This is a genomic window from Streptomyces sp. NPDC054872, assembly GCF_053610705.1.
This window is the reverse complement of the sequence record NZ_JBSGYY010000007.1, coordinates 111,815-225,331: the sequence shown is the minus strand read 5'-3', so window position 1 is coordinate 225,331 and position 113,517 is coordinate 111,815. Positions and strand designations below refer to the sequence as shown.

Genomic DNA, 113,517 nt, shown 5'->3' with positions numbered 1-113,517 from the left:
GCCGTTGCCGGGGCTCGACGGCCTTCCCGACCTGGCGGAGGCCGCGCGTACGTCCGGGGCCGAGGTCGATCTGGCGGTACGGGAGGCCCAGGCGCCGCCCGCCGTGGGCGCGGCGGCCTACCGCATCGTGCAGGAGGCGCTGACGAACGCGGTGCGGCACGGCGGGCCGGGGCTCACCATCCGGGTGGGGATACACACGGAGGGGGCCCAGCTGCGGGTGACGGTCGCGGACGACGGACGAGCCGCCGATGACCCCTCGCACACTCCCGGGTTCGGCCTCGTGGGGATGCGGGAGCGGGCCCGGAGCGTGGGCGGCACCCTGGAGGCGGGGCCGCGGTCCGAGGGAGGTTTCATGGTGTCCGCCGTGCTGCCGCTGGTACCCGTGGGAGGGCTTCGATGACGATCCGTGTGCTGCTCGCCGACGATCAGACGCTGGTACGGGCGGCCTTCGCGATGCTGGTCGAATCCGCCCCGGACATGGAGGTGGTGGGGCAGGCGGGGACGGGGCGGGCGGCGGTCGATCTGGCCCGCTCGGAGCGGGCCGATCTCATCGTCATGGACATCCGGATGCCGGACCTGGACGGGATCGAGGCGACGCGGCTGCTCGCGCGGGACGAGGACCTGGCCGGGGTGAAGGTGCTGATGCTGACGACGTACGACACGGACGAGCATGTCGTGGAGGCGTTGCGGGCCGGGGCCTCGGGCTTCCTGGTGAAGGACACCAAGCCGGCGGAGCTGCTGGAGGCGATCCGTACGGTGGCGGCGGGGGAGTCCCTGCTTTCGCCGGGGCCGACTTCGCGGCTCATCGCGCGGGTGCTGCGTGCTCCTGCCGCGGTCCCCCCTCCGGAAGATCTGGCGGGACGGTTGAGCGAGCGGGAGTGCCAGGTGCTCTCGCTGGTGGCGCGGGGCCTGAACAACACGGAGGTCGCGGAGACGTTGGGGCTGAGTCCCTTGACGGCGAAGACTCATGTCAGCCGGATCATGGGGAAGTTGGGGGCGCGGGACCGGGCGCAGCTGGTGATCGTGGCGTACGAGTCGGGGCTGGTGCGGCCGGGGGAGGGGTAAGGGCGGTTCCCTGCGGGGCTCTCCCCCATCCCGCCCCTTCCCGAAACTGGGGCTCCGCCCCAGACCCCGCACGTGGCTCGGTCGATCACCGGCTTCGCCGAGTTCGTCGTCAAGAGCCGGACGGACCGCACAGCGAAAACCGCTACAACAACCCCGCCCCTGCCAGAAACTTCCCCACCCGCTCAACCTCCCCGGAGGACAACGGAACCTGCGGCTCCGCCGTAACCGGGCAAGCAATGACGCCCCGTAGATACAGCGCAGCCTTGAACGCACCCAACGCCGACGAACTACCCCCCATGCGCCCCGCATCCCCCACCCGCACCATCCCGAAGAGCCCGCACAACCGCTCCTGCTCGGCCCGCGCCCGCGCCCAGTCCCCCTCCCGGCAGTAGCGGTGGAGACGGGTGTACCCCTCGGGGTCCACGTTCCCCAGGCCCGGCACCACCCCGTCCGCGCCCATCGCGAGCGCCGAGTCCACCGTCGTCTCCGAACCCGTCAGCACGCTGAACCCCGCGACGTCCGCCCGGCCCCGCGCCCCGAGCACCACTTCCCGGAAGTCGCCCTCGTCCCCGCTGGAGTCCTTGAGACCGGCCAGAACACCCTCTGCCGCCAGTTCCAGGACCAGCTCGGCGGGCAGTTTGGAGTGGACCGAAGCCGGGAGGTCGTACGCGAAGACCGGGGCCGGTGAGCGCGCCGCGACGAGGCGGAAGTGGCGGGCCATCTCCGCCGGGTGCGTGCGCGTGTAGAAGGGGGCCGTCACCACCACGCCGTCGGCACCGGCGTCCGTCACCGAGCGGACGTGGTCCAGGACCCGTGGCGTCGTCATGTCGATCGCCCCGGCGAGGACCGGGAGTTGGCCCCCCACATGTCCCGCCACCGTCTCGATCACCAGCCGTCGCTGGACGTCCGTCAGGTACGCCGCCTCGGACGACGATCCGAGGACGAACAGGCCGTCGACCCCGCCCGACACCAGATGGTCGACCAGACTGACGAGCGACGCCGTGTCCACCTCGCGGTCCGGTGTCAGGGGCGTGCAGACGGGCGGAACGACACCGCTCAGCGGGGTGGTCAAGGTCATGGGGTCTCCCTGGGGCTCGCGTCCGTGGCGGCGGACTGGATCACTAGCTCGTGCGTGGACTGGCCGTCCGGCACGGGGTGGTGGCAGCGGTAGCGGTGCCCGGACCCCGGCGTCGACTCGACGTCCGGCATGGTGGCCGCGCAGGCGTCGTCCGCTTTCCAGCACCTCGTACGGAACGGGCAGCCGCTCGGCGGTCGCGTGGCCGACGGCACCGGGCCGACGAGCGGGATCGGGTCGATGGGGTCAAGGAGGCCGGGCGTCGCCGAGAACAGGGCGCGGGTGTAGGGGTGGCGTGCCCTGTCCAGGATCTCTTCCGCTGGTGACTCCTCCACGATTCTGCCCAGGTACATGGTGATGACCCGGTCGCTCATCCGCCGCACCGTCTGGATGTCGTGCGACACGAAGACCAGGGCGAGGCCGAGCCGCTCCTTCAGGTCCAGGAGGAGGTTGAGGATCTGGGCGCGCACGGAGACGTCCAGCGCGCTCGTCGGCTCGTCCGCCACCACAAGCTCCGGTTCGAGGGCCAGGGCACGCGCGATCGCGACGCGTTGGCGCTGCCCGCCCGACAACTGGCCGGGCAGGCCGTCCGCGAGGACCTTGGGGAGGCCCACCAGGGACATCAATTCGCGTACACGTGCGTCGCGTTGGGCCGGGGGGCCCATCCTGTGCACGTCCAGGGGGTCGCGGAGTATCTGGCGTACGGTCAGCCTGCGGTTCAGGGCCGTCGACGGGTCCTGGAAGATCATGCCGGTGTTCCGGCCGATCGCGGTGCGGCGCTCGGCGGGCTTCATCGTCCACAGGTCGCGGCCCCGGAAGGACACCGTCCCCGCCGTGGGCTGCTGCACCCCCACGAGCACCTTCGCGAGCGTCGACTTGCCGCATCCCGACTCGCCCACCACGCCCACCGTCTCGCCGGGCGCGATGGTCAGGTCGGCGCCGGTCAGGGCGTACACCCGCTCGCGCGAGAACAGCCCGCCCGAGCGTGCCCGGTGGACGACGTGCGCGTCGGAGAGGGTGATCAGGTTCTCGGTGGCCGTGTTCCTCGTCGTCACTTGAGGGCCTCGCTTCCCCTGGGCCGCGGCACCCCTGGCGGCTGCTGCGCCGGGTGGTGGCAGGCGATGGAATGCCGTGCCCCGCCGACGAGTTCGGGCGCCGTCGTGCGGCACACCTCGCTCGCCAGGGGGCACCGGTCCGCGAACCGGCAGCCCGCGGGGAAGTCGGCCGGCGAGGGGACGACGCCCTTGATCTGGGTCAGGCGTTCCGCCGCCGATTCGAGCGAGAGGACCGAGCCGAGCAGGCCGCGTGTGTAGTGGTGCGACGGCGCCTCGACGAGGTCCGCCGTCACGCCCGTCTCGACGATCTGGCCGCCGTACATCACCACCACCCGGTCGGTGACGTCCGCGACCAGGGCCAGGTCGTGCGAGACGAGGATCAGCGCGAAGCCCAGCTCCTCGCGCAGGCGGAGCAGGAGTTGGATGACCTGGGCCTGGACCGTGACGTCCAGGGCCGTCGTCGGCTCGTCGGCGACGATCAGTTTCGGGTCGCGGGAGAGGGCCATCGCGATCAGGACGCGCTGGCGCTGGCCGCCGGAGAGTTCGTGCGGGTAGCTGCGCAGGGTGCGGTCCGGGTCCAGGCCGACCAGTTCGAGGAGTTCGACCGCCGTGCGGCGCCCTCCTCTGCGTACGACCTGCTTGAGCTGGGAGCGGACCGTCATCGCGGGGTTCAGGGAGGACAGGGCGTCCTGGTAGATCATCGCCATGTCGTGGCCGAGCAGCCGTCTGCGGACGCGCATCGGCATGCCGAGCAGTTGCTCGCCGTCGAAGGTGACCCGGCCGCCGATACGGGCGCCCTTGGGTTCCAGGCCCATCACGGTCAGCGCGGTGAGCGACTTGCCGCAGCCCGACTCGCCGACCAGGCCGAGGACTTCGCCGGGCCGGACGTGGAAGCTGATGCCGTCGACGATGTCCACGCCGCCGTGACGGGCGTCGAAGCCGATGGTGAGGTCGGAGACCGTGAGCACCGGGGTGCCCTCCGGCAGCGGGCGCGCGCGGGAACGCAGGCGCTCGGCCGCCTCCGTCAGGCCCGGCAGCTCGAGGACCTTGCCGCTGCCCGGCTCGGGCGCTTCGAGGCGGTCCTCCTTGCGGGCCTCTCCCGGCACGTCGCGCGTCGCGGGCGCCGCCCACGCGTCCGACACGCCCTCGGAGAGGATGTTCAGGGCGAGGACTGTGATCAGCATGAGCAGGCCGGGGAAGACCGTCGCCCACCAGCCGCCGAGCAGCACCATGTTCTTGCCGTCGGCGATGACGCTGCCCCAGGACGGGTCCGGTGGCCGCACGCCCGCGCCGATGAACGACAGCGACGCCTCGAAGACGATCGCCTCGGCGACCTGCACCGTGCAGAACACCAGGATCGGCGCCGCGCAGTTGATGGCCACGTGCTTGATCAGGATGTGGGGGGTGCGGGCCCCCACGATGCGTTCGGCGACGACGTAGTCCTCGCCGTACTGATCCATCACGTTCGCGCGCACCACCCGCGCGATCGGCGGGGTGAAGAGGAACGCGATGGCGCAGATCAGCACGAGGATGCCGCCGCCGAAGACCGCCACGAGCACGGCGGCGAGCGCGATCCCGGGGAACGCCATGACGATGTCCAGGCACCGCATCAGCGTCTCGTCGACCGCCTTGCGCGAGGTCGCCGCGATCGCCCCGAGCGCGGCCCCGACGATCAGGGCGAGCAGCGTCGCCCCGAGCCCGATGGCCAGGGACCAGCGCGCCCCGTACATCAGCCTGCTGAGGATGTCCCGGCCGAGGCTGTCCTGCCCCATCCAGTGGTCGCCGGTCGGGTGGCCCGTGCCGTCGGCCTGCGGCTGCTGGTCGAGCGGGTCGTGCGGGGCGATCAGCGGCGCGAGGAGCGCCACGAGGACGACCACGCCGATCACGCCCACCGCGATGCGCGAGAGCACGGGCAGCCGGCGCAGGGAGCGCAGCCGGATGCCGGGCCGCGAGAGCCGCTCGGCCAGGGCCTTGCGCGACGTGATCATCAGGCGGTCCCCCTCAGACGCGGATTGACCAGCAGGTAGAGGATGTCGAGGACCAGGTTCACGATCACGAAGCCGACGGCCGTCGTGATGACGACCCCCTGCACGACGGCCGGGTCGCCGTTCTTCACGGCGTCGATCATCAGCTTCCCCATGCCGGGCAGCGAGAAGATCGTCTCGATGACGACGGCGCCGCCGAGCAGATAGCCGACCCGCAGGCCGAGCACGGTCAGCGGGTTGATGAGGGCGTTGCGCAGGACGTTGCGGCCGACCACCACGACCGGTGGAAGACCGCTGCCGATCGCCGTCCGCACGTAGTCCTTGTCGAGTTCCTCGACCACCGCGGTGCGGATGATGCGGGTGAGCCCGGCGGCCACCGGCAGGGAGAGCGCGAGGGCGGGGAGGGTCATCGACTTGAGCCAGCCGGTGAAGGAGTCACCGGGATTGACGTACCCGCCGGTCGGGAACCAGCCCGCCTCCACCGCCAGGTACTGGATCATGAGCAGCGCCAGCCAGAAGCCGGGTGCCGCCACACCGGTCAGCGAGATGACGCGGATCAGCTGGTCCGGCAGCCGGTCGCGGTAGATCGCGGCGGTGACGCCGAGCAGCAGCGAGATGACCACCGCGATGCCGAGCCCCAGGAAGGTCAGCTGCAGGGTGAGCGGAAGCGCGGTGGTGACCTGTTCCATCACCGGCGAGCGGGTGAGCACGCTGATGCCCATGTCGCCCTGGATCAGATCGCCGACGAACGCGGCATAGCGCACCGGCAGCGGATCGAGCAGGCCGTTCTCCTCGCGGAAGTCCTGCAGCTGCTCCTCGGTCGGATTGGCGCCCTGGAAGAACGCCGACGCCGGGTCGACGTCCGAGAACCGCATCACGAGGAAGACGAACAGGACGATGCCGAGCAGCAGTGGGACGAGCAGGACCAGGCGGCGGACCAGGATTCGGAGTACCGCGATCACGTCGCCCACTTCGCCTGGAGCAGGTTGATCCCCGGGTAGGGCTGGGCCTTGACGCCGGTGAGCTTCTTCGGGTCCCAGGCGGTCATCAGCTCGTTGTGGACGACCGGGTAGATCACCGCCTGCTCGGCGACGGTGTCGATGTAGTCCTGGACCATGGCCTTCTTCTTGGCCGCGTCCGGCTCGCGCGTCGCCTGGTCCATGTCCTTGAATAGCTTCTTGGCGACGGCGTTGTCCGCCCAGCGGGCGTAGCCCATCCACAGGTTCTCGGGCCCGTAGTTGTAGTGCATGATCAGGTCGGGGTCGATGCCGAACTGGTTGGGGTTCGATGCGGCCGCGACGACCTGGTAGTCCTTCTTCTGGTCCATCTTGGTGAAGACGGCCGTGGTCTCCTGCGGGTCCAGCGTCGTCTTGACGCCGATCGCGTCCCACGAGGCCTTGATGGTCGGCAGGCAGTCGACGATCCAACTCACGTTCACCGCCATGAGGTTGATCGAAAGATCCTTGACCCCGGCTTCCTTCAGGAGCTTCTTCGCCTTCGCGGGGTCGTACTCATAGACCGTCTTCGCCGGCCGGTAGGCGGGGTTGGACTCGTTGAGGAACGAGGTCGACGCCTTGCCGTGGCCCTTGAGCGCGACCTGGATCATCTTCTCGGTGTCGATGGCGTGGTGCAGGGCCTGCCGCACGCGTACGTCGTCGAAGGGCTTGTGCGCGGTGTTGAACATCAGGAACAGGTTGTTCATCCCCGCCCCGCCCTCGACGGTGAGCCCGCCCTTCTTGAGCTGCTCGATGTTGGCGTACGGGATATTGTCCGCGATCTCCGAGTCCGCGCTGCCACCGGAGATCTTCGCGACGCGGGGTGCCGCGTCCACGATGGTCAGCCAGTTCATCTTCTTGAAGGCTGCCTTGCGGGGGCCGTTGTAGTCGTCGAAGGCCTCGAAGGTGGTGTTGGACTTCGGGGCGTGCGACGCCTGCTTGTACGGGCCCGAGCCCACCGCCTTGCCCTTGGTCGCGTCGTCCCAGGCGCCGGGCTCGGAGAAGACGTGCTTCGGCATGATCTTGGCGAGGGAGAGCCGGGCGAGGCCGTCCGGGAACGGGAACTTCAGGGTGAGCTCGACGGAGGTCGCGTCGACCTTCTTGACCCCCTTCAGCCAGCTCTCGAAGAAGCCCTTGGCCAGGGTCTGCGTCTTGGGGTCCAGGATGCGGTCGAAGACGAACACCACGTCGTCGGCGGTCACGGGCTTCCCGTCGTGCCACTTGGCGCCGGGCCGCAGCGTGAACTTCCAGGTGGTCGCCCTGTCGTCGGTGGGGATCTGCGTGGCGAGCGCCGCGTACGGCTCGCGGGTGATGGGGTCCGTGTTGAGGAGCCCCTCGTAGATGTGCTCGTTGCCGGCCATAGCGAAGGCGGACGCGGTCTGCGTCGGGTCCCAACTGCCGTCGTTGCCGTACCCGATGACGGCGGTGAGGGTCGAGTCGCCGCCCTTGCCGCCGCCGTCTCCGGCCTCGTTCGTGGACTCGGGCCCCGACGAGCAGGCGGAGAGCGTGGTGGTGATGGCGGCGGCCGCGCCGAGCACACCGGTGTACTTGAGGAAGGACCGACGGTCCGGTGCGGGTCCGGTGTGACCGGTGGAGCCGATGCTGGTCTTCTGGTCGCTCACTGTGTCTCCCCTTGCTCCCGTGAGAGATCCCACGTCCTACGTCGTGGTGGCGTGGCGACCATAAAAGGGGCCGGGAGGGCGGTCAAGGCCCTGGACAACGCACTCGCGCGGGTGAGGGTTCCGGGATTACGGCGCGTCAGGCCATGCGGCGCATGTTTAGTGAATGCTAAACTCGCAAAGGAGCTCAGGGAGTGGAAGAACAGTGGGACATCTACCTGACCGACGAGGTGGACCAGTGGCTGAACGATCTCGAGAAGGCTGATCCAGGTTCCTACACGCTGGTGAACCAGGCCATCTGGATCCTGGCTTGTCACGGCCCGGCGGAAGGTCGGCCACTGGTCGACCGCATCAAAGGGTCCGCGCTGCACAATCTGAAGGAGCTGCGGCCCGGTTCGGCGGGGCGGAGTGAGGTGCGCGTCCTGTTCATGTTCGATCCCTGGCGCTCCGCCATCCTGCTGGTGGCCGGCGACAAGAGCGGGAACTGGGTGACCTGGTACGACGAGGCGATCGTGCTGGCCGAGCGGCGGTACGCGGAGTACGTCGCCGACCGTGAGAAGGAGCTGGGGAAATGAGCGGACACATCAGGTGGTCGGCGAGTGGACACCGGGAGCGCGCGGAGGAACTGGCTGGCGGCCGGGACGAGTTCATGGAGGGGGCCCGGCGCATGCTTGCCGAGGCTCGGGCCTGGCGCCTCGTCGAGATGCGCCAGGAGCGCGGGTACACCCAGACGCAGGTGGCCGAGCGTATGGGGGTGAGCAAAGGAAGGGTGTCCCAGATCGAGAGTGGGCAAGTCTCAGGTACGGACGTGATGGCGCGGTATGTCGAAGCCCTCGGCGGCAACCTGGTGATGGTCGCGGTCTTCGGCGACGGTGAGCTACGAAAGGTCGGATGACATGGGCCGGGAGCGCCTCGCCGAGCGATTTCGTTCTCGGTTGTCGTCGATCGGGTACGGCGGCGACTACAACCCCGAGCAATGGGGCCCCGAAGTCCACGCCGAGGACGCCGAGCTGATGCGCGAGGCGGGGGTGAACCTGGTGACGCTCGGGATCTTCTCCTGGGCGAAGACGGAGCCCGCCCCGGGTACGTACGACTTCACCTGGCTGGACGGCCACCTGGACCGCCTGGCCGAGACGGGCGTCGCCGTCAGCCTCGCCACGATGACCGCGTCCCCGCCGCCGTGGCTGACGCGCCTGCACCCGGAGACTCTCCCCGTGACGGAGGACGGGGTGCGCCTGCACCCCGGCTCCCGCCAGCACTGGTGCCCGTCGAGCCCCGTCTACCGGACACACGCCGTACGCCTCACGGAACGCCTGGCCACGCGCTACGGCGAGCACCCCGCGCTCGCCCTCTGGCACATCGGCAACGAATACGGCTGCCACATCTCGCGCCACTGCCACTGCGAGGTGTCGACGGCGGCGTTCCGCAGCTGGCTGCGGGAGCGGTACGGGACGGTGGCGGCGCTCAACGACGCCTGGTCGACGGACTTCTGGTCCCAGCGCTACGGCACCTTCGAGGAGATCCACACCCCGCGCAAGGCGCCGTCCTTCCGCAACCCGGCCCAGCAGCTGGACTACTGGCGCTTCTCCTCGGACGAGCTGCTCGCGTGCTGCCTGGCCGAGAAGGACGTCCTGACCCGCATCACCCCGCACGTCCCCGTCACGACGAACTTCGTCCCGGTGGCGAAGACGCTCGACCTGTTCGCCTGGGCCCCGCACCTGGACGTGGTGTCGTACGACTCGTACCCGGACCCGCACGATCCGGACTCGCTCCACCGCACGGCCTTCTCGTACGACGTCATGCGCGGCCTGAGGGGCGGGCAGCCGTGGCTGCTGCTCGAACAGGCGCCGGGGGCGGTGAACTGGCGCGCGCGCAACGGCAGGAAGCCGCCGGGCCGGATGCGCCTGGACAGCTGGCAGGCGGTGGCGCACGGGGCGGACTCGGTGCTGTTCTTCCAGTGGCGGCAGTCGCGCGGGGGAGCGGAGAAATTCCACTCGGCGATGGTTCCGCACGGGGGAGCGGACACCCGGATCTTCCGGGAGGTACGGGAGCTGGGCGCGGAGCTGGTCCGGCACCCCGAGCTCCTCGGCTCCCGCCCCGAGCGGGCGGACGCGGCGCTGCTCATGGACTGGCCGAGCTGGTGGGCCCTGGAACTGGACGCGCACCCGAGCGCGGACGTCACGTTCCTGGAGGCGGCCCTGGCCCACCACAAACCGCTGTACGACGCGTCGGTGGCGTGCGACGTGGTCCCGGTGGACGGGGACCTGACCGAGTACCGCTTGCTCCTGGTCCCCAATCTTTACTCGGTGACAAAAGAGACCGCGGAACGGCTCCGCGCGTACGTCCACGGCGGCGGCACCCTGCTCATGTCCTACTTCTCCGGAATCGTGGACGAACACGACCGCGTCCACCTCGGCGGCTACCCGGCCCCGTTCCGTGAGCTGCTCGGCCTGAGGGTGGAGGAGTTCGACCCGGGACCGGACGGCACGTGGTCGGAGGAGATCCACCTGGAGGGCGCGGAAGCGGTACGCACGTCACCCACCGGCGCCCCGACGGTGACGCGCCACTCCTATGGCGAGGGCATGGCCTGGTACCTGAGCACGCGCCCCGCCCCGAAGGAGATGCGGGAACTCCTCGACCGGGTGCGCGCGGAGTGCGGAGTGCACCCCGTCCTGCCCGGCCTCCCGGAGGGCGCGCAGGCGCGGACGCGGGTGACGGCGGCGGGGGAGAGGGTGCACGTGGTCCTCGACGAGCGGGACCTGAGCGTGGAGGTACGACGCTCGCGGGGCCGGTCCGCGGAGTCGCCGCGCGGCTGACGGACACGCTGCACGCTGCTCCTCGACGTTAGCGAGGCGTTAGTCAGACGGCGACAGATCATCAGCAGCGGCGGACAGTCTTGTTCTCACGAGCCCGACACACCGCACAGAACGGCAAGAACATGTCGCACACCGCCCTCCTCCACGCCCGCAAGGCCGCAGCCGCCATGGTCATCACCGTCGCCGCGTTCGGGCTCACCGCCTGCCAGGGCAGCGGGAACGACGCCTCGTCGTCCTCGGCCCCCGCTTCCTCGGCCAAGGCCGGCGAGTCCGGCAAGTCCGGCGGGGACTCCGCCGACGGCAAGACGACGGGCACGAAGGGCACGGCGGGCACGGCGGACGAGGCCGGGAAGCGCTGCACGGACCAGATGAACTACGCGGGTGACCCGCGGTCGAACGCCGAGATCAACTCCATCGGTACGGACACCGGCACCTGCCCCACGCCGATCAAGGACGACAAGCCCTCGGGCACGCCCGACAAGCCCGGCGCGAGCTGCACGGACCAGCTCAACTACGCGGGTGACCCGAGGTCGAACGCCGAGATCAACAGCATCGGCGCGGACACCGGCACCTGCCCCACCCCCGAGAAGGGCGACAAGCCGGCGGGCACCCCCAACAAGCCCGGTGTCAGCTGCACCGACCAGATCGACTACGCCGGTGACTCCCGCCCGAACGCGGAGATCAACAGCATCGGCGCGGACACCGGCTACTGCCCGCCGGTCAAGAAGTAGCGAGCGAGACCGGCTACGCGTCGAGGTTCTCGCGCAGGGCGTCGACGACGTGCTCGGGTGAGAACTCAAGGAGCCAGTCCATGAACCGCACGCCGTACTCGTCCCGCGCGCGTTCGATGATGGGGTCGGCGTCCTCGGGCGCCGTGAGGCCGAACTTCTCCTTCAGCCAGTCGAGATACTCCTCGTGCCCTACGCTGTGCTCCTCGTCGGCCTCCCACTCCTTCTCGGGCAAATACCACTCGTGGTCGACGGCCAGCAGCCGGAACAGATCCCGCAGGCCGGACGCCACGACATCGAGATCACCCTCGTCCCCGAAGAGGACCACGGGCAGCGTCGCGAGATCGGCGCGGTCGTCGCAGCGCCACAGCGCGTAGAACGACCCGGAGCCGGTGGCCTGCGCGAAGGGCACGAGACGGTCCAGGCGGGCACGCAGCTCGGGCGAATCGGTCGAGCCCAGCCACTCGACGAGGCCCACATCGCGCCGACCGTACTCGTACATCTCGAAGCCGTCGGCGAATCCCGCCGCCCCCTGTCCGTCGTGGAACTCCTTGAGCAGGTTCAGCTCGGGTATGGGTGAGTAGGCGCTGCCCATGGTGTCGGCCACGGTGTCGTTCACTGCATCTCCTCGGCGAGGGGCGGTTCGGTCGACGGACGCTATCGCCCCGCACTGACAGCGACGGTCGCGCTAGGTTTCAGCCATGCCCGAACTCCAGCGCCTGCGCAGCGACCACGCCCCCGCCCTGCTTGCCTTCGAGCGCGAGAACAGGGCCTACTTCGCGAAATCCGTGCCCGACCGGGGCGACGCCTACTTCACCGAGTTCGATGCGCGGCACACATCTCTGCTCGCCGAACAAGCCGACGGGACCTGCCACTTCCACGTACTGGTGGACGAGGACGGCGAGGTGGTCGGGCGCGTCAATCTCGTCGACGTCGCGGACGGCGAGGCCGAACTCGGCTATCGCATAGCCGAACGGGCGGCGGGCCGCGGGCTCGCCACCTCCGCCGTACGGCAGGTGTGCGAACTCGCCGCCACCGAGTACGGGCTGCGTGCGCTGCGGGCGGCGACGGACGCCGACAATGCCGGGTCGCGGGCGGTGCTGGCCCGTTCCGGGTTCGTGGTCGTGGGCGAGGTGGAGGTGGAGGGGCGGCCCGAGGTGCGCTATCGCCGCGCCACGACTGCTGGTTGACACATGATCCGCCGCGCGCAAGAGTCGCGCCGGTGGAGATCACGGATCTGAGCGAGGCCGAGCGGCAGGTGTGGGAGGCCTTCCCGTTGGGGCGGTCCGTCGATTTCCGGGAGCGGCACAGGGAACCCGCCGATTCCGGCGCGGACTGGGGCCCCGAGCGGACCGTGCGGGCTGAGGTGCTGCGCGCCCTGCTCATCGACGGGCCCCGCCAGGAAGGCGAGACCCCCGTCCTGCGGCTGCACGGCGCCCGCATCACCGGCAAGCTCGACCTCGAGTACGCGGAAGTCCCCGGGGCCATCCACCTCTGGTCCTGTTACTTCGACGGGGAACTGGACCTTTACGGGGCGCAGTTGCGCCAGCTGAATCTGGGCTGGTCCGTCTTCCCCGACCTGTACGGAACCGGGTTACGGATCGACGGCTCGCTGCGGATGACCGGTGTCCGCGTCCGGAGGGGCATCCGGCTCGGGGGCGCGCGGATCGCCGGGACGGTCTTCCTCGACGGGGCGCACCTGGGCGAGCAAGGGTTGGCCGCCGCTTTCGACGAGCCCGCCCTCGCGCTCAATCGCGCCACCATCGACGGTGATCTCCACGCCGACGACGGCTTCACCGCCCACGGGCTGGTCCGCCTCGCGGGTGCCGTGGTCGCCGGAACCATCAACTTCAACGACGCGGTGCTCAGCAACCCGGGCAGCACGGCCTTGCAGGCGGCGAACCTCAGCGCCGGAGACGATCTGCATGCGATGCGCCTCACGGCGTACGGACGGCTCAACCTGCCGGGCGCCCGTATCCCCGGCCAGTTCAACCTGGAGGGCGCCAAGCTCTCCAACCCGGGCGGCGTGGCCCTGCGCGCCAGCATCGTCGGAGGCGCCCTGTGGCTGGCCGGGGCCGAGCCCGTCGAGGGCACCATCACACTCCGGGGCGCTCAACTCGATTTCCTGTACATAGCCCCGGAGACCTGGCCGGACCATGTCCGCCTCGATGGCCTGACGTACAGCAGGCTCGGCCCGCACGAGCCCGCCGAGCGCAGGCTCCAGGTCCTGGAGCGGGATACCGAGGGCTACGTCCCCTTCGCCTACGAGCAGCTCACCGCCGCGTACCGCCGTGTCGGCGACGACGCGGCCGCCCGCACCGTCCAGCTCGCCAAGCAACGCCGCCACCGCACCACCCTGCCCTGGTACGCCAAGGCCTGGGGGTACCTCCAGGACGTCACCGTCGGCTACGGCTTCCGGCCCACGCGCGCCGCGATCTGGCTGCTCTCGCTGCTGCTGGCCGGCTCCGTCGCGTACGCCGTGCGGGAGCCGGTGGCGCTGAAGCCGAAGGAGGCGCCGGACTTCAACTCCGTCTTCTACACGCTGGACCTGCTGCTCCCGATCATCGACTTCGGCCAGGAGCATGCGTACGCCTCGCGGGGCGCGCTTCAGTGGTTGGGGTACGCCTTGGTCATCATGGGCTGGACCCTCGCCACGACGATCGCGGCGGGCATCACGCGGTCGATCAGCCGTCAGTAGCACGCAGCCCGGCCACGAAGCCCTGCCAGGCGGGGGCGCTGATGAGGAGGGCGGGGCCTTGGGGGGCCTTGCTGTCCCGTACGGGGACAACGCCGGGGACTCCGTCGGCTACCTCGACGCAGTTGCCACCCTCGCCGTTGCTGTAGCTGCTCTTACGCCAGCGGGCGGCGCCGATGAAGTCGTACGCGACCTCGACGCAACTACCGCCCTCGCCGTTGCTGTAGCTGCTCTTGTGCCAGCGTGCGTTGCTCAGGTCGTACTCGCGCATCGTCTGAAATCCTCAGCCGCCGACTCGACCCGGGCGAGGGACACCTCCGGCGACAGTGCGGCGCCCCTGAGCAGATCGTATGCGCGCTGTGCCCTCACTACCACTGCCGGTTCGTCGACGAGAGTTCCCGAAAACGACGTCTCTGTATAGGCGGTTGGAGGCGCGTCTTCGAAGTCCATGAGCCTAAGGTCTCCGACCATCGCGGCGTGCGCCCCCGCCTCGTACGGAAGCACCATCACCAGCACTTGCCGCTCCCGCATCAGCGACGCCAAGTGGTCCAACTGCTGCGCCATGGCGTCCGGACCGCCCACCGGGATGTACAGCGCGTTCTCGTGCAGCACCACCCAATACTCGGGCCTAGTAGCGTCCTTGAGGACGCCTGCCCGCTCCAGGCGGGCGCCGACGATCTCGTCCACGTACTCGTCCGTGACGAACGGGTTGGCCGCGAGAGTCACCGCCCGCGCGTACGCGGCGGTCTGCAGAAGGCCCGGGACCAGCGTGGGCGCGAACTCGCAGATCCGTGTGGCCAGCGCTTCAAGTTCCACGACGGCCGCGAAGTAATCCGCATACCGCTTGTCGTCGATCAGCTTTCGGCACATCCGCTCGAAAATACCGTCGGATTGCAGTACCTCATCGATTCGCCGCGCCACATCCAACTGCGGTTTACGAATAGCCTGTTCGAATTGCCCGATGTATGCGCCGGATGCAAAAACCTGGAGCCCCAACGCCGACTGCGTAAGCCCCGCATCCTCCCGCCGCCGCTTCAGCTCCGCGCCGAAGAACTCCCAGGCCGCCTGACGTGAACCATTGGCCATGGCCAACCACCCTCCGCTGCCCCGCAGTTGTAGGAGACAGACTCCTGTCGAGTGTAGGTGGATTCCGTCACCGTAGGGATGCGAAGAGTGAGATCCGACGGCAAAGGGGAGCCACCCGATGGGTGAGAACAAGGCGCACGCGCCGGTATGCGTCGCAGAGGCGGAGGAGACCATGAAGGAATTGCGGACCGCGCTCGCGAGGGCGGAAATTACGCTGCCGTCATTGCGGATCGACCCCACATCTTTGGCCCGGGAGGCTCCCTGTCCGCGTATTGAATTGGGCGGATGCCGCGTCGAGACGGCTGCTCGGCTGGTCGCCGCGCTGGGGGTCGCGCCATGAACTTGTACCTTCCCGTCGGCGCCTACGCCGTGGACACCCGTACCGGACAGGTCGGCAGGGTCATGGGGCACGAGGGGCCCTACGTCCAGCTCCGCCCCTTCGGCGGCGGCCGGGAGTGGGACTGCTCGCCGGACGCGCTCAGGACCGCCACCACGTCGGAGCGGCTGCGCGCCGCCACCGCCTATGCGAACGCACGGAGCCGGGGTGAAGTCCCGTGACGTAGGCGAAGACCCGTGACGTAAGGTGCGGGCGCATGGCCATATGGAAGTGGAGCAAGCCGAGGGTCGAGTCCAAGTACCCGACACCGCTCACCATGCACCAGCTCTGGATGGTGTCGCTGAGCGCGCCGGTCAGCCGGGACAAGGACGCGTCCCGGACGACCCTGTATCCGTTCACCCGCATCGACGACGGCAAGGCGCAGAAGTGGCTGGCCGAGCAGTGGGAGATCACCGCGCCCGAGCAACTGCTCGGGCGCCTGAGCGGACTCGCCAGCACCGGCTACCGCGCCATGGCTCAGCGGCGGATCGGCGTGGCACCCCTGGCCTGGGACATCGCGCTCTACGTGGACATCTCACGACGCGGCTTCGCCGGCGGGATGCTGAGCGAGGCCGACACCTGGAACCGGCTCAAGAACGTCGTGCCGACCGTGGTGGGGACGTACTCCTCCTGGAAGGAGTACGCCGACCACTACCTCCTCGGGAGGAAGGTCTGGCGGGACAGTCTCCAAGGGACCGGGGACGCTGACTTCCCCGCGCCCCAGGCCGCCTCCGACGCCCACCTGCGCACCCTCCTCGACCCGGCGAACCGGACGAGCCCGTGGAACCTGGCCCCCTGGGAAGCGATCAGCCGCCCCGACCAGGCCCGCCCCGGCCGCTAGGCCCTAGTGCTGGGTCGGCTTCGACGGAGTCAGCTCGCTCGGGCGCACGATGACGTACCCCTCGCCGCGCAGCATCAGCTGCACCGCCTCGCCGGAACCGCCCCTGAGCATGGAGCCGACGGACTGCGAGCGGTGCAGCGAGGTGTCCAGGTTCGCGGTCCAGCCGACCACCGCGTCCGTGTCCACGTACACCGGCTGCTGCGGCGACACCGGGATCACCAGCGGGTTGCCGTCGCAGACCAGGCCGAGCTGCCCGGACCCGGTGAAGACGCTGTTGAAGAGGCCGCCGCCGGTGACGCCCGCGCCCTTCACCGTCTTTATCTCGTACGAGAGCGACGCGTCGAAGCACAGGACGTTGCGGCCGTTCACGGTGAGGACGTCGCCAGGCTCGATGTCGACGATGAAGCAGTTCTGCGCCTCGTGCGCGAACCACGCCTCTCCCTGGCCGCGCACCGCCATCAGCGGAAGACCCTCACCGGTCATCGCCCGCTTCAGCATGCCGCCCACGCCCTGGCCCTTGCGCTCGAACTGGAGGTCGCCGCGGTAGGCGATCATCGCGCCCTGCCGTGCGTGCATCTCGCCGTTGACCGCGTACTTGATGGACTTGGCGTTCTGCAGGGTCATCCCGGGGACGACGGACTGCTGCGCCATGTGTTCCGTGGAGAACAGCTCACTCTTCATGTGGGCATTTTGGCAGGCGTGACTGATATGACCAGGGGTCCGGACGAGTCGGTGCGCCCCGGTTACGGCTCCGGTGCCACCCCGGCAACGACTGTCGGCCCCGTACGCGAGAATGGGGCCATGAGTCTGTTCCGTGATGACGGCATCGTGCTGCGCACCCAGAAGCTGGGTGAGGCGGACCGCATCATCACGCTGCTCACCCGCGGCCACGGCCGGGTCCGCGCCGTCGCGCGCGGCGTGCGGCGCACGAAGTCCAAGTTCGGCGCCCGGCTCGAACCCTTCTCGCACGTCGACGTCCAGTTCTTCGCGCGCGGCAGCGAACTGATCGGCCGCGGGCTCCCGTTGTGCACACAGAGTGAGACGATCGCTCCGTACGGTGGCGGGATCGTCGCCGACTACGCGCGCTACACCGCCGGCACGGCCATGCTGGAGACCGCCGAGCGGTTCACCGATCATGAGGGCGAGCCCGCCGTCCAGCAGTATCTGCTGCTCGTGGGCGGCCTGCGGACCCTCGCCAACGGTGAGCACGAGCCGCATCTCATCCTCGACGCGTTTCTTCTCCGCTCCCTCGCCGTGAACGGCTACGCGCCCAGCTTCGACTCCTGCGCGAAGTGCGGAATGCCCGGGCCGAACCGCTTCTTCTCCGTCGCCGCGGGCGGCTCCGTGTGCGTCGACTGCCGGGTGCCCGGCAGCGTCGTACCCTCGATGGAAGCCCTCGGCCTGCTCGGCGCGCTGCTCACCGGAGACTGGGAGACGGCGGACGCGTGCGAGGCGCGGCACGTCAGAGAAGGCAGCGGGCTCGTTTCCGCCTATCTGCACTGGCACTTGGAGCGCGGGCTCCGCTCGTTGCGGTACGTGGAGAAGACCACGTAGACCACGTAGACCTGTATAGACCTCGTACCACGTAAACCCCGTAGAGCACGTACAGAGATCAGCTAGGTAGGAGAGAGCCCCCCATGGCACGACGCGGAATCCTCGGACGGTCCCGCCGTGAGTACAAGGTCCCCGAGCCGCACCCCTCGGGCGCCAGGCCGCCGAAGATCCCCGGCGAGCTGGTGCCGCAGCATGTGGCGATCGTCATGGACGGCAACGGCCGCTGGGCCAAGGAGCGGGGGCTGCCGCGCACCGAGGGCCACAAGGTCGGCGAGGGCGTCGTCCTCGACGTGCTCAAGGGCTGCCTGGAGATGGGCGTCAAGAACCTCTCCCTGTACGCCTTCTCCACCGAGAACTGGAAGCGCTCGCCCGACGAGGTCCGCTTCCTGATGAACTTCAACCGCGACGTCATCCGGCGCCGGCGGGACGAGATGAACGAGCTGGGCATCCGGATCCGCTGGGTGGGGCGCATGCCCAAGATGTGGAAGTCCGTCGTCCAGGAGCTCCAGATCGCCCAGGAACAGACCGTCGACAACGACGCGATGACCCTGTACTTCTGCGTCAACTACGGCGGACGCGCCGAGATCGCCGACGCCGCGCAGGCCATCGCCCGCGATGTCGCGGCGGGCAAGCTCGACCCGTCGAAGGTGAACGAGAAGACCTTCGCCAAGTACATGTACTACCCGGACATGCCGGACGTGGACGTGTTCCTGCGCCCCAGCGGCGAGCAGCGCACCTCCAACTACCTGATCTGGCAGTCGAGTTACGCCGAGATGGTCTTCCAGGACGTGCTGTGGCCGGACTTCGACCGGCGCGACCTGTGGCGGGCCTGCCTGGAGTACGCCGGGCGCGACCGCCGCTTCGGCGGGGCCATCCCGAACGAGGAAGAGATCGCGAACAGTTGACGCGGACGCGCAATGGGCCCGCACCGAAGCCGGTGCGGGCCCACTGCGCGTTCAGGTCTACTTCTGCGCGCACTCCGCGCACGTGCCGAAGATCTCGACCGTGTGCGCCACGTTCACATACCCGTGCTCGGAGGCGATGGCCTCGGCCCACTTCTCGACCGCCGGGCCCTCGACCTCGACCGCCTTGCCGCACACCCGGCAGACCAGGTGATGGTGGTGGTCACCGGTGGAGCAGCGGCGGTAGACCGACTCGCCCTCGTCGGTGCGGAGCACGTCGACCTCGCCGGCGTCGGCGAGCGACTGGAGCGTCCGGTAGACCGTGGTCAGGCCCACCGAATCGCCTTTGTGCTTGAGCATGTCGTGCAGGTCCTGCGCACTGCGGAACTCGTCCACCTCGCCCAGGGCCGCCGCCACAGCGGCGCGCTGCCGGGTGGATCGGCCTCGTACCGGGGGTCCCGCAGCCGTTGTCACAGGTGCCTCCTCAACTGAAAAACTCGCACGATCGCCCGCACATCTGTCATATCCCGTCGGGCCATTGTGCCAGCTCGCTCTCAGACGGTGACCTCGTCCGCCGGGCGCCGCGCCTCGGGGACACCCTTCGGGACATCCGCCGTGCAGGTCGGGTCGGCGGCGGCCACGGCCCGTGCCCGTCGCCTGGCCAGGGGGGTCGCGAGCGCGGTCAGGACAACGAAGACGCCGATCGCCATCAGGACGATGGTCGCTCCGGGCGGCACGTCCTGGTAGTACGACGTGACCGTGCCGGACAGCGTCACGGCGGTGCCGATGACCACCGACAGGATGAACGTCACCTTGAACGAGCGGGTGATCTGCTGGGCCGCCGCGACCGGCACCACCATGAGCGCGCTCACCAGGAGCAGGCCCACGACGCGCATCGCGACGGTGACCGTGACCGCGGCGGTGACCGCGATCAGCAGGTTCAGCGCCCGCACCGGAAGCCCCGTGACCCGCGCGAACTCCTCGTCCTGGCTCACCGCGAACAGCTGCTTGCGCAGGCCGACGGTGACGAGCACCACAAAGGCCGCGAGCAGGCAGATCGCCGTGACGTCGGAGTCGGAGACCGTCGAGAGCGAGCCGAAGAGGTACGAGGAGAGGTTGGCGTTGGAGCCGGTGTCCGAGAGGTTGATCAGCAGGACACCGCCCGCCATGCCGCCGTAGAAGAGCATCGCGAGGGCGATGTCGCCGCGCGTCTTGCCGTACGCCCTGATCAGCTCCATCGTCACCGCGCCGACGACGGCGATCAGCGTCGCCATCCAGACGGGGCTCGAGTTGAGCAGGAAGCCGAGGCCGACGCCCGTCATGGCGATGTGGCCGATGCCGTCGCCCATCAGGGCCTGGCGGCGCTGGACGAGGTAGATGCCGATGGCGGGGGCCGTGATGCCGACGAGAACGGCGGCGATCAGCGCCCGCTGCATGAATTCGGTCTGGAAGATTTCCATCATCAGGTCAGCAGCCCCGTGCGGATCGGCTCGTCGGCCGAGTGCGGATGTACGTGGTCGTGGCCGGGCAGCGCGTGCTGTCCCGTGGCCTTGGGCGGCGGCCCGTCGTGGGTCACGCAGCCGTCGCGCAGGACGATCGCGCGGTCGATGAGCGGTTCGAGGGCGCCGAGCTCGTGCAGCACGAGCAGCACCGTCGTACCGGCCGCGACCTGCTCGCGCAGCGTCCGGGCGAGGATCTCCTGGCTTGCCAGGTCGACGCCCGCCATCGGCTCGTCCATGATCAGCAGCTCGGGCTCGGAGGCCAGCGCGCGGGCGATGAGCACGCGCTGGTGCTGGCCGCCGGAGAGGGCGCTCACGGAGTCCTTGGCGCGGTCGGCGAGACCGACGAGCCCGATGGCCCGGTCGACCGCCGCGCGGTCGGCCTTCGTCGTCCAGCCCAGCTTCGTGAGCTTCGTACGCGAGAGGCGGCCCGACGAGACGACCTCGCGGATCGTCGCGGGGACACCGCTCGCGGCCGTCGTGCGCTGCGGTACGTAGCCGATGCGGGCCCACTGCCTGAAGCGCTTCAGGGGGGTGCCGAAGAGGCTGATGTCGCCGCCGGTCAGGGGGACTTGGCCGATGACCGAGCGGACGGCGGTGGACTTGCCGGAGCCGTTCGCGCCGAGCAGGGCGACGACCTCACCGCGCCTGACGGTGAGATCGACGCCGCGCAGCACGGGGCGCGCGCCGAGGGTGGCCGTGGCCGCCCGCACGGATATGACGGGCGGGGTGGGACCCGCTGTGTCCGGGGCTTTGTCGGCTCCCATGGCGTGCGCCTCCGATGCTGCTGCCTGCTGTTCGTTCACTTCGCGCCGAGTGCCTTCTCCAGCGCGGCGAGGTTGGATTCCATGACCCCGATGTAGTCATCGCCCTTGGACTTGTCCGTAATTCCCTCCAGCGGGTCCAGGACGTCCGTCTTGAGGCCCGCGTCGTTCGCGAGCGTCTTGGCGGTCTTGTCGCTGGCGAGGGTCTCGAAGAACACCGTGGGGACCTTGTCCTCCTTGGCGATGTCCTGGAGCTCCTTGATGCGGGCGGGGCTCGGGTCCGACTCGGGGTCGATGCCGGAGATGCCCTCCTGGTCCAGGCCGTAGCGCTCGGCGAGGTAGCCGAAGGCGGAGTGCGTGGTGATGAAGGTCTTGGTCTTCGTGTCCTTCAGGCCGCCCTCGAACTTCGTGTTCAGGGCGTCCAGCTTCTTGACCAGAGCCTTCGTGTTCTTCTTGTACGCCGCCGCGTGGTCGGGGTCGGCCTTCTCCAGCGCCTTGCCGACACCCTCGGCGACCTCGGCGTACTTCACCGGGTCGAGCCAGATGTGCGGGTCGGCGCCCGCTTCGCCTTCTTCGTCGTGGCCGTGCTCGTCCTCGGCGTGCTCCTCGCCCTCGTGGCCGTGGTCGTGGCCGACGCCCGTGCCGTGCTTCTCCAGCTTGGTGAGGGTCGCGGCATCCACGGTGTTCTTCACGCCGGACTGGCCGATGGCGTCGTCGACGGCGGGCTGGATGCCCTTGAGGTAGAGGATGACGTCCGATTCGCCGAGGGTGGCGGTCTGCCTCGGGCTGAGCTCCAGGTCGTGCGGCTCGACACCCGGCTTGGTCAGGGTGTCCACGGAGACGTGGTCGCCGCCGATCTCCTGGGCGAGGTACTGCATGGGGTAGAACGACGCCGTCACGTTCAGCTTGCCGTCGTTCTTGTCCGCGGCGCTGGAGGAGGAGCAGGCGGACAGGGCCGTGAGGCCCAGAACCGTGGCGGAGGCGACGGCGGCGGTGGGTATGAGGCGACGTACGTTCATGACACTCATTTTCAACAAATCTGGAAACGATTGTCAACTAGCGGTTGGGGCCGGGATGGACCGGTATCCGATTTGATTAGGGGGGTAAGGCCGCCGGTAACCTGAAGCATTCGCTTCGCCCACCGTCGTAATGAAGAGAGCACCGTGGCCGCCGACAAGATCGACAGCATCGTCAGCCTGAGCAAGCGCCGTGGCTTTGTTTACCCGTGCAGTGAGATCTACGGCGGCCAGCGCGCCGCCTGGGATTACGGGCCGCTCGGCGTCGAGCTCAAGGAGAACCTCAAGCGCCAGTGGTGGCGCTACATGGTCACCTCGCGCGAGGACGTAGTCGGCATCGACTCGTCGGTGATCCTGGCCACGGAGGTCTGGCAGGCCTCGGGTCACGTCGCCACGTTCTCCGACCCGCTGACCGAGTGCCTGTCCTGCCACAAGCGTCACCGCGCCGACCACCTGGAAGAGGCGTACGAGGCCAAGCACAACCGGCCGCCCGAGAGCCTGGCCGAGGTCAACTGCCCCAACTGCGGCACCAAGGGCCAGTTCACCGAGCCCAAGCAGTTCTCCGGCATGCTCTCCACGCACCTCGGCCCGACGCAGGACAGCGGCTCCGTCGCCTACCTGCGCCCCGAGACCGCGCAGGGCATCTTCACCAACTTCGGCCAGGTCCAGCAGACTTCGCGCAAGAAGCCGCCGTTCGGCATCGCGCAGATGGGCAAGTCCTTCCGCAACGAGATCACGCCCGGCAACTTCATCTTCCGGACCCGCGAGTTCGAGCAGATGGAGATGGAGTTCTTCGTCAAGCCGGGCGAGGACGAGAAGTGGCAGGAGTACTGGATGGAGCAGCGCTGGAACTGGTACACCGGCCTGGGCCTGCGCGAGGAGAACATGCGGTGGTTCGAGCACCCGAAGGAGAAGCTCTCCCACTACTCCAAGCGCACCGCTGACATCGAGTACCGCTTCCGCTTCGGCGGCAGCGAGTGGGGCGAGCTCGAGGGCGTCGCCAACCGCACGGACTACGACCTCTCCGCGCACTCCAAGGCCTCGGGCCAGGACCTGTCCTACTTCGACCAGGAGGCCGGCGAGCGCTGGACTCCGTACGTCATCGAGCCCGCGGCGGGCGTCGGCCGCACGATGCTCGCGTTCCTCCTCGACTCGTACATCGAGGACGAGGCCCCCAACGCCAAGGGCAAGCTGGAGAAGCGGACGGTCATGCGCTTCGACCACCGCATCGCCCCGGTGAAGGTCGCGGTGCTCCCGCTCTCCCGCAACCCCGAGCTGTCGCCGAAGGCCAAGGGCCTCGCGACCGCCCTGCGGCAGAACTGGAACATCGAGTTCGACGACGCGGGCGCCATCGGCCGCCGCTACCGCCGTCAGGACGAGATCGGCACGCCGTACTGCGTGACGGTCGACTTCGACACCCTGGACGACAACGCGGTCACGGTCCGCGAGCGTGACTCGATGAAGCAGGAGCGCGTCTCCCTCGACCAGATCGAGGGCTACCTCGCCTCGCGCCTGGTGGGCTGCTGACGCTGCGCCCGCTCGGCCGTCGGCTGAGTGAAGGTTGAAAGAAGGCCCCGGTTCCGCATACGGAACCGGGGCCTTCTGCTGCACACTGTTCGCCATGCCTTCGATGACCACGAGCAAGGTCAGCAGATGGGACCAGCACGGGCGCGAGCATGTCGTGCACGTGCGGAAGGCGGGTGTGCAGCGGCAGTTGAGCTGCGACACGTGCGACTGGAAGAAGCGGGTGCAGTTCCTGCCGTGGCTGAAGGCGGAGGAACACCTCGCGGGGGAGCACCAGGCGACGGTGGATCCTTCGGTGCCTTGACCGCCGGCATCGGTTCCTCGGTGCCTGGACCGTCGGCCTCGGCGCCTCGACGGGCCGCATCGGCGTCCTGACCTCCGGCCTCAGCCGAAGCGCCGCACGAACCTTCGCTGCCACGGTGTCTCCACCGCCCGCGGCGCGTAGTGCTCCCGCACATAGGCCACCGCCTCGCCGCCCGGCACCCCGTCCAGCACCGCCAGGCACGCCAACGCCGTTCCCGTACGCCCCTGTCCGCCGCCGCACGCGACCTCGACCCGCTCGGTCTCCGACCGCTTCAGCGCCTCACGCAGGGCGGCGGCCGTCGCCGCGCGGTCGCCGGGCAGGCGGAAGTCCGGCCAGCGCAGCCAGCGGGCCTCCCAGGCGACGGCGGGCGGCTCCTTGCCGAGCAGGTACAGCGCGAAGTCGGGCGTGGGGCCGTCCGGGAGGGGATGGCGCAGACCACGGCCGCGGATGAGCCGGCCCGAGGGGAGCCGCAGTACGCCTGGTGCCGAGGGGTCCCACGTAGCAGTCACGGTGCGAGCGTAGTGCGGGAGTTGGGTCCTGTGTTCGGCTTCTGGGGCACGGCCTCCAGGCGTTCGGCGGTCCGTCGAGCCGTCTCCCTCGCCCAAGGGCCGCTGGTCAGAGCGCCGAGGAGAAGGACCGCGAGGCCGCAGCCCGCGATGATCCACCAGGCGGGGCGGCTCGCTTCCGTGAAGGTGGCGGCGTACGACGAGGAGCCCACCCCGGAGGCGAGGACCGCGCCGATGACGGCGACGCCGAGCGTCTGGCCGATCTGCCGGCTGGTGGAGGCGACGGCGGCGGCGACGCCCGCCTGGGAGCGGGGCATCCCGGAGACGGCGGTGTTGGTGATGGGGGCGTTCACGAAGCCGAAGCCGAGGCCGAAGAGCACGTAGCCGAGGAAGAGCGTCGCGTTCGTGGTCTCCGCGTCGAAGGCGGCGAACAGGACCCCGGACGACGTCATCGCGACACCGGCGACCAGGAGCGGGAGGCGTGGGCCCCGGTTGCCGACCAGACGGCCCGACAGCGGGGCGCAGACGAAGGTCATCGCGGCCATCGGCAGCATCCATACGCCCGCGTGCAGCGCGTTCAGGCCGCGGACGTTCTGCAGGTAGAGCGTGGAGAGGAAGAGGAAGCCGCCCAGCGCCGCGAAGGCGCTGACCGCGATCACGGTGGCCCCGCTGAACGGGGCGGAGCCGAAGAAGCGGAGGTCGATGAGGGGGTCGGCGCGACGCGGCTCGTAGGCGAGCAGGCCGACGAGGGCGAGGAGCGCGGCGCCCGCGAAGGCGATGATCAGCGGCGAGGTCCAGCCCGCCGTCGGCGCCTCGATGATCGCGTACGTCAGGGCCCCGAGCAGCACCATGACCAGGAGCTGGCCCACGGGGTCGGGGCGGCGCGGCCTGGGGGCGCGGGACTCGGGGATGAAGCGGATGGTGAGAAGGAGCGCCGCGAGGCCGACCGGCAGGTTGATCCAGAAGATGGAGCGCCAGCCGACGGAATCCACCAGGAGGCCTCCCACGAGCGGGCCCGCCGCCATGGAGATGCCGACGACGCCGCCCCAGACGCCGATGGCACGGGCGCGCTCGCGCGGCTCGGTGAAGGTGTTGGTGATGATCGACATCGCGACCGGGTTGAGCATGGAGCCGCCGACCGCCTGGGCCATGCGGAACGCCACGAGGGATTCCAGGTTGGGCGCGAGAGAGCAGGCCACCGAGGCGAGCGTGAAGATCACCAGGCCCACCTTGAAGATCTTCTGCCGCCCCACGCGGTCCGCCGTCGACCCCGCGAGCATCAGGAGCGCGGCGAGCACGAGGGTGTAGGCATCGATCGTCCACTGCATGCCCGAGATGCTGGTGCCGAACTCCCGCGCCATCGAGGGCAGCGCGACGTTCAGGACGGTGTTGTCGAGGCTGACGATGAGCAGACTCATGCAGCAGATCGCGAGGACGAGCATGCGACGGCGGTGCGTGAGCTCTTGCTGGGGCATGAGTTCGACGGTATCCCGGTGGGGCGGGTGACGCGTCCGTGGGCCGTCCGGGGGCGCCGGTGAGGGGCGCGGGGAACGGCGCGAGCAACCTCCACGGGCCCGCACCGAGAGGCACCCGCACCGCACCGGAGGCATCCCCCTCAGGCCGGCCGCCGAGGCAACCGCAGGCTGAGGAGTGCCAAGCCGATGAGCCCGGCCAGTTGTATTCCAAGGACGATCGCGAACGCGTCCCGCATGCCCGTGCCCGGCACCAGGGCCAGGAAGAGGGAGCCCAGAGTGGCGACGCCGATCGCCAGGCAAGACTGCTGGACCGTGGCCGCGAGGCCGCTGCCCGCGCCCGCCTTCGCCGCCGGTACCGCGGCGAGCACGATGCGGTAGTAGAGAGCCAGCTGCACGCCCTGGCCGAGTCCGCACAGGGCCAGGCCGGGAGCGAGGGTGAGCGGGGTCAGCGCGGCGTATGGAGTCCACAGCACCAGCAGGGCGAGGAGGGCGAGGCCCGAGCCGTGCACCAGTGCGCACAACGTCAGCGCGCGGCTGCCGAGCCGCTTCACCAGACGCGGGGCGAGCATCGACGCCGCGAACTGTGCGACGCCCATCGGAATCAGGGTCAGACCGGACTTCAAGGGGCTGAAGCCCAGCCACTGCTGGAGGGTCACCGCGCTGACGAACATCCACCCGGCGAAGCCGGTGAAGATGGGCAGCCCGAGGGCGAGACCCGTGCGTACCCCCGGTTCGCGCAGCAGCGACGGAGGCAGCAGTGGACTGCCCCCGGTGCGCTCGGCACGCAGCTCCACGCGGGCGAACACCCAGGCGAGGAACGGCGACGCGGCCAGCGACAGGACCGACCACAGCGGCCAGCCCGCGGCCCTGCCCTCGGTCAGGGGAAGCAGCAGGGCGATCAGAGAAGCAGCGAGCAGGAGTGTGCCGCCGATGTCGCTGCGGGTGGCCTGCGCGGCGCGGCTGTCCGGCACGGAACGCACCGCGCAGAGCAGCGCGGCGACCGCCACCGGCGCGTTCACCAGGAACACCGCGCGCCAGCCGGTGCCCGCCAGGTCGGCGGAGACCAGGACGCCGCCGAGCACCTGGCCGAGGACGATGGAGATGCCGCCCACCGAGCCGTAGAGGGCGACCGCCTTGGACCGCCGCTCGCCTCGCGTCGTCGCGTGGATGGTGGCGAGCACCTGCGGCAGCATCAGGGCGGAGGCCGCGCCCTGGGCGACGCGTGCCCCCACGAGCCACCAGGCGCCGGGCGCGAGCCCGCAGGCCAGCGAGGTCACGCCGAAGGCGGCGACACCCCAGAGGAAGAGCCTGCGGCGCCCGTACGTGTCGCCGAGCCGGCCGCCGAGCACGAGCAGCACGGCGTACGCGACGGCGTAGCCCGCGACGACCATCTCCAGGGTGGCCGGGGAGGCGCGCAGGTCGTGCTCGATGCTGGGCAGGGCGACGTTGACGATGAAGAAGTCGATCATCGGGAGCGCGGCGCCGAGCAGGATGGTGACGAGGCCGAGCGGGGAGAGGACGGGTTCGTCGGCGACTTTGGCGGACCGGGCCGCCGGGGCGGGCTCGGGCTTCAGGACGTGGGCCGTGGAATTCGTCAGGTTCACGAGTACGACGCTCGTCGAACCTTCAGCCTGGTACCAGAGTCTCTTTATCCTGGTACCTCAACTACCTGGAAACAGGGTCGGCATATGGGCAAGCTGTCCCCATGGACACCGCAGCGCCGACGCAGCCCGGCGACCACATCCGCCGCAGCGAGCTCGCCGATTTCCTGCGCAGCCGCCGGGAACGCATCACGCCCGAGCAGGCGGGCCTGCCACGGGGCCCGCGCCGCCGCACGCCGGGCTTGCGCCGCGAGGAGGTCGCGCATCTCTCCACGGTGGGCGTCACCTGGTACACGTGGCTGGAGCAGGGGCGCGCCATCCACGTCTCGGCCCAGGTGCTCGACGCGCTGTCCCGCGCCCTGATGCTGGACGCCGGTGAACGCGCGCACCTCTTCCAGCTGGCGGGCACCGCGGACCCTTCCCCGGCAGCCGAGATCGCGTCGGTCCCGCAGGGGCTGCTGCGGCTGCTCGACCAGCTCGACCCGTATCCGGCATGCGTGCAGAACTCCCGCTACGACGTCCTCGCGTACAACGTCACGTACGGGAACCTCCTCACCGATCTCGACGTGCTGCCGCCCGAGGACCGCAACTGCATGTGGCTGACCTTCACGCATCCCGCGTGGCAGGCCGCTATGGACGACCGGGCGGAGACGATGCGCCGGATGGTGGCGAGGTTCCGGGCGCGGATGGCGGGGCACCTCGCGGACCCGGCGTGGAAGACGCTGCTCAGGCGGCTGAGCAAGGCTTCGCCGGAGTTCTGCGAGCTGTGGGAGCGGCATGAGGTGATGCAGGCCGTGGACAAGACCAAGCGGTTCAACAACTCCGTGGTGGGTCCGCTGCACTTCACGTATCACGGGCTGTGGCTCGGCCCGGCCGAGGGGCCGCGCCTCGGGTCGTACGTCCCCGCGGACGCGCGCTCGCAGGCGGCCACGGAGGAGCTGTACCGGCTGGTGAAGGAGGGGCGCGTGGGCAGTCGCGCGGATGGGGGACAATAGGAGGTCTGCCCTCGCTGTCCCGTGTCTCCAGAGCACCTCGCACGGACCCCGTACGAACCTCGGGGCGCCGGACAGCCCGGCACCGAACCGTCAGCACCGAACCGCTCGTCCCGGAGGAACCCCCGCCATGGAGCCCCAGCTTCAGATCGGCCCGCACGCCGTGCGGCCGCCCGTCGTGCTCGCGCCCATGGCGGGCATCACGAACGCGCCGTTCCGGACGCTGTGCCGGGAGTTCAGCGGCGGCAAGGGCCTCTTCGTCAGCGAGATGATCACCACTCGGGCGCTGGTCGAGCGCAACGAGAAGACCATGCAGCTGATCCACTTCGACGAGACCGAGAAGCCCCGGTCCATCCAGCTGTACGGCGTCGACCCGGCCACCGTCGGCAAGGCCGTCCGCATGATCGCGGAAGAGGACCTGGCCGACCACATCGACCTGAACTTCGGCTGCCCCGTCCCCAAGGTCACCCGCAAGGGCGGCGGCTCCGCGCTCCCGTACAAGAGGCCCCTCCTCCGCGCGATCCTCCGTGAGGCCGTCAGCGGTGCCGGGGACCTGCCCGTCACGATGAAGATGCGCAAGGGCATCAACGACGAGCACATCACCTTCCTCGACGCGGGCCGCATCGCCGTCGAGGAGGGCGTCACGGCGATCGCCCTGCACGGCCGCACCGCCGCCCAGCACTACGGCGGCACCGCCGACTGGGACGCCATCGCCCGCCTCAAGGAGCACGTCCCCGAGATCCCGGTGCTCGGCAACGGCGACATCTGGTCCGCCGCCGACGCGGTGCGGATGATGAAGGAGACCGGCTGCGACGGAGTCGTCGTGGGCCGCGGCTGCCTCGGCCGCCCCTGGCTCTTCGCCGACCTGGTGGCCGCCTTCGAGGGCACGGGCGCGCCCAAGGCCCCTGACCTGCGCGAGGTCGCCGCCGTCATGCTGCGGCACGCGACCCTGCTCGGCGAGTGGATCGGTGACGAGGCGCGCGGTGTCATCGACTTCCGCAAGCACGTCGCCTGGTACCTGAAGGGCTTCGCGGTCGGTTCGGAGATGCGCAAGCGCCTCGCGATCACCTCGTCCCTCGCCGAACTGGAGGACGGGCTCGGCGAATTGGACCTCGACCAGGCGTGGCCGACGGGAGCGGACGGCCCGCGCGGCCGCACGTCGGGCAACAACCGCGTCGTCCTGCCGGACGGCTGGCTGAAGGACCCCTACGACTGCGCGGGCATCAGCGAGGACGCGGAACTGGACACGTCGGGCGGCTGAACCGCCGTCCGGCGCGGGCACTGCTCGACGCCGCCGGCGCAGATGAGCGAGGGCCCGGAGCCCTCGCGATCACCATGATCACCATGCTCACCATGGATTTGGCCGGAACACCTTTACCGGGCGGGGCGCGCTGACCGCCCCGCCGATCCTCCCTGCCCCACCTCGACGATCCTTCCTGCTCCGCCGCGCCGCCACTCCCTGCCCACTCCGCCGCCCTTCCCTGTCCAGCTCGGCCGACGACCGCCGCGCGAGCGTCTCGCGGCGCGTCCGGATACTGACATCGGGCCGCCTCAAACGGCGTGATTCTCGCCACCCCTGATAGGTGTTGCGCTCAGATGAGCGGTTTCAGGGTGGCTGCACTTCTCCAAGGGGTGGCACTCAGTGCCACTGCTCGATCATTCATGATGTGAACTCACATCTGAGAATACACCGCTCATGTGAGCAAAACACCTGGTCTACGGGCGTTGCGTCTTCAAGAGTTGAACGCATGAGCGTCCCGCCAGCTACCGCTGAGTCACTTTCGATCTACTGGCGGACGGGTGGTTACGGCCGCATGACGCACAAGTGGACGTACCCATGCGCCTTCGATCTGGGTATGTTCCTCGCCGTCAGGGCAGCCACCGAGTCCTCGAGGAGTCGAGACCCGTGTCGGAAAACAAAGATCCCCACGTAGCGCAGAACGACGCGAGCGATGCGAGCGATGCGGCCGTGAAGTTCGTTTACGACTTCACCGAGGGCAACAGGAACCTCAAGGACCTTCTCGGCGGGAAGGGCGCGAACCTCGCCGAGATGACCAACCTCGGGCTGCCCGTCCCTCCGGGCTTCACGATCACCACGGAGGCCTGCAAGACCTACCTCGCCAGCGGCGAGGAGCCGGTCGAGCTGCGCGACGAGGTCAGCGCGCACCTCGACGCCCTCGAGAAGACGATGGGCAAGAAGCTCGGTCAGGCCAACGACCCGCTGCTCGTCTCGGTCCGCTCGGGCGCCAAGTTCTCGATGCCCGGCATGATGGACACCGTCCTGAACATCGGGCTCTCCGACAAGTCGGTGACGGGCCTGGCCAAGCAGTCCGGCGACGACCGCTTCGCGTGGGACTCCTACCGCCGCCTCATCCAGATGTTCGGCAAGACCGTCATGGACGTGGACGGCGAGCTCTTCGAGGACGCCCTGGAGGCCGCCAAGGCCGCCAAGAAGGTCACGGTCGACACCGACCTGGAGGCCGCGGACCTGAAGAAGCTGGTCACGAAGTTCAAGAAGATCGTCAAGACCGAGGCCGGCCGCGACTTCCCGCAGGACCCGCGCGAGCAGATGGACCTCGCGATCCGCTCGGTCTTCGAGTCGTGGAACACCGACCGCGCCAAGCTCTACCGCCGCCAGGAGCGCATCCCCGGCGACCTCGGCACCGCGGTCAACATCTGTTCCATGGTCTTCGGCAACCTCGGCCCGGACTCCGGCACCGGCGTCGCATTCACCCGCGACCCGGCCAGCGGCCACCAGGGCGTGTACGGCGACTACCTGCAGAACGCCCAGGGCGAGGACGTGGTGGCGGGCATCCGCAACACCGTCCCGCTCGCGGAGCTGGAGCAGATCGACAAGAAGTCGTACGACCAGCTCATGCAGATCATGGAGACCCTTGAGACGCACTACAAGGATCTCTGTGACATCGAGTTCACCATCGAGCGCGGCCAGCTGTGGATGCTCCAGACCCGCGTCGGCAAGCGCACCGCCGGTGCCGCCTTCCGCATCGCGACGCAGCTCGTCGACCAGGGCCTGATCGACGAGGCCGAGGCGCTGCAGCGCGTCAACGGCGCGCAGCTCGCCCAGCTGATGTTCCCGCGCTTCGACGACACCGCGAAGGTCGAGCAGCTGGGCCGGGGCATCGCCGCGTCACCCGGTGCCGCGGTCGGCAAGGCGGTCTTCGACTCGTACACGGCCATCAAGTGGTCGCGTTCGGGCGAGAAGGTCATCCTCATCCGCCGTGAGACCAACCCCGACGACCTCGACGGCATGATCGCGTGCGAGGGCATCCTGACCTCGCGCGGCGGCAAGACGTCGCACGCGGCCGTCGTCGCCCGCGGCATGGGCAAGACGTGCGTCTGCGGCGCGGAGGACCTGGAGGTCGACACCAAGCGGCGCCGCATGACGGTGGGCGGCACCGTCGTCGAGGAGGGCGACGTCGTCTCCATCGACGGCTCGACGGGCAAGGTCTACCTGGGCGAGGTGCCCGTGGTCCCCTCGCCGGTCGTCGAGTACTTCGAGGGCCGCATGCACGCCGGCGCCGACGACGCGGACGAGCTGGTCGGCGCCGTGCACCGGATCATGGCGTACGCGGACCGGGTACGCCGCCTGCGGGTCCGCGCCAACGCCGACAACGCGGAGGACGCCCTCCGTGCCCGCCGCTTCGGCGCCCAGGGCATCGGCCTGTGCCGCACCGAGCACATGTTCCTCGGCGAGCGCCGCGAGATGGTCGAGCGGCTGATCCTCGCCGACGCGGACGGCGAGCGCGAGGAAGCCCTCAAGGAGCTCCTGCCGCTCCAGAAGCGCGACTTCGTGGAGCTCTTCGAGGCGATGGACGGCCTTCCGGTCACCGTCCGCCTCCTGGACCCGCCGCTGCACGAGTTCCTGCCGGACATCACCGAGCTGTCCGTCCGCGTCGCCCTCGCCGAGTCCCGCAAGGACTCGAACGAGAACGACCTGCGACTGCTTCAGGCCGTGCACCGCCTGCACGAGCAGAACCCGATGCTGGGCCTGCGCGGCGTACGCCTGGGTCTCGTGATCCCCGGCCTGTTCACCATGCAGGTACGGGCCATCGCCGAGGCCGCCGCCGAGCGCAAGAACGCCAAGGGCGACCCGCGCGCGGAGATCATGATTCCGCTCGTCGGCACGGTCCAGGAGCTGGAGATCGTCCGCGAGGAGGCCGAGCAGGTCATCGCGGAGGTCGAGGCGACGACCGGCGTGGCGCTGAAGCTGGCGCTCGGCACCATGATCGAGCTGCCGCGTGCCGCGCTCACGGCGGACCAGATCGCGGAGGCCGCCGAGTTCTTCTCCTTCGGCACGAACGACCTCACGCAGACGGTCTGGGGCTTCTCGCGGGACGACGTGGAGGCGAGCTTCTTCACGGCGTACCTGGAGAAGGGCATCTTCGGGGTCTCCCCGTTCGAGACCATCGACAAGGACGGCGTGGGCAAGCTGGTGCGGGACGCTGTGGCCGCCGGCCGTGCCACCCGCCCCGACCTGAAGCTCGGCGTCTGCGGCGAGCACGGCGGTGACCCGGAGTCCGTGCACTTCTTCCACGAGGTGGGCCTGGACTACGTCTCCTGCTCCCCGTTCCGGATCCCGGTGGCCCGCCTGGAGGCAGGCCGCGCCGCTTCCGAGTCGGCGGGCAGTGACCACCGGTAGGTCTCAGGGCCACCGGTAGAACTCCGGAGCCGACGCCGTGTCCCCGACCCTCACCGATGCGGCATCGGCTCCGGTTCACCAAGAAGGGGCAGCTCCCTGTGCGGGGGAGCTGCCCCTTCGGTTTGCCGCTACCGGCTCATTCCGTTCTCAGCTCGCGGCTGTTGGCCCGGTTCTTCGCGATGTTCCGTGTCTTCTTTGTGCGGGCCGACTCGGCGACCACGGCGAGCACCTCCGGCGACCTCGACCATTCGGCGAGGTGGCGCTGCATCCAGTCCGTGACCTCCGCCAACTCGGCCGGTGTCGGCACGTGGCCGTCCTTGACGGACAGCCAGAACAGCCAGTCGTCGATACGGCGGCGGATGAACTCGCGGAATGCCTCCACCTCGAGCCGGTCGATCTCCGGCAGTAGTCCGGCCGACCACTGCCGGAACTCGTCAGGACCGGTCACCTCATACGCGATCTCGTCCACGAGGGCGACCACCGCCCCCTTGGAGATCGACTCGAAGGGGTCCCGCAGGATCGTGGCCACGATCGCGCGGTCCCGGTCGCGGCTCGGCCGGGAAGCGATCACCGAGACGACGCGCAGGTACGCGGACGCCCGCACGTGCTCGTCCGCGACGGCCTCGTCGACGTCCACGTCGGTGATGCCGGCCTCCGCCAGCAACGCGGCCACATCGGAATGCAATGTCATTGCCTCATCCCTACTTGCAGGGTTTCTTGCCGGACTCGGCGGCCTCGCGCTGCTCCTTCGCAGCCCGCTCCTCCGCCTGACTCCGCCTGCCGAGCTTCCTGACCGCGGTCCTGATCTGCGGCTTGAAGTGCTCCACCGCCTGCCGCTGCTTGCTCGAAAGCTCCGGTTGGTTGTGGAGGGGTTTGCCGTTCGGTCCGATTCTGACCTCGCGGCCACCGCCACCGGTGACGTGCGCGTGCGCCGGCTTGTCGACGTCGTACTCGTGCACGACGATCTTCACGCCGTTCTTGCTGACGTCGAGGAGGGAAAGGCCGAGAGGGTCGATCCACATGAACGGGTTCGGAACGTAATTGTGCGGCGCGAAGCCACCGGCGAGACCGATCGGGTCCGCGGTGAGGTAGCGGGCGGTCTCGGGGTCGTAGTGCCGGAAGTAGTTGTAGTGCAGGCCCGTCTCGGGGTCGTAGTACTGGCCGGGGAAACGCAGGGGCGTGTAGGCGGTGGCGCCCCGGTTCCAGACCGTGGTGCCCCAGAGGGTGCTTCTGGTGCGCCAGGCGATGTCGCCATGTTCGTCGAGGAGTTCGGTCGGGGTGCCGACGAGGTCGGTGACGATGGCGTAGAAGCGGGCGTCCACCTCTTCGTCGGTGAGGTGTTTGCGCTCCGTCTGGGCCAGGGGGAGCAGGCCGTCGTGGTCCCAGGTGAGGGTCACCGATTCCCGGGCGCCCGGGGTGTGGCTCGTCTGCTCGCAGAGGGTCAGGTCGTCCCAGGTGAAGTCGACCTGCTCCGCCACCCCCTGCTCCGTCACGCGCTGCTTGGACACCCGGCGGCCCAGGGGGTCGTAGAGGTAGCGCCACCTCGTGCCGTCGGGGGTCACCACGGAGGTGAGGCGGTCTTCCGCGTCCCATGCGTAGTGCCAGGTGTCGGGCTTGCGGGACAGGCGGGTCTTCTGGCGCAGGATGGTGCGGCCTGCCGTGTCGTAGGTGTAACGGACGTTGCCCGCCGCGGTGATGCGGGTGCCGGTGTACGCGCGGGGTCCTGTCGCCTCTTGGCCCGGCATGGCGGCCGGCCAGGAGGCGTCGGTCTGGTTGCCCGCCTCGTCGTAGGCGTAGGTCTCCGTCCAGCGTGCCGCGTGGACCGCTGTGACCCGGCCTGCCGCGTCCAGGTCGAAGCGCCGCGCACCGTTGAGCTGGTCCTCCATGCCGGTCAGATGGCCGTCCGCGCGGTACGTGTACGCGCGGTGCTGGATACGGGTGCGGGCCGGGCCCATCAGTTCCTGTTTCGACAGGTGGCCCACCGCGTCGTACACGTTCGTCAGGGTCAGGGTCTCGCCGACCGTGCGGGTGAGTTCCCGGCCCGCCCCGTCGTGCGTGAACGCCATTCTCCGGCCGGACGAGATCAGTTCGGTGCGTCGGCCCGCCGCGTCGTACGTCCAGGTGCTTCTCGCGCCGGACGGTGTGGTGCGGCCGGTGCGACGGCCCAGTTCGTCGTAGGTGTGGGTCAGGGTGCGGCCGTTGACCGTTTCCGAGAGCAGGCGGCCCGACCTGTCCCTCTCCAGGGTCAGTGTCACGTCCGGGCCCACCGCCGTGGTGAGGCTGCCTGACGCGTCGTAGGTGTAGCGCGTGACCGCGCCGCCTGCCACGTTCTGTGTGACCGTCCGGCCCAGCGCGTCCCGTTCGAAGGCGATCTCGTCGCCCGCGGCCGTCGTGCGGGTCACCAGATGGCCCGCCGCGTCGTAGGCGTACGTCAGCGCGCGGTCGTCGAAGTCCGTCTCCGCCACCAGGCGGCCCGCCGGGTCGTATTCGTAACTCCAGGTCAGTCCCTGCGGGTTGGTGACCTCGCGGAGCTGGAGCTGGGTGTCGTGGACGAACTCGTAGCGGACGCCGTCGGGGTCCGTGCGGGCCGCGATCAGGTCGAAATGCGTGTACTCGTGTGTCGTGGTCGCGCCCATCGCGTCCGTGTGCGAGACGCAGTTCCCCTCGCCGTCGTACGTCCACGACTCCGACGAACCGTCCGCCTCCGTGCGCCGTGCCTGCTTGCCCTCCACCGTCCACTCGAGGCGCGTGGTCGCGCCCGTCGGGTCCGTGATCGTGTGCGCGCGGCCGAAGGCGTCGAGGTCGTAGCGGGTGACCGCGCCCAGCGGGTCGATGACTTCGAGCGGCAGGCCCGCCGCGTTGCAGCGCAGCTCGGTGGTGTGGCCGAGGGGGTCCGTGATGGTGGACACGGCGCCGGTGGCGTCGTGGGTGAAGTGGTGCGTCGCGCCGTCGGGGTCGGTCACGCTGGTGCGGTTGCCGCGCTCGTCCCATGCCTGGCGCTGGACGGCGTCACCCGGTCCGACGAGCTCGACCAGCAGATTGAGGCCGTTGTACGCCGCACTGGCGCACGTGCCGTCCGGAGCACGTGTCTCGGTGAGATTGCCGTGCTCGTCCCAGGTGTTCTCGGTGCGGTGCCCCAGCGCGTCGGTGCGGACGAGGAGGTTGTTCCAGCTGTCCCACTCGGTGTGGACGGTGCCGCCCAGCGGGTCCGTCTCGGCCAGGAGCTGGCTGAGGTCGTTGTAGCGGTAGACGGTGGTCTGGCCGAGGGCGTCGGTGTAGCGGGTCTCCCGCTCGTCGGGGCGGTACTCGATGGTGCAGGACAGGTGGCCTGCGGTGCTCTCGCCGCGGACGCAGCGGTCCTCGTCGTCGTAGGTGAAGCGGTACCAGGTCTGGTTGCTGTCGGTCCAGGACGTGATGCGGGCCCGGTCGTCGTAGTCCAGACGCAGCCTCGGCCCGGCCGAGTCGTGGACCTCGGCCAGATTGCCGACCTCGTCGTAGTCGTACGCGGCCACCAGCGTGCTGCCGGTGTCGGCGCCGATGCCGGCGTCGGCGCCGCTTCCGGTGCCGGGAGTGAGCAGACGCAGCGCGGTGACGCGGTGGTCGTCGGTGTCGACCGTCAAGTGATAGCCGCCGGTGTGGCGTATCGCCGTGGGTGCGCCGGTGGGGTCGCGGTCGATGTCGAGGCGGTTGCCGTTGCGGTCGGTGACGGCCCGCAGTGGCAGCGTCTGCTCCTCGGCCGTGGGCTCCGTGTGGGGTGGGACCGCGAGGAAATGGCGTACGTGGCCGGTCTGCGGGTCCGCGACCGTGACCGTCCCCGCGTCGTCGACGGTCAGCGGCCAGCGGGGGCCGTGGGCGGGGAGCAGCGGTGCACCACCGGGGGAGGGATGGGGGTAGGACAGGAGCCGGCCGTCCTCGGTGGCGTAGACCAGACCCTCGTCGTCGATGACCACCCGCTCGTCCAGCGTGGAGGCCCATGAGTCTCCGTACCAGTGGCCCCAGCGGTAGGTGGACAGGTGCGTGCGGTGGAGGACGAGCGGGAGCAGGCCCGGCAGGACGACGTCGGTCTGCTCCATGAGCATCTCGCCGGAGATCATGTCGATGGGGTCGCCGTTCTTGCAGCGGCCCTTGGCCGACTTGCCCTTGCCCGCCACCTTCTTCATGCCGCCCGAGAGGGCGTTGCGGAGCCCTCGTCCCCCGGAGCGCAGTCCGCGTGCGGCGGACTTGAGGCCCTTGGCGGCTCCGGCGAGGCCACGGAGGGAGGTGAGGGCCTTCATGCCGGGGATGCAGTCCAGGGCGGCGAAGGCTACGTCCAGTAGCCCGGCTTCTCCGTTGGCGTATTTATGGAGGGTGTCGGCGAGGACCACGAGGGCGGCGACGAGGACGATCGCGGCGAGGATGGGGCCGCCGACGATCAGCGCGATGACGCCGAGGACGGCGACGACGACCTTGCAGACGGCGACGATGGTGTCCCAGTTGTCGGTGACCCAGTCGCCGACCTCCTCCCACCACTTGCGGTTCTTGATGCCCGCGTCGGAGGCGTCCTCAAGTTTCTTCTTCGCCGTCCCGCCCGCGTTCTCCCGCATCTTGCGGGCGTCCTCGGCCATCTTCTTGGCGGCGTCGAGGTTGCCCTGCGCGGCGCTGACGTCCGACTTCGCGGCGCTCTGGGCCTTCTCGGCGGAGTCGGCGTTGCGGGTGGCGGCCTTGACCTTGTCCGGGTCGGGCTTGGGCACGTCCTTGCCGGCCTTGGAACCGCCGTCGTCCTTGTACTTGTCGGCTTCCTTGCCCGCCCGGTCCACCCAGGAGTCGGCCGAGGTCAGGCGGGACTGGGCGGCGCTGAGGCTGGTCCGCGCCTCGCGGCCCTGGGCGAGGGCCTTGTCGGCAAGCGCCTGGGAGCGTTCCAGCTCCGGCCAGTACGCCGAGAGGGCGTCGCCGGCCATCTCGTAGCTCTTCTTGAGCTTCTTCAGCTTGCCCGGCGCGTCCTCGAACTCCGCCGTGAAGGATTCGGCGGTCTTGCCCGCCCAGGTGAGGATCGCGTCCTCGCCCGCCATCCCCTTGATGTCCCGCAGAACCTTCGACACGTCGTCGGCGAAGTCATGCAGGTTCTTGGCGAGGTTGCGGACTCTGTCCGGATCCCCGGGCGTCGGATCCTTGTCCAAGTCAAGGACATGCCAATCCGCAGGACGATTCCCCGCCATCTTGCTCCCCCGTCAAGTCACACGCTTACGTCCCGAGACGCCCAGAACTCATCTGGCAGTGTTCGTGCAACGTTATCCGGTCGAGCAGGCCACCTGGGCTGCTCTTTCGTGCGTCAGCGGCGTGCCTCGCGCAGCATGGCCGCCAGAGCCCGCCGGGTGGGGCATTCGCGCCAGTTGCACTTGCAGCGGGGGCAGTTCAACGCGTGAGCCAGCATCGCGCGGTACGCCAGATCCGCCGGGTCCTCCGCAAGCCCGGCGGCGCTCCTGCGTGCGCCCTGCTCCACCATGTCGACTCCGTCCAGTCTCCCGTGCCCGGGCCGCTCGCGGCCGCCGGGCCCTTGCCGCAGGACTTCCGCGGAACCGGGCCCGTTGGACGCAGCGCGGAGGCATATGCGCCGAGCTCTGGGGGTGCGGAACGCGAAGTGCGCCCCCGGCGTGTGCCCGGGGTGAACGGAGGGGCTACTCGGCGCTCTCCAGCAGGGACTTGAGCGCGGCCAGGCGCTCGCGCCAGAACGCCTTGTACGCCGCCACCTCCGCCGCGTCCGCCAGCTTCTCGTGGCGGACGCCCACCAGCGTCTTCGCCGGGCCCTTGACGGTGACGCCCACGGAGAGACGGCTCGTGGCGCCCGTCGCGTCCTTGAGGTCGGCGGTCACCGACTTGGCGGGGCGGTGCGTGCGCAGCGTGAAGTCGGTGCCGGGGAGCCAGCGACCGCGTACGCCGTCGTCCGCGAAGGCCTCGATGACCCGGGCCGCCGAGGCCTCGACGGTCTTGCTGCCGCTGGTCCGCCAGTCGCCCGTGCTGCTCTGGCCGACCTCGCGCAGACCCCGCTCCTGCTCGTAGCCGACGGCCACGGACTGGGCGTACCAGCCGTCGACGGCATGGTCCTCGCGGATGTGGCGGGCGATCTCCGCGTGGTCACGGGAGGCCGCGCCCCAGGCGTCGAGCACCGCGAACCACTGCGGCCACCCTTGGCCGGTCGCCTCGCGCAGCTTCTGGTCCGACAGCTTCTCGGTGATCCTCTTGCCCGCGGCGCCTGTCTCGCCCGCAGTGCCTGCCTCGCCCGCACTTCCGCTCATGGCGCGACGCTAGGGCCGGCCATGACCCGCCGCAAGGCGGAAGCGGCAGAGGCGCGGCGCCTCACCCCTTGAGCGCCGAGTACCGCACCCCCGTGAGCCCCTCCGACGCCTCCCAGAGCCGTTCCGACGCCGTGTCGTTCAGCGTCCACTTCGCTCGCCAGGACCGGGCCGGTGAGCCCTGCCACCCCAGTACCCGGGGTCCCGTGAACGAGTCGGGGCGGACTGCAGGTGCCGTGGCCGCGTACAGGGACGGGAGCGCGCCCTTCGCCGCGGGCTGGGCCAGGGCGCGGTTGCCCAGCCACATCACGCGCTCCACGGCCTTGCGCCCCTCCATCTTGGGCGCCGCCGCCTGGAGGTTCGTCTCCGCGTAACCGGGGTGGGCCGCCGCGGCCACGGTGTCGGAGCCCGCGGCCGCGAGGCGTCGTGCCAGCTCGTGGACGAAGAGGAGGTTCGCCGTCTTGGAGCGGCCGTAGGCGACCCAACGCCGGTAGTTCCGCTCGCTGTTGAGGTCGCCCATGTCGATGTTCGCCAGCGCGTGGAAGGCGCTGGACACGGTGACGATCCGGGCCCCCGGGGTACGCAGGAGCCGGGGGAGCAGCAGGCCGGTGAGCGCGAAGTGGCCCAGGTGGTTGACGCCGAACTGCGTCTCGAAGCCGTCCGCCGTCCGCCGGTAGGGCAGCGCCATCACGCCCGCGTTGTTGACGAGGAGGTCGAGGCCGCCGCCATTCGCGTCGTCACGGTCGTACGACTCCGCGAACTCCCGTACCGATCCCAGGTCACCCAGGTCGAGACGCCCGAACTCCACCTGTGCGGAGGGGACTTCGGCCCGCAGTTGTTCCCGTGCCCGCGTCCCCCGCTCCTCACTGCGGCAGGCGAGCACCACGCGCGCGCCACGACGGGCGAGTTCGCGTGCGGTGACGTACCCGATGCCGCTGTTGGCGCCGGTGACCACGGCGGTACGGCCGCTCTGGTCGGGGATGTCGCTCGCGTTCCAGCCCGTCATGACACAGCTCCCTCTGCTTGGGCGCACGCCTGTTCCTACCCGAGAGTAGGCGGTGTGGGCCCAGGGCGGGGCGTCAGGCCGCGGCACCCCCGTCAATCACCAGATCCGCGCCCACCACCGACGCCGATTCGTCCGAGGCGAGGTAGAGGACGGCGGCCGCGACCTCCGCGGTCGACGAGACGCGGCCGAGCGGCGTCGAGCTCTTCATGCGCTCCGCGCGCCCGGCCTCGCTCTCGCCCGGGCGCAGCGACATGGTGGTGTCGGACGAGCCGGGGCTCACCGCGTTGATCCGTATCCCGTCGCCGATGTACTCGACCGCGGCGCCCTTGGTCAGCGCGGAGACGGCAGCCTTGGTGACGCCGTAGCCGATGGTGCCCGGCAGGCTCGTGTGGGCGCCGAGGTTGGAGGAGATGTTGACGATCGCCCCGCCGCCGGACTGCGCGCGCATCTGCCGCACCTCGGCCTGGAGCGCGAGCAGTACGCCGGTGACGTTGATGTCGAGCATCGTCCGCCAGTCCTCCTCGGGCAGCTCCGCGACCGGCTGCCCGGCACGCAGGACGCCCGCGTTGTTGACGGCCACGTCCAGCGAGCCGAACCGCTCGACGGTGGCGGCGACGAGCGCGGCGAGGTCTTCGGAGCGCGAGACGTCGGCCGGGACGGCGAGCGCCGTGCCGCCCGCGTCCTCCACCAGGCCCACGGTCTCCTTGAGGGGGCCTTCGGTGCGCCCGGCAACGACGACGTTCGCGCCCTCGGCGGCGAAGGCGAGCGCCATGGCACGGCCGAGGCCGGAGCCGCCGCCGGTGACGAGGGCGGTGCGGCCGGCGAAGCGGGTGCGCGGTCCTGAAGTCATGACGGAACTCTTTTCTTGAACGATCGGTTCATTATCGGGGCATGAAAAAAGAGGCCAGGAGGATCTCGGGCAGAGGGCTCAGTCGAGCAGGGTCAGCGCCTGTTCCGTCGCGTCCCGCACCCGCGCCGGGTCCTTGGACGCCTTGCCGACCACGCGCAGCCCTTGCATCAGGGTCAGCAGCATGCGCGCGAGGGCGAGCGGGTCGCGGCCCTCGGGGAGTTCGCCCTGCGCCTGGGCGCGGACGAGCGCGGAGTGCAGCAGCGTCTCCATGTACTCCCAGCTGCGCTCGACGCAGCGGGTCGCCGCCTCGTCGTGCGGGCCGAGCTCGGCCGCCGTGTTGGTGATGAAACAGCCGTTCAGGCGGCCTGCTTCGGAGGCCGCCTCACGCCCGAAACGGCGGACCACCGAGCGGACGGCCGACAGGGCGGGGCCCGGCTGGGAGAGCTCCGCGAGCAGTCGCGGGTTCTGGGACTCGGCGTACCGCTGCAGCGCCTTCAGGTACAGGTCGTGCTTGTTGCCGAAGGTCGCGTAGAGGCTGGCGCGGCCGATGCCCAGCTCCTCGACGAGGTCGGCCATCGACGTCGCCTCGTAGCCGCGCCGCCAGAACAGCTCTAGGGCCGACTGGAGCGCGGCGTCCGGATCGAATTCCTTGGTCCTGGCCACAAGCGGAGACTAGGGCTATCTGGAACGCTTGGTCAAGTTAAACTGTCAGGCGAGGCGGACCCGGTGCGTCTCCACCGTCACCGAGTCGTCGTCCAGGCACCGGCCCGTCTCCAGGTCGAACCGCTGCTTCAGGAGCGGCGACGCGACGAACGGCCGGCCCGCCGCAGCGCCGAGCAGGCCGCGCGAGAGCACCGCGGCGCCCGTGAACGGATCACGGTTTTCGATCGCGTACGCGCGGCCCGCGCGGTCGATGAAGAGAGCGGCCTGACGGCCGTCCGGGAGCAGCGCGGCGATGCCGCGGCCGGGCTGGAGGCGCGCGCGGTCGCAGACCTCGAACCAGGCGTCGTCCAGGTGGAGTTGAATGCTCATCAGGATGCAGCACCTTCCAGGTCGCGGGGGCGGGAGCCGATGGAGAGCAGCGGCAGGTCCGGCTTGATCTGGTCCCGTTCCGGGACGAAGCTCACGGTCGGGTCCGGGACGTCGGGCGCGTTCACGAAGGACACGAACCGCGAGAGCCGATCGGGGTCGTTGATGGTCTCGGACCACTCGTCGCGGTAGTGCGCGACATGGTCGGCCATCAGGGCCTCCAGCTCGTCGCAGAGGCCGAGCGAGTCATGGACGACCACGTCCCGTACGTGGTCCAGGCCGCCCTCGATCCGCTCCAGCCAGGTCGACGTGCGCTCCAGGCGGTCCGCCGTACGGATGTAGAACATGAGGAACCGGTCGATGAGGCGCACCAGTTCGGCGTCGGACAGATCCTGGGCGAGCAGGTCCGCGTGGCGGGGCGTCGCGCCGCCGTTGCCGCCCACGTACAGGTTCCAGCCGCTCGACGTGGCGATCACCCCGAAGTCCTTGGACTGGGCCTCCGCGCACTCACGGGCGCATCCCGAGACGGCCGACTTCAGCTTGTGCGGGGAGCGCAGGCCCCGGTAGCGCAGCTCCAGATCGATCGCCATCCGGACCGAGTCCTGCACGCCGTAACGGCACCAGGTCTGCCCGACGCACGACTTCACCGTACGAAGGGACTTGCCGTACGCGTGTCCCGACTCGAACCCGGCGTCCACCAACCGGGTCCAGATCAACGGCAGTTGCTCGACGCGCGCCCCGAACATGTCGATGCGCTGGCCGCCGGTGATCTTCGTGTAGAGGCCGAAGTCCTTGGCCACCTCGCCGATCACGATCAGCTTCTCCGGGGTGATCTCGCCGCCGGGGATGCGCGGCACCACCGAATAGGAGCCGTTCTTCTGGAGGTTGGCGAGGAAGTGGTCGTTCGTGTCCTGGAGGGATGCCTGCTCGCCTTCGAGGACATAGCCGTCGGCGCCGATCGTCGGGGCCAGCGAGGCGATGATCGAGCCGACCGTCGGCTTGCAGGTCTCGCAGCCCTCCGTGCCACGGGCGGACTCGCGGCCGTGGGAGTCCAGGAGCCGCTGGTAGGAGGTGATCCCCAGGGTGTGGACGATCTCGTACAGCTCCTGGCGCGTCTGGGCGAAGCAGCCGCACAGGCCCTTGTCGACCTCGACGCCCGACGCCTCCAGCTCGTCGTTGACCAGCTGCCCGAGCACCTTCACACAACTGCCGCAGCCCGTACCGGCCTTGGTGCACTTCTTGACCTCGGGCACGGTGGTGCAGCTGTGCTCGGTGACGGCGCCGCGGATCGCGCCCTTGGTGACGTTGTGGCAGGAGCAGATGACCGCCGAGTCCGGCAACGAGGACGGGCCGATCGACACCGGGCCGCCCGCGCCCGCCGGAAGCACCAGCTGCTCCGGCGAGACCGGCGGCACGCTGCCCGTCATCGGCCGCAGCACGCCGTACGCCTCCGCGTCGCCGACCAGGACGCCGCCGAGCAGCTCGCCGCCTGTGCCGATGACCAGCTTCTTGTACGTTCCCGAGCGCGAGTCGGAGTAGACGACGTCCAGGCAGTCCGGGGTCGCACCGTGCGCGTCGCCGAAGGAGGCGACGTCCACGCCGAGCAGCTTGAGCTTCGTCGACAGATCGGCGCCGGTGAAGCTCGACTCCTCCGCGGCGATCGAGGCGGCGACGGTCTCGGCCATCTCGTAGCCGGGCGCCACCAGGCCGTAGACCCGGCCGTCCGAGGCCAGGGCGCACTCGCCGATCGCGTACACGGACGGGTCGCTGGTGCGGCACTGCTCGTCGACGGTGATGCCGCCGCGCTCGCCCACCGAAAGGCCGCTCTCGCGGGCGAGTTGGTCACGGGGGCGGACTCCGGCCGAGAACACCACCAGGTCGGTGGCGAGTTCGCTGCCGTCCGACAGCTTCATCCCGCTGACGGCGCCGTCCGCGGCGACGATCTCCTGGGTGCCGACGCCCGTGTGCACGGTCAGACCCATGCCGGTGATGGTGCGCAGGAGCGCGGCGCCGCCTCCCTCGTCGACCTGGACCGGCATCAGACGCGGCGCGAACTCCACGACGTGCGTGTCGAGTCCGAGCCCGCGCAGCGCGCCCGCCGCCTCGAGGCCGAGCAGCCCGCCGCCGACGACGGCACCGGTCGTGGCGTACGTCTTCGCGTACTCCTCGATGGCGAGCAGGTCCTCGATGGTGCGGTAGACGAAACACCCGGTGGTGTCCTTGCCCGGCACCGGCGGCACGAAGGGGAAGGAGCCGGTCGCGAGGACGAGCGTGTCGTAGGCGAAGGTCTGCCCCGAACGTGCCGTGACCGTCTTCGCGTCGCGGTCGACGGTCTCGGCCGGGTCGCCGACGTACAGCTCGATGCCGTGCTTCTCGATGAACTCCGGGTCCGTGAGCGAGAGTTCGTCGGGCGTGCGGCCCGCGAAGTACGAGGTGAGCTGCACGCGGTCGTAGGCGGGCCGGGGCTCCTCGCACAGGACGACCACGCGGTGCGTGTCGGTGAGGCCGCGGGCGGCGATGGCCTCCAGGAAGCGCTGGCCGACCATGCCGTGCCCGACCAGCACGATGGTGTTGTCGTGCGCGCTGTGGCGGGGGGTGTCCGTGGGCATCTCAGAGGCCTCCGTCGTAAGTGAGCAGGTGGAGCAGGGGGCTGCCGTCGTCGGGCAGCGGGTCGTCGGCCTCCCAGGCGCGGGCGAGCGCGCCGACGGCGGTGAGCTCGCCGAGCAGTACGCCGCCGACGAGCCGGTCACCGCGCACGATGACCTTGCGGTACGTGCCACGGGTGGCGTCCGCGAGCTGGACGACGTCGTCGTCGGGCCGGTGCTCGGGGTCGCCGAAGGCCGCCAGGTCCAGCGGAGCGGAGCCGGGACGTCCGTTGTGCAGGGTGAGGCGGGTGAGGGCGCGGGTGCCGGAGTAGGGGCGCGCGTCACGCGGGGAGATCAAGGCGTCCGCGAGGGCGTCGGCCTGTTCCAGCGCGGGCGCCGCCAGGCAGCGGGCCTCGCCGGAGTGCTCGGCGCAGTCGCCGATGGCGCGGATGTGCGGGTCGGAGGTGCGCAGCTCGTCGTCCACGACGATGCCGCGGCGCACGTCAAGGCCCGCGGCCTGCGCGAGCCCCGTGCGGGGGCGGACCCCGCAGGCGAGGACGGTGAGGTCGGTGCCGAGTACGTAGCCGTCGGCGAGCTCCACCGAGCGGATGGCCCCGCCGGTCTGGCGCACCCCGCGCACGCGGCACTCGGTGTGCACTTCCACCCCGAGCTCGGTGAGGTGCCGGTGGACCAGCGCGCTCGCGGCCGGGTCGAGTTGGCGCTCCATGAGCCGGTCGCCCTGCTGGGTGAGGACGACCTGGGCGCCCCGCACGGCCAGCGCGCGGGCGGCCGATACGCCGAGCAGCCCGCCGCCGATGACGACGACGCGGGTACCGGGTACGACGGCCTCGGACAGGGCGAGGCAGTCGTCCATCGTCCGGAAGGCGTGCACGCCGCGCGGCAGCTCCACGGCGCCGGGCTCGAAGAGGCCCCGCAGCGGCGGGAGCACCGGATTCGAGCCCGTCGCGAGGACGAGGGTGCCGTACGGGACGACGCTGCCGTCCGCGCAGTGCACGATCCGGTCCGCGCGGTCGACGCGGACGGCGCGGGTGCGGAGGAAATCGCCGGGGACGGGCGGAAGGGCGATGACCTCGGGGCCGAGGCGCCCGGAGAGGACGTCGGCGAGGAGCACGCGGTTGTACGGTGCGTGCGGCTCCTCCCCGATGAGGGTGACGTCGCCGGAGCCCCCGAGCCGCTGGGCGAGGCGGACACCGGCGAGGCCGCCGCCGATCACCACCACGCGTGAGTGCGGGCTCTGGGTGCCCGGGGTCGAAGAGGTCATGTACGGCAGAGTGCGGGGGCGGTGTTACCCGGCCGCATCCTGACTGTTTCCCGGGGGGAACGCTGCGCTCAGCGGGCGGTGGGGTCGGTTGTGAGGGGTCTGGCCGGGGGCCTTGTTCCCCGTTCACCCCGCGTCCGGGCCTGGACGAACTGGCCTTTCCCGCCCATCCGCCCGTTCATCGTTCGCCCCGCATCCGGGCCTGGACGAACAGGCTTTCCCGCCCACCCGCCCGTTCGCCCCGCGTCCGGGCCTCGACGAACACGCCTTTCCCGGCCGCGGCTTAACCCCCGTTGAGCCGATCCTCAAGCCCGCCTTAAGGATCAGCAGTATCCCCCTGACCAGCCGCTTTTGCCCCCGGTCCGCGCCTAGTCTGCGGCGGTGACCACCGAGGTAGCCGAATCCCGACTTGCCGCGTATCCCGCGCTCTCCGCATATCTGCGTCAGACCGAGGGACCGCAGGTTCCGCCGATGCCGGAGACGCCCCCGCGGACCCGCGCCGCCACCCCCGTTCACCCCATCCGCGTCACCCCCACCGCCCTGCGGGGCGGCATCCTCGCCGGAACCCTCGCCGTCACCGCGCTCTGGGCCGTGCAGGCCGAACCCTCGGCCCGGCTCGACGTGCTCTTCGCGACCGGCGCCCACCTCACCGGCCTGCTCGCCGGGTACGGCGTCCTCGTCATGCTCTTCCTGATGGCCCGCGTGCCCGCGGTCGAGCACGGCGTCGGCGCCGACCGGCTCGCCCGGCTGCACGCCCAGGGCGGCCGCTACGTCCTCAGCCTGTGCCTGGGCCACGCCCTGCTCGCCCTGTGCGGATACGCCGCCCACGCCGACACCGACCTCCTCAGCGCCGCCCTCGACCTGCTCGGTTACCCGGGCCTCGCCCTCGCCGCCGCCGGCACGTCCCTGCTCGTGGCCGTCGGTGTCACCTCGGCGCGTGCGATGCGGCGTCGCGTCCCGCACGAGACCTGGCGGGCCGTGCACCTGCTGACCTACCTCGGCGTGGCGCTCGGCTTCGTGCACCAGCTCGCGGGCCCCGACGTCGCGGGCAGCGTCCTGACGGTGTGGCTGTGGTCGATGCTGCACGCCACGGTGGCCGTGCTGCTCGTCTGGTACCGCGTCGTCGTACCGGTGCGGCAGGCGCTGAGGCACAGCCTGCGCGTCATCGACGTACGCGACGAAGGACCCGGCGTCGTGTCGGTCGTGATGCAGGGCATCGGGCTCGACGAACTGCGCGCCGAGCCCGGACAGTTCTTCCGCTGGCGCTTCCTGCGGCGCAGACTCTGGCGCACCGCGCTGCCGTTCTCCCTGTCCGCGCCGGTGCGCGACGACACCCTCCGGATCACCGTCAAGGCCATCGGCGACCACACGCGGCGGATGCGGCGCCTGAAGCCGGGGACCCGGGTGCTCGCCACGGGGCCCTTCGGGGCGCTGACCGCCCACCGGCGTACGCGGCGCAAGGTGCTGCTGCTCGCGGGCGGGGTGGGGATCACCCCGCTGCGGGCGCTGTTCGAGACGCTGCCCGGCGGGCCCGGCGACCTCACGCTCCTCTACCGGGCGGGCAGCGCGGAACAGCTCGTGCTGCGGGCGGAACTGGAGGACATCGCCCGGAGCAGGGGAGCGGGGCTGCACTATCTGCTCGGCCGGTCCGACGCCTCCTTCGACCCGCTCGCCCCGCAGGCCCTGCGCAATCTCATCCCCGACCTCGCCGAGCACGACGTCTATCTGTGCGGGCCGCCCGGGATGGCCGCCTCGGCCACCGTGTCGCTCGTACGGGCCGGGGTGCCCCAGGAGCGCATCCATGCCGAGTGCTTCACCTTCTGAGACTTCTTGCACCTTGGAGAGGGGCTGACGTGGGACGTCACCGCAAACCCGTGGGCCCGGTCCTGGGCCCCACCCTGCAGGCGCGCCGCAAGCTGGCGACGGGCCTCGCGGGAGCGAGCGCCCTGGTCGCCACCGTGCTCGCCCTCACGGTCGACCCGGCGGCGCCACCGGCACCCGATCGCGCCCCGGCGGGGGTCCCGGCACCTCAGGCGGCTCCCTGAAGCAAACCTCTGAAGACCCTCAACTCTCCCTGAATGCATGGACGGCGCGATCACCCCCTCCATAAGGTCGCGATCATGCCCGACATATCGCTGACCACCGTCGTCGTCCTCTGTATCGCCGCGCTCGCGGCCGGCTGGATCGACGCGGTGGTGGGTGGCGGCGGGCTCCTCCTGCTGCCCGCCCTGCTCCTCGGCCTGCCGGCCGGCACCCCGGCCGCGCACGCCCTCGGGACGAACAAGGCCGTGGCCATCGTCGGGACCACCGGCGCCGCGGTGACCTACGTCAGGAAGACACCGGTCGACGTGCCCACCGCCGTCCGGATCGGCCTCGCCGCGCTCGCCGGGTCCATGGGCGGTGCCTTCTTCGCGGCCGGCATGAGCACCGAGGTGCTCAAGCCCGTGATCATGGTGGTGCTGCTCGGCGTCGGGGCCTTCGTCATCTTCAGGCCCGCCTTCGGCACCGTGCCCTCCGCCCGCCCCGCATCACCCAAGCGCATCCTCGCCGCGATCGGCCTCGCGGGCCTCGGCATCGGGTTCTACGACGGCCTCATCGGGCCCGGCACCGGCACCTTCCTGGTGCTCGCGCTGACCGCCGTGCTCCACCTCGACCTGGTGTCCGCCTCCGCCACCGCCAAGATCGTCAACTGCTGCACCAACGCGGGCGCCCTCGCGATGTTCGCCTGGCAGGGCGCGGTCCTGTGGCAACTGGCCGCGCTGATGGCCGTCTTCAACCTCGCGGGCGGCATGTTCGGGGCGCACACCGCTCTGAAGAAGGGCAGCGGCTTCGTCCGGATCGTGCTGCTCACCACCGTGTTCGGGCTCGTGGCGAAGATGGCGTACGAGCAGTGGTTCGCGTAGTGGTTCGCGTAGAGGTTCGGGTGGCGGGGCCGGCCGCTGCCCTGCGGCCGGCCCGGGATCAGCGCACGCCCGTCATGTGGGCGAACACCACGACGTTGCCCTGGTACCCCGTCTTCTTCGAGTAGCCGCCGCCGCACGTGATCACCCGCAGCTCCGGCCGGTCCGCCGCCCCGTACACCTTGGCGTCCGGGAACCTCTTCGCGTCGTAGACCTCGTTCGCGTCGACGGTGAACACCGCGACGCTGCCGTCCCTGCGCTCGATCTCGATGGTGCGCCCCCGGGTCAGTCCGCCCAGGTCGTAGAAGACGGACGGGCCGTCCGCGTTGTCGACGTGCCCCGCCACGACGGCGGTGCCGGTCTCACCCGGCGTGGTCCCCGACTCGTACCAGCCCGCGAGATTCGTCTTCTTCGGCGGCGGTACGTCGAGGCTGCCCTGCCGCGTCAGACCGAGCCCCATGAGGGGCGCGTCGACCCGGATCGAGGGGATCCGGATCCGGTCGGGCGGGGAGGGGGGCAGCGCCGCGGCGGCCGGGGCGTCGCCGGACCGGGGGTGGGCCGACGCGGCCTGCTCGGCGGACGGCTGCGGCGGGGGGTGGGTCTCCGTGCCGTTGTGCAGCAGCCACGCGCCGGAGCACAGGGCAAGGACGGTGACCGCGCCTATGGCGGAGTTGAGGGCTTTCCCGCCGGGCTTCTTCCTGCGCGTCAATCGACTCGTCCCCCTCAGGGTTCGGGGAGGCCGGTCCCCACACCCCTCTCCGGGCCCACGAGGGACAGGCGGATCCGGAGAGGGAGGGGGCTGGCGGTACCGGTGGACAGCGGAGGGTGTCCGTCAGATCCTGTCGCCTCTCGCCCGGCGATGCAGGAGCCAGGTACCGCCCGCGGCGGCGACGGCAAGCGCCGCCACTCCCGCCGCGGTCTGCACGGGGTCGGGGCCGAGAGCGCCGCCGACCCCCGTCTTCACATGGCCTTTCGGGGTCACCTGCTGCTCCTCGCGGGCGGCGGCGGTGGAGGTGATCGTCACGACCAGGTCGCCCGCCACCTGCTTGCCGTCCGCGCCGGAGCCGGAGCACTGCGCGGCGATCTCGTAGGTGCCGGGCTGGGCCGACGGCGGCACCTTGAACGTGCCGGTCGCGTTCTCCTTGCGCGTGTCCGGGGCGAGCGTGAAGGTGCCGGCGCCGACCGCGCTCGCGTCACCCGTCGCGGTCCCGTCGCTGCCGCAGGCGGTGGTGTCCACGGTGACCGTGGAGCCCGGCATGACGGTGGACGGGCGGACCTCGAGGCCGCCACCCGCGTCGCGCGCGGCGGCCGCGGCGGGGGGTGCCAGCAGGGCCGCCGATGCGACGGCGAGCGCGGCAGTGGTCAGCAGGCGGGCTTTGCGCATCGTGCTTGCTCCTCCGAGGGGCCATCAGAGGGCACGGCCCGCGGCACCCCCAAGTGCCGCTGCGTCGGTCGAACCCCGCTCTACCGAGGTAAGTGGCACTCGGCGGCGTACGCCTCCTGAGGAGCTGTCAGAAACGCTGCGGGAGAGCGGCTTCTGACACTTCGGCGGAAACATTCCAGCAGGTCACTCGGCGTGTCGCCGAGCAGGGTCCGAAGGGGACGCGGGGCGCCTGTGAATGGGTGACCCCAGGGCTGACCGGAGGCCCCGCCGCGGCCTCTTCATGGCCTCTTCGTGGCTCTTCCGCGGCCTTCTCTCCGCGTCCCCCCGGCACCTCTCCGCGCCCCGCGTCCCGATCTGATTGCACCTCAGACGGTGTCCCAGGAAACGTCGGCATAGACCTTCGCCAGTGTCTCCATCAGCTTCTCGTCGACCGCGAAGCCGGTGTCGTCGATGCGCCGCACCGGCGCGATGCCGCGCGCGTTGGTGACGAAGGCGGCCGTGTACGAGGAGAGGCCGGCGAGCGTGACGGGGGCCCGGCGCGTGGGGATCCCGGCGGCCGGGAGGCCCGCTTCGAGCAGCTGCATGGTGACGCCGGTCAGGCAGGGCGCGTCGGGCCAGACGATGCCGGTGCCGTCGTGGAAGCCGACGTTCGTGACGGCACCCTCGCTGATCGTTCCGTCGGGCCCGGTGAGCAGCGCGTCGTCGAAGCCCGCGCGCCGGGCGAGCTCCCCGTGGCGGGCCTGCCCGAAGCCGCCGATGTGCTTGATGTGCGGGAAGGGCCGCTGGTAGGGGACGGACCGCAGGGCCTGCGGACTCCCGGGCATCTCGCCCGGCGCCCGGACGGTGACCGTCACGGACGGCTCGCCCCCGGGCGCGTGGACGTGGACGCGTACGGAGGCGTCGGTGATGTCGTCGCGGAGCACGTGCCGGATGAGCCCGCGCACGTGCTCGCCGTCCAGCTCCCGGTCGAACAGCTCACGGGTGGCCGCGTCGAGCCGCTCCAGATGCAGCCCGAGCCCGCGCGTCGCGCCACCCCTGATCTGCATCGCGGTGAAGTGTCCGACGCCACCGAGCGCGGCCCACAACAACCGGTCCGCGGTGACGTCCCGCCCATCGATCTCCATGCGTTGCAGGGGCGGTGGAGTTGTCGTCATGACCGCCACCGTACGACGCCTCCGGGAAACAGCTCGCACGTTCCGCTTGACCTCAACCTAGGTTGAGCAACGAGGGTCGTCTCATGACCCAGAACACGAATGCCGCTGATTCCGCGTCCACCGCCACGTTTTCCGCCGCCTCCGCCGCACCCCTGCGCGTCGCCGTCATCATCGGGAGCAACCGCGAGGGCCGCTTCGGGCCGATCGTCGCCGACTGGCTGCTCGCGCGGATCGGGGAGCGGGCGGACTTCGAGGCGGACGTCATCGACCTCGCCGATTCCCAGCTGCCGACTGCGCTCTCCTTCAACCCGTCGCCCGAAACCCTCGCCGAGCTCGGCAAGGTCACCCCGAAGCTGGCCGCCGCCGACGCGTTCGTCGTCCTCACCCCCGAGTACAACCACTCCTACCCGGCCTCCCTCAAGAGCCTCATCGACTGGCACAACGCCGAGTGGCAGGCCAAGCCCCTCGCCTTCGTCTCCTACGGAGGGCTCTCCGGTGGCCTGCGCGCGGTCGAGCACCTGCGCCCGGTCTTCGCCGAGCTGCACACCATGACGATTCGCGACACCGTCTCCTTCCACAACGCGGGCGCCCTCTTCGCCGACGACGGCACCCACAAGGACCCGACGGCCGCGAACGCCGCCGCCAAGTCGATGCTCGACCAGCTCAACTGGTGGGCGTGGGCCCTCCGCAGCGCCAAGGAGGCCCGCCCCTACGGCAGTTGAGGGACAGCCGGGGTCAGGCCTCCGGCAGGCGCACCGTCGCCACGGCGCCGCCGCCCGCCGCGTTGCGCAGCTCCACCCGCGCGCCGATCGCCTGGGCCTGGCCGAACGCGATGGTCAGGCCCAGGCCCGTGCCCTGACCGCGCTCGCGGGCGCCGGTCTGGAAGCGCCGCGGGCCGTCCCTGAGGAGATGCTCGGGGAAGCCGGGACCGTGGTCGCTGACGGTGACCACGGGCCCGGCCACCCGCACGTCGACCGGGCCGGCCCCGTGCCTGCGGGCGTTGGCGACGAGGTTGGCGATGATCCGCTCCAGACGGCGCGCGTCGGTGCGTACGAGCGTGTCGCCCGTATCCGAGTGCAGGTCCGCGTTTGCGCGCCGGCCCGAGTCCGAGTCTGCATGTGAACCTGAGCCCGAGCCCAAGCCCGCGGGCGGGTCCGAGTGTGGGTCCGAGTGAGCGTCCGAGCCGTCCGCCCCGCTCGCCGCCGCGAACCGCACCGTGCATCCCGACCGCTGCACGATCCCTTCCGTCAGGGCGCGCAGCGGATGCGTGCCCAGGTCGGGGCGTTCCATCTCCGCGTCGAGCCGTGCCACTTCGAGCAGGTCCTCGGTGAGGGTGCGCAGGGCGAGCACCCGGTCGCGCACCAGCTCCGTGGGGCGGCTCTGCGGCAGCAGTTCGGCCGCGGTGTGCAGGCCGGTCAGCGGGGTGCGCAGCTCATGGGCGACGTCAGCGGTGAAGCGCTGCTCGGCCTCGATGCGCTGCTGCAGGGACGCCGCCATCGTGTCGACGGCGGCGGCCAGTTCGGCCACCTCGTCCTTGCCCGGCCGGCTGCCCGGCACGCGCGGATGGTTGATACGGGCGTCCAGATCGCCCTGGCTGATGCGGCGCGCGGTGGCCGCCGCGGTCCGCAACTCGCGGCTGAGCCGGCTGGCGAGCGCGGCGCCGCCCAGTGCCGCGAGGATGACGACGACGGCCCCCGAGGCCAGCAGCTGCCGGTCGAACTCGGCCATCTCGGCGGCCTGTTCGGCCAGCGGCTCGCGGACCGAGAGCACATGGTCACCGACCGGGCGCGCCGCCCACACGACGGGGTGCCCGGCGCCCATGTCGAGATACGTGGTGCGCCGCCCGTCCAGAGCGGCGGCCCGCAGCGACGCCGGCAGATCGGGCGCGTCGAGGGCGGCGTCCGTACGGGCGTCTCCTGCGGTGTCGACCTGTCCCGTCAGCTCGTACAGCTGACGCACCCGCACCAGCTGCGCGGTCGCCCCCGACCTGGCGCTCTCGGATACCTGCTCCAGCCGCGCCTGGTGGACGAGGACCCCGATGGCGACGGCGACCACAGCGCAGCCGAGCGCGAGCAGCGCGGCGATCTTCCAGCGCAGACCGAGGGCGTTGAGCGCGGCGCGGGCGCGCCGCCCGACGCCTCTCATCTCGGTCCGTCCGTGCCGCGTGAGGGCTCCGGAGTGGGCGCCGGAGCGGGGGAGCCGCCGGAGCCGGTGTCCTTCTTGTAGTTCTTGGTGTCGCTCACCGTCGACATCCGCACGCCGTCCCAGTGGAACCGCACGGCCTGCTGGCCGCCGTCCGCGCACGAGCTGCGCACCAGCAGGTCCTTGCCGAGCGTCTCGATGCTCACGCGCCTGCCGGAGGTGAACAGGACCGGATAGACGCGTCCTTCGCGCTCCCGGTAGACGGAGAGGACGCTGCGGCCGCTCTCCGTGTCGGCGGCCACGAGCAGCTCGGGGCGCCCGTCACCGGTGAGGTCCGTCAGGAGCGGCGGACGCAGTCCGGCCTGGCCGGGGCGGTCGATCTCGCCGCGGTCGGCGAGCGGCTTCATCCGCGGATCGGCCCGCAGGATCTCGCGGAAGTCCTCCGTGCGGAGTCCGCCCTTGCCCAGCTTCGGCAGCTCTTTCAGGGCTTCGGGCGGGGGCTGGTGGGTGGCGGTGTCGGCGCCGGGCGCCTCGGGGGACGTGCTCGACCAGGCGGGCCAGAGGGGCTGCGGGCGCGGCTGCACGGACACGGACGGCGCGGGCTCACCGGCATCGAGCCCGTCCACGCTGCCGCATCCGGCCAGCACGACGGCCGCCGTGGCGGTGAGGACGGCGGCACGGCGCAGGAGGCGGCGGTGAGGACAGGAAAGGTTCATGGCTCCATCGACGGTAGGAAGCGCGCGTCACGGATAACGGGACGTTGTGTAACAGACAGGGGTATGCTGGCCGGAAACGCGCTATTCAGGACCTTCGGCCTGGCCGGTGGCCCCTGGCCCTGAGTCGGCGCCCCCGGGCTCGCCCGGTGGTCCGGGGAGAATCGGCGCATGACGTCGACGTACGAAACCGGTTCCGAGTCCGGACAGGCAGCGGTGCTCACCGTGCTGACCACGACCGACACCGCGCAGAAGGCGGAGGACCTCGCGAGCGGGGCGGTGGCCGCCCGGGTCGCCGCGTGCGCGCAGATCGTCGGGCCCGTCACCTCCGTCTACCGGTGGGAGGGTGCCGTCGAGACCGCCCGCGAGTGGCAGATCCTGTTCAAGACGGCCGCCGCTCGGTACGAGGCCCTGGAGACCTGGCTGACCGAGGCCCACGACTACGACACCCCCGAGATCATCGCGACGCCGGTGGTACGGGGGAACGCCGCCTACCTGGAGTGGGTGGAGCAGGAGACGGCCGGATGATCCGGGCGGGGGGCCGGCTGCCGTTCTTCGTGTACGGGACGCTGCGGCCGGGGGAGCACAACCACGACGTCCATCTCCGCGGCAGCATCGAGGCGGAGCGGCCGGCCCGGCTCCCGGGGGCGGTTCTCTACGAAGGGCCCGGCTATCCGTACCTCGTGGAGGGCCCCGGAGGCGGCCCTGTGCACGGCGAGTTGATCACGGCGACCCCTTCCGCGTACGACCGGCTCCTCGCCGGCCTCGACGTGCTGGAGGAGTACGCGCCGGGCGACCCCCGCAACCTGTACGAGCGCGTGGAGCGCGAGGTGATCCTCCTGGACGGGGCCCCGGCAAGCGCCTGGGTGTACGTGGCGGCGCCGCGCGTTGCGGCGAGGCTGCGCGCCTCGGGGGCGGTGATCGGGGGAGGGGACTGGGTGTCGTTCCGGGCCGGCAGGTGAGGCGCGGCCGCCACTCACCAGCAGGATCACGCCGCGACGCGCTGTGCGCAGCTCAAACACCTGCGCACTCGATCTGGTGGACACAATCACCCGTGCGAGCGACCCGGGTGAACCGCATGATCACCGAGGGTTGCGGCTGTGGCACTCTCCGTGTGCACCAGTCGGTGCGCGAGTCGGTGCGTGAGCACCACGTCCTCAGCAGGAGTTTCGCCATGAATCTTCGCCGTTCGCTGCCGGCCTTCGTCGGCGCCGTAGCCCTCACCCTCGGACTCCCCGTGGCGGCCGCCGCGTCCGCTCACGCCCCGGCCGCCGTCATGAACCCCTGCGGCTTCTACGAGACGGGCAGCGACGCGTTCTACAACCACTGCACGGGCGACGGCTCGAACGTCGTCATCAAGGTGGAGGTGGCCATGGCCCCCGACTACGAGCGCTGTGTGGGCCCGGGCAAGCTCTGGCTCGGTTCGGCGAGCAAGATCCAGGGCGCGCACTACGTCGGACGCACCTGCTGAACCTCACCGCTGACCCCGCCCGCTGACCACGCGCATGACCACGCGATTCACCGCGCGGTCATGCGCGTATCAATGGGCCCGTTCGAGCCGCACCGCGCACACCTTGAACTCCGGCATCCGTGAGACCGGGTCGAGCGCCGGATTGGTCAGGGAGTTGGCCCGGCCCTCGCCCGGCCAGTGGAACGGCATGAAGACCGTGTCGGAGCGGATCGCGGTGGTGATCCGCGCCGGGGCGACGGCCCGCCCCCGCCGCGAGACGACGGTCACGGGCTCGCCCTCCTCGACCTCAAGGCGTGCGGCGAGCCGCGGATGCAGCTCCACGAAGGGTCCTGGAGCGGCGGAGTTGAGCTCGTCGACACGGCGGGTCTGGGCCCCCGACTGGTACTGCGCGAGGACCCGCCCCGTGGTCAGGAGCACGGGATACTCCGCGTCCGGCTCCTCGGCGGCGCCGCGGTGGGCCACCGGCACGAACCGCGCCCGCCCGTCCTCGGTGGCGAACCGGTCGAGGAACAGGCGCGGGGTGCCGGGGTGCTCGGCATCCGTCCCGGCCTCGTCCCCGGACGCCCCCTCTCCCTGCTCCGGGCCGTGCTCGGCGCCCTCGTTCGCGGGACAGGGCCAGAACACCCCCTCCCCGTTGCCTTCCTTCAGGCGTGCGTACGAGATCCCCGAGTAGTCCGCCACTCCGCCCGCGCTCGCCCGGCGCAGCTCCTCGAAGACCTCCTCCGGGTCCGTCGGGAAACCCTTCTCGTGGCCCAGGTGGGCGGCGAGACCGTGCAGCACGTCCAGGTCGCTGCGTACGCCGTCGGGAGCGCTCACCGCCCTGCGGCGCAGCAGCACCCGCCCCTCCAGGTTCGTCACCGTGCCCGTCTCCTCGGCCCACTGCGTCACCGGCAGGACGACATCGGCCAGTTGGGCCGTTTCCGAGAGCACCACATCCGCGACGGCCAGGAAGTCGAGCGACCGGATCCGCTCCTCCACATGCGCGGCGCGCGGCGCCGAGACGACCGGGTTGGAGCCCATCAGGAGCAGGGCCTTGATGTCCCCGCCGAGCGCGTCGAGCAGTTCGTACGCGGAGCGCCCCGGGCCGGGGAGCGAGTCGGGGTCCACGCCCCACACCCCCGCCACATGGGCCCGTGCCGCCGGGTCCGTCAGCTTGCGGTAGCCGGGCAACTGGTCGGCCTTCTGGCCGTGTTCCCTTCCGCCCTGGCCGTTGCCCTGCCCGGTCAGGCAGCCGTACCCGGCCAGCGGGCGGCCCGCGTTGCCGGTCGCCAGGCAGAGGTTGATCCACGCGCCCACCGTGTCCGTCCCCTTGGACTGCTGCTCGGGTCCGCGTGCGGTGAGCACCATCGCGGTCTCGGCGTCGCAGAACATCTCCGCCGTGTCCCGCAGTTGGGGCACGGGGATGCCGGTGATCCGCTCCACGTACTCCGGCCAGTGCGCCATCGCCGCCGCCCGCGCGTCCTCCCAGCCGCTGGTGCGCTCCTCGATGAACGCCTCGTCCGTCCGGCCCTCGGCCACCACCAGGTGCAGCAGGCCGAGCGCGAGGGCGAGGTCGGTGCCGGGACGCGGCGCCAGATGCAGGTCGGCCTGCTCGGCGGTGCGGGTCCTGCGCGGGTCGACGACGATCAGCTTTCCGCCGTTCTCCTTCAGCTCCGTCAGGTAGCGCAGGGCGGGCGGCATCGTCTCGGCGAGGTTCGAGCCGACGAGGATCACGCAGCCGGTGCGCGGGATGTCCTCCAGGGGGAACGGCAGACCGCGGTCGAGTCCGAAGGCCCGCTGCCCCGCCGCTGCCGCCGACGACATGCAGAAGCGGCCGTTGTAGTCGATCTGCGACGTGCCGAGCGCCACCCGCGCGAACTTCCCCAGGGCGTACGCCTTCTCGTTGGTCAGCCCCCCGCCGCCGAACACTCCGCACGCGTCCGCGCCATGTTCCGTACGGATGCGGGACAGCCCCTCGGCGACCCGGCCGACGGCCTCCTCCCAGGTGGCCGGTTCGAGCCGGCCCGTGGCGTGGGATCGGATGAGTGGCTCGGTCAGGCGCACCCGGGAGGAGAGCACAGCGGGCGCCGTGCGGCCCTTGCCGCACAGCGCGCCCCCGTTCACGGGGAACTCGGGACGCTCCACGACCTCGATCCCGCCGGGGCCGGTGGTCAGGCCCATCCCGCATTGCAGCGCGCAGTACGGACAGTGGGTCGGTGTCGCCTTGGTGTGCATACGGCCCAGCGTCCGCCGGACTTGTTACGCCCCCCGACGCAATCGCGTTACACACGCGGTAAGCCGACCTCAGCGCTGCCCGCACCCTGCTGTGAGCCGGTCGTCGTGCCCCTTTAGGGGCGCGGGGAACTGCGCGAGGACGGACCACAACCGGCACCCGGAGGACGACCGGGAGAAGGCAGACGCACCCCTGCTCAAGGCCCAGGGGCCAGGCTTAGCGAGGCGCGGCAAGCGCCAGGTCCACGCCCGGCTCCCGGGGCCCCAGGAACCGCGGATCCGGATGGAACGCCGAGTCGAGCGCCGCCTTGCCGGCCGCGAACAGCTCCCGCGCGCCGCCGTAGTACCAGGTCGCGTCGTGCTTGGCGTCGACCCCGACGCCGTACGACGAGATGCCCGCCGCGCGGCAGAGCGCGACGGCCCTGCGTATGTGGAAGCCCTGACTGATCAGCACCGCCCGGTCCACGCCGAAGACCTTCTTGGCCCGCACGCAGGAGTCCCACGTGTCGAAACCCGCGTAATCACTGACGATCCGCCGTCCCGGCACGCCGCGCTCGGTCAGATACGCGCGCATGGCGTCCGGCTCGTCGTACTCCTCGCGGCTGTTGTCCCCGGTGACGAGGACGACCTCGATCCGCCCCGCCTCGTACAACTCGGCCGCCGCGTCGAGGCGGTGCGCGAGATACGGCGAGGGTTCGCCCTTCCACAGCCCGGCGCCGAAGACGACCGCGACCCGCGTGCGGGGCACGTCGGCGGTCGTGCGCAACCGCCCCTCCGCCGTCACGAACAGCCAGGTCGCGGGCAGCAGCGCCACCACGCAGAGGGCCATGAGGGTTTGCACGGCCCGCCGCTGCCCCTGCCGTGTCCGCGGCACCCGCATCCACTCCGGACGCTTCCACCGCGGACGCATCCACTCCGGACGCCTCATCCCGTCCCCCCGTACCCCGAGCCGGATCCCCCCGGATCCGATCACTGCCCCAACGGTAAGCGACGCCACCGACAACCCGCCGACGACAGCTTCGGCAGCGCTCTGACAACGAGCCACCGCCGTCGGTGAGCCAGGCCGAAAGGACCCGTCACCGGCGCGCAACGCGACCGAAATGCGGCACGGCCATCCTCGGTCCATGACGCCGTCGAACCCTCTTCGCGATGAGTCCGGCAGCACCCCTCCCGAAAGCACGGCGCACATCATGAACCGGATCACCACCCAGCTCGGCAGCCAGCTCGCCCTCGTCTCGCTCGACGGCAGGCGCCGCCCCGCCCCGCGCCGCCCCGCACCGGCGCCCGACCTCGTCGTGGTCGCCCACGGCAGCCGTGACCCCCGCGCCCTCGCCACCGTCACGGCGCTCCTCGCAAGGGTCCGTGAGCTGCGGCCCGGCCTCACCGTGCGTCTCGGCCACATCGAGCTGAACGAACCCCTGCTCGGCGACACCCTCGACGGGGCGGACGGTTCCGCCGACTCCGCCGTCCTCGTGCCGCTGCTGCTCAGCCGCGGCTACCACGTCAAGCACGACATCCCCGAGGCCGCGGCCCTCGCGCCGCACCTCGACACGCGCCTCGCCGCCCCGCTCGGCCCGCACCCCCTGCTGGTCGACGCGCTGCACGACCGGCTCGTCGAAGCGGGCTGGCCGGCCGGGTCCGGCCGGGCGGCCCGGCGCACCGGCGGCGTGGTCCTCGCCGCGGCCGGCTCCCGTGACCCCGACTCCGCCGCGGACACCCGGCGCACGGCGGACCTCCTCGCCCAGCGGCTCGGCGTACCGGTGGTTCCCGCGTACGCCACGCCGACCGCGGCCGCCCCGCTCAGCGTGCCCGCCGCGGTCCGCACCCTCGCCGCCCGCGGCCGTCACCGCACCGCCGTGGCCTCGTACTTCACGGCACCCGGCCGCTTCGCCACGCAGTGCGCCGAGGCCGCCCCCTGGATCGCGTCGGCCCCGCTCGGCGACCACCCGGCGATGGCCCACCTCCTCCTGCACCGCTACGACAAGGCCCGCGCGACCTCACCGACCTCACCCGCCACGCACCTGCCGCCCCGTCAGCTGACCTCCGCCTGACAGCCTGACCGTCGCCTGTCGGCCACCGAGGGGCCCTGAAGCCCTCTTTGTCACTGCTTGCGTTTACTGTCGGTGCATGGAAGGCACTGCACCGCACGCGTACGACGAAGAGGCGGCCTATGACAAGGCCGCCGTCGAGCGATGGGCCACCGAGCCCGACAAGAGGCCGGGGCGCACCGCCTTCCAGCGGGACCGCGCGCGCGTCCTGCACTCCTCGGCGCTGCGCCGCCTCGCCGGAAAGACCCAGGTGGTCACCCCCGGCACGCGCAGCAACGAGGCGTGGGACGCCAGCGCCCGCACCCGCCTGACGCACTCCCTGGAGTGCGCCCAGGTCGGCCGCGAGCTCGGCGCCGCCCTCGGCTGCGACCCGGACCTGGTGGAGACCGCCTGCCTCTCGCACGACATGGGCCACCCGCCCTTCGGCCACAACGGCGAGCAGGCGCTGAACGAGGTCGCCGAGAGCTGCGGCGGTTTCGAGGGCAACGCCCAATCCCTGCGCCTCCTCACCCGCATCGAGCCGAAGCGCTTCGTGCGCAGCGAGGAGACGGACGAACTGGTCGGCGTGGGGCTCAATCTGACCCGGGCCGCGCTGGACGCCGCCACCAAGTACCCCTGGCCGCGCGGCGCTCACCCCACCGACCCGGACTCGCCCAAGTTCGGGGTCTACGAGGACGACCGGCCGGTCTTCGACTGGGTCCGCAAGGAGGCCCCCGGCCGCCGCACCTGCTTCGAGGCCCAGGTCATGGACTGGTCGGACGACGTGGCGTACTCGGTCCACGACATCGAGGACGGCCTGCACGCCGGGCACCTCGACCCGAACCTCCTGCACGCCGAGCCCGAGCGCCGGGACATCTTCGCCGTCGCGATAGGGCGGTACGTACCGGCGGACACCGACCCCGAAGAGCTCTCCGAGGCCCTCGACCGCCTCCTGGACCAGGAGTGGTGGCCTCATGGGTACGACGGCTCGGCGATCGCCCAGGGCCGCCTGAAGGACGCCACCAGCCAGCTCATCGGCCGCTTCTGCCTCGCCGCCGAGACCGCCACCCGCCTGCGGTACGGCAAGGGCCCCCTCACGCGGTACGCGGCGGAACTCGTCGTCCCGCGCGCGGCCCGCCACGAGTGCGCGGTCCTCAAGGCCGTCGCCGACCGGTATGTCATGCAGCGCCCCGCCCAGGAGCGGCTGCGCGCGGACCAGCGGATCGTCGTCGCCGAGCTGGCCGAGGCGCTCACGGCCCGCGCCCCCGAAGGACTCGACCCGCAGTTCCGCGCGCTGTACGACACGGCGCCCGACGACCGCGCGGCCCTGCGCGTGGTCGTCGACCAGATCGCGTCCCTCACGGACGCCGCCGCGCGTTCCCTGCACGCGCGGCTCACGGCGAGACAGCCCTGACCCAGAGGGCCTGACATATGCGGTATGAGTCGATCGACCACGGGGCGTGACGAAAACTGGCCGGATCGGGCCGCAACCCCTTCCCCCATCACGCTCCGTGCGGGACGCTCCCCTGACGGCAAGGCTTTGAGGAGGCATCAAGTGGTCGACGCGGATCAGACGTTCGTCATTGTCGGAGGAGGTCTCGCGGGCGCGAAAGCGGCCGAGACGCTCCGGTCGGAGGGCTTCACCGGCCGGGTGATCCTCATCGGCGACGAACGCGACCACCCGTACGAGCGCCCGCCCCTGTCGAAGGGGTATCTCCTGGGCAAGGAGGAGCGCGACAGCGTCTTCGTCCACGAACCCTCCTGGTACGCGCAGTCGGACGTGGAGCTGCATCTCGGCCAGACCGTCGTCTCCATCGACCGCGAGGCCAAGGCCGTCCGCCTCGGTGACCGCGACGTCATCCACTACGACAAGCTCCTGCTTGCCACGGGAGCGGAGCCGCGCCGCCTCGACGTCCCCGGTACCGGCCTGGTCGGCGTGCACCACCTGCGCCGCCTCGCCCACGCCGACCGGCTGCGTCAGGTGCTGGCCGGTCTCGGCCGTGACAACGGCCACCTGGTGATCGCCGGAGCCGGCTGGATCGGCCTCGAGGTCGCCGCCGCCGCGCGGACGTACGGCGCGGAGGTCACCGTCGTCGAGCCGCAGGCCACCCCGCTGCACGCGGTCCTCGGCCCCGAGATCGGCCAGATGTTCACCGACCTGCACGCCGAGCACGGGGTCCGCTTCCACTTCGGCGCCACGCTCACCGAGATCGCGGGGGAGGACGGCCTGGTCCTCGCCGCCCGCACGGACGACGGCGAGGAGCACCCCGCGCACGACGTGCTCGCCGCGATCGGCGCGGCCCCGCGCACCGGCCTCGCCGAGGCGGCGGGCCTTGAGATCGCCGACCGCGCGCACGGCGGCGGTGTCGTGGTGGACGCCTCGCTGCGGACCTCGGACCCGGACATCTTCGCGGCGGGCGACGTGGCCGCCGTCCAGCACCCGCTCTTCGACACAAGGCTGCGCGTGGAGCACTGGGCGAACGCCCTGAACGGCGGTCCGGCCGCGGCCCGCGCGATGCTCGGCCAGGACGTGAGTTACGACCGTGTGCCCTACTTCTTCTCGGACCAGTACGACGTGGGCCTGGAGTACTCGGGGTGGGCGCCGCCGGGTACGTACGACCAGGTCGTGGTCCGAGGCGACGCGGGGAAGCGGGAGTTCGTCGCCTTCTGGCTGAGCGAGGGCCGGGTCCTGGCCGGGATGAACGTGAATGTGTGGGACGTCACGGACCCGATCCAGAAGCTGATCCGCGCGGGCGCGCGACCGCCCGCCGAGTCCCTCTCCGACCCGTCCGTCCCCCTGGAGTCGCTGCTCGGGTGACGGGCCGGGCGGGAGTGTCACAGCAGGGCCGTAGTATTCCTACGTGGCAGGCAGGATCAATGACGAGGACGTGAAGGCGGTTCGGGACGCGGTCCCGATCGACGCCGTGGTCTCCGACTACCTCCAGCTGCGGAACGCGGGCGGAGGCAACCTCAAGGGCCTGTGCCCCTTCCACGACGAGAAGTCACCGTCCTTCCAGGTCAGCCCGAGCAAGGGTCTCTTCCACTGCTTCGGCTGCCAGGAAGGCGGCGACACGATCGCCTTCGTGATGAAGATCGACCACCTCACCTTCTCGGAGACGGTCGAGCGCCTGGCCGCCCAGGCGGGCATCACCCTGCGGTACGAGGAGGGTGGGTACAACCCCACGAGCCAGCGCGGCGAGCGCATCCGTCTCGTCGAGGCCCACAAGATCGCCGCTCAGTTCTACGTGGACCAGCTGGAGAGCCCCGAGGCCGAGATCGGCCGCAAGTTCCTGGCCGAGCGCGGCTTCGACCAGGCGGCCGCCGCGCACTTCGGCGTCGGCTACAGCCCCGCGGGCTGGGACCACCTCACCCGGTTCCTGCGCGGCAAGGGCTTCACCGACAAGGAGCTCGTCCTCTCCGGCATCTCCCAGGAGGGCCGCCGCGGCCCCATCGACCGCTTCCGCGGCCGTCTGATGTGGCCGATCCGCGACATCAGCGGCGAGGTCGTCGGCTTCGGCGCGCGCAAGCTGCGCGACGACGACAACGGCCCCAAGTACCTCAACACCCCCGAGACGCCGATCTACAAGAAGGGCCAGGTGCTCTACGGGGTGGACCTGGCCAAGAAGGAGATCGCCAAGACCTCCCGCGCGGTCGTCGTCGAGGGGTACACGGACGTCATGGCCTGCCACCTCGCCGGTGTCACGACGGCCATCGCGACCTGCGGCACCGCTTTCGGCGGCGACCACATCAAGATCCTGCGCCGCCTCCTGATGGACAACGGCTCGGCACGGGTGATCTTCACCTTCGACGGTGACGCGGCAGGCCAGAAGGCCGCCCTGCGCGCCTTCGAGGACGACCAGAAGTTCGCCGCCGAGACGTACATCGCCATCGCGCCCGAGGGCATGGACCCCTGCGAGCTGCGCCTCGCCAAGGGGGACTCGGCGGTCGCCGACCTCGTCGAACCCCGCACGCCGCTCTTCGAGTTCGCGCTGCGCCAGATCGTCGCGCGCTACGACCTGGAGACCCCCGCGGGCCGCGCCGCCGCCCTGGACGAGGCGGCGCCGGTCGTGGCCCGCATCAAGAACAGCGGCGCGCAGCACGAGGTCGCCGTCCAGCTCGCCGGGATGCTCGGCATCCTGGACACCCAGTTCGTGGTCAAGCGCGTGGCCCAGCTCGCGCGTTGGGCCCGCGACCGGGGCGGCCGGGGCCCGGCCCCGCAGCAGCGCCCGCAGCACCAGCAGTACGCGTCCTCGGGACCCTCGGCGCCCTCGGGGCCCTCGGGCCCCGCGCTCACCCTGCGCAGCCCCGCCCACCGCACCGAGCGCGAGCTGCTCAAGCTGGCCCTACAGCGCCCGGAGCTGGTCTCCCCGGCCTTCGACGCGTACGGCGTGGACGAGTTCACCGCGCCGCCGTACGCGGCGGTGCGCCAGTGCGTCGAGGAGGCGGGCGGCGCCGAGGCGGGCATCCCCGAACCGCAGACCTACCTCGCCCGCGTCCTGGACGCCGCGCCGGACGACACGGTCCGCGCCATGGTCACCGAGCTGGCCGTCGAGGCGATCCTGCGCAAGCAGGTGGACGAGATCTACGCGGGCATCCAGCTCGTCCAGGTCCGGCTGCGCGCCGTCGACCGCCGTATCCGCGACGTCCAGGGCAGCCTGACCCGCCTGAGCGCACAGGGCGATCCCGGACAACTGGCCGCGGTCCAGAACGAGTTGTGGATCCTCCAGCAGTACGCCCAGGCGCTCCGCGAGCGCGGCGCCGACGCGCTCTGAGGTTCGTTCGGCGCCCGGCTGGTTACCCGTCGGGTAATCACGCGGTCACGCACCGGACTCAAAAAGTCACCGCACGCCCCTCGTGGCGGCCGTGTGTCGTACCCCACACTGGGTTGCGGTGCCTGAGTCCTCGGAGCGCGGCCGGCCCGCAGACAGCGGATGCGGATCCGGTACACCCGCGATTCCACACATCGTGTTCGGGACGGACAGCGGCGTGGCCGCCGAAGCCGGTCCCGCTGTACCGCTGCCGCACGCCTCAGCAGCGATCATCATGGAGGTCGCCCCCGTGCAGACCCAGACCCTCAGCCAGACCGAGACCGCCGTCGCCGCGGAAGCGGACGCGGTGGCGGATACGGGCGTCATAGCGGCCGTACCACCGCAGAGCCGCGCCGCACGGCACCCGGAGGCGGGACCCGAGAGTCCCGAGGCGGAGGCCGCCCCCGAACCCCCGGAGGCACCGGAGGCACTCGAACCGGACAGCAGCGAACTGCCCCTGCCGCCCGCCCCCCGCGGCCGTGCCGACACCGGCGGCCCCTCCTCCGACCTGTTCCGGCAGTACCTGCGCGAGATCGGCCGGATCCCCCTGCTCACCGCGGCGGAGGAAGTGGAACTGGCGCGCGGCGTCGAGGCCGGCCTGTTCGCGGAGGAGAAGCTGCGGCTCGCCTCCGACCTGGACTCACAACTCGCGCTCGACCTCGACAAGTTGGTGGTCCTCGGCCGGATGGCCAAGCGTCGCCTCATCGAGGCCAACCTCCGCCTGGTCGTCTCCGTGGCCAAGCGGTACGTGGGGCGCGGACTGACCATGCTCGACCTCGTCCAGGAGGGGAATTTGGGCCTGATCAGGGCCGTCGAGAAGTTCGACTATGCCCGGGGCTACAAGTTCTCCACGTACGCGACCTGGTGGATCCGCCAGGCGATGTCGCGGGCCCTCGCCGACCAGGCCCGCACCATCCGCGTCCCCGTGCACGTCGTGGAGCTCATCAACCGCGTCGTCCGCGTCCAGCGCCGCATGCTCCAGGAGCGCGGCTACGAACCGACCCCCGAGGAGGTCGGAGCGCACCTCGACCTGCCGCACGAGCGGGTCAGCGAGGTGCTGCGCCTGGCCCAGGAACCGGTGTCGCTGCACGCGCCCGTGGGCGAGGAGGACGATGTCGCGCTCGGCGACCTCATCGAGGACGGCGACGCGACGAGCCCCGTCGAGTCGGCGGCCTTCCTCCTCCTGCGCGAGCACCTGGAGGCGGTCCTCTCCACGCTCGGCGAGCGCGAACGCAAGGTGGTCCAGCTGCGCTACGGCCTCGCGGACGGCAGGCCCCGCACCCTGGAGGAGATAGGACGGATCTTCGGCGTGACGCGCGAACGCATCCGCCAGATCGAGTCCAAGACCCTCAACAAGCTGCGGGACCACGCCTTCGCGGACCAGCTGCGCGGCTACCTCGACTGAGCGGGCTCAGTCGACCTCGGCCACGGCCTGCGCGAACTGAGCCGCGTACAGCCGCGCGTACGCACCGTCCGCGGCCAGCAGGGCGTCATGGGTGCCCTGCTCCACGATCGACCCGTTCTCCATCACCAGGATGGTGTCCGCGTCGCGGATCGTGGACAGCCGGTGCGCGATGACGAACGAGGTCCGCCCATGGGCGAGCCGCGCCATCGCCTTCTGGATGAGCACCTCCGTACGGGTGTCGACCGAGCTGGTCGCCTCGTCGAGGACCAGGATCACCGGGTCGGACAGGAACGCCCGCGCGATCGTGATCAGTTGCTTCTCCCCCGCGCTCACCCCGGTGCCCTCGTCGTCGATCACGGTGTCGTAGCCGTCGGGCAGGGTGCGGCAGAAGCGGTCGGCGTGCGCTGCCCGAGCCGCCTCCTCGATCTCCTCGCGGGTGACGTCCTTGGGCGCTCCGTACGCGATGTTCTCCGCGATGGTGCCGCCGAACAGCCAGGTGTCCTGGAGCACCATGCCGATGCCGGACCGCAGTTCGTCGCGCGACATCTTCGCGATGTCGACCCCGTCGAGCGTGATGCGCCCGCCGGTGACCTCGTAGAACCGCATGAGGAGATTGACCAGCGTGGTCTTGCCCGCGCCGGTCGGACCGACGATCGCCACCGTGTGGCCGGGATCGACCTTCAGGGACAGGTCCTCGATGAGCGGCTTGTCCTTCTCGTAGCGGAAGGAGACCTTCTCCATCTCGACCCGGCCGCGCGGCTGGTCGGGACGCATCCCGGGCACCGGGTCGGCCTCCTGCTCCTCGGCGTCGAGCAGCTCGAAGACCCGCTCGGCGGAGGCGACACCGGACTGCACCAGGTTCGCCATCGACGCGACCTGGGTGAGCGGCATCGAGAACTGCCGCGAGTACTGGATGAAGGCCTGCACGTCACCGATCGACAGCGCGCCGGACGCCACCCGCAGGCCACCCACCACGGCCACGAGCACGTAATTGAGGTTCGACATGAAGAACATCAGCGGCTGCATGGCCCCGCTGTTGAACTGCGCCTTGAACCCGGCCTCGTACAACGCGTCGTTCTGCTCGGCGAAGGCCTTCGCCGACTCCTCCTGACGCCCGAAGACCTTCACCAGGTTGTGCCCGGTGTACATCTCCTCGATGTGCGCGTTGAGCTTGCCGGTGGACTTCCACTGCTGCACGAACTGCGGCTGCGACCGCTTGCCGACCTTCGTCGCCACGAAGAACGACAGCGGCACGGTGACGAGCGCCACCAGGGCGAGCAGCGGCGAGACGTAGAACATCATCACCAGTACGCCGATGATGGTGAGCAGGGAGTTCACCAGCTGGCCCATGGTCTGCTGCAGGGTCTGGCCGATGTTGTCGAGGTCGTTCGTCGCCCGGCTGAGCACCTCACCGCGCTGCCGCTTGTCGAAGTACGACAGCGGAAGCCGCGACAGCTTCTCCTGGACGTCGCCGCGCATCCGGAAGACGGTCTTGTTGATGGCGCGGTTCGAGAGCCGCGTCGAGATCATCATCAGCAGTCCCGCGACCAGGAACACGCCGAGCGCGAGCAGCAGCACCTCGCCCACGGCGTCGAAGTCGATGCCCCGGCCCGGCGTGAAGTCGACCCCGGAGAGCATGTCGGCCATGCCGCCGTCGCCCTTGTCGCGCAGGCCCTCGATGGCCTGGTCCTTGGTGACGCCGTCCGGCATGTCACGGCCGACGATGCCCGCGAAGAGCAGGTCGGTCGCCTTGCCGAGGATCTTCGGGCCGAGCACCGTGAGCGCCACGCTGAGCACTCCGGCGGCGACCATCCCGTACATCGTGGTGCGCTCCGGCCTGAACTGCGCGAGGAGTCGCTTGCCCGATCCCTTGAAGTCCATCGACCGGGAGTCCGGCCCCATCATCTGTCCGCCCGGACCGGCCATCACGCGGCCTCCGCTTCCGTCAGCTGGGAGAGCACGATCTCCCGGTAGGTCTCATTGCTCTCCATCAGCTCCTGATGGCGTCCCGTCCCCACGACCCGGCCCTCGTCCAGGACGATGATGCGGTCGGCGTCCCTGATCGTCGCCACGCGCTGGGCGACGATCACGACGGTCGCCTCGGCGGTCTCGCGGCCGAGCGCGGCGCGCAGAGCGGCGTCCGTGGCGTAGTCCAGGGCCGAGAAGGAGTCGTCGAAGAGGTAGATCTCGGGGCGCTGCACCAGGGTCCTGGCGATCGCGAGGCGCTGGCGCTGCCCGCCGGAGACGTTCGTGCCGCCCTGCGAGATGGGCGCGTTCAGGCCCTCCTCCAGGCTCTCGACGAAGCCCTTGGCCTGGGCGACCTCAAGGGCGTGCCAGAGGTCCTCGTCGGTCGCGTCCGGGTTCCCGTAGCGGAGGTTGGTGGCGACCGTGCCGGCGAAGAGGTACGGCTTCTGCGGCACCAGGCCCACGGTCCTCGCGAGCAGCGCGGGCCCGATGGTGTGCACGGGCACGTCGTCCACCAGGACCTCGCCCTCGGTGGCGTCGATGAGCCGCGGCACGAGGCTGAGCAGTGTCGACTTGCCGCTGCCGGTCGACCCGATCACGGCGGTCGTCTCACCCGGCCGCGCGACCAGGCCGACGGCCTTCAGCACGGGCTCCTCGGCGCCGGGGTAGCGGAAGCCCGCGTCGCGGATCTCCAGGTGTCCGTGGCGCCGCAACTCCGTCACGGGGGAGGCCGGGGGCACCACGCTGCTCTCGGTGTCCAGGACCTCCTCGATGCGCTCGGCGCAGACCTCGGCGCGCGGCACCATCATGAACATGAAGGTGGCCATCATCACGGACATCACGATCTGCATCAGATACGCGAGGAACGCGGTGAGCGCCCCGATCTGCATGCCGCCGCTGTCGATGCGGTGCGCGCCGAACCACACCACGGCGATCGACGAGACGTTCACGACGGTCATGACGATCGGGAACATCAGGGCGAGCAGCCTGCCGGTGCCGAGCGACACGTCGGTCAGCTCGGCGTTGGCCTTCCGGAAGCGGTCCTTCTCGTACGCGTCGCGGACGAAGGCGCGGATGACGCGGTTGCCGGTGATCTGCTCGCGCAGCACACGGTTCACGGTGTCCAGGCGCACCTGCATGGTGCGGAAGAGCGGCCGAAGGCGTTTCACGATCAGGCTGACGCAGATCGCGAGGACGGGCACGACCGCGACCAGGACGCCCGAGAGCGGTACGTCGAGGCCGAGCGCCATGATGATGCCGCCGACGCACATGATCGGCGCCGACACCATCAGCGTGAACGACATCAGGACCAGCATCTGCACCTGCTGGACGTCGTTCGTGGTCCGAGTGATCAGCGACGGCGCGCCGAACTGTCCCAACTCCCGTGCGGAGAACGACTGCACGCGGTCGAAGACGGCGGCCCGGACGTCGCGGCCGAGGGCGGACGCGGTACGGGCGCCGTAGTAGACGGCACCGACGTTGCAGACCACCTGGGCGACGGTGACGGCGATCATGATGCCGCCGAACGACAGGATGTAGCCCGTGTCGCCCTTCACGACACCCTCGTCGATGATGTCGGCGTTGAGCGTGGGCAGATAGAGCGAGGCGCACGTCTGCAGGAACTGCAGCAGCACAAGCAGGGCGATGGGCTTTTTGTACGGGCCGAGGTGGGCCCGCAGAAGTCGTATGAGCACGGGGTCTCTCGAGAGGCGGGGCGCTGGCGTGGGCGCACCCATACTCCGGTACCGCACCCCGGTGTGCGCAACCGATTAAGCCATGACCCGGTAAAAAAATTGCCCGGGTAAAGAACTTGGTGAACCCGGGGTACGCCCCGCGACTGAGCGGGGCGCCCTCAGAATCCGCTCGCCGCGAACGCCCCCGGGTGTGTCTGCTCGCGCACGGTCCGGTACTGCTGCCGCACCGCCTGCCCCACGGGGTGCTCCTCGCCCGGCTCGAAGATCTGCGCGGCCGCGCCCTGCCAGTGCGGCAGTTGGCCGTTCAGCGCCCAGGCCGCCTGCCGCGCCGCGCCGATCGCCGCGTAGTCCGCGGGCTGCGGCACCACGACCTGCGTGCCGAACAGCATCGGCGCCGCCGCCTGCACCGCGGGCAGCTCGGCCGCCGCGCCGAGCAGGAAGACCCGGCGCACCTCCACGCCCCGCGCCCGCAGCACGTCCAGCGCGTCCCCGAGCCCGCACAGCATGCCCTCGAAGGCCGCCCGCGCCAGATGCTCCGGCCGCATCGACTCACGCCGAAGGCCGGTCAGGGTGCCCGCGGCATGCGGCAGGTTGGGCGTCTTCTCGCCCTCCAGGTACGGCAGGAGCACGAGCCCGTGCGCACCCGGCGTCGACTTCATGGCCAGCTCCGAGAGCCCCTCCAGATCGGGCACCCCCAGCATCTCGGCCGCGCCGCGCAGCACCCGCACGGCGTTCAGCGTGTGCACCACGGGCAGATGCATGCCGGTGGCGTCCGCGAGCGAGGTGATCGTCCCGCTCGCGTCGACCAGGGCCTCGTGGTGCACGGCCATGACGGACCCCGAAGCACCCAGCGAGACGACCGCGTCGCCCTGCTGGACCCCGAGCCCGAACGCCGCCGCCATCGTCTCGCCCGTACCCGCCGAGATCAGCAGCCCCTCGGGCGTCGTCCCCGCCGCCTCGGCGGGTCCGATCACCTCGGGCAGCATCGCCTGGTGGCCGAGCGCGAGTTCGACGAGATCGGGGCGGTACGTGCCCGTCGCCGCCGACCAGTAACCGGTGCCGGAGGCCCCGCCCCGGTCGCTCGTGCGCCGCGCGGGCCGTCCCAGGAGCTGCCACACCAGCCAGTCGTGCGCCTGCATGAGAGAGGCGACGCGCCGCGCCGCCTCCGGTTCGTTCTTCGCCAGCCAGCGCAGCTTCGTCACGGGGTGCGCCGCCTGCGGGACGCAGCCGACGGCCTGCGCCCAGGCCTCGCGGCTGCCGAGGCCGTCGATCAGGTCGGCGGCCGCGACCTGCGCCCGCCGGTCGTTGCCGACGAGCGCGGGCCGCACGGTGTTGCCGTGCTGGTCCAGGGGGACGACCGCGTTCTGCTGCGCGGAGACGCCGATGGCCTGTACGCCTTCGAGCAGTCCGCCGCCCGCCGCCTCACCGAGCGAGAGCAGCCAGGCCTGCGGATCCACGTCCGACGGACGGCCGCCTCCATCGGGGCCCTCCGTCGGATGCGGGGCATAGCCCTGCTTGAGTACGGCGCCCGTGTCCGCGTCACAGACCACGATGCGCGTGAAATCGGGCGAACTGTCCAACCCTGCGACTATCCCCATGCCTGGAATTCTGCCGCACCGCGCGACGTGACCCGTACCTCAGCTCCCAGGAGCCGCCCCGGTCACGTGTTGCTGGTGCCCCAGTCGTCCTCACCACTGCCCTGCCCGCGCTCGCGCAGCGACCGCACCCGGTCGGCCACCGAGTCCGGGACCCGGTCCCCGACCTTCTCGGACACGGAGTGGAAGGCCTTGCCCGCCACGTCGCGGCCCTGCTGCGTCGCGGACTCCACGGTGTTGCGCACCGCCGGGTTCTGCGCGAACTCGCGGGCGGACTTCTTCAGCTTCTCGTAGCGCTCGCGGCCTGCCCGGGTACCGAGCACGTACCCGAGAGCCACTCCCGCGACGAATGTGAGCCGGTAGCGCATGGCTGCCACCCTTCCCTTGCGTCGGCATCGATCGTCTGTTCGCTCGTCTGCTGCCCTGTGCGGGCGGTGGGGATACCGATTGGCGGAGCACCCCCCTGCTTGCGCTAATGTATGTGTCGCAGCGACCGCCCGCCGCCTGGAGAGTTCCCAGGTAGCTGCGTTCGATGCAACGAGACGATCCCCTGTAGCTCAATTGGCAGAGCAGCCGGCTGTTAACCGGCAGGTTACTGGTTCGAGTCCAGTCGGGGGAGCTCGGTCTCCTGTAGCTCAATTGGCAGAGCAGCCGGCTGTTAACCGGCAGGTTACTGGTTCGAGTCCAGTCGGGAGAGCTGTGAGAAGGACCCTTGAGACTGCTCTCAAGGGTCCTTTTTCGTGCCTGGTGGAACCATCGGGGCAGCCCTGCGGTCCTCATGGTCGAGCGATGCCGACCATCCGAAGCAGGAGATCGTATGAGCGGCTATGCTGCGGCAGACGGCGCGCACAAATGTGCGCGACGCGCCGTTAGGGGCGGTAGCTCAGCCGGTTAGAGCAGCGGACTCATAATCCGTCGGCCGTGGGTTCGAGTCCCACCCGCCCCACCGAAGCGCTGGGGCGCAGGAACGATTCCACCTGCGTCAGTAGTGCAAACCTCCCCCGTCCTTCTCTCTGAAGTGACGTGCGGGCGAGCTTCAGTCCCGGAATCCGGGGCAGCAGGGGCTCATGAAGATATTGATCGTCCTGGTGCTCATCGGCCTGGCCGCGGCCTGGTACGTGCAGACGCGGAAGCGGCGTTGACCGCGCACGCCGGGCCCACGGAGGCCGCGCCGGTGACCGTACATCCGCCCGCGGGCACCGGAGGCCGCCGGGTGACGGTCCGAGGGGAGATCCTCGGCCTCGCGCACTCCGACGCGGACGTCGTCGAGTTCCTGCGCCTCGCCGGGCTGCCGGACGCCGAGGAGTTCCTGGACGATCCCGCGTGGGTGAAGTGGCGCGGCGGGGTGGCCCATCGCTACGAAGCGGCGTAGGCGCGGCTCCGTAGAGCGGCCTCCGCCTAGAGCGGTGCCTGCCAGGTGGCTGTCGTGCCGGTGCCGACGCCGTCCGTCGTACCGTCGTCGTAGACCGTCAGGCGTACACCCGTGCGGCCGTCCGGCAGTGTCGCTCTCGCGTCCACCGCCACCTCGATGCGGGTGACGTCCGTGCGGCGCGACGCGGCGGCCAGGGCGCGGCGCAGGGCTGCCAGGAGGTGGCCCGCCGTCGGCTCCGTGACGCGGGCGTCGACGGCTCCGGTGAAGTGCACCGAGGGCTGGACGCCGACCACCGCCGCCGCGCCCGCCGTCTCGCGGAGCACCTTGCCGCGGAACGTGGTCGGGGCGTCGGCCGGTGGCTGCTGGAGCGCGAAGATCGCCGTGCGGACCTCCTGGATGGTGGACTCCAGCTCGTCCACGGCCTGGTCGAGCGTCGACTCCACTTGGGGCGACGTGTCCCTGCGCCGGGTCGACTCCAGCATCATGCCCGTCGCGAAGAGCCGCTGGACGACGAGGTCGTGCAGGTCGCGGGCGATGCGGTCGCGGTCCTCGAACACCGCCAGGCGCTGCCTGCTCTGCTGGGCGTCCGCCAGGACGAGGGCAAGCGCGGCCTGGGAGGCGAACTGGGTGGCGAGCAGACGCTCCACGGAGGTGTAGGCGCGCTCGCCCCTGCGGCGGGGCAGCGCGAGTGTCCCGATGAGCCGTCCGCCCGCCTGCAGCGGCAGCATCATGCTGGGACCGAAGTTGGTCCGTACGTGCGTGGTCATCCGGGGGTCCGTCGCGGAATCCTCGACGAACACCGGCTCGCCCCCGAGGAGTTGTTCCAGGACCGCGCTGCCGGGCTCGATGGTCGTGCCGATGAGGTCGTTCTGGAGGGCGTGCGGGTGGGTCTCGGCGCCGCTCGGGGGCGCGATGCCGTCCTCCTCCTCCGTCGCCGCCGCGACGATCCGCATGCCGCCCTGGTCCGTGGGCTGCAGGATCACCCCCGCCGACGCGCTCGCCAGGATGCGGGCCTGCTCGGCGACCGTCATCAGCGCGTCGGCCGCAGGTTCGCCGGTGAGCAGGGCCGTGGTGACCGCGGCGGCACCGTCGATCCACCGTTCGCGCTGCCTGGCCGCCTCGTACAGGCGGGCGTTGCCGATCGCGATGCCCGCCTGGCTCGCCAGGACGCGCAGCAGTTGCAGGTCCTCCTCGGTGAAGCGGCCCGCGCGCTTCTCGGTGAGGTAGAGATTGCCGAACGCCTCGTCGTGGACGTGCACCGGAACGCCCAGGAAGCTGTGCATCTCCGGGTGCCCCGGCGGTACGCCGCACGAGCGGGGGTCCGCCGTCAGGTCGTCCAGGAGGAGCGGCCTCGGCTCGCGGATCAGGGTGCCCAGAAGGCCCGAGTGGCCGTCGGGGAGGGGGCCGATGCGCTCCCGCTCGGCCGCGGTCAGGCCCGCCGTGAACAGGTCGGTCAGCTTGCCGTGCCCGGGGTCGATGACACCGAGCGCCCCGTACCGGGCGCCGGTCAGCTCGGTCGCGCTCTCCACGATGTGCTGGAGCGTGGTGTGCAGTTCGAGGTCCGAGCCGACGCCGAGCACCGCGTCCAGGAGAGGCACCAGGGAGAGGGGCAGGTCGTCGCCGTTCATCGGGCGGCGACCCACGCCTTCTCGACCGGGCCCGTCAACGTGACCACCAGGTGCCAGTCCCGAACCCGGTCAGCCGGAGAGCGGGTTGAGGACCAGGGGCTGGATCTTGCCCTCCAGCATCGCCCCGAGCCCGAGCACGGCGCACACGTCCGGCCGCTCGGCGATCTGCACCGGCATCCCCGTAGCGTCCCGCAGCATCTGGTCGAGGCCCGGGAGCAGCGCGCTGCCGCCGACCATCATGATCCCGCGGTCGGCCAGGTCGGCGACCAGGTCGGGCGGGCAGTCCCGCAGCACCTTGCCGATGCCGTCGAGCACGGCGGTGAGCGGCGTGTGGATCGCCTCGCGGACGGCGGCGGTGTTCACGTGCACCGACCGGGCCAGGCCCGTGGCGACGTCACGGCCGTGGATCTCGGTCGACTCCGGCCCGTTCGGGGTGAGGCCGTTGCCGCGCAGGGCGAGCTGAAGGGGGCGTACCGACTGGCTGGGCAGCACCAGCTCGTGGTGCTGGCGCAGGTGCTGGACGATCGCGCGGTCGATGGCCTCGCCGCCGACCGGGATCCGCTGGGCCGTCACGATCGACCCGAGGGACAGCACCGCGACCTGCGTCGTCGCGGCCCCGCACACCAGGATCATGGTCGCCTCCGGCTGCTCCACGGGCAGCCCGCAGCCGACCGCGGCCGCGATGAGCGTGTCCACCAGCTCGACCCTGCGCGCCCCGAGCCCGACCATCGTCTCGACGGCGGCGCGCTGGGCCAGCGGGTCCGCGTCGTGCGGCGTGCAGGCGGCGGCGCGCAGCCGGGGCTTGCGGCGCAGGGTGCGGCGGAGCTTCTCGCCCAGGAGGTGGCGCAGCATGCGCTGGGCCATCTCGATGTCGACGACGGTGCCGCCGGAGACCGGCCGCACGACCCGGATGTATCCCGGGGTACGTCCCGTCATCTGCTCGGCGAACTGGCCGACCGCGATGAGCGCGCCCGTGCGTGTGTTCACGGCGGCGGCGCTGGGCTCGTCGACGACGAGTCCGGCGCCCTTCACGAACACCCGGGTCCTCGCGGCACCCAGGTCGACGGCGATGTGGCAGCGGCGCAACTGCTCCAGACTGACGGTCATGGCAGATCCTCCCGAGAGCGCAGACCGTACGGACCGTCGGACGACGGTCCCCTCTCGCATCGTGCGGTGGCCGCGGGCGGCGCGCGCGTTGGGCTGAGCCGGGCGGGGTGCCGCCGCACGGGTGGTCTTGATCGCGTCGCGGGCGGCACAGTTAGCATCCCGTGTGACGCATACGCCCCCGGACACGCCCCCGGAAGAAGACGAAGCCGACGGCTCTCGAATAGACGGAGCCGCCGGCGACCCCCCGCTGTCCCCGCTACCAGTGGAGCCCCGGGGGCCCGTCACGAAAAGGCGGATACTCGCCGATCTGACGCCTTTGCGTACGTCCGTCGACTACAGCCGTCTCTGGGCCGGCAACACGATCTCCTGGATCGGCCAGGCGATGACCGCGCTCGCGGTCTCCCTCCAGGTGTACGACATCACGCACTCCAGCTTCTCGGTCGGCCTGGTGGGACTCTTCTCGCTGGTCCCCCTCGTCGTGTTCGGCCTGTACGGGGGCGCGATCGCGGACACCGTGGACCGGCGGAAGCTCGGCCTCTACTCGTCGCTCGGCTCGTGCGGGCTCTCCGTCGCGCTGGCCGCGGGGGCGTTCGCGGGCTTCCACCACGTGTGGTTCCTGTACTCCGTGGTCGCGCTGCAGGCGGTCTGCGGTGCGCTGAACTCACCGGCGCGGTCCTCGATGATCCCGCGGCTCCTCCCGCCGGAGCAGTTGCCCGCGGCCAACGCGCTGTCGTCGATCACGACGACGGGTGGCACGATGCTCGGCCCCATGCTGGGCGGCCTCATCGTCGGCCTGTGGGGATACCAGGCCGCGTACACGGTGGACGCGGTGGCCTTCAGCGCGTCCCTGTACGCGATGTGGCGGCTGCCGGCGATGCGGCCGGAGGGCGCGGAGGAAGGGGTGCGCCGCAAGCGCGCCTCGGTCCTCGACGGCCTGCGGTTCCTCGCCACCCGGCCGAACCTGCGGATGACCTTCTTCACGGACATGTGCGCGATGGTGTTCGCCCATCCCCGGGCGCTGTTCCCCGCGGTGGCGGTGGTGTGGTTCGGGGGCGACGCGAAGACGGTGGGCCTGCTCGTCGCGGCGCCCGCGGTGGGGGCGCTGCTCGGTGCGGTGTTCTCCGGGTGGCTGGGGCGGATCCGGCGGCACGGGCTCGCCATCCTCGTCGCGGTGGCCGGATGGGGCACGGCGATCGCCGTCTTCGGCCTCACCCGGAACCTGTGGCTTGGGCTGTTCTTCCTCGCGCTTGCGGGCTGCGCGGACACGATCTCGATGGTGTTCCGGAGCACGATGCTCCAGGCGGCCGTGCCGGACGAGATGCGGGGCAGGCTGCAGGGCGTCTTCATCGTGGTGGTGGCGGGCGGGCCCCGGCTCGGGGATTTCATCGCGGGGTCGGTGGGGGATCTGGCGTCGCCTTCGGTGGCGGTCACCGGGGGCGGTGTCGCGTGCGTCGTGGCCGTGGGGCTGCTGGCCCTGCGCTGGCGGAGGTTCGCCCGGTACGACGCGAGGGAGCCGGAGGCGTAGGCGCGTTGCCAATTGGCCGGTGGGGCGTTCAGCGGTTGGGGAGCAGGTCGATCAGGTGGGACAGGTCACTGATCGTCGTGTGTGCGCCGGTGGCGGTGAGGCGTTCGCGGGCGGTGGGGCTCTGGGCGTAACCGATGAAGGCGATGCGCAGGCTCTGCGCGGCGGCCGCCTCCGCCGTCGTGGAACCGACCATCACGCAGCGGTCCGCCGGGATGCCCAGCTGGGCCAGGGCGCGGCGCGGGCAGTCGGGGTCGGGCATGAGGAGGGTGAGGTCCGAGGTGCGGCCGTGGATCTCGACTCCGGGGAGATGGAGCCCCTTGGCGCCCAGATAGGCCACCACCGCCCGAGGCGACGTGTCGGTGACGACGGCCAGGCGGAGGGCCCTCTCGGGCTGGGCCAGGGTGTGCAGGACGGACGCGACGTAAGGCTCCGGCTTCGCGGTGAGCGCGGCCTGCATCTCGATCTCCTCCAGGCGCGCGCCCAGCTCCCGGGCCAGCGTGCGGTGCCGGGCGAAGGGGCGGAGCACATCCATGGGATGGATGTGGTCGGACGTGCCGCCCGCCGGGTGATGCCCGGGCAGGAGGGGGGTGCCGGCCAGCGCCTCCTCAGGATCACGCCACTCGGCGATGAGGGCGGTGAGGGCGCGGGCGGCGTGGCGGGCGGCCTGTTCCGAGTAGAGCCGGGCGAGGGTTCCGTCGAAGCCGAGAAGGACGGCTTCGACGGTGCCGGGCAGCGCGGCGGGGGGTTGCCCGGTGGACACCTCGCAGTACCAGTCGTCGGACTGCGGGACCGGATCGAACCGGTGTGCCAGAGGGCCCGACTCGTTGAGGCGCTGGTGCAGGAAGTTGGAGACGATCACGACGGCGCGTCTGCCGTCGCGCCCCAGCAGACGCCGTGGTCCGGACGGGATTGTGGGCGCCGAGACCGTCGGGTCCGGCTCATGGGTGAAGGTGACCCCGAGCCCGAGCCCGAGTACGGGGAAGGCCTCCAGCGCGGACGGGAGTTCGTTGACGATCGTGGTCAGTACGTGCAGGACGTGCACTTCGGGGGCCACGGTCACGTCCCAGCCGCGGGGACGGGGACGCATCGCGAACTGATCGGGGGTGATGCCGCCCCGGCTGAGGAGGTGGGAGATCTCCCGGCCCAGGTTCTCCCGTACGTCCTCCTGGCGTCCCGTCGGGCGGGCCAGGTACTCGAAGGTGACGGTGGTCGGCTGGTCGTCCGGGGTCTCCCGCCGGACGCCGAGGTCGTCGAGCTGGTCGCCGGGGAGTTCCTCGTTCGGAGTGAGCACCTCGTCGTCGGCGTGCGGGAACTCGCCCAGTGGCGCGTCCAGTTCGGCCTGATCCTGCTCCTGCTCCTCCTCGCTCGCGCCGAGTTCCCGGTTCAGCTCACGTCGCGTCTGGAGGAGGAACTGCCGCAGGCGGTTGATGTCGGCGCGGGTGGCGCGGGCCGCCGGGCCGGGGACGCCTTCCAGCGGGTTGCCGCGCCACAGCTCCAGGGCGGATCCGGTCAGATCGCGGGCCCGGGTGGGGTCCCCCGCGAAACGGGCGTCACGGGCGTCGTCGTGAAGCCGCTGGAAGCGGAACAGGTCGACCACGTCGGGGCCGGTCGGGAGCGCCAGCGCGTAGGTGCCGTTCCCGGCCACCACGGAGTCGGGTCCGAGGGCGTTGCGCAGGCGGGAGGCGTAAGTGCCGAGGAGACGAGGGGCGTCGGCGGGCGCGGCGCCCGCCCCCCAGACGCCGTCGACCATCTCGTCGAGGGGCACGTCACGGCCCCGCCGGAGCAGCAGCATGCAGAGCATGGCCTGCTCCCGGCCGCTGCCGGTGGCCAGGGGCCGGCCGCCGCGGGCGACGCGAAGAGGGCCCAGCAGGGAGTACGTGCGCTCGTACGACGCGGGCGTGGAGAGCCGCGTGAGCCGCTGGAGGCCCTGGCTCCGGCGCTCCGGATCGGTGGAGCCGAGGTCCGCGACGGCTGAGAGGAGCGTCTCGCCGATGCCCCCGGGCTCGCCGATTCCACCGAGCCCGCTCATGCCCCCGGGCTCGCCCCTGCCGTCGGGCTCACCGTCGCCGCGGTGGACGGGTGTGCCGGACGGTCTCAACAGGTCGACCCGCTCGTCGGGTTCAGAGGGCGTCGCCGTGTCGGCCGCATCCGTGTCCGACGGTCTGAACAGGTCCGTCCCTGAGCCCCCGCCGGTCCCGGCGTACATCTGGCGGACGAGGCGACCGAGTGCGGCGAGGTCGGCAGCGCCGCTCTCCTCGCCGTAGGGGATCAGCGTGAAGCCGCAGAGTACGGCGCCCCCTTGGGGCGGGAGCCGCACGAAGGCGGGGGAGAGGGCGCCATGGGTCATGCCCGCGGTGTGCAGGGCGGAGACCGCACGGGCGAGGGGCGGTACCAGGTCGAGGAGGAGGTGGGCGGGCAGGCCGTCCCGGTGGTCCGCCAGGAGTTCCGCGAGGTTGCGTCCCTCGATGAAATCCGTGACCAGGTAGGGGACTTCACCATTCGCGTAGTCCCGTACGGCGGCCACATGCGCGTGGCGGAACCGGGACAGTTGCCGCGCCGCCCGCGTGAAGTCGCGGCGGAGCCACTGCGGCGCCTGCGGATAGCGTTGCACCACCACGGGCTGCCCGCCCCGGCGCAGATCCTCCGCGAGCCACACGCTGCCGCTCCGCCCGATCCGCCGCACCACCCGGTAGCGATCGCCGAGAAACCCCGCCTGCCGGCCCCCGCCCAGCTGCCGCACACTGTCCGGAGTGACTGTCGCGAAGGGCTCGCCCAGGGGTGTCTCCGCGCCCGCGCCCCCGCCGGACGCCGCCACCGCCCGCAGTTCCCCGGGTGCCGTGCCCGCCCGGTCGTCGATCAGTGCGCCGACCCGGGCGAGCAGCTCCCGCGTACGGCCCCGCGCGGTACGCGGCAGGGTGCGGAGCAGCAACTCCCGCACCCCGTGACGGAATGCGTACGCCCCGGCGCCCCCGTCCGAAACCAGCATCCCGCTGAGAATGACCTCCGCCAGATGCTGCGGACGCGGGCGCTCCTCCACCGCGGCCTGGACGAGGCGCATCACCGGCAGCCGGGCCTCGCCCACGGCGAGATGACCCGCCAGGCGGAAGGCCTCGGGGGAGGCCGTCGAGCGGAAGCGCAGCACGAGGTCCTCGGCGGTGAGCCGCGGGACATCCCCGGCGGAGCCCTCGACGTCCGGCGGTGCCGGAGCCGGGCCCAGCCACCCCACCGCCCCCGGCAGCCGCGCCCCGCCCGGGTCCGCCACCAGCGCCGCCCAGTTGGAGAGCCACGTCCCGGCGGGTTCGAGGACCGGGATCGGCAGCGCCCCGTCGGGCGGCGCCTCCGAGGGCGCGTACTGCGTGAAGGCGAGGGCCGCGGATGGTGCCGCCGGGTGCGGGGCCGAGAGCGAGCCCGGAGTCGTGGGCAGAGCCGTGGTGCGCCACAGGCGTTCCGGGAGCGGTTGGATCACGGCCACCGGCTGGTGCGCGGCCCAGCGGCGCAGCGTGCGGTACCAGCGGGTGCCCGCCGTGCCGTCGCGCCACTGCGGGCCCATGCAGTCGCTGATCACCAGGGTGACCGTGCGGCCCGCCGCGGGGGTGTGCGCCGCCTGGGGCGGGACCGTGCCGTTCGGCTCCGCGCGGTGCAGCTCCACCGTGCGGAAGATGCCGGACTGGGCGAGCGCCGTGTGGAGTTCGTGGATCAGGGGGCGCCAGATCGGCATGGTCGGGCCCGCGTCGTACACCAGGCACAGGCGCAGCCAGCGTTCCTCGGCGGGGCGCAGGACCGGCAGCCAGCCGCGCGGGTGGCCGCCGAGGCGGGCGATGCGGTGGGCCGTGGCCTCCTCGTCGATGACCTGGCCCACCGGGGAGGGGACGCGGCGCTTCAAGGGGCGCAGGGCACGCTGGAGGGTAAGGGGGTGCGTCACCATCGGGGGGACGGGGACCCGGACCGGGGTGTGGTCGGCTGCCGCCTCCGGTGCGTCGCAGGCGCTCGCCGGGTTCCCGGAAGGAGCGGAGGCCGCGGACGTGCCGTCGGGCCGGGCGGGCAGCAGGAGCGGCACCCGGTCGTCCGGCGCGGCGGCAGGGGTGGGATCGGCCGGGTGCGGAGCCGGCGACGGGCTCACCGGCGATGGCGTGGGCTCTGTCGGCGCCGGGTCGGCGGAGGGTTCCTGCCGCGTCGGCTCGGCGCCGTCCATCTGCCCCGCGAGCCACAGGAGTTCGGCCAGCTCGGTCGACGTGGGGCGTGACCCGTCCGCCGCCTCCGCGAGGAGATCGGCGAGCCGCGCGACGGGGCCCCGGCGCCGGGGCGTGTCAGAGTGCATCGGGGCCCGGGTCCGCGGCCTGCGTGAGGTACGGCATCAGCTGTCGCGCGAGCTCGTCGCGTGACCCCGCGTCGACACCCGCCGCGCCGGTCAGGTAGATCGCGTTCAGGAGCTGGTCCGTGGCGAGTTCGCCACCGGTGCCGCGCTCCAGGAAGCGGGCGATGAGCGTGCGGGCGTAGGCGTCGGGCTCGCCGAGGTGGGCCCGGACGATTTCCTCCAGGTGCTCGTCGCGGGGCTGGCGGAGGCGCAGCGTGACGCAGCGGCGCAGGAACGCGGGCGGGAACTCGCGCTCGCCGTTGCTGGTGAGGACGACGAAGGGGAAGGCGCGGCAGCGCACACGGCCGCGCTCGACGGTCACCGGGTCGTCCGAGCCATCGGCCAGGAGGGCCGCCTTCGGGGTGTGCTTGGCGATCCGTACCAGCTCGGGGATCTCGTACTGGCCCTCCTCCAGGATGTTCAGGAGGTCGTTGGGCAGGTCCAGGTCGCTCTTGTCGATCTCGTCGATGAGGAGGGCGCGCGGGCGTTCGTAGGGGAGGAGTGCCGTGCCGAGCGGGCCGAGGCGGAGGTGGTCCTCGACGCCCGCGCCGTCCCGCGACGCCCTGGTCCGCGGGGCGCGCCCCGCCGCGTACAGCCGCGACAGCGGGTCGTACTGGTAGAGGCCGTCGTGCAGGGCGCTGCGGCTCGTGATGTTCCAGCGGAGCACCGGGCCGAGGCCCAACTCCCGTGCCACCGCGTACGCGAGGCTCGACTTGCCGCTGCCCGGAGGGCCCGTCACCAGGAGCGGACGCCGCAAGTACAGCGCCGCGTTGACCAGTTGCACGCAGGTTTCCGTGGCCCGGTACGTGTGCGCCCGGTGCACGCGGTCCGGGGAAGTCGCCGAGCCGTCGTCCGTGGGCGTGTCGAGGGCCGGGCCGCCGTCGAAGGCGCGCCAGGGCGGCGGCGGAGGCAGCCGGGTGATCCCGTCGTGGGGCTCGTTCGTGCCGGTGTAGACGGGCCACAGGGACATGATCGGGGTTCTCCGTATTTCTGCGTCGGGCTCAGGATGCGTGCGGCGGGCTCAGGCGACGGGGGAGTGGCGGTGGGCGGCGGGTGCGTCGGGGAAGCAGCGAGGGTCGTCCCAGAGGAGCTGCACGTCCCTCGCCCAGTGGGTGTCCGGCTCGTCCGACGCCTCCGCGGTCTCCCGCAACGTCAGGATGGCGCGCGGGAGTTCGGCGGGCGAGTGCCCCTCGATGTGGGCGGCGATGCGGTCCAGGAAGTCGGAGCCCGCGCAGGTCGTGTCGTCGCGGTGGCCGGGGTCCTCGCAGCCCGTGCGCGGCCACAGGATGACCGGCACCGGCACGGTGAGCGAGACGTCGAAGTGCGTCACGTCGGCGTCGGTGCCGGTGCGCTCGGCGCGTGGCGGCACGGCGAACCCGGCCAGACCCGCGCCGTCGCGCCGCAGCCGGAACCGCAGCTTGTTCGGCTTCTCCTCGGTGCCGCACTCGACGCGGTGCAGAACGGTCGCCGGGCTGTCGTCCAGGTGCTCCCATGTGCGGGCAAGACGGTGCCGCAGGCCGCCCTTGCGGCGGGACCGGTCGGTCACGACCAGGGGGTACGAGCAGCCGAGCGGGGTCGGGTCGTCGGCCCCGCACTCCCACCGGGCCACCGGCCAGTTGAGCAGCGCGCGGGGCAGCACGAACGCCAGCAACTCGTCCGTGCCGGGGGTGAGATGGGAGAAGGCGTCGTCGACGTGCTCCTGGACGTACGCGCGCACCTGCCCCGCGGGCAGGGTGTGTGAGCTCACGGGGTGGCGCAGCCCCTCGCGGTAGGCGGACACCTCGACCAGGAGCTGGTCGTCGCCCGCGCCGCTGTGGTCGATCTCGACGAGGATGGGGGACCAGGCGGGCGGCTCTCCCGGCCTCGGCGGGGCGGGGGCCGCGGGCGCTTCGAGCAGGTTCGCGAGACGGTCGGCGAGGCGCGTCACCGCGTCCGGGTCGTCGACCTCCCAGAGGATGTACCAGGCCGCCGACCACAGCGAGCCGAAGCCCTCCGGCGGCACGGGCGGCCCGAGCGGGCCCACCGCGTCGCGGTACAGCCGCTCCGGGGCGCGGGCGACGCCGGTGTCCGCCGCCCGGTCCACCAAGGCGCGCAGCCGTTCCTTCGCGGGGCGCCGATGGCCGGGGAGGGGAACCAGGTCGCTGAGCGGGGGCCAGTAGCGCGCCATGACGGAGGTGGGCAGCATGCGTCCGTTGCGCACGCCGCTGGACGCGCGCGTGGCCGCCGACACCATGCCCACCACCTGGTTGCTGTCCGCGAGGGTCACCGCCGCGCCGCTGAACCCCGGGGCCAAAGGCTGTCCGTGTGCGCTCCACGCCTCCAGCTGAACCCACTCGTCGGCGATCCGCTGGGCGGCGGTGGCGCGGTACTCGGCGAGGGTGCCCTCGCGGTAGCCCTTGGGGAATCCGTACACGAGGAGCCGGGGTCGGGGTTCGGCGTACGCGTCGTCGGGCGCAGCGAACTCGGCGGGCCGTACCGGCACCGGGTGCGCGAGCTCCAGGACCGCGAGGTCTCCCAGGTCGCCGCCGTGTCCGTCCCAGCCGCCGTGCGCCCCGACGGAGGCGCTCACGACGCCGAGATCCTCGCGGTGCGGGAAGGAGACGGTGACCGGCGAGCCGCCGACGCTGCCGCGGACGACGTGCGCACAGGTCAGCACGTGCTGTTCGGACACGAGGAACCCCGCCCCGACGTCGCCCCCGCACGCGATGCGGGCATGCCACGATGCGCTGCTCATGGGGCGGGGGTGGCCTCCGGCGGGGTCGCGGTGGCGGGTCCGTCCGGGGTCCAGGCGAGGCGCACCACCAGGTGGCCCTCCGCCGTGCCCTTGACGATCACCGCGCCCGCCTCCGCCGACATCCGCACACCGAACTCGATCTCCACCGAGTCCGGGCGCAGGCTGCCGTCACGGAACACCCGCAGCGCGGACTCCGCGGCCGCGCGGGCTCCGGCGAGGGACTCCTCGAAGGTGCGGACCGCACGGGAGGGGCCCTCGCCGCGCGAGATGAGGTGGGAGCCGTGCGTGTCCTCCACGTCGGCCATGACGACCGGCGTGCCGTCGTCGGTCGTGAACTCCACCAGATCGTCCATCCATGCCCCCGTCGTACCCGTGCCACGCCTGCCAACCGCATTGTTACGGAAGGTCGTTGTGCCTGTCACCCGTGTCCCGGGCGACGGGCGCGTACGGGTGAGCGTGGCGGGAAGGTGCCCTGGCGGCTTCCCGCCAGCACCTGTCAACACCCCCGCAACACAAGCCCCCCGACACTTTTCGCAGCACCCGGGAACCACCCCCGCCCGGGTCCGACGAAGAGAGGGCACCCATGACCCGATCACCCGCGTGGCGAAGAGCCGGGCTGCTGCCTGCCGTCGGCCTCGCGTTCGCGCTGCTGCCGGCCGGGCAGGCCGCTGTCGCGGCTCCTTCCGACGCGCCGGGAGGGCGGGCCATCCCTGCCACCTCCGCCGCGCGCGCCGCCCACACGGTCACTTTGGTCACCGGCGACAAGGTCACCGTCACGGAACTCGGCGACGGCAAGCGGACCGTCACCGTCGACCGGCCCGCGGGGGCCACCGGAGCCGTCCGGAGCGAGATCGCGGGGGACCGCATCACCGTCGTACCGGACGAGGCGCGGCCCTACCTGAGCGCGGGCGCCCTCGACGAGCGGCTCTTCGACGTGACGGAGCTGATACGCCAGGGGCTCGGGGACGAGAGGGGCGGCGGGCTGCCGCTCATCGTCACGTACGACAAGAGCGCGCGCCGTGACGCGGGCCCGGCGACGCCCCGTGGCGCCGACAAGGTGCGCTCGCTGCCCAGCGTGGGTGGTCTGGCGGTGAAGGCGGCCGAGCCGGGCACCTTCTGGCGGGACGTCGCGCCGGGGGCCGCCGAGTCGGCGCGTACGAGGGCGGGTTCGGGTGTCGGTCTCGCGGACGGCATCGACAAGATCTGGCTCGACGGGCGCGTCGAGGCCGACATGGCGCAGAGCAACGAGCAGATCGGCACCCCCAAGGCATGGGAGGCCGGACTCACCGGCAAGGGCGTGAAGGTGGCCGTCCTCGACACGGGGGTCGATGCCGGGCACCCCGGTCTCAAGGGCCGGGTGGATGCCACCAAGAGCTTCATCCCGGGCGAGGAGGTCGCCGACCGCAACGGCCACGGCACCCATGTGGCCTCGACCGTCGGCGGCAGCGGCGCCGAGTCCGAAGCCGACAAGGAGAAGGGGGTGGCGCCGGGCGCCACGCTCTCCGTCGGCAAGGTGCTCGGTGACGAGGGCTCCGGCAGCGAGTCGCAGATCATCGCGGGCATGGAGTGGGCGGCCAAGGACGTCGGAGCCAAGGTCGTCTCGATGAGCCTCGGTTCACAGGAGGCCAGCGACGGCACCGACCCGATGGCGGCCGCGGTCAACACCCTCTCCAAGGAGACCGGCGCCCTCTTCGTCATCGCCGCGGGCAACACCGGCGCCCCCTCCTCGATCGGCTCGCCCGGCGCTGCGGACTCCGCGCTGACCGTCGGCGCCGTCGACTCCGCCGACCAGGCCGCCTACTTCACCAGCCAGGGCCCGCGCGCCGGCGACAACGCCCTCAAGCCGGACCTGTCCGCGCCGGGCGTCGACATCCTCGCCGCCCGCTCCCAACTGACCGAGGGCGAGGGCTACTACACCGAGATGAGCGGCACGTCGATGGCGACACCGCACATCGCGGGCGTGGCCGCCCTGCTGGCCGAGAAGCACCCGGACTGGAGCGGGGCCCGCCTCAAGGACGCCCTGATGTCGACGTCCGCGCGACTGGACGCGTCGGCGTACGAGCTGGGCGCGGGGCGGGTCAGCGTGCCCGACGCCATCAGCGCGCGGGTCACCGCGAGCGGGAGCGCCGACCTCGGCTTCTACTCCTGGCCCTACGAGGGCAACAAGCCGGTCAGCAGGACGGTGACGTACACGAACGCGTCCGACGCGGCGGTGGAGTTGAGCCTCGCCGCCGAGGGAGCGGCCGAGGGTGTCGCCACTCTCGCGGACAAGACGCTCACCGTCCCCGCGCACGGCACCGCGTCGACCACGGTGACCGGCGACGGCGCGAAGGCGCCCGTCGGCAACACCAGTGGCCGCATCGTCGCGAGCGCCGCCGGGAAGCCCGTCGCGCACACCGCGTTCGGCCTGGTCAAGGAGGAGGAGCGGTACACGCTCACCGTCCACGTCAAGGACCGTGACGGCGCCGCGACCGGGGCGGGCCTCGTCTACCAGCGGCTCGCGGAGCAGGTCGACCCCGTCCAGGCGGAGGTCGGTGCGTCCGGCACGCTGGAACTGCGCCTGAAGCCCGGCACGTACTCGCTCTCCTCCTTCCTCGACGTGCGCGGCGCCAAGGGCAAGGACTCGCTGGGTCTCGGCTTCCTCGCCGCGCCCGAGATCGTCCTCGACCGGGACCGTGAAGTGACGTTGGACGGAAGGAAGTTGCGGGAGGTCGGCGTGGACGTCGGCAAGCGGACGGAGACCCGCCAGCTCCTGATGGAGTACGACCGCCGTGCGAACGGCGCCGTTCTGCAGGGCGCGGTCCAGGTGCCCGTCAAGTACGACAGCGTCTTCGCGGCACCGACCGCCAAGGTGACCGACGGCAGCTTCGAGTACCGCACCGTCTGGCGCCTCGGCAAGCCGTCCCTGGACGTCAAGGGCCTCGGCGAGGTGGTCGCGCAGCCCGGCGGCACGGTCGGCGACGGGCGGAGCAAGCTGCGGATCGTGGACGTGGGCGGCGGCACGGCTGCCGAGTACGCGGGCAAGGACGTGAAGGGCAAGGCCGTGATCGTGCGGCGCGACCCCGGATCGGGGGCGACACCCGAGCAGCTGGGCCAGGCGGCCCAGGACGCGGGCGTGCAGGCGCTGTTCGTGACGGACGACGCGCCGGGCAGGCTCAACGCCTGGTTCGGCACGGACGACAACGCGGACCGGCCGTTGCGGATCGGCACGGTCGACGCCGCCGACGGGGCGCGGCTGCGGGCGGCGGCGAAGGCGGGCCGGACCGTGGAGACGACGGCGACCTCACGCACTCCGTACGTCTACGACGTCTCCGAGGGCCACAAGGGCGCGGTGCCCCGCGACCTGACGTACGAGCCGTCGAAGCGTGAACTGGCCGTGTTGGAGACGAAGTTCCATGCGGTGAAGCCCGTGGCGGGCGGTGAGTTCCGCTACTCGCTGACGGACACCTTCGACGTCGGGATCGGTTTCCAGGAGAAGATCAACTATCCGGTGGAGCGGACGGATTACGCGTCCACGGGAGCCGGCCAGCTGTGGCACGAGTCGGTGTCGGTCGGTCCGGGCGCCCTGGAGGAGCGCAGCGGCCTGGTCGAGTACCGGGGCGGCAAGCGCGGCGAGCTGGACTGGTTCAAGCCCGTGTGGCACCCGTGGCTGGGCACGGGGCTCGGCTGGGGCCAGCAGCGGACCGGGAACGACCTGGAGTTCAACGTCCCCGGGTGGGGTGATTCCGGGCCCGACCACACGGGGTTCGGAGACGTGTGGAACGACGACTCGATGACGCAGTTCACCGAGGTCCACGCGGACGGGAAGCTGGTCGACCGGCGCCAGAGTTCGGCGGCGTACGCATGGGACGCGAACCCCGCATTGACCACGTACAAGGTCGTGACGGACACGACGCTCGACCCGGGGCGGTGGCGGCTCGCCACGAAGGGCCACTCCGAGTGGACCTTCAGGTCGAAGGAGACGCCGGACGACCGGAAGACCTTCCTGCCGCTGCTGAACCTCGGGTTCGACGTGGACACGGACCTCGCGGGCGACGTGCGGGGCGGCCGGAGCCTGCCGGTCGGGATCTTCTCCGAGTACGTCAAGGGCGCCCCGGACACCGGAACCATCGGCGGCGGGAAGCTCGAGGTGTCGTACGACGACGGGAAGAGCTGGAGCGCGGTGAAGCTGGACCGGGACGGCACGAAGGCGGCCTGGGGCGGCAAGCTGAAGGTGCCCGGTTCGGCCGAGTTCATCTCGCTGCGGGCCTCGGCCGAGGACGACCGGGGTGGCTCTGTCACGCAGGAGATCGTGCGGGCGGCCGGGGTGAAGTAGGGAAGGGCCGAACGCGGCGACGCCGCCTCCCGTGGGACGGGGGAGGCGGCGTCGCTGCGAGAACTTCTGGGTGACGTCAGACCAGCCAGCCGAGGAAGTGGGCGATACCGGCGACGACGTCCGTGATGATGTTCATGGTGGTGCTTCTCCTTGTGGGACTTTCAGGATGTTCCAACTCCCGGACCCCGTATGGGACATGGACCGGGAACGCGGTAACTACGGTCTGCAGCCCGTCGCTTGCGCACCGTAATAATCGTCAATCACAGAGGCCACATGCAATCTCTGGCGTGACGATCACCTGTTCCAGGGAACAACTGCTCCCCTGTTCGCATTTTCGAGATCACGCCCTCCAGCGGGCTGCGGACCTGGTTCCACACCTGCGACCGATGGCCGGCCTCACTGATCGCGGCGTTGCACGGCGGTCACGGCCACCGACACCGCGATCAGCGCCCAGACCCCGTAGACCGTCCAGGCCCCCGTGGTCGTCCATGGGTAGAGGTCCGGGGGGCCGCCCGGCTGGGCCAGGCGGTCCCAGGCGTTGAGGGGCAGGGCGTGGGAGACCGATGCCGTCCAGCGGCGGTCGTCGGTGAGGAGGGCGGGGAAGAGGATGAGCACCGCGAAGACGGCGGCCATGGTGGTGGCCCCGTGCCGGAAAAGCGCGCCGAGCGCCATGCCCGCGAGGGCGCAGACCGGAGCCAGGAGCGCGGACGCCACGACCGCGCGCAGGGCGCCCGGGTGCGAGATCCCGATGCCCGCGTCGCGTCCGGACAGGACCGCCTGGGTGAGGGCGAAGGAGGCCGCGCTCACCACCGCGCCGAACACCGTCGTCACCGCGGCGATCACGGTCGCCTTGGCGGCCATCACCGCGCGGCGGTCCGGGACCGCCGTGAACGTCGTGCGGATCATGCCGGTGCCGTACTCGCCGACGACCGGCAGCGCGCCGACGGCTCCGACGGTCAGCATGTAGACGAGCGCGCCGTTCGAGGTGAAGGCCTCCAGGAGCGGGATGCCGTCACGGATGAAGTCGGCCCGGTCGGAGCCGTTCCGCTCCGACCAGTAGCGGTAGGTGTCGTAGGCCGTGCCCACGTTGAAGGCGAGGACCGACAGCGCGCTCAGCAGGAGGACCCAGGCCGTCGAGCGCAACGACCGGAGTTTGATCCACTCGGCGGCGACGAGATCGCGGAAGCGGGCGCGGCGTTCGGCGGCCACGGAGGCGGTGAGGATCGTCATCGCGTCTCTCCTGCCAGGTATTCGACGCTGTCGGCGGTGAGTTCCATGAACGCCTCCTCCAAGGAGGCGGTACGGGTCGTCAGTTCATGGAGCAAGAGCCGCCCCCGGAAGGCGAGTTCGGCGATGCGGGGCGCGGGCAGACCGGTGACGGTGAGCGTGTCGCCGTCCGCCTCCACCGACGCGGCCTCCGCGCTCAGCGCCTCCGTCAGCTTGCGGGGGTCCGGCGTACGCACCGTCACGCTCAGCCGCGTGCCCCGCGCCGCGAAGTCGGCCAGGCTCTCCGCCGCGATCAACTCGCCCCGGCCGATGACGATCAACTGGTCGACCGTGTTCTCCATCTCCGACATGAGATGGCTGGACACGAAGACCGTGCGGCCCTCGGCGGCCAGGCGCCGGAAGAGCCCGCGCACCCACTTCACGCCCTCCGGATCAAGGCCGTTGAGCGGCTCGTCGAACAGCAGCACCGGCGGATCGCCGAGCAGCGCCGTCGCGATGCCGAGCCGCTGCCGCATGCCCAGCGAGAAGCCGCCGACGCGGCGCCGCGCAGCACCCGCGAGCCCCACCTCGCGCAACACCTCGTCGACCCGGGCGCGCGGAACGCGGTTGCCGCGGGCCAGGCCGTACAGGTGCGCGGCGGCGCGGCGGCCGCCGTGCACGTCGCCCGCGTCCAGGAGCGCGCCGACGTGGCGCAGGCCGCGCGGACGGTCGCGGAAGGGGCGCCCGTCGATGGTGACCGTGCCGCGGGTGGGGTCGTGCAGGCCGAGCAGCAGCCGCAGCGTGGTGCTCTTGCCCGCGCCGTTCGGGCCGAGGAACCCCGTGACGTGTCCGGGGCGCACGGTGAAACTCAGGTCCTTGACGGCGGCCTTGCCGCCGTACACCTTGGTCAGTTCGTTGACTTCGATCACCTGGCACACGGTGCCGGGACGGCGGCCCCCGCGTCGTCGGACCACCGCGGACAATCGTGCGGGCGGATGTCGACCGTGGCCGTACAACCACGGTCCGATGACCGCTGTGGACCTTCTCGTTACGATCAGCGCATGCCCGCCACCCCGAGACTTCCCCTGCTCAAGCGCATACCCCTGGGCGTCTGGACGGCAGTGACGTGGTGCGCGGTGACGGCCCAGCCCCTCGTCCAGTACGTCCTGACGCCGCCCCGTCAGGATGTCTCGTACTCCTACCCGCGCGACGGCATGGACGGGCTCGGCGCCCCGTTGCTCCTGCTCCTCGCCACCGCCCTGGCCCTCGCGGGCTGCGCCGTGCTGAGCCGCCGGCCGCTGATCGCGACGGGACTGCTCATGGCGGGCACGGGCACCTCGATGGCGGCCTGGCAGCAGACGGAGATGGTGCCGACGGCCTGCCTGCCGGTGACGGTCGCCCTCGGCTTCGTCACGGCCCGGAACTCCCGCCGGACCTCGCTGCTCGCGGGCGCCCTGACCTTCGGGGGGCTGTTGGCCCTCTGGGCCCCACGGGAACTGCTGGGCTTCGGACGCGACGACGGCATCGCGGCGGAGCCGTACATCGCGCTGATCGGACTCGTCGCCTGGCTCATCGGGAACACGGTGCATCAGGCCCGTGTGCACACGGAGGACCTCCGCGCACAGGCCGCCACCCAGGCCGTCACCGCGGAACGGCTGCGCATCGCGAGGGAGTTGCACGACATGGTCGCCCACAGCATCGGCGTCATCGCCCTCCAGGCGGGGGCGGCGCGGCGGGTCATCGACACCCAACCCGCGGGAGCGCGGGACGCGTTGACCGCCATCGAGGCGACCGGCAGGGAGACGCTGTCCGGCCTGCGCCGGATGCTGGGCGCCCTGCGCGAGGCGGAGCCCGGCACGAAGGACGTGCCCCTCGGCCCCGAGCCCGGTCTCGCCGCCGTCGACCGGCTTGCCGAGACGACGACCGCTGCCGGTGTCCGCGTCGACGTACGGTGGCTCGGTGAACTCCGCCCGCTGCCACCGGAGATCGACGTATCCGCCTACCGGATCATCCAGGAGGCACTCGCCAATGTCGTGCGCCATGCGAGCACCGCTTCGTGCAGCGTGTCCGTCGACTGCCGTGCCGAGGAACTGGCCATCGAGGTGATCGACGGCGGACGCGGCCACGGCAGCACTCCCGGCAGTGGATACGGCCTCCTCGGCATGCGCGAACGGGTCGGCCTGCTGCACGGCGAGTTCTCCGCGGCGCCACGCCCCGAGGGCGGTTTCCGGGTCGCGGCGCTGCTGCCCGTACCGGCGGGCGCACGATGAGCGCCGACCAGACCCAGAGCCAGAGCGAGAGCCAGGCCCCGGCCCCCTTCCGTGTCGTACTCGTCGACGACCAGCCCCTCGTCCGTGCCGCCCTGCGCATGGTCATCACCGAGGCCCCCGACATCGAGGTCGCGGGCGAGGCGGACACCGGCTCCGAAGCCGTGCGGCTCGTCGGTGAACTGAGGCCGGACGTCGTGGTGATGGACATCCGCATGCCCGGCATGGACGGCATCGAGGCCACCCGCCTGATCACCGGGGGCCCGAGCAGGGGCACGCACGTCATCGTCCTGACCACCTTCGACGACGACGATTACGTCTACGGCGCGCTGCGCGCCGGAGCTGCCGGATTCCTCGTCAAGGACATGGCGCTCGACGACATCCTCGCCGCCGTCCGGGTGGTCGCCGCCGGCGACGGCCTGATCGCCCCGAGCGTCACCCGACGGCTGATCAAGGAGTTCGCGGACCGGCCGCAACCGAACTCCCGCCCGCGCGGGAACATCACCGGCATCACCGACCGCGAACGCGAGGTCCTGACCCTCGTCGGCAGAGGGCTCTCCAACACGGAGATCGCCGCCGAACTCTCCCTCAGCGTCGCCACCGCCAAGACCTATCTGACCCGCCTGCTCGCCAAACTGGACGCCCGCGACCGGGTGCAGCTCGTGATCATCGCGTACGAGACGGGTCTTGTCGGGAGCACGTCGACAAGTTGTTAGCCTGCGGGGCGGATCATCGAACCCAGGAGGCCCAGTGTCACCCGACCGCCCCACGATCGCCCTGGTCACCAGCAGGCCTCAGCTGGAGACCGGCCTCGACCGTGACCTCCCCGAGCTGGCACGCTCGCTCGGCGCGGCGGACGCCGATGTCGCCACCGTCTCCTGGGACGACCCGGAGGTCGACTGGGAGCGGTTCGACCTCGTCGTCATACGGTCCGCCTGGGACTACAGCGAGCGCGTCGACGAGTTCGTGGCCTGGGCGGGACGGGTCGCGCGGCTCACCGTCCTGGCCAACCCGGCCTCCGTGGTGCGGTGGAACACCGACAAGCGGTACCTCGCGGACCTCGCGGCGGCGGGGGTGCCCGTCGTGCCGACCCGCTATCTGGCGCCCGGCGATCCCCTGGAGATATCGGAAGCCGACGACGGCGAGTTCGTCGTCAAGCCCACCGCGGGAGCGGGCGCGCGCTACGCCGCCCGGTACGGGAAGGGCGAGTACGAGGCCGCCGTACGGCACATCGAGCGGATGCACGGCGAGGGCCTGACCGCGATGGTGCAGCCCTACATGCCCGGCATCGACGAGAGGGGCGAACGCGCGCTGGTGCACGTGGGCGGGCGGTTCCTGCACGCCATACAGAAGGGCCCGGTGCTCGCGCCCGACACCGCGTACGACGCCGAGAAGATGCCGCACCCCGATCTGCGCCCCTGGCAGCCGACCGCCGCCGAACTGGGCGTCGCCGAGCGGGCGCTGGCCGCGGTGCCGGGCACGCCCGAGCTGCTGTACGCGCGCGTGGACCTCGTCGACGACGCGGACGGCGAACCCTGCGTCATGGAGCTCGAACTCGTCGAGCCGAACCTCTTCCTCGCCCTGCACGCGGACTCGCTGCCCGTGGTGACCGAGGAGATCCTCACCGCCGCCGGATAATGGGGTGGACGTGGCGTCGGAGGCGTGCCTACTCTGCGGCCATGTCCAGTCCCGAGTCCGACAGACTCCAGCCACCGGCCGGCATGACCGGTGGCTCTCTCTCACGTCACCGGACCCATCGCCGCAGCGCGGACTGACATTCCCCCTTTTCTCCTTGGCGCGGCAGCCGCACGGCTGAGCCGCCGCCTTGTCGACCCATGACGTGGGTGCGGAGTCTTCTCATGCCCTTTGCCCTCTACATGCTCGGACTTGCCGTCTTCGCGCAAGGCACATCCGAGTTCATGCTCTCCGGTCTCGGCCCCGACATCGCCGCCGACCTCGACGTGTCCCTCTCCACCGCCGGAACCCTGACCTCGGCCTTCGCCGTCGGAATGGTCGTCGGTGCGCCGCTGATGGCCGTCCTCGGCCGCCGTCGGCCGCCCAGGACCGCCCTGCTCGCCTTCCTGGTCACCTTCCTGCTCGTCCACGTCGTGGGCGCGCTGACCACCAGCTTCGCCGTGCTGCTCGCGACCCGCGTCGTCGGCGCCCTCGCCAACGCCGGGTTCCTCGCGGTGGCCCTGGTCGCCGCCGTCGGCATGGTCGAGCCGAACGCCAAGGGGCGGGCCACGTCGGTCCTGCTCGGCGGTGTCACCCTCGCCTGTGTCGCGGGCGTACCGGGCGGTGCGCTGCTCGGGCAGGTCTGGGGGTGGCGGTCCGCCTTCTGGGCGGTGGCCCTCGTCTCGGTGCCCGCCGTCCTCGCGATCCTGCGGTCCGTGCCCGCCGGCGCTCCCGCCACCGCCCAGGCCGACGTGCGCGGCGAACTGCGGTCACTGCGCGAGGCGCGCCTCGTGGTGATCCTGCTGCTCGGGGCGCTGGTGAACGGCGCGACCTTCTGTACGTTCACCTATCTGTCGCCGGTGATCACGCATGTCACCGGCTTCTCCGAAGGCTGGGTGCCCGCGCTGCTCGCGCTCTTCGGCGTCGGGTCGTTCGCCGGGGTCACGCTCGCGGGGCGGTTCGCGGAGGCACGGCCCGTCCCGTTCCTCCTCACGGGCGCGGTGGCGCTGCTCGCGGGATGGGTGCTCCTCGCGCTGACCGCGGGCCGTCCCGGCGCGGTGGTCGTGCTCGTCCTCGTCCAGGGCGCGCTGTCCTTCGGCGTCGGCTCGGCGCTGATCACCCAGGCGCTGTACGCCGCGACCGGCGCCCCCACGCTCTCCGGCGGATTCGCCACGGCCGCGCTGAACGTGGGGGCCGCGATCGGTCCCGTGGGCGGCGGCATCGCCCTCGCGGCGGGACTCGGCCACCGCTCGCCGCTGTGGGTCAGCGCGCTGCTCGTGGCGCTCGCGCTCGCCGTCGGGGCAGTGGCACTTCTCCGTGGCAGAGGTCAGGGGCCATCGGTGAACGACAGCCGCTGGAGCAGCCCCCAGGTGAACTCCGCGACGCAGCGTCGCGGCTGACCCGCTCCGTCCGGCGCGGTGAAGGCGAGCCGCCAGCGTGTGGGCGCCGTGCCTTCCATCGGGCGGGCCGGGGCGAACGCGCGGGCGGCCTCGTCGACCGTGCACGACCAGGGGGTGAGGTCGTCGAGGGTCCGCAGCGCGGGGCCCGGGGCGCCGGACGCCCGGATCAGCCACTCGTTCCACACCGCGCCGTTCGGGGCACGCAGGACCTCGAAGCGCAGGTCGGGCCAGAGCGGCACCGGCCACAACAGGGCCTCGCACTCCAGGTCGCCGATCCGCCGGGTCACGGTGGCCTCGGGCGGGCCGAGGGCCGAGCGGTAACGGGAGGCGGCGCCCCGTGAGCGTGGCGAGCGGGACATCGCCTGCCAGCGGCGGTTGGCCTCGCGCATGTCCGCCACGGAGGCGCCGAGCTCGTGGCGGGCCGCCTCCACCAGGTCCGGGTTGTGGTCGGCCATGCGGCGCAAGAGGACCAGCTGGAAGTCGAGTGGGGTGAACGGGCCCGGAGGCCTGGGGCCGGAGGCGGAGCTAGCGGACATGGGCTCCATGGTCGCGCACCGTCGCGGCTCCCGGGCGGCGCCCGCCGGGAAGGAAGAGGACGGAGTTGACGTACCGGGGCCTGCGCGGCGTGAGCACCCGGCGAAGGAGGCCCTGCGACACGACGTACGACGTGTCGTTCTGGTGCGCCTCCAGGTCGAAGTCGGCGAGCGGCAGCCAGGTGTGGTGGGGCAGGACCCAGCCCTGGTAGCCGTGGTGCCGGGTGAGCAGGTCGACGATCGGCTTGATCGGCTGGATCCGTGACTCCAGCTCGATGAAGAGAGCGGGGCGGTCCCGGGTCAGCAGATCGTGGGCGCCGTGCAGGACCGGGAGTTCGTTGCCGTCCACGTCGATCTTGATGAAGTCGACGTCGCGCAGACCGAGCCCGTCCAGGGTGAGGCAGGGCACCTCGACCGCCTTGGCATGGATGTCCCTGCGGATGAGGGAGGAGACCCCGCGGTCCCCGCGGTCGCCCTGGGGCAGCCAGAGCCGTGCCGTGCCGGGGCGGTCGGTGGCCGCGGCCTGGATCACCCGGACGTTGCCGGGCGTGGAGCTTTCCAGGAGCCGCGCCAGATGGGGCACGGGCTCCACGGTCACCACGCGGCGCGCACGCGAGGCCAGGCGGCGCGACCAGGGTCCGTACCAGCCGCCGACGTCGACCGCCGTGCCGCAGCCGCGCGGGCAGAGGTCGGCGAGGCGGGCCAGCTCCGGTTCGAAGCGGGGGTAGACGAGGCGGGCCAGGGCGCCGATGAGCCGGGCGGGGAGGTGCGGGGCGAGGCGGGCGGCCACGGTCTTGTGCGGGTTCGCCCCGTCCTTGTGAGGGCGGTCCCCGGTCTTGCCGGGGCGCGTCACGGGGAGATCCGCTTCAGGAGCTGCTCGTGCTCGTCCTCCGATATCTGCTCTCCCGACGAGGGCAGGAGCTGCGGTATGCCGTCGATGATCGGGTAGCGGCGGCGCAGCCGCGGGTTGTAGAGGACCTCGTCCGGTACGAGGGGTTCCGCGGGCTCCAGGAGATGCAGCGGACCCTTGTCCAGCGGACAGGCGAGGATCTTCAGGAGCGGATCTTCGGGGTTCATCAGCTGGTCAACTCCTTGGTCGGGGGCGTCGGTTGAGGTGGTGGCGCGTCATGCTTGGGCATGGCGAGGAGCACGGAGACCGCGAGCGCGGTGCCCGCGATCCGCAGGGCGAGCCGCAGTGGTTCGTCCGGCAGCGGTTCGCCGAACGCCAGCGTGCCGAGTACCGCGGTGAACAGCGCGGTAACCGTCGTGCACACGGGGACGATGAGCGAGGCCCGGCAGCGCTGCAGCGCTGCCTGGGACATGATCAGGCCGAACGCGCCGGTGAACATCAGGAGATACGGGTACGGGGAGGCGAGGAGGTCGAGCAGCGCCGAGCCGAGTTCCTGCGTGGTCAGGTAGCTGGACACGCCCTTGATGGCCAGCGAGCTGACCCCGTAGAGAAGACCGACGGCGACCCCGTACTCCACGCCCGTCGTGGGCAGCCGGTGCCGGTGCTTCGCGCGGCGCTCGGCCGATCCGTACAGCAGGATCCCCGCAGCGAGCGACGGCAGGCAGACCGTGAGGACCAGCGGGACGGGCGCGCCGTGGCTCACGGTGTCCGCCTCCTCGTCCAGCGAGAGGACGACCATGAGCAGCGCGGCGAGAATGGCCCCGACGGCGTACCGCTCGCGCCCCGACGTCTGCTCGCCGAGCAGCACGGAGGAGAGCAGCAGCAGGAGCACGAGCCCGGAGACGAAGATGCCCTGCGCGGCGGCGATCGGCAGCGTCCGGTAGACGGCGAGCTGTGCGCCGAACCCGGCGGCGAGCGCGAGCGATCCGCCGATCCACAGCGGGCTGGACACGACCTGCCTGAGCAGCCGCGCCGGTTTGCGCACGCTGACGGACGGCATGGCGGTCAGGGCACGTTTCTCCAGGACGAACCCGGTGCTGTAGAGGACGTTCGCAAGGAGGGCGGCGGCCACACCCCACCACATGGCCTTACGTCCTTCGGGCGTGCAGCAGCAGGATCGACGAGGCGCTGGGCACGGCGCAGGCGAGCCGGTCCAGGGCGCGCAGCGGACGCGGTACGCCGTGGAAGGGCGCACCGGCGAGGCGTACCACGTCGAAGCCGGACGCGGCGACGAACTCCCGCAGGGCGCGGGCGGTGTAGAGCCGCAGGTGTCCGACGACCTCGCTCCCCGGCCGGCCGTGGATGCCGCGCAGGCTGACCTCGGAGAAGACGGGCTGGACCCCCGCGAGCAGGAGCCCGCGGTTGTACCAGGCGGCGAGGTTGGGTGTGGACAGCATCAGATGCCCCCCTGGCCTGAGCACCCTTCTCAGCTCGTCCAGGGCGCTGTCGGGGTCGACGAGGTGCTCGATGACCTCGCTGAACAGGACTGCGTCCGCGGAACCGTCGGCGAACGGCAGCCCACCGTCGGTGAGTTCACCACGCACGACGTACGGCAGATGCGCGTGCGCCCGCTTGAGGGCGTCCTGGGACCAGTCGACGCCGACGACGCGATGCCCCGCGAGGAGCGGGGCCGCGGTCGCCGCCGCGGTGCCGTCGCCGCAGCCGATGTCGAGGACGACGGCCGTGCGGGCGGTGGCGGGGCCGATGGCGTCGGCGAGCATCCGCGCCTGCCGCAGGCTGCGGGCGTCGCCGGAGGCCACGGGGACGGAGGGGTCCTCGTAGAAGTCCCGCAGGTCGCGGGGCGCGGTGCTGGTGCTGGTCAAGGTGTCTTCCCCTCCTCCGTGTGCTCCGTGGAGTGGAGGTAGTGCTCGAAGAGGTCGCGCAGGTGTGCCCCGTCGCCGCTGCTGAGCAGGGACTTCGACCAGCGCAGGGCCACGTGCAGCCGGCCCGCGGTGGACGCCGTGGTCACGGTCAGGCCGCGGGGCAGCCGGGCGGGCGCGGAGAACCAGACGGCGTGCGCGCGTCCGGCGTCACCGAAGTCCAGGGAGTACGGGACGCGGCCGATGTTGCTGAGCAGCGTGGTGGACGTCCACGGCGCGGCGGCTCTGCGCAGGCCGCGCGTCACGGCGGCCCTGAGGGTGACCGGCAGGACGGGCGAGGTCAGGAGGGCGGCTCCGCGGCCGAGTTGGGGCCGGGAGAGGGCCTTGAGCGCGCGGGTACGGTCGGCCGTGCGGCGCAGGAGCGCCCCGATGTCTTCCGGACCCCACTCCTTGGAGGTCAGCTCGGCCGCGCTGAAGGGGACTTCGACGAGACGGGTGCCGTTCCCGATGGGCATCTCCATCGTGCGGGGCCGGTCGTCGACGGGCATGGTGATCCGGAACGGCTTCGGTCGCGCGCCGTGCTCCCGGTTCCAGTGCGCGATCATCAGGGCGGTCGCCACCATGAGCTGATCGTTCACGGTGAACGGCGCGCCCTTGGGCCGCCGGGGCACGGGCAACTCGGCGACGAGCATGCCGTTGCCCGGAGAGGGCTCGGGCGTCCCGCGCGAGACCCGGGCGGGAGGAGCCCACCCGGAGGGCGCGTCCCCGACGTCCACCGCGCTCTCGGCGTCGGCGGACGTGGGCGTACGTGACGGGGGAGCGGCGGGCGAGTTGTCCTGCCCGCCGTACAGCTCGGCGGCCGTGGCCAGGACGCGGAGGCAGGCGGGGCCGTCGAGGGCGGTGTGGTTGATGGTGAGGAAGAGGACGCTGCCGTTGCCGGCGGGGGTGGCAGCACTCTTCTCGCCGTCCGTGGCCGTGTCGTCGCCCGAGCCGTCACCCCGGCCGGAGGCCACCGTGCCGCTGCCCTCCTGGGCTATCACCTCCAGGCGGATCGGCGGCGAAGCCGACAGTGGCGGGGCCTCGGAGAGGGAGCGGGTGCGGGCCTTCTTGAGGGCGTCCCGTTCCGGGGCCGGGAACGTCACCACCTCCACGTCCGGCTCCGCCGTCAGCTCCCACTCGTAGCGACGGCGGTACCAAGGCCCCCGCGCCTCCCGCATCAGGATGCGCGGGTGGCGGCGCAGGGCCTCGGTGAACGCGGCCCTCAGGCGGGCCGGGTCCGGGGTGCCGGGCAGGTGCACCTCGATGTGCACCGTCTCCGGCTCCTCCTCCTGGAGGCAGTGCCGGGCGACCTCGTCGACGACGGGGAACGGCACGCGCTCCGGGGGCCGTTCGGGTCCGTCCGCGTGACGTGCCGGGTGATCGAGTGCGGTCATCGGTCGGTGTCCTCCCCGGGGGCGGACGGCGCCGCGGCTCCGGCGAGCCCCTCCGTCGTCCTTGGCCTGCGCCGCCTGAAGCGCGAGGTCCGCGTGGTCCGCGCACCCGGCGGTGCCGGTTCCGGCTGGGCCGCCGCCGGGCCCCTGGCCGAGATGGTCGAACTGGTGGCCCGCGGGTCGCCGTCCGCGTCCTGACCGCCGCCCGCGTCGGCACTCGCGTCGGAGCCGGGACCGCTCTCCCCGCGCTTGCGGCGCGGCAGCGGAGTCGTGCCCAGGTCCCGGTCAGGTCCCGGCGCCGGTGTGCCGCCGCTCATCGGGGGAGGAGGCATCACCGGGGGAGCGGCGGGCGGAGGCTGGTGCGCGGGCGGCTCCCACGGAGCGAACGTGCCACCGCCGGGTTCCCCGGCTGCCGCGGCAGTCCCCTCCTGGGTACCCCGCACACTCACCAGTGCCGCGAACAGTGCGATCAGCGCGAGGAGTTGCGCGATGGGGCTGAACGCGCCCTCGTCAGCCGTGCTCGGCTCACCCGCACCCACGGCCGCCGCGATCCCCGCCCCGGCCATCGCCACGAAGGCGAGCGGCACGAGCAAGGCGTGACGGCGCCAGGCGAGCAGCGCGAGCGCGGGCACGAGCAGGGCGAACCAGCCCGCGATCACCGCGGCCACCAGCGTCAGCGCGACCGTGCCCAGGATCAGACCCGGAGCCGGCGGCGCCAGGTCGGGACCGTCCGGGTTCGGTTCGCGGCGCTTGATCAGGACCAGGGCGATCAGGGCGAGGATGCCGACACCGCCGCCGATCAGGCCGATCTCGTAGATCCGCGAGGGCTCGTACGAGAGCTTGACCGTGCCGCCCTCTCCCTTGGGGACCAGGAAGCCCTGCTGCCAGCCGTCGAGACGTACGGACGACAGCTCCTTGCCGTTGAGCGTCGCCTTCCAGCCGTCGTTGATGTTCTCGTAGGTCGACAGGTACGAGGCCGAACCCGCGCCCACCGACACCTCGCGCCGGTCGCCGAGCCAGTCCTTGATGTCCAGGGAGCGGGACTCCTCGTCGATCGCTCCCGGCGTCCCCTGCGTCATCGAGACGTCCATCAGGGCGAGCGGACCCCCGTCCCCGGCCTCGACGGTGTGCTTGCCCGCGCCGAGCGACAGGGTCGTGTTCTCCGAGCCGCGCGAGCAGAGCGTCACCTCGATGGGCCGCCGCTCGATCAGGTCACGTACCGAACCCTTCGCGCTCGTCGCGTGCAGCTTGCCGTCGACGGCGAGCACCGGACCTTCGCCGCAGGCGAGTTCGAAGGTCTTGGAGGCCTTGGGCTGCTTCGTCCGGAACTTGTCGAGCGCCGGGACGTAGACCTCGGTGAGCCCCACCGGGAGCTGCAGCTCCTTGTCCGCCACCGGGTTGTGCACCGCGAGCGGCGCCGTCTCGGTGATGGTGATGGTCAGCTCGTCCGTGGTGATGGGCGGGAAGCGCGTGTTGCCGTTCTCGTCGACGCCGGCGATCGCCGCGCCGTCCGGCGAGCTGATCTCGACCTTCTGGGGGCGCGTCGAGAGTCCGCCCGCGGCGGGCAGCACGACCTCACCGACCGGAACCTTGCCCTCCCACTTCAGCTTGATCACGGGCCTGTCGCCGGCGATCCACGCCGTCGTCAGGTCGCCGTCCGTGAGGTTGCGCGGAGAGAGACCGCCGCCGAGCTTCGACGTGGAGTCGGCGCTCGCGATGATCTGGTCCTTCTGCTCGGGCGCCACCTTGTAGAGCAGCTCGTCGAGCTCGGACCCCGCCACGGGGAGCGCGCTCGCCTTCACCTCGTACTCGGCCTCGGCCGGAGTGGTGAAGCGGCGGTGCAGCCCCGACTCGGTGTTCACCGGTGCCAGCGCGCTCGGGTCGGAGGCGCGGTGCATCGAGTACGTCGTCGCGTCGGCGCCCTCGGCGGGCGTCCTGGCCTCGGACCCGGTGTCCGTGGGCAGCTGCAGCAGCTTCGTCACCCGCACACCCGGAATGGTGATCTCCGCGAATCCGGCACCGGTCAGACCCTCGTGACCGATCTCCGCGTCCAGGATGGTGACCTTCAGCCAGCTCGAATCACCCTCGGGCGCCTTGATGCTCTGGCGCATGCCGTTGGGCTTCAGCGAACTGGTGCGGCTGCCCTGCTCCGTCTCCACCCGCACCTTGGTGGGCGCGGCCCGCACGCCCTCCTGCGGCAGCGGCGTGACCCGGAGCATGTCCGGCACCGACTCCTTGGCCCGGAACTCGGCCTTGATCCACGCGCCCTTCGGCTTTCCGGGGCTTCCCTCGGCCCAGGCCGTGGCGGGATTGCTGTCGAAGGCGTTCACGGGGTCGTACTGCGGCAGGTGGAAGAGCCAGTTGCCGTAGCTGGACGCCGTCACGGACTTCGCGCCGCGCAGCTGAGCCGTCGTCTGGTGTTCGATCCCGGTGGTGGGCAGGATCTGGTGCGGCTTCTTGCCCGGCTCCTGAAGGGCCCCGCTCGCGTTGCGTTCGCCCGGCGTGTAGGTGTACGAGGTGTTGGAGCTGACCAGGCCGAAGCGGGTGTCCGCACGACGCAGCCCGTCACCGACCGCCTGCAGACCGGGAGTCCCGACGCCCGGGTGGTTGTCGCCCGTCAGGACGGAGGGCCGGTCCCGCATCGAGGGGTCGGCGGACAGCTGGAGCAGCGACTCAGGGCCACCGCTCACCACGGCCGTGTTCGAGACCGGCTTGATCCCGGCCTGGCCGGGACGCTCGGCGCCCGCGCCCGGTGCGTAGATCTCCACCGCGCGCTCACGCGGGTAGAGGCCCTCGACCTGGAGGGGCGTGTCGTTGGGAATGATCCCGCCGGTTTCCGTCGGACCGAAGCCGGTGACCCGCTTGAAGCCGGACTCCTCGAGGGTCCGCTTCACGGTCGCGGACGGCACGTTGCCGACCTGGTCGGGGTCGAGGTCGTTGCGTACGACGACGTAGTACAGGCCCGCACGCGTCAGGTAGTCCTGCAGACCCGGGACCGCGCCGCCGGTCGTGAGCGCCTGTTCCACCGCGTCCATCGCGCGCCGGTTGCCGGGCGTGCCGAACGGGACGTAGTCCCGCTGCGCCCAGCGCGACTCGGCGAGCACGTCGAGGGGCTGGTCGATGGGTGAGCCCCAGGTGTAGATGCCGTGCGCGGTGGCGGGCACCACGAGCGCGCGGGAGTCGGGGGAGTACTTCTTCAGCCAGTCACCCGTCGCCTCCCAGTAGTTGGGCAGCTTCTGGAAGGAGCCGGGCTGGAGGATCGAGCCGTTCAAGTAGGGGAAGGCGAGCCCCGGAAGGACCAGCAGGGCCGCGATCAGCGGGGCGAACTTGCGCCCACGGACCGGCCGCGCCCCGCGCGACTGCGCGGCCACGCCCACGAGGTGCATCAGGCCGAAGACCAGCGCGAGCGCGAGGCCCGTCTGGAACTTGTAGATGTTGCGGAACGGGACGAGCCCGCCGTTCAGCCACGACTGCACCGTCTCGTGGAAGGGCGCGCCGAACGAGCCGCCGTACCCCGCGAGGGTGATCAGTGCGACCGAGAGCACGGTCAGGACGAGCCAGCGCCGCTCGGGCAGGTCGCGCCGCGCGAGCCCGGCGAGGCCGAGGGCGGCGGCGAACGCCGAGCAGACCACGACGACCACGGACGTCGCGACCGTCCAGCCGGCGGGCAGCCAGGCCTCGCCGAAGTGCAGATAGGCGACCCAGTTGCCGGCGCCGCGCAGGGTCTCCGTGGCCGACATCGTGCCGGTGGTCGTGGCCGAGTTCTCCACATAGGGCAGGAAGTTCTCGCCGTAGATGCCGAGCATCAGGAGCGGCACCACCCACCAGGCGGTGGCGAGGATGACTCCGGGCACCCACCAGGTGATCAGCTTGCGCTTGCGTGGCCCGTTCGGTCTCGACAGGAGATACAGGCCCACCGGCAGCAGGGACGCCAGCGTCGCCGCCGCGTTCACGCCGCCCATGAAGGGGATGAAGAGTGCCGAGCGCAGGGCCGCCGAGCGCGCGGTGATGCGGTCGTTCGTCAGCGGGAGCAGCACCCATGGCAGCAGGGCGCCGGGCAGGGCCGCCGCCGACGTCGATCCGACGACGACCGTGAAGGTCGGCCACAGGGCGTACGCCACCGCGCCGAGCAGCCGGCTCGTGCCGCTGCCTATCTGCAGGCGCTCCGCGAGCCGCAGCGCACCCCAGAAGGCGGTCGCCACGATCAGCGAGAGCCAGAGGCGCTCCGCGAGCCACACGGGGAGCTGGACGAGATCCGCCAGGCCGTAGAACGGCAGCATCGGCCACGCATAGCCGACGTACTGGTCCTGGATGCCGCCGAAGCCGCCCCGGTCGTGCCAGAGCTGGCCCAGGTCGGAGAGGAACTGCCAGGGGTCGACGGCGACCCCCAGCTTGGTGTCGAACGTCATCCGCCCCGGCTTCACTGCCAGGAAGAGGACGAACACCACGGCCCAGAACCCGAGCAGCCAGCGCTTGGAGCGCGGCCCTCTGCCGGGTTCGGGGGCGTCAGCCGTTGGCCGGACTGCCGCCGGGGGTGGGGCCTGGACCGTGGTCATGGACACCGCCTGAGGATGAGAAGGAGATTCCAGGTGGCGAACTCGCGTACACCCGGCACTTTGGTGATGCCACTGGCCAGGAACGGCCAGTAGCGGGACCGCGCGGACACGACGGACACGTCTTCCCTCGCCCGCACTTGGCGCAGGGTCGGGCCGACGTGGTGAGCGAAGAGGTTCTCGCCGAGCGTGTGTTTGGCTGCTTTACCGGTACGTCGTTCATAGCGGGCGCGCCCACGGGCGCCGCCCAGGTAGTGCCAGGGCGCCCACTCGTGGCCGCCCCACGGCGAGTACCAGTTGGTGAAGGAGACATAGATCAGGCCGCCCGGCCTGGTCACCCGCACCATCTCGCTGAGGAACGTCTGCGGATCGTCCACGTGCTCGAGGACGTTGGAGGAGAAGGTGACGTCGGCGACGCCGTCCGCCAGCGGGAGCAGATACCCGTCGGCGACGACGGAGCCCTCCGGCGGCTTGGCGCCCAGCTCGGCCGGGTCCGGCTCGAACAGGAAACTCTGGGCGCCGCGGCGCCGGAACTCCTCGGTGAAATAGCCACCGCCGCCGCCGACATCGACGACGACACGGCCCTTGACCGGTCCGTAGGCCTCGACCTGGTCGGCGGCGTCACGGGCGAGCAGGGTGTAACACCGCTCGGGCTCTTCCTGCTCGCGCAGGAAGGCCCGGAAGAGGGTGGCGGATCGGCGCAGGGACGGGTCCTTCACGCGGACCCCTGTGTTGTCTGGTGCGTGACGATCGCCTCGGAGGCCACCGCCTGGAACTCGCGCACGGAATTGGCCCACCGGTAGCTGGTGGCCCGTTCGCCCGCCGCCTTGCCGAAGGTCTCGCGGCGCTCGGTGCTCAGCGCCAGGGTGCACCAGGCGGCGGCGAAGGAACTCTCGCCCCGGGCGAGCAGCCCCGTCACGCCGTCCTCGATGGAGTCACGGACGCCCGGTACGTCGAAGCCGATGGCGGGGGTCGAGCGGGTCGCCGCCTCGGTGATCACCAGGCCCCAGCCCTCCACGGCGGAGGGGTGGAGCAGCATCCACGCCTCGCAGAGCAGCCGGTGCTTCTCCGCCTCGGAGACATGGCCCTTGAACTCCACGCCGGGACCGGCGATCTGTTGCAGCCGCTCGCGCTCGGGCCCGTCGCCCACGATGACCAGGCGGCCTCCGGTGACGGGCCTGACCCGCTCCCAGAGGCGGAGCAGCAGGTCGATGCGCTTGTACTCGACGAGCCGTCCCATCGCCAGGAACATCGGCTCGTCCGAGCGGGGGTGGAGCGGACCCGGCTCCTCGACCCCGTTGTGGACTATGCGTATGCGCTCACGGTCGACGCCTATCGCACGCAGCGCGGTGGCCGTCGACGGCGATACGGCCACCAGGAGGTTGCCGCGCTGGGCACCGGAGAGCGACCAGTGTTCGAGTCTTCGGCCGAGCCGGGCCGCGGGGGCGAGGGCGCCCTGGAAGCGCATCCCCCACAGATCGGTGTGCACGTGGTTGACCAGGCACAGCGTGGGCCCGCGGTGCCACAGCGGCGCCAGGTACGGCATGCCGTTGCAGACCTCGACGAGCAGGTCGCAGTCGCCGACCTGCCGGGTGAAGGCGGAGCGCGAGCGCAGATAGTGCCCGAGGTCACCGCCCGCCGACACGACGCGGTAGTCGCGGAAGGCGGCAGGGCCTCCGCACAGGAGGGTGACCTCGTGGCCGAGCTTGCTCAGGCCGTCGGCCAGCCGGTCGACGAGCAGTTCGGATCCGCCCGCGGCCGGATTCGCCAGGTCGCGCCGGGCGAGAAAAACGATCCGGCGCGGCTGCGGGGGAGGTGCCGGTAGCCGTTGCGCGACCCGCGGGGTTGCGGCGCGCAGCGGAGAAGGCACGTGCTGGGGCATGCGTGCTCCAACTCGTCAGGGTGCGGAACCGTGAGGTCGCTATGGGGGGTTGCACCGTTCGGGGGTCGCTTGCGGAGGTGCTGTGCTGTGACTGTGCGGGGGTGGTGCGGGGGCAGTGCGGGGACTGTGCTGGGGTGGGGTCGTTAGTTTTCGCCGCCGTGTTCGACGCGGCTACTCACCGAAGTGACAACTTTCGGGGTTTCAACTGCTGACGTCTCATCACATCGTGGTGGGTTGCAGGGCGGTTGGTGACGTATCGCTATTCGGACCGCTCGGCTCCGCCGCGGAACCCGGCCCTCCGGGCCCTTGTGCCCCACTGTCGGAACGCCGTCCGCGCAGGACGAGAACGCCTCCCGCGAGCGCGAGCAGCGCACCCAGCACACCCGTCCCCAGCGGCAGCGTCTCGCCCAGCAGCTTCAGCCGGCTGCTGTCGTCGTCGGCGAGCTCGACCTGCGCCTTCTGCGTCTTCTGCGTGAACGCGATGCGCTTGCTCTCGAGCAGCACCGTCGCGTCCTTGTCCGAGCCGGGCGCGCGCAGTGTCTTGCGGGGGCCGATCGCCGCGTAGATGATCCGGCCGGTGCGCTTGTCGGCGACCAGCTCTACGCCGTGGTTGGAGTACCACTCCTCGGCGAGCACGTTGCTGCGCTTGGGCTGTCCCACCAGGCGGCCCGGCACGAGGCGGGTCCCGGTCTTGGCGGGCTTCACCTTGGCGGTGAAGCGGTAGCCCTCGTAGCCCTGGATCTTCTTCGTGCCGCGGAAGGTCAGCGGGACGGTCGCGCCGAGGGTGTTGTCCCACCAGACGTAGGAACGTCGTTCCACGTCGAAGGGGAACTTGAGGTAGGCCTCGCCCTCGAAGTAGGGCTTCTCGTCGCAGCAGTGCACCGGCCTGTTCGTCTCGCGGTCGGTGACCCAGCGCTCCTCCGTGAACTGGAGCGAATCGTGCGGGTCCGAGGCCGGCAGGGACTTGTCCGGATCGACGGACGTGATCACGTCCCAGACGGCGCGCTCGCTGGTGCTGTCGTCGACGTCACCGCGCACCTGGCGGGTGATCGTGAGGTTCTTGTCGTGCACCGTCTTGATCTTCCCGGTGTCGAAATAGCTCCCTTTGCCCTTGAAAACGGTGGTTGTGTCGATGTCGACGGGCGTGCGTTTCGCCCGCGGCTCGACGTACCACGCGAGCATCGGGGCCAGGACGAGCAGAAAAACGCCGAGTCCGAGGAGGATCAGCGAGAGGGGCGAGGCTGTGCGGCGCATCCGGCACTCCTGGGGGCGGGTGAGAAGTGTTACTGAGCCGTAGGGGCCGGAACGCTAGGCGGACCCTTGACGAAGTGTCAATGCGTTGATGAAACTGTGCTCCTACCGGAAGGGGCCGGTAACGGGGCTGTGCGCACGACATCCGCGCGACCGGGGTGGGATCGACCTCCAGCAGAGAGGCTGACCCTGACATGCACCGATTGCTCGCCGCCGGTCTGACCGTCGTAGCCGCCGCGGCACTCGCCGTGGCCGCCGCGTTCGGCGTCGTCGCGCTCCTGAACGCGACCCCGGAACAGCCCAACACCCCGCTCGTGCATTACGAGACTGCCCCGCGGGGACAGTGAGTGGCCGTGCCCGTGACCGAGAGCCAGGGGTCGCTTTCCGTCCGCTCGGCCTGGCGCGACGTACCGCCCATGCAGGTGCGCCGGTTCGCCGCGCTCGCCCTGGACGAGGTGCCCGCCCTGGCGCAGGACATCCTGCGGCAGATCCGCTCGGAGTACCCCGGCCTGCCCGTCGTCCTCGACGACTCGGGCGAACCCATGGCGCTCATCGGCATACGCCGTGCCCTGGAGGGGTTCGTCCAGCAGATCGCCTCCGCCGAGGGCGGGCGCCCGTGCTACCCCCTTGAGGTCTTCCAGGAATTCGGCAGGGGCGAGGGCCTGCACGGCCGCAGCCTCGACTCGCTGCAGGCGATCTACCGGCTCGGCGTCCGGCTCGCCTGGCGCCGCCTGGCCGAGATAGGCCAGCAGATCGAGATCCCGCCACCGGCCATGTACGAACTCGCCGAGTCGGGCTTCGAGTATCTGGACGGCCTGGTCGACCAGTCCGTCCGCGGATACGCCGAGGCGGCGGCCCGGCAGGCGGGCGAGCGGCTGCGCCTGCAGCGCAAGCTGATGGAACTGCTGCTCTCCGAGCGGCGCGGGGACCCCTCAGCGGCGGCACCGGCCGACTTCGGTCATGCCTCCGGCGCCTTGGCCGCCCCGGGACAGCCCGGCGCCCGCAGCGCCCTCGACGAACGGGCCGCCCGCGTGGGCTGGCAACTGCCGGAGCGGGTGGCTGTCGGCGTGCTCCTTCGCCCCGCGAGGGAAGCCGTGGCGCCCGCCGTCGGCCAGGGCGTCCTGCTCGACATGGAGACGGAACAGCCCCGCATGGTCATCCCCGACCCCGAAGCGGCGGGCCGCCCGGAGCTCCTGCGGCGCGCCATGACGGGCTGGTCCGGCGCGATCGGCCCGCCCGTGCCGCTGGCCGACGCGGCGAAGTCGCTGCGCTGGGCCCAGGCGGCGGTCCGCCTGATGGAACGCGGACTGCTGCCCTCCGGTGAAGTCCTGCACTGCACCGAGCACACCGAGGCCCTGGTCCTGCTGCAGCCCGAGGAGCTCATCGAGGATCTGGCACGCCGCTGCCTCGCCCCGCTCGCGCACTGCGGTCCCGCGCACGGCCGCCGGCTTGCCGAGACCCTGCTCGCCTGGCTGGAGACGCGGGGCGGCGCACCGGAGGTCGCGGCCCGCCTCGGGGTGCACCCGCAGACGGTGCGCTACCGCCTGCGGCAGATCAGGGAACTGTGGGGCGACGAGGTCGACGACCCGGACCGCCGCTTCGAGCTCGAACTGGTGCTGCGCGCGCGGCGGTTGAGGGGTGAGCTGGGCCGGGTGGGCTGAGCGGGGGTGTTCGGACAGCCGTACGGGTAGCCTGCCGCAATGGACATAGCGGTACGCGCGCAGGCAGCACTCGGCGAGGGCCCCACCTGGGACTCCGCTGCCCAGCAGCTCATCTGGGTCGACATCCTGAACTCACGTGTCCATACCTACGACCCGTCGAGCGGGCACCGCTCGGTCCTGGTCACCGAGCAGCACGTGGGCGCCGCGAAGCCGCGCGCGGGCGGCGGCCTGGTGGTCAACCTCCGGGACGGCGTGGGCCTCTACGACTCCATGGCCGACGGAGGTGCCTTCCGCTGGCTGCACCGCGAGGTCGTGCCGGGCCGCCGGGGCAACGACGCGGCGGTCGCCCCCGACGGGTCCCTCTGGGCGGGCACGATGGCCTACGACGAGACGCCGGGGGCCGCCAACCTGCTGCGCGTCACGGGGGACGGCACCGTCACCGAGGTGTTCGGCGACGTCTCCGTCAGCAACGGCATCGGCTGGAGCCCGGACGGCCGGCTCATGTACTACATCGACACCCTGACGCGCCGCATCGACGTACTGGAAGTACGCGAGGACCAACTCCCGTCCTCCAGGCGCCCTTTGGTGGAGATCGAGGCCGAGGCCGGGTACCCCGACGGGCTCACCGTGGACGCCCACGGCTGTGTCTGGGTCGCGCTGTGGGACGGCGCGGCCATCCGCCGTTACACCCCGTCCGGCGCCCTGGACCGGGTGATCGAGCTCCCGGTGGCCCGCCCGACCGCGTGCGCGTTCGGCGGCGCGGGTCTGCGCGACCTCTACATCACCTCCGCCCGTACGGGACTTGAGGCGCCGCATCCCCTGTCCGGGTCGGTGCTCGTACTGCCGGACGCGGGAGAGGGCGTGGCGCAGGCGGCGTTCGCCGGATAGGGCGTGATGCGAGCTGCGGTCACCGGCAGGGATCAGGCGGATTGCCGTACATCGGGCGTCCGTACCCCTGGAACAGTCGATTCCGCACACAACCTTCACGGCAGTGGCTTCCTCTGTTCCACGTGGCTCACTTAGCCTCCATGCCTCATGGACTACTGCCACCCGTGCCACAGGCACCTCAACGGCGCCCTGGCCTGCCCGGGGTGCGGCACCCCGGCCGAAGCCTGCCGTGAGTACGCGGAGGCGGTCGCCGCGCAGGACGAGTCGCCGGGGTCCGAGCGCCCGTACGACGACGAGGCGCCGCGCGGCAGGAGCCGCCGCCGGGAGCGGGAGCGGGGGCGCCGAGAGCGCGGGCGCCGGGCGGCGCACCGACGCAGGCGCCGCAAGATCCTCCTGGTCACCGCCGGGCTCGCGCTCGCTGCCGGTGGCCTGAGCCTGGCCGAACTCGGCATCGAGGGACCCTCGGACGAGCCGGCGGCGGCCTCCGCGCCGGACACGGAGGCGAGTCGGTCCGCGTCCCGGAAGCCGACGGACCCGGACATCGGGGCGGCCGCGGGCGACGGCGCCACGGCGACGCCTTCGGCATCGGGCTCCGCGGCGGGCAAGGAGTCCAAGAAGGCCAAGGACACCAAGGACGGCGAGGACGCCAAGGGCGACCAGGACGGCAAGGACGGCGAGAAAACGGGGGAGGCCGGGCAGGAGCCGGACGCGACCACCCCGGGCACGACCTCCGCGCCGGACGCACCGGACACCCCCGGCACCCCGGACAGCCCCGGGACCTCGCGCCCCACCACGCCCCCGCCGAGCTCGCAGCAGCCCGATCCGACACCCGAACCGGAGCCGTCGCAGACGTGCGACCGCTTCCTGTGGTGGTGCACCTAGTTCCTGTGGTGGTGCACCTGGCGAACGGCGACGCGGGAAGCGGGCGTCAGGCGGCGTCCTCGCCGATCATCCTGCGCAGCAGTGCCCGCAGCGAAAGCCGCTCCTCCCGGGAGAGCTCGGCCAGCGGCTCCCGCGCGAAGTCGAGCGAGTCACGCAGGCTGCGCGCGACCTGAAGGCCCTCGTCCGTCGGCGCCGCGAGCTTCACGCGGCGGTCGGCCGGGGCGGGCCGCCGCTCGACGAGGCCGCGTGCCTCGAGGCGGTCGATGATTCCCGTGATGTTCGACGGCTCGCACTTCAGCTTCTGCGCTATGCGGCGCATGGGCAGTGGTTCGAGGGAGAGCAGTCCAAGGACGCGCGCCTGCGCCCCCGTGAGGGCGTGCTTGCCCGCAGCGGCTTCGTACTCCTCGTGGTAACGCGCGACGACCGTGCCGATGAGCTCGACGACTTCGAGCGTCAGGGGGTCCGGGCGAGGGGTGCGGGAGCTGCTGATGGCCATGCGCTCCAGGCTACCCCGATACTTGACATAGTGAAATATGTAGGCGCATGGTTGTTTCACAACCTGAAGCATTTCCACGATGTCAGCCTGCCGGCGACGGCAGTCTGAGCAGGAGGAGGACGCCCGCATGTCCGTCACCCCCGAGGCCCCCGGGTCCGCGCAGCTCCCCGCCGTCAGCCGTGAGTGGCACCTCGTGCGCCGCCCGCACGGCTGGCCGGTCCCGGAGGACTTCGCGCTGCGTGAGGCCCCCGTGACCGCCCCGGCCGACGGTCAGGTCGTGGTGCGCAACCTGCACTTCTCCGTGGACCCGTACATGCGCGGCCGGATGAACGACGTGAAGTCGTACACCCCGCCGTTCAAGCTGGACGAGCCCATGCAGGGCGGTGCGGTCGGTGAGGTCATCGCGTCGAACGCCGAGGGCCTGGCCGTGGGCGACCACGTCCTGCACTTCGCGGGCTGGCGCGACTACGCGACCGTCCCGGCCAAGCACGCCGTGAAGGTGGACCCGCAGGCCGCGCCGCTCTCGGCGTACCTCGGTGTGCTCGGCATGCCGGGCCTGACGGCCTACGCGGGACTCTTCGAGGTCGCCTCCTTCAAGGAGGGCGACGCGGTGTTCGTCTCCGGCGCCGCGGGCGCCGTCGGCTCCCAGGTCGGCCAGATGGCCAAGCTCAAGGGTGCCTCGCGCGTCATCGGCTCGGCGGGCTCGGACGAGAAGGTGAAGCACCTCGTCGAGGACCTCGGCTTCGACGCCGCGTTCAACTACAAGGACCCGCGTCCGGTCGTGGAGCAGCTGAAGGAGGCGGCCCCCGACGGCATCGACGTCTACTTCGACAACGTCGGCGGCGAGCACCTCGAAGCCGCCATCAGCCGCATGAACGTGCACGGCCGCGCCACCATCTGCGGCATGATCGCGGGCTACAACGACACCGAGCCGACGCCGGGCCCGCGCAACATGGCCATGATCATCGGTAAGCGCCTGCGTCTGCAGGGCATTCTCGTCGGGGACCACGAGGCGCTGCAGCCGCAGTTCGTCTCCGAGGTCGGCGCGTGGATCCGTTCCGGCGAGCTCAAGTACAACGAGACGGTCGTCGAGGGCGTGGAGAACGGCGTCGAGGCCTTCCTCGGCATGCTGCGCGGCGAGAACACCGGAAAGATGGTCGTTTCCCTCGCCTGAGAGTGGTGAGCGGTGACATGAGGGCGACGGGCGGTGGCCGAGCAGGTGGCCGCCGACCGTCGTTTTCCGTCATCCGATAAAGTAATTCCACATTGTCGCGACTGTGGGCGCGCATCGCGGAACATCTCAGGAGGAACCGGCACTTATGTCCATCCAGCAGATCGACGTCAAGTACACCGCCGTCGCCACCGCCGAGAACGGCCGTGACGGCCGCGTCGCCACCGATGACGGCAAGCTCGACGTCGTCGTCAACCCGCCGAAGGAGATGGGCGGCAGCGGCGCGGGCACCAACCCGGAGCAGCTCTTCGCCGCGGGCTACAGCGCCTGCTTCCAGGGCGCCCTCGGCGTGGTCGCCCGCAAGGAGAACGCCGACATCTCCGGCTCGACCGTGACCGCCAAGGTCGGCATAGGCCAGACCGAGGCCGGCGGCTTCGGCCTGGAGGTCGCCATCACCGCCTCCATCCCGAACGTGGACGCGGCCACCGCGCAGTCCCTCATCGAGAAGGCGCACCAGGTGTGCCCGTACTCCAGCGCCACGCGCGGCAACATCAAGGTGGAGCTCGCGGTCGCCTGATCGCTTCTTCATCGCTTCATCGCGTACGTGACGGAGGGCCGCACCCCGCACCGGGGTGCGGCCCTCCGTCACGTGACCGCGGCGGTGTGGACCGCCCGCACCAGCCGCTCCTCCTCCGGGGCCGGGCTGCCGGGGAAGGGGAAGCGGCGCCGCGTGTACCCGTAGGCGAGCCCGCTGCGCGGATCGGCGAACGCCTGCGAGCCGCCCACGCCCCTGTGCCCGATGGTCCCCGCACCGAGGAACGGGTGCCAGGCCTCGGCG

Annotated in this window: 99 protein-coding genes and 3 tRNA genes (2 of these 102 only partly in view); 46 read left to right on the top strand and 56 right to left on the bottom strand. The window is 71.3% G+C overall.

What is annotated here, in order from left to right; genetic code table 11:
- Together ACWGIH_RS11575 and ACWGIH_RS11570 are read left to right on the top strand one after the other, a co-directional pair.
- Positions 1-400 carry the final stretch of a sensor histidine kinase gene (locus tag ACWGIH_RS11575; protein WP_453447507.1) on the top strand. It extends 845 nt beyond the left edge of the window, so the window shows 400 of its 1,245 coding nt (coding positions 846-1,245); its start codon lies beyond the left edge, outside the window; its stop codon occupies positions 398-400.
- Positions 397-1,065 carry a response regulator transcription factor gene (locus ACWGIH_RS11570; RefSeq protein ID WP_453447508.1) on the top strand — a complete coding sequence of 223 codons (669 nt, stop codon included), beginning with the start codon at positions 397-399 and terminating at the stop codon, positions 1,063-1,065. Before ACWGIH_RS11575 ends, ACWGIH_RS11570 begins: the two co-directional genes overlap by 4 nt.
- Before the next feature lie 142 nt (positions 1,066-1,207).
- Here the strand turns inward: ACWGIH_RS11570 and ACWGIH_RS11565 are convergent, their stop codons facing one another.
- Genes ACWGIH_RS11565 through ACWGIH_RS11545 form a run of 5 tightly spaced genes read right to left on the bottom strand, consistent with a single transcriptional unit; the run spans position 1,208 to position 7,797 of the window.
- Positions 1,208-2,143 carry a dihydrodipicolinate synthase family protein gene (locus ACWGIH_RS11565; RefSeq protein ID WP_453447510.1) on the bottom strand — a complete coding sequence of 312 codons (936 nt, stop codon included), beginning with the start codon at positions 2,141-2,143 and terminating at the stop codon, positions 1,208-1,210.
- Complete coding sequence (locus ACWGIH_RS11560) at positions 2,140-3,195, bottom strand: ABC transporter ATP-binding protein (RefSeq protein ID WP_453447511.1); 1,056 nt, start codon at positions 3,193-3,195, stop codon at positions 2,140-2,142. The genes ACWGIH_RS11565 and ACWGIH_RS11560 overlap by 4 nt, the downstream gene beginning before the upstream one ends.
- Positions 3,192-5,183, bottom strand: a complete 1,992-nt coding sequence (locus tag ACWGIH_RS11555; protein WP_453447512.1) for a dipeptide/oligopeptide/nickel ABC transporter permease/ATP-binding protein — start codon at positions 5,181-5,183, stop codon at positions 3,192-3,194. The genes ACWGIH_RS11560 and ACWGIH_RS11555 overlap by 4 nt, the downstream gene beginning before the upstream one ends.
- Positions 5,183-6,142, bottom strand: a complete 960-nt coding sequence (locus ACWGIH_RS11550; RefSeq protein WP_453447513.1) for an ABC transporter permease — start codon at positions 6,140-6,142, stop codon at positions 5,183-5,185. The genes ACWGIH_RS11555 and ACWGIH_RS11550 overlap by 1 nt, the downstream gene beginning before the upstream one ends.
- Positions 6,139-7,797, bottom strand: a complete 1,659-nt coding sequence (locus ACWGIH_RS11545) for an ABC transporter substrate-binding protein (RefSeq protein WP_453447514.1) — start codon at positions 7,795-7,797, stop codon at positions 6,139-6,141. Before ACWGIH_RS11545 ends, ACWGIH_RS11550 begins: the two co-directional genes overlap by 4 nt.
- Positions 7,798-7,988: 191 nt before the next feature.
- On the opposite strand from ACWGIH_RS11545, the gene ACWGIH_RS11540 reads away from it, so the two are divergent.
- From ACWGIH_RS11540 to ACWGIH_RS11525, 4 genes are all read left to right on the top strand, one after another.
- The gene (locus ACWGIH_RS11540) at positions 7,989-8,369 is read left to right on the top strand and encodes a type II toxin-antitoxin system RelE/ParE family toxin (protein ID WP_453447515.1); all 381 of its coding nucleotides are present in this window, start codon (positions 7,989-7,991) and stop codon (positions 8,367-8,369) included.
- Positions 8,366-8,689 (top strand): helix-turn-helix domain-containing protein, encoded by a 324-nt coding sequence (locus tag ACWGIH_RS11535; protein ID WP_453447516.1) that lies wholly within the window; start codon positions 8,366-8,368, stop codon positions 8,687-8,689. The genes ACWGIH_RS11540 and ACWGIH_RS11535 overlap by 4 nt, the downstream gene beginning before the upstream one ends.
- Before the next feature lies 1 nt (position 8,690).
- Positions 8,691-10,610: a beta-galactosidase gene (locus ACWGIH_RS11530; RefSeq protein WP_453447518.1), complete on the top strand. Its 1,920-nt coding sequence runs from the start codon at positions 8,691-8,693 to the stop codon at positions 10,608-10,610.
- A 122-nt stretch (positions 10,611-10,732) separates the two neighbouring features.
- Positions 10,733-11,341 (top strand): hypothetical protein, encoded by a 609-nt coding sequence (locus tag ACWGIH_RS11525; RefSeq protein ID WP_453447519.1) that lies wholly within the window; start codon positions 10,733-10,735, stop codon positions 11,339-11,341.
- 13 nt (positions 11,342-11,354) lie between these two features.
- Here ACWGIH_RS11525 and ACWGIH_RS11520 read toward each other — a convergent pair whose 3' ends face one another.
- Entirely contained in the window at positions 11,355-11,957 is a 603-nt protein-coding gene (locus ACWGIH_RS11520; protein WP_453447521.1) for a hypothetical protein, read from the bottom strand.
- Between the two features lie 82 nt (positions 11,958-12,039).
- Here ACWGIH_RS11520 and ACWGIH_RS11515 point away from each other — a divergent pair, with 82 nt between their 5' ends.
- Positions 12,040-12,528, top strand: coding sequence for a GNAT family N-acetyltransferase (locus ACWGIH_RS11515; RefSeq protein WP_453447522.1), 489 nt, complete (start codon positions 12,040-12,042; stop codon positions 12,526-12,528).
- 32 nt (positions 12,529-12,560) lie between these two features.
- The gene (locus ACWGIH_RS11510; RefSeq protein ID WP_453447524.1) at positions 12,561-14,036 is read left to right on the top strand and encodes a membrane-associated oxidoreductase; all 1,476 of its coding nucleotides are present in this window, start codon (positions 12,561-12,563) and stop codon (positions 14,034-14,036) included.
- Here ACWGIH_RS11510 and ACWGIH_RS11505 read toward each other — a convergent pair.
- Positions 14,023-14,304, bottom strand: coding sequence for a DUF397 domain-containing protein (locus tag ACWGIH_RS11505; RefSeq protein WP_453447526.1), 282 nt, complete (start codon positions 14,302-14,304; stop codon positions 14,023-14,025). The two genes, ACWGIH_RS11510 and ACWGIH_RS11505, sit on opposite strands and share 14 nt — an antisense overlap.
- A complete protein-coding gene (locus ACWGIH_RS11500; RefSeq protein ID WP_453447527.1) occupies positions 14,286-15,119 on the bottom strand; it encodes a helix-turn-helix domain-containing protein in 834 nt (277 codons plus the stop codon). Before ACWGIH_RS11500 ends, ACWGIH_RS11505 begins: the two co-directional genes overlap by 19 nt.
- Positions 15,120-15,237: 118 nt before the next feature.
- Here ACWGIH_RS11500 and ACWGIH_RS11495 point away from each other — a divergent pair, with 118 nt between their 5' ends.
- Genes ACWGIH_RS11495 through ACWGIH_RS11485 form a run of 3 tightly spaced genes read left to right on the top strand, consistent with a single transcriptional unit; the run spans position 15,238 to position 16,336 of the window.
- Positions 15,238-15,459 carry a hypothetical protein gene (locus ACWGIH_RS11495; RefSeq protein WP_453447528.1) on the top strand — a complete coding sequence of 74 codons (222 nt, stop codon included), beginning with the start codon at positions 15,238-15,240 and terminating at the stop codon, positions 15,457-15,459.
- On the top strand, positions 15,456-15,677 hold the full coding sequence (locus ACWGIH_RS11490) for a hypothetical protein (RefSeq protein WP_384273242.1): 222 nt from the start codon (positions 15,456-15,458) through the stop codon (positions 15,675-15,677). Before ACWGIH_RS11495 ends, ACWGIH_RS11490 begins: the two co-directional genes overlap by 4 nt.
- 35 nt (positions 15,678-15,712) lie before the next feature.
- Complete coding sequence (locus ACWGIH_RS11485) at positions 15,713-16,336, top strand: DUF1266 domain-containing protein (RefSeq protein ID WP_453447530.1); 624 nt, start codon at positions 15,713-15,715, stop codon at positions 16,334-16,336.
- A 3-nt stretch (positions 16,337-16,339) separates the two neighbouring features.
- Here the strand turns inward: ACWGIH_RS11485 and ACWGIH_RS11480 are convergent, their stop codons facing one another.
- Positions 16,340-17,017 (bottom strand): AIM24 family protein, encoded by a 678-nt coding sequence (locus ACWGIH_RS11480; RefSeq protein ID WP_453447531.1) that lies wholly within the window; start codon positions 17,015-17,017, stop codon positions 16,340-16,342.
- Between the two features lie 120 nt (positions 17,018-17,137).
- Here ACWGIH_RS11480 and recO point away from each other — a divergent pair, with 120 nt between their 5' ends.
- Positions 17,138-17,890 carry a DNA repair protein RecO gene (gene recO, locus ACWGIH_RS11475; RefSeq protein WP_453447532.1) on the top strand — a complete coding sequence of 251 codons (753 nt, stop codon included), beginning with the start codon at positions 17,138-17,140 and terminating at the stop codon, positions 17,888-17,890.
- A gap of 83 nt (positions 17,891-17,973) precedes the next feature.
- Positions 17,974-18,795 (top strand): isoprenyl transferase, encoded by an 822-nt coding sequence (locus ACWGIH_RS11470; protein WP_363208598.1) that lies wholly within the window; start codon positions 17,974-17,976, stop codon positions 18,793-18,795.
- Between the two features lie 57 nt (positions 18,796-18,852).
- Here the strand turns inward: ACWGIH_RS11470 and ACWGIH_RS11465 are convergent, their stop codons facing one another.
- The 4 genes from ACWGIH_RS11465 to ACWGIH_RS11450 form a co-directional block, all read right to left on the bottom strand.
- Positions 18,853-19,266 (bottom strand): Fur family transcriptional regulator, encoded by a 414-nt coding sequence (locus ACWGIH_RS11465; protein WP_190081029.1) that lies wholly within the window; start codon positions 19,264-19,266, stop codon positions 18,853-18,855.
- Positions 19,267-19,346: 80 nt separating this feature from the next.
- Positions 19,347-20,252: a metal ABC transporter permease gene (locus tag ACWGIH_RS11460; protein WP_453447645.1), complete on the bottom strand. Its 906-nt coding sequence runs from the start codon at positions 20,250-20,252 to the stop codon at positions 19,347-19,349.
- A 2-nt stretch (positions 20,253-20,254) separates the two neighbouring features.
- Positions 20,255-21,058, bottom strand: coding sequence for a metal ABC transporter ATP-binding protein (locus tag ACWGIH_RS11455; RefSeq protein WP_453447534.1), 804 nt, complete (start codon positions 21,056-21,058; stop codon positions 20,255-20,257).
- Between the two features lie 35 nt (positions 21,059-21,093).
- Positions 21,094-22,074: a metal ABC transporter substrate-binding protein gene (locus tag ACWGIH_RS11450; protein WP_453447536.1), complete on the bottom strand. Its 981-nt coding sequence runs from the start codon at positions 22,072-22,074 to the stop codon at positions 21,094-21,096.
- 144 nt (positions 22,075-22,218) lie between these two features.
- On the opposite strand from ACWGIH_RS11450, the gene ACWGIH_RS11445 reads away from it, so the two are divergent.
- On the top strand, positions 22,219-23,598 hold the full coding sequence (locus ACWGIH_RS11445) for a glycine--tRNA ligase (RefSeq protein ID WP_190081032.1): 1,380 nt from the start codon (positions 22,219-22,221) through the stop codon (positions 23,596-23,598).
- Positions 23,599-23,692: 94 nt separating this feature from the next.
- Complete coding sequence (locus tag ACWGIH_RS11440) at positions 23,693-23,899, top strand: hypothetical protein (RefSeq protein ID WP_453447537.1); 207 nt, start codon at positions 23,693-23,695, stop codon at positions 23,897-23,899.
- Positions 23,900-23,979: 80 nt separating this feature from the next.
- Here ACWGIH_RS11440 and ACWGIH_RS11435 read toward each other — a convergent pair whose 3' ends face one another.
- From ACWGIH_RS11435 to ACWGIH_RS11425, 3 genes are all read right to left on the bottom strand, one after another.
- A complete protein-coding gene (locus ACWGIH_RS11435; protein WP_453447538.1) occupies positions 23,980-24,408 on the bottom strand; it encodes a protein-tyrosine phosphatase family protein in 429 nt (142 codons plus the stop codon).
- Positions 24,405-25,880, bottom strand: coding sequence for an MFS transporter (locus ACWGIH_RS11430; protein ID WP_453447539.1), 1,476 nt, complete (start codon positions 25,878-25,880; stop codon positions 24,405-24,407). The genes ACWGIH_RS11435 and ACWGIH_RS11430 overlap by 4 nt, the downstream gene beginning before the upstream one ends.
- 140 nt (positions 25,881-26,020) lie before the next feature.
- On the bottom strand, positions 26,021-27,484 hold the full coding sequence (locus tag ACWGIH_RS11425) for an MFS transporter (RefSeq protein WP_453447541.1): 1,464 nt from the start codon (positions 27,482-27,484) through the stop codon (positions 26,021-26,023).
- Between the two features lie 101 nt (positions 27,485-27,585).
- On the opposite strand from ACWGIH_RS11425, the gene ACWGIH_RS11420 reads away from it, so the two are divergent.
- The 3 genes from ACWGIH_RS11420 to ppdK all read left to right on the top strand — a co-directional run bounded on the left by ACWGIH_RS11420 (position 27,586) and on the right by ppdK (position 33,133).
- Positions 27,586-28,476 (top strand): helix-turn-helix transcriptional regulator, encoded by an 891-nt coding sequence (locus ACWGIH_RS11420; protein WP_453447543.1) that lies wholly within the window; start codon positions 27,586-27,588, stop codon positions 28,474-28,476.
- Between the two features lie 127 nt (positions 28,477-28,603).
- A complete protein-coding gene (gene dusB / locus ACWGIH_RS11415) occupies positions 28,604-29,734 on the top strand; it encodes a tRNA dihydrouridine synthase DusB (RefSeq protein ID WP_453447545.1) in 1,131 nt (376 codons plus the stop codon).
- Between the two features lie 645 nt (positions 29,735-30,379).
- Positions 30,380-33,133, top strand: a complete 2,754-nt coding sequence (gene ppdK / locus ACWGIH_RS11410) for a pyruvate, phosphate dikinase (protein WP_453447547.1) — start codon at positions 30,380-30,382, stop codon at positions 33,131-33,133.
- Positions 33,134-33,269: 136 nt separating this feature from the next.
- Here ppdK and ACWGIH_RS11405 read toward each other — a convergent pair whose 3' ends face one another.
- The 9 genes from ACWGIH_RS11405 to ACWGIH_RS11365 all read right to left on the bottom strand — a co-directional run bounded on the left by ACWGIH_RS11405 (position 33,270) and on the right by ACWGIH_RS11365 (position 46,154).
- Positions 33,270-33,824: a hypothetical protein gene (locus ACWGIH_RS11405; RefSeq protein WP_453447549.1), complete on the bottom strand. Its 555-nt coding sequence runs from the start codon at positions 33,822-33,824 to the stop codon at positions 33,270-33,272.
- A gap of 10 nt (positions 33,825-33,834) precedes the next feature.
- Positions 33,835-38,328, bottom strand: a complete 4,494-nt coding sequence (locus ACWGIH_RS11400) for an RHS repeat-associated core domain-containing protein (protein ID WP_453447551.1) — start codon at positions 38,326-38,328, stop codon at positions 33,835-33,837.
- Between the two features lie 459 nt (positions 38,329-38,787).
- Positions 38,788-39,405 carry a hypothetical protein gene (locus ACWGIH_RS11395; protein WP_453447552.1) on the bottom strand — a complete coding sequence of 206 codons (618 nt, stop codon included), beginning with the start codon at positions 39,403-39,405 and terminating at the stop codon, positions 38,788-38,790.
- Positions 39,406-39,466: 61 nt separating this feature from the next.
- Positions 39,467-40,408, bottom strand: coding sequence for an oxidoreductase (locus ACWGIH_RS11390; RefSeq protein ID WP_453447553.1), 942 nt, complete (start codon positions 40,406-40,408; stop codon positions 39,467-39,469).
- A gap of 73 nt (positions 40,409-40,481) precedes the next feature.
- Positions 40,482-41,258, bottom strand: coding sequence for an SDR family NAD(P)-dependent oxidoreductase (locus ACWGIH_RS11385; RefSeq protein WP_453447555.1), 777 nt, complete (start codon positions 41,256-41,258; stop codon positions 40,482-40,484).
- A 78-nt stretch (positions 41,259-41,336) separates the two neighbouring features.
- Positions 41,337-41,921, bottom strand: a complete 585-nt coding sequence (locus ACWGIH_RS11380; protein ID WP_453447557.1) for a TetR/AcrR family transcriptional regulator — start codon at positions 41,919-41,921, stop codon at positions 41,337-41,339.
- A 45-nt stretch (positions 41,922-41,966) separates the two neighbouring features.
- Positions 41,967-42,290, bottom strand: a complete 324-nt coding sequence (gene nirD, locus ACWGIH_RS11375) for a nitrite reductase small subunit NirD (RefSeq protein WP_453447558.1) — start codon at positions 42,288-42,290, stop codon at positions 41,967-41,969.
- The gene (gene nirB / locus ACWGIH_RS11370) at positions 42,290-44,896 is read right to left on the bottom strand and encodes a nitrite reductase large subunit NirB (protein ID WP_453447559.1); all 2,607 of its coding nucleotides are present in this window, start codon (positions 44,894-44,896) and stop codon (positions 42,290-42,292) included. The genes nirD and nirB overlap by 1 nt, the downstream gene beginning before the upstream one ends.
- 1 nt (position 44,897) lies before the next feature.
- Complete coding sequence (locus ACWGIH_RS11365; RefSeq protein ID WP_453447560.1) at positions 44,898-46,154, bottom strand: NAD(P)/FAD-dependent oxidoreductase; 1,257 nt, start codon at positions 46,152-46,154, stop codon at positions 44,898-44,900.
- Between the two features lie 378 nt (positions 46,155-46,532).
- Between ACWGIH_RS11365 and ACWGIH_RS11360 the strand changes: the two genes are divergently transcribed.
- The 3 genes from ACWGIH_RS11360 to ACWGIH_RS11350 all read left to right on the top strand — a co-directional run bounded on the left by ACWGIH_RS11360 (position 46,533) and on the right by ACWGIH_RS11350 (position 49,054).
- The gene (locus ACWGIH_RS11360) at positions 46,533-47,975 is read left to right on the top strand and encodes a ferredoxin reductase family protein (protein WP_453447561.1); all 1,443 of its coding nucleotides are present in this window, start codon (positions 46,533-46,535) and stop codon (positions 47,973-47,975) included.
- 29 nt (positions 47,976-48,004) lie between these two features.
- The gene (locus ACWGIH_RS11355; RefSeq protein WP_453447563.1) at positions 48,005-48,196 is read left to right on the top strand and encodes a hypothetical protein; all 192 of its coding nucleotides are present in this window, start codon (positions 48,005-48,007) and stop codon (positions 48,194-48,196) included.
- A gap of 75 nt (positions 48,197-48,271) precedes the next feature.
- Positions 48,272-49,054, top strand: coding sequence for a sulfite exporter TauE/SafE family protein (locus tag ACWGIH_RS11350; protein ID WP_453447565.1), 783 nt, complete (start codon positions 48,272-48,274; stop codon positions 49,052-49,054).
- A 58-nt stretch (positions 49,055-49,112) separates the two neighbouring features.
- Here the strand turns inward: ACWGIH_RS11350 and ACWGIH_RS11345 are convergent, their stop codons facing one another.
- From ACWGIH_RS11345 to ACWGIH_RS11335, 3 genes are all read right to left on the bottom strand, one after another.
- Positions 49,113-49,760 carry a class F sortase gene (locus tag ACWGIH_RS11345; RefSeq protein ID WP_453447567.1) on the bottom strand — a complete coding sequence of 216 codons (648 nt, stop codon included), beginning with the start codon at positions 49,758-49,760 and terminating at the stop codon, positions 49,113-49,115.
- A gap of 123 nt (positions 49,761-49,883) precedes the next feature.
- The gene (locus ACWGIH_RS11340) at positions 49,884-50,435 is read right to left on the bottom strand and encodes a hypothetical protein (RefSeq protein ID WP_453447568.1); all 552 of its coding nucleotides are present in this window, start codon (positions 50,433-50,435) and stop codon (positions 49,884-49,886) included.
- Positions 50,436-50,800: 365 nt separating this feature from the next.
- Positions 50,801-51,589 carry an aminotransferase class IV family protein gene (locus ACWGIH_RS11335; protein ID WP_453447569.1) on the bottom strand — a complete coding sequence of 263 codons (789 nt, stop codon included), beginning with the start codon at positions 51,587-51,589 and terminating at the stop codon, positions 50,801-50,803.
- Positions 51,590-51,672: 83 nt separating this feature from the next.
- Between ACWGIH_RS11335 and ACWGIH_RS11330 the strand changes: the two genes are divergently transcribed.
- Positions 51,673-52,311, top strand: coding sequence for an NADPH-dependent FMN reductase (locus ACWGIH_RS11330; protein WP_453447571.1), 639 nt, complete (start codon positions 51,673-51,675; stop codon positions 52,309-52,311).
- Positions 52,312-52,324: 13 nt separating this feature from the next.
- On the opposite strand, the gene ACWGIH_RS11325 is transcribed toward ACWGIH_RS11330, so the two are convergent.
- Positions 52,325-53,734: an ATP-binding protein gene (locus ACWGIH_RS11325; RefSeq protein ID WP_453447573.1), complete on the bottom strand. Its 1,410-nt coding sequence runs from the start codon at positions 53,732-53,734 to the stop codon at positions 52,325-52,327.
- Positions 53,731-54,447, bottom strand: a complete 717-nt coding sequence (locus tag ACWGIH_RS11320) for a hypothetical protein (protein ID WP_453447575.1) — start codon at positions 54,445-54,447, stop codon at positions 53,731-53,733. The genes ACWGIH_RS11325 and ACWGIH_RS11320 overlap by 4 nt, the downstream gene beginning before the upstream one ends.
- Positions 54,448-54,615: 168 nt before the next feature.
- Between ACWGIH_RS11320 and cutA the strand changes: the two genes are divergently transcribed.
- From cutA to ACWGIH_RS11305, 3 genes are all read left to right on the top strand, one after another.
- A complete protein-coding gene (gene cutA / locus ACWGIH_RS11315) occupies positions 54,616-54,972 on the top strand; it encodes a divalent-cation tolerance protein CutA (RefSeq protein ID WP_453447577.1) in 357 nt (118 codons plus the stop codon).
- Positions 54,969-55,406 carry a gamma-glutamylcyclotransferase family protein gene (locus ACWGIH_RS11310; protein ID WP_453447579.1) on the top strand — a complete coding sequence of 146 codons (438 nt, stop codon included), beginning with the start codon at positions 54,969-54,971 and terminating at the stop codon, positions 55,404-55,406. The genes cutA and ACWGIH_RS11310 overlap by 4 nt, the downstream gene beginning before the upstream one ends.
- 212 nt (positions 55,407-55,618) lie before the next feature.
- Complete coding sequence (locus ACWGIH_RS11305; RefSeq protein WP_453447581.1) at positions 55,619-55,915, top strand: DUF6355 family natural product biosynthesis protein; 297 nt, start codon at positions 55,619-55,621, stop codon at positions 55,913-55,915.
- A 69-nt stretch (positions 55,916-55,984) separates the two neighbouring features.
- Here ACWGIH_RS11305 and ACWGIH_RS11300 read toward each other — a convergent pair whose 3' ends face one another.
- Together ACWGIH_RS11300 and ACWGIH_RS11295 are read right to left on the bottom strand one after the other, a co-directional pair.
- Positions 55,985-58,129 (bottom strand): molybdopterin oxidoreductase family protein, encoded by a 2,145-nt coding sequence (locus ACWGIH_RS11300; RefSeq protein ID WP_453447583.1) that lies wholly within the window; start codon positions 58,127-58,129, stop codon positions 55,985-55,987.
- A 214-nt stretch (positions 58,130-58,343) separates the two neighbouring features.
- Complete coding sequence (locus ACWGIH_RS11295; protein WP_453447647.1) at positions 58,344-59,036, bottom strand: SanA/YdcF family protein; 693 nt, start codon at positions 59,034-59,036, stop codon at positions 58,344-58,346.
- Between the two features lie 214 nt (positions 59,037-59,250).
- On the opposite strand from ACWGIH_RS11295, the gene ACWGIH_RS11290 reads away from it, so the two are divergent.
- The 5 genes from ACWGIH_RS11290 to ACWGIH_RS11270 all read left to right on the top strand — a co-directional run bounded on the left by ACWGIH_RS11290 (position 59,251) and on the right by ACWGIH_RS11270 (position 66,366).
- Positions 59,251-60,177: a sirohydrochlorin chelatase gene (locus tag ACWGIH_RS11290; protein ID WP_453447585.1), complete on the top strand. Its 927-nt coding sequence runs from the start codon at positions 59,251-59,253 to the stop codon at positions 60,175-60,177.
- 76 nt (positions 60,178-60,253) lie between these two features.
- Positions 60,254-61,567, top strand: a complete 1,314-nt coding sequence (locus ACWGIH_RS11285; protein WP_453447587.1) for a deoxyguanosinetriphosphate triphosphohydrolase — start codon at positions 60,254-60,256, stop codon at positions 61,565-61,567.
- Between the two features lie 141 nt (positions 61,568-61,708).
- Complete coding sequence (locus ACWGIH_RS11280; protein ID WP_453447588.1) at positions 61,709-62,971, top strand: NAD(P)/FAD-dependent oxidoreductase; 1,263 nt, start codon at positions 61,709-61,711, stop codon at positions 62,969-62,971.
- A gap of 43 nt (positions 62,972-63,014) precedes the next feature.
- Entirely contained in the window at positions 63,015-64,925 is a 1,911-nt protein-coding gene (gene dnaG, locus ACWGIH_RS11275) for a DNA primase (protein WP_453447590.1), read from the top strand.
- A gap of 118 nt (positions 64,926-65,043) precedes the next feature.
- Entirely contained in the window at positions 65,044-66,366 is a 1,323-nt protein-coding gene (locus ACWGIH_RS11270) for an RNA polymerase sigma factor (protein WP_453447592.1), read from the top strand.
- A 6-nt stretch (positions 66,367-66,372) separates the two neighbouring features.
- Here the strand turns inward: ACWGIH_RS11270 and ACWGIH_RS11265 are convergent, their stop codons facing one another.
- The 4 genes from ACWGIH_RS11265 to ACWGIH_RS11250 form a co-directional block, all read right to left on the bottom strand.
- Positions 66,373-68,292 (bottom strand): ABC transporter ATP-binding protein, encoded by a 1,920-nt coding sequence (locus ACWGIH_RS11265; RefSeq protein ID WP_453447593.1) that lies wholly within the window; start codon positions 68,290-68,292, stop codon positions 66,373-66,375.
- A complete protein-coding gene (locus ACWGIH_RS11260; protein WP_453447595.1) occupies positions 68,292-70,025 on the bottom strand; it encodes an ABC transporter ATP-binding protein in 1,734 nt (577 codons plus the stop codon). Before ACWGIH_RS11260 ends, ACWGIH_RS11265 begins: the two co-directional genes overlap by 1 nt.
- A 158-nt stretch (positions 70,026-70,183) precedes the next feature.
- The gene (locus ACWGIH_RS11255; RefSeq protein WP_453447597.1) at positions 70,184-71,623 is read right to left on the bottom strand and encodes a xylulokinase; all 1,440 of its coding nucleotides are present in this window, start codon (positions 71,621-71,623) and stop codon (positions 70,184-70,186) included.
- Between the two features lie 62 nt (positions 71,624-71,685).
- Positions 71,686-71,988 carry a YtxH domain-containing protein gene (locus ACWGIH_RS11250; protein WP_361057864.1) on the bottom strand — a complete coding sequence of 101 codons (303 nt, stop codon included), beginning with the start codon at positions 71,986-71,988 and terminating at the stop codon, positions 71,686-71,688.
- A 178-nt stretch (positions 71,989-72,166) separates the two neighbouring features.
- On the opposite strand from ACWGIH_RS11250, the gene ACWGIH_RS11245 reads away from it, so the two are divergent.
- The 4 genes from ACWGIH_RS11245 (at position 72,167) to ACWGIH_RS11230 (ending at position 72,992) form a co-directional block, all read left to right on the top strand.
- Positions 72,167-72,239, top strand: a tRNA-Asn gene (locus ACWGIH_RS11245).
- Positions 72,240-72,244: 5 nt separating this feature from the next.
- Positions 72,245-72,317 (top strand) — tRNA-Asn (locus ACWGIH_RS11240).
- A gap of 175 nt (positions 72,318-72,492) precedes the next feature.
- Positions 72,493-72,566, top strand: a tRNA-Ile gene (locus ACWGIH_RS11235).
- Positions 72,567-72,794: 228 nt separating this feature from the next.
- Positions 72,795-72,992 (top strand): hypothetical protein, encoded by a 198-nt coding sequence (locus ACWGIH_RS11230; RefSeq protein WP_453447599.1) that lies wholly within the window; start codon positions 72,795-72,797, stop codon positions 72,990-72,992.
- 26 nt (positions 72,993-73,018) lie between these two features.
- On the opposite strand, the gene ACWGIH_RS11225 is transcribed toward ACWGIH_RS11230, so the two are convergent.
- Positions 73,019-74,620, bottom strand: coding sequence for a GAF domain-containing sensor histidine kinase (locus tag ACWGIH_RS11225; RefSeq protein WP_453447601.1), 1,602 nt, complete (start codon positions 74,618-74,620; stop codon positions 73,019-73,021).
- Between the two features lie 69 nt (positions 74,621-74,689).
- A complete protein-coding gene (gene mreB / locus ACWGIH_RS11220) occupies positions 74,690-75,727 on the bottom strand; it encodes a rod shape-determining protein MreB (protein ID WP_453447603.1) in 1,038 nt (345 codons plus the stop codon).
- A gap of 247 nt (positions 75,728-75,974) precedes the next feature.
- Between mreB and ACWGIH_RS11215 the strand changes: the two genes are divergently transcribed.
- A complete protein-coding gene (locus tag ACWGIH_RS11215) occupies positions 75,975-77,252 on the top strand; it encodes an MFS transporter (RefSeq protein ID WP_453447649.1) in 1,278 nt (425 codons plus the stop codon).
- A 28-nt stretch (positions 77,253-77,280) separates the two neighbouring features.
- On the opposite strand, the gene ACWGIH_RS11210 is transcribed toward ACWGIH_RS11215, so the two are convergent.
- The 4 genes from ACWGIH_RS11210 to ACWGIH_RS11195 are packed head-to-tail and all read right to left on the bottom strand — an operon-like array spanning position 77,281 to position 84,693.
- Complete coding sequence (locus ACWGIH_RS11210) at positions 77,281-81,570, bottom strand: SAV_2336 N-terminal domain-related protein (protein WP_453447605.1); 4,290 nt, start codon at positions 81,568-81,570, stop codon at positions 77,281-77,283.
- The gene (locus ACWGIH_RS11205) at positions 81,560-82,576 is read right to left on the bottom strand and encodes an AAA family ATPase (RefSeq protein WP_453447607.1); all 1,017 of its coding nucleotides are present in this window, start codon (positions 82,574-82,576) and stop codon (positions 81,560-81,562) included. The genes ACWGIH_RS11210 and ACWGIH_RS11205 overlap by 11 nt, the downstream gene beginning before the upstream one ends.
- A 51-nt stretch (positions 82,577-82,627) precedes the next feature.
- A complete protein-coding gene (locus ACWGIH_RS11200; RefSeq protein ID WP_453447609.1) occupies positions 82,628-84,340 on the bottom strand; it encodes a VMAP-C domain-containing protein in 1,713 nt (570 codons plus the stop codon).
- A complete protein-coding gene (locus tag ACWGIH_RS11195) occupies positions 84,337-84,693 on the bottom strand; it encodes a CU044_2847 family protein (RefSeq protein WP_453447611.1) in 357 nt (118 codons plus the stop codon). Before ACWGIH_RS11195 ends, ACWGIH_RS11200 begins: the two co-directional genes overlap by 4 nt.
- A gap of 230 nt (positions 84,694-84,923) precedes the next feature.
- On the opposite strand from ACWGIH_RS11195, the gene ACWGIH_RS11190 reads away from it, so the two are divergent.
- Positions 84,924-88,655, top strand: coding sequence for a S8 family serine peptidase (locus ACWGIH_RS11190; protein WP_453447612.1), 3,732 nt, complete (start codon positions 84,924-84,926; stop codon positions 88,653-88,655).
- Positions 88,656-89,051: 396 nt separating this feature from the next.
- On the opposite strand, the gene ACWGIH_RS11185 is transcribed toward ACWGIH_RS11190, so the two are convergent.
- On the bottom strand, positions 89,052-89,885 hold the full coding sequence (locus ACWGIH_RS11185) for an ABC transporter permease (RefSeq protein WP_453447614.1): 834 nt from the start codon (positions 89,883-89,885) through the stop codon (positions 89,052-89,054).
- Complete coding sequence (locus ACWGIH_RS11180; RefSeq protein ID WP_453447616.1) at positions 89,882-90,790, bottom strand: ATP-binding cassette domain-containing protein; 909 nt, start codon at positions 90,788-90,790, stop codon at positions 89,882-89,884. The genes ACWGIH_RS11185 and ACWGIH_RS11180 overlap by 4 nt, the downstream gene beginning before the upstream one ends.
- A 132-nt stretch (positions 90,791-90,922) precedes the next feature.
- On the opposite strand from ACWGIH_RS11180, the gene ACWGIH_RS11175 reads away from it, so the two are divergent.
- The 4 genes from ACWGIH_RS11175 (at position 90,923) to ACWGIH_RS11160 (ending at position 95,202) form a co-directional block, all read left to right on the top strand.
- A complete protein-coding gene (locus tag ACWGIH_RS11175; protein WP_453447618.1) occupies positions 90,923-92,131 on the top strand; it encodes a sensor histidine kinase in 1,209 nt (402 codons plus the stop codon).
- Positions 92,128-92,844 carry a response regulator transcription factor gene (locus tag ACWGIH_RS11170; RefSeq protein WP_453447620.1) on the top strand — a complete coding sequence of 239 codons (717 nt, stop codon included), beginning with the start codon at positions 92,128-92,130 and terminating at the stop codon, positions 92,842-92,844. The genes ACWGIH_RS11175 and ACWGIH_RS11170 overlap by 4 nt, the downstream gene beginning before the upstream one ends.
- A gap of 34 nt (positions 92,845-92,878) precedes the next feature.
- Positions 92,879-93,766: an ATP-grasp domain-containing protein gene (locus ACWGIH_RS11165; protein ID WP_453447621.1), complete on the top strand. Its 888-nt coding sequence runs from the start codon at positions 92,879-92,881 to the stop codon at positions 93,764-93,766.
- 221 nt (positions 93,767-93,987) lie between these two features.
- On the top strand, positions 93,988-95,202 hold the full coding sequence (locus tag ACWGIH_RS11160; protein WP_453447623.1) for a Cmx/CmrA family chloramphenicol efflux MFS transporter: 1,215 nt from the start codon (positions 93,988-93,990) through the stop codon (positions 95,200-95,202).
- On the opposite strand, the gene ACWGIH_RS11155 is transcribed toward ACWGIH_RS11160, so the two are convergent.
- The 10 genes from ACWGIH_RS11155 to ACWGIH_RS11110 all read right to left on the bottom strand — a co-directional run bounded on the left by ACWGIH_RS11155 (position 95,130) and on the right by ACWGIH_RS11110 (position 107,584).
- Entirely contained in the window at positions 95,130-95,747 is a 618-nt protein-coding gene (locus tag ACWGIH_RS11155; RefSeq protein WP_453447624.1) for a hypothetical protein, read from the bottom strand. The two genes, ACWGIH_RS11160 and ACWGIH_RS11155, sit on opposite strands and share 73 nt — an antisense overlap.
- A complete protein-coding gene (locus tag ACWGIH_RS11150) occupies positions 95,728-96,588 on the bottom strand; it encodes an FkbM family methyltransferase (protein ID WP_453447626.1) in 861 nt (286 codons plus the stop codon). Before ACWGIH_RS11150 ends, ACWGIH_RS11155 begins: the two co-directional genes overlap by 20 nt.
- Entirely contained in the window at positions 96,585-96,812 is a 228-nt protein-coding gene (locus tag ACWGIH_RS11145; protein ID WP_363208541.1) for a Trm112 family protein, read from the bottom strand. Before ACWGIH_RS11145 ends, ACWGIH_RS11150 begins: the two co-directional genes overlap by 4 nt.
- Positions 96,812-97,717, bottom strand: a complete 906-nt coding sequence (locus ACWGIH_RS11140; protein ID WP_453447651.1) for a hypothetical protein — start codon at positions 97,715-97,717, stop codon at positions 96,812-96,814. The genes ACWGIH_RS11145 and ACWGIH_RS11140 overlap by 1 nt, the downstream gene beginning before the upstream one ends.
- Positions 97,718-97,733: 16 nt before the next feature.
- Positions 97,734-98,468 carry a class I SAM-dependent methyltransferase gene (locus ACWGIH_RS11135; RefSeq protein WP_451203364.1) on the bottom strand — a complete coding sequence of 245 codons (735 nt, stop codon included), beginning with the start codon at positions 98,466-98,468 and terminating at the stop codon, positions 97,734-97,736.
- On the bottom strand, positions 98,465-99,898 hold the full coding sequence (locus tag ACWGIH_RS11130) for a condensation protein (protein ID WP_453447628.1): 1,434 nt from the start codon (positions 99,896-99,898) through the stop codon (positions 98,465-98,467). Before ACWGIH_RS11130 ends, ACWGIH_RS11135 begins: the two co-directional genes overlap by 4 nt.
- A complete protein-coding gene (locus ACWGIH_RS11125; protein ID WP_453447630.1) occupies positions 99,895-104,451 on the bottom strand; it encodes an alpha-(1->3)-arabinofuranosyltransferase domain-containing protein in 4,557 nt (1,518 codons plus the stop codon). Before ACWGIH_RS11125 ends, ACWGIH_RS11130 begins: the two co-directional genes overlap by 4 nt.
- Positions 104,448-105,167 (bottom strand): class I SAM-dependent methyltransferase, encoded by a 720-nt coding sequence (locus tag ACWGIH_RS11120; protein WP_453447632.1) that lies wholly within the window; start codon positions 105,165-105,167, stop codon positions 104,448-104,450. Before ACWGIH_RS11120 ends, ACWGIH_RS11125 begins: the two co-directional genes overlap by 4 nt.
- On the bottom strand, positions 105,164-106,330 hold the full coding sequence (locus ACWGIH_RS11115; protein WP_453447633.1) for a glycosyltransferase family 4 protein: 1,167 nt from the start codon (positions 106,328-106,330) through the stop codon (positions 105,164-105,166). The genes ACWGIH_RS11120 and ACWGIH_RS11115 overlap by 4 nt, the downstream gene beginning before the upstream one ends.
- Before the next feature lie 219 nt (positions 106,331-106,549).
- Complete coding sequence (locus ACWGIH_RS11110; RefSeq protein ID WP_453447635.1) at positions 106,550-107,584, bottom strand: DUF3068 domain-containing protein; 1,035 nt, start codon at positions 107,582-107,584, stop codon at positions 106,550-106,552.
- A 191-nt stretch (positions 107,585-107,775) separates the two neighbouring features.
- Here ACWGIH_RS11110 and ACWGIH_RS11105 point away from each other — a divergent pair, with 191 nt between their 5' ends.
- From ACWGIH_RS11105 to ACWGIH_RS11090, 4 genes are all read left to right on the top strand, one after another.
- Positions 107,776-107,928, top strand: coding sequence for a hypothetical protein (locus ACWGIH_RS11105; protein WP_249590098.1), 153 nt, complete (start codon positions 107,776-107,778; stop codon positions 107,926-107,928).
- A 69-nt stretch (positions 107,929-107,997) separates the two neighbouring features.
- Positions 107,998-109,242 carry a PucR family transcriptional regulator gene (locus ACWGIH_RS11100; protein ID WP_453447653.1) on the top strand — a complete coding sequence of 415 codons (1,245 nt, stop codon included), beginning with the start codon at positions 107,998-108,000 and terminating at the stop codon, positions 109,240-109,242.
- A gap of 39 nt (positions 109,243-109,281) precedes the next feature.
- Entirely contained in the window at positions 109,282-110,130 is an 849-nt protein-coding gene (locus ACWGIH_RS11095; RefSeq protein WP_453447637.1) for an SMP-30/gluconolactonase/LRE family protein, read from the top strand.
- 147 nt (positions 110,131-110,277) lie between these two features.
- Positions 110,278-111,012 (top strand): SCO2400 family protein, encoded by a 735-nt coding sequence (locus tag ACWGIH_RS11090; RefSeq protein WP_453447639.1) that lies wholly within the window; start codon positions 110,278-110,280, stop codon positions 111,010-111,012.
- Positions 111,013-111,058: 46 nt separating this feature from the next.
- On the opposite strand, the gene ACWGIH_RS11085 is transcribed toward ACWGIH_RS11090, so the two are convergent.
- Entirely contained in the window at positions 111,059-111,508 is a 450-nt protein-coding gene (locus ACWGIH_RS11085) for a MarR family winged helix-turn-helix transcriptional regulator (protein WP_453447641.1), read from the bottom strand.
- Positions 111,509-111,635: 127 nt separating this feature from the next.
- On the opposite strand from ACWGIH_RS11085, the gene ACWGIH_RS11080 reads away from it, so the two are divergent.
- The gene (locus ACWGIH_RS11080; RefSeq protein ID WP_453447643.1) at positions 111,636-112,682 is read left to right on the top strand and encodes an NADP-dependent oxidoreductase; all 1,047 of its coding nucleotides are present in this window, start codon (positions 111,636-111,638) and stop codon (positions 112,680-112,682) included.
- Positions 112,683-112,827: 145 nt separating this feature from the next.
- Complete coding sequence (locus ACWGIH_RS11075) at positions 112,828-113,256, top strand: organic hydroperoxide resistance protein (protein ID WP_351160091.1); 429 nt, start codon at positions 112,828-112,830, stop codon at positions 113,254-113,256.
- A gap of 68 nt (positions 113,257-113,324) precedes the next feature.
- On the opposite strand, the gene ACWGIH_RS11070 is transcribed toward ACWGIH_RS11075, so the two are convergent.
- A protein-coding gene (locus ACWGIH_RS11070) for a serine hydrolase domain-containing protein (RefSeq protein ID WP_453450845.1) crosses the window boundary here: on the bottom strand, positions 113,325-113,517 show its 3' end. The gene runs 962 nt beyond the window's last position; the window shows 193 of its 1,155 coding nt (coding positions 963-1,155); the start codon falls outside the window, past its right edge; it ends in the stop codon at positions 113,325-113,327.

Bases quoted from the DNA above. Each gene is read 5' to 3' on its own strand.
- ACWGIH_RS11570 (WP_453447508.1), top strand. From the start codon at position 397: ATGACGATCCGTGTGCTGCTCGCCGACGATCAGACGCTGGTACGGGCG.
- ACWGIH_RS11565 (WP_453447510.1), bottom strand. From the start codon at position 2,143: ATGACCTTGACCACCCCGCTGAGCGGTGTCGTTCCGCCCGTCTGCACG.
- ACWGIH_RS11555 (WP_453447512.1), bottom strand. From the start codon at position 5,183: ATGATCACGTCGCGCAAGGCCCTGGCCGAGCGGCTCTCGCGGCCCGGC.
- ACWGIH_RS11535 (WP_453447516.1), top strand. From the start codon at position 8,366: ATGAGCGGACACATCAGGTGGTCGGCGAGTGGACACCGGGAGCGCGCG.
- ACWGIH_RS11530 (WP_453447518.1), top strand. From the start codon at position 8,691: ATGGGCCGGGAGCGCCTCGCCGAGCGATTTCGTTCTCGGTTGTCGTCG.
- ACWGIH_RS11525 (WP_453447519.1), top strand. From the start codon at position 10,733: ATGTCGCACACCGCCCTCCTCCACGCCCGCAAGGCCGCAGCCGCCATG.
- ACWGIH_RS11515 (WP_453447522.1), top strand. From the start codon at position 12,040: ATGCCCGAACTCCAGCGCCTGCGCAGCGACCACGCCCCCGCCCTGCTT.
- ACWGIH_RS11505 (WP_453447526.1), bottom strand. From the start codon at position 14,304: ATGCGCGAGTACGACCTGAGCAACGCACGCTGGCACAAGAGCAGCTAC.
- ACWGIH_RS11500 (WP_453447527.1), bottom strand. From the start codon at position 15,119: ATGGCCAATGGTTCACGTCAGGCGGCCTGGGAGTTCTTCGGCGCGGAG.
- ACWGIH_RS11495 (WP_453447528.1), top strand. From the start codon at position 15,238: ATGGGTGAGAACAAGGCGCACGCGCCGGTATGCGTCGCAGAGGCGGAG.
- ACWGIH_RS11490 (WP_384273242.1), top strand. From the start codon at position 15,456: ATGAACTTGTACCTTCCCGTCGGCGCCTACGCCGTGGACACCCGTACC.
- ACWGIH_RS11485 (WP_453447530.1), top strand. From the start codon at position 15,713: ATGGCCATATGGAAGTGGAGCAAGCCGAGGGTCGAGTCCAAGTACCCG.
- ACWGIH_RS11480 (WP_453447531.1), bottom strand. From the start codon at position 17,017: ATGAAGAGTGAGCTGTTCTCCACGGAACACATGGCGCAGCAGTCCGTC.
- recO (WP_453447532.1), top strand. From the start codon at position 17,138: ATGAGTCTGTTCCGTGATGACGGCATCGTGCTGCGCACCCAGAAGCTG.
- ACWGIH_RS11470 (WP_363208598.1), top strand. From the start codon at position 17,974: ATGGCACGACGCGGAATCCTCGGACGGTCCCGCCGTGAGTACAAGGTC.
- ACWGIH_RS11460 (WP_453447645.1), bottom strand. From the start codon at position 20,252: ATGGAAATCTTCCAGACCGAATTCATGCAGCGGGCGCTGATCGCCGCC.
- ACWGIH_RS11455 (WP_453447534.1), bottom strand. From the start codon at position 21,058: ATGGGAGCCGACAAAGCCCCGGACACAGCGGGTCCCACCCCGCCCGTC.
- ACWGIH_RS11450 (WP_453447536.1), bottom strand. From the start codon at position 22,074: ATGAACGTACGTCGCCTCATACCCACCGCCGCCGTCGCCTCCGCCACG.
- ACWGIH_RS11440 (WP_453447537.1), top strand. From the start codon at position 23,693: ATGCCTTCGATGACCACGAGCAAGGTCAGCAGATGGGACCAGCACGGG.
- ACWGIH_RS11430 (WP_453447539.1), bottom strand. From the start codon at position 25,880: ATGCCCCAGCAAGAGCTCACGCACCGCCGTCGCATGCTCGTCCTCGCG.
- ACWGIH_RS11420 (WP_453447543.1), top strand. From the start codon at position 27,586: ATGGACACCGCAGCGCCGACGCAGCCCGGCGACCACATCCGCCGCAGC.
- dusB (WP_453447545.1), top strand. From the start codon at position 28,604: ATGGAGCCCCAGCTTCAGATCGGCCCGCACGCCGTGCGGCCGCCCGTC.
- ACWGIH_RS11405 (WP_453447549.1), bottom strand. From the start codon at position 33,824: ATGACATTGCATTCCGATGTGGCCGCGTTGCTGGCGGAGGCCGGCATC.
- ACWGIH_RS11400 (WP_453447551.1), bottom strand. From the start codon at position 38,328: ATGGCGGGGAATCGTCCTGCGGATTGGCATGTCCTTGACTTGGACAAG.
- ACWGIH_RS11395 (WP_453447552.1), bottom strand. From the start codon at position 39,405: ATGAGCGGAAGTGCGGGCGAGGCAGGCACTGCGGGCGAGACAGGCGCC.
- ACWGIH_RS11390 (WP_453447553.1), bottom strand. From the start codon at position 40,408: ATGACGGGCTGGAACGCGAGCGACATCCCCGACCAGAGCGGCCGTACC.
- ACWGIH_RS11385 (WP_453447555.1), bottom strand. From the start codon at position 41,258: ATGACTTCAGGACCGCGCACCCGCTTCGCCGGCCGCACCGCCCTCGTC.
- nirD (WP_453447558.1), bottom strand. From the start codon at position 42,290: ATGAGCATTCAACTCCACCTGGACGACGCCTGGTTCGAGGTCTGCGAC.
- nirB (WP_453447559.1), bottom strand. From the start codon at position 44,896: ATGCCCACGGACACCCCCCGCCACAGCGCGCACGACAACACCATCGTG.
- ACWGIH_RS11365 (WP_453447560.1), bottom strand. From the start codon at position 46,154: ATGACCTCTTCGACCCCGGGCACCCAGAGCCCGCACTCACGCGTGGTG.
- ACWGIH_RS11350 (WP_453447565.1), top strand. From the start codon at position 48,272: ATGCCCGACATATCGCTGACCACCGTCGTCGTCCTCTGTATCGCCGCG.
- ACWGIH_RS11340 (WP_453447568.1), bottom strand. From the start codon at position 50,435: ATGCGCAAAGCCCGCCTGCTGACCACTGCCGCGCTCGCCGTCGCATCG.
- ACWGIH_RS11335 (WP_453447569.1), bottom strand. From the start codon at position 51,589: ATGACGACAACTCCACCGCCCCTGCAACGCATGGAGATCGATGGGCGG.
- ACWGIH_RS11330 (WP_453447571.1), top strand. From the start codon at position 51,673: ATGACCCAGAACACGAATGCCGCTGATTCCGCGTCCACCGCCACGTTT.
- ACWGIH_RS11325 (WP_453447573.1), bottom strand. From the start codon at position 53,734: ATGAGAGGCGTCGGGCGGCGCGCCCGCGCCGCGCTCAACGCCCTCGGT.
- ACWGIH_RS11320 (WP_453447575.1), bottom strand. From the start codon at position 54,447: ATGAACCTTTCCTGTCCTCACCGCCGCCTCCTGCGCCGTGCCGCCGTC.
- cutA (WP_453447577.1), top strand. From the start codon at position 54,616: ATGACGTCGACGTACGAAACCGGTTCCGAGTCCGGACAGGCAGCGGTG.
- ACWGIH_RS11310 (WP_453447579.1), top strand. From the start codon at position 54,969: ATGATCCGGGCGGGGGGCCGGCTGCCGTTCTTCGTGTACGGGACGCTG.
- ACWGIH_RS11305 (WP_453447581.1), top strand. From the start codon at position 55,619: ATGAATCTTCGCCGTTCGCTGCCGGCCTTCGTCGGCGCCGTAGCCCTC.
- ACWGIH_RS11300 (WP_453447583.1), bottom strand. From the start codon at position 58,129: ATGCACACCAAGGCGACACCGACCCACTGTCCGTACTGCGCGCTGCAA.
- ACWGIH_RS11295 (WP_453447647.1), bottom strand. From the start codon at position 59,036: ATGCGTCCGCGGTGGAAGCGTCCGGAGTGGATGCGGGTGCCGCGGACA.
- ACWGIH_RS11290 (WP_453447585.1), top strand. From the start codon at position 59,251: ATGACGCCGTCGAACCCTCTTCGCGATGAGTCCGGCAGCACCCCTCCC.
- ACWGIH_RS11285 (WP_453447587.1), top strand. From the start codon at position 60,254: ATGGAAGGCACTGCACCGCACGCGTACGACGAAGAGGCGGCCTATGAC.
- ACWGIH_RS11265 (WP_453447593.1), bottom strand. From the start codon at position 68,292: ATGGCCGGTCCGGGCGGACAGATGATGGGGCCGGACTCCCGGTCGATG.
- ACWGIH_RS11255 (WP_453447597.1), bottom strand. From the start codon at position 71,623: ATGGGGATAGTCGCAGGGTTGGACAGTTCGCCCGATTTCACGCGCATC.
- ACWGIH_RS11250 (WP_361057864.1), bottom strand. From the start codon at position 71,988: ATGCGCTACCGGCTCACATTCGTCGCGGGAGTGGCTCTCGGGTACGTG.
- ACWGIH_RS11225 (WP_453447601.1), bottom strand. From the start codon at position 74,620: ATGAACGGCGACGACCTGCCCCTCTCCCTGGTGCCTCTCCTGGACGCG.
- mreB (WP_453447603.1), bottom strand. From the start codon at position 75,727: ATGACCGTCAGTCTGGAGCAGTTGCGCCGCTGCCACATCGCCGTCGAC.
- ACWGIH_RS11210 (WP_453447605.1), bottom strand. From the start codon at position 81,570: ATGCACTCTGACACGCCCCGGCGCCGGGGCCCCGTCGCGCGGCTCGCC.
- ACWGIH_RS11205 (WP_453447607.1), bottom strand. From the start codon at position 82,576: ATGTCCCTGTGGCCCGTCTACACCGGCACGAACGAGCCCCACGACGGG.
- ACWGIH_RS11200 (WP_453447609.1), bottom strand. From the start codon at position 84,340: ATGAGCAGCGCATCGTGGCATGCCCGCATCGCGTGCGGGGGCGACGTC.
- ACWGIH_RS11195 (WP_453447611.1), bottom strand. From the start codon at position 84,693: ATGGACGATCTGGTGGAGTTCACGACCGACGACGGCACGCCGGTCGTC.
- ACWGIH_RS11190 (WP_453447612.1), top strand. From the start codon at position 84,924: ATGACCCGATCACCCGCGTGGCGAAGAGCCGGGCTGCTGCCTGCCGTC.
- ACWGIH_RS11185 (WP_453447614.1), bottom strand. From the start codon at position 89,885: ATGACGATCCTCACCGCCTCCGTGGCCGCCGAACGCCGCGCCCGCTTC.
- ACWGIH_RS11175 (WP_453447618.1), top strand. From the start codon at position 90,923: ATGCCCGCCACCCCGAGACTTCCCCTGCTCAAGCGCATACCCCTGGGC.
- ACWGIH_RS11170 (WP_453447620.1), top strand. From the start codon at position 92,128: ATGAGCGCCGACCAGACCCAGAGCCAGAGCGAGAGCCAGGCCCCGGCC.
- ACWGIH_RS11160 (WP_453447623.1), top strand. From the start codon at position 93,988: ATGCCCTTTGCCCTCTACATGCTCGGACTTGCCGTCTTCGCGCAAGGC.
- ACWGIH_RS11155 (WP_453447624.1), bottom strand. From the start codon at position 95,747: ATGGAGCCCATGTCCGCTAGCTCCGCCTCCGGCCCCAGGCCTCCGGGC.
- ACWGIH_RS11145 (WP_363208541.1), bottom strand. From the start codon at position 96,812: ATGAACCCCGAAGATCCGCTCCTGAAGATCCTCGCCTGTCCGCTGGAC.
- ACWGIH_RS11130 (WP_453447628.1), bottom strand. From the start codon at position 99,898: ATGACCGCACTCGATCACCCGGCACGTCACGCGGACGGACCCGAACGG.
- ACWGIH_RS11125 (WP_453447630.1), bottom strand. From the start codon at position 104,451: ATGACCACGGTCCAGGCCCCACCCCCGGCGGCAGTCCGGCCAACGGCT.
- ACWGIH_RS11115 (WP_453447633.1), bottom strand. From the start codon at position 106,330: ATGCCCCAGCACGTGCCTTCTCCGCTGCGCGCCGCAACCCCGCGGGTC.
- ACWGIH_RS11110 (WP_453447635.1), bottom strand. From the start codon at position 107,584: ATGCGCCGCACAGCCTCGCCCCTCTCGCTGATCCTCCTCGGACTCGGC.
- ACWGIH_RS11105 (WP_249590098.1), top strand. From the start codon at position 107,776: ATGCACCGATTGCTCGCCGCCGGTCTGACCGTCGTAGCCGCCGCGGCA.
- ACWGIH_RS11100 (WP_453447653.1), top strand. From the start codon at position 107,998: ATGCAGGTGCGCCGGTTCGCCGCGCTCGCCCTGGACGAGGTGCCCGCC.
- ACWGIH_RS11095 (WP_453447637.1), top strand. From the start codon at position 109,282: ATGGACATAGCGGTACGCGCGCAGGCAGCACTCGGCGAGGGCCCCACC.
- ACWGIH_RS11090 (WP_453447639.1), top strand. From the start codon at position 110,278: ATGGACTACTGCCACCCGTGCCACAGGCACCTCAACGGCGCCCTGGCC.
- ACWGIH_RS11085 (WP_453447641.1), bottom strand. From the start codon at position 111,508: ATGGCCATCAGCAGCTCCCGCACCCCTCGCCCGGACCCCCTGACGCTC.
- ACWGIH_RS11080 (WP_453447643.1), top strand. From the start codon at position 111,636: ATGTCCGTCACCCCCGAGGCCCCCGGGTCCGCGCAGCTCCCCGCCGTC.
- ACWGIH_RS11075 (WP_351160091.1), top strand. From the start codon at position 112,828: ATGTCCATCCAGCAGATCGACGTCAAGTACACCGCCGTCGCCACCGCC.